The 115,343-nt window shown below is 63.4% G+C and carries 92 protein-coding genes, 2 tRNA genes, 2 pseudogenes and 1 riboswitch (1 of these 97 cut by a window edge); of the genes and pseudogenes, 39 read left to right on the forward strand and 57 right to left on the reverse strand.

Translation table 11 applies throughout. From position 1 onward, the window contains the following. A protein-coding gene (aceE, locus tag B0G81_RS17930; RefSeq protein WP_134137843.1) for a pyruvate dehydrogenase (acetyl-transferring), homodimeric type crosses the window boundary here: on the reverse strand, nucleotides 1-2,287 show its 5' portion. The gene continues 410 nt to the left of window position 1, outside the view; 2,287 of the gene's 2,697 nt are visible here — the first part of the coding sequence; its start codon is at nucleotides 2,285-2,287; the stop codon falls past the left edge of the window. 275 nt (nucleotides 2,288-2,562) lie between these two features. On the opposite strand from aceE, the gene fixL reads away from it, so the two are divergent. The 5 genes from fixL to folD all read left to right on the forward strand — a co-directional run bounded on the left by fixL (nucleotide 2,563) and on the right by folD (nucleotide 9,913). Then, a complete protein-coding gene (fixL, locus tag B0G81_RS17935) occupies nucleotides 2,563-5,079 on the forward strand; it encodes an oxygen sensor histidine kinase FixL (RefSeq protein ID WP_116119578.1) in 2,517 nt (838 codons plus the stop codon). Continuing rightward, entirely contained in the window at nucleotides 5,076-5,720 is a 645-nt protein-coding gene (gene fixJ, locus B0G81_RS17940; protein WP_006051254.1) for an oxygen response regulator transcription factor FixJ, read from the forward strand. Before fixL ends, fixJ begins: the two co-directional genes overlap by 4 nt. 563 nt (nucleotides 5,721-6,283) lie before the next feature. Further along, nucleotides 6,284-7,672 (forward strand): DUF3300 domain-containing protein, encoded by a 1,389-nt coding sequence (locus tag B0G81_RS17945; protein ID WP_134137844.1) that lies wholly within the window; start codon nucleotides 6,284-6,286, stop codon nucleotides 7,670-7,672. 19 nt (nucleotides 7,673-7,691) lie between these two features. Beyond that, a complete protein-coding gene (locus B0G81_RS17950; protein WP_134137845.1) occupies nucleotides 7,692-8,633 on the forward strand; it encodes a DUF2950 domain-containing protein in 942 nt (313 codons plus the stop codon). 419 nt (nucleotides 8,634-9,052) lie between these two features. Beyond that, nucleotides 9,053-9,913 carry a bifunctional methylenetetrahydrofolate dehydrogenase/methenyltetrahydrofolate cyclohydrolase FolD gene (folD, locus tag B0G81_RS17955; protein ID WP_106309215.1) on the forward strand — a complete coding sequence of 287 codons (861 nt, stop codon included), beginning with the start codon at nucleotides 9,053-9,055 and terminating at the stop codon, nucleotides 9,911-9,913. Nucleotides 9,914-10,162: 249 nt separating this feature from the next. On the opposite strand, the gene B0G81_RS17960 is transcribed toward folD, so the two are convergent. After that, a complete protein-coding gene (locus B0G81_RS17960; protein ID WP_134137846.1) occupies nucleotides 10,163-11,278 on the reverse strand; it encodes an acyltransferase in 1,116 nt (371 codons plus the stop codon). Nucleotides 11,279-11,601: 323 nt separating this feature from the next. Here B0G81_RS17960 and B0G81_RS17965 point away from each other — a divergent pair, with 323 nt between their 5' ends. Beyond that, nucleotides 11,602-13,710, forward strand: coding sequence for a M3 family metallopeptidase (locus B0G81_RS17965; protein ID WP_134137847.1), 2,109 nt, complete (start codon nucleotides 11,602-11,604; stop codon nucleotides 13,708-13,710). Between the two features lie 110 nt (nucleotides 13,711-13,820). On the opposite strand, the gene B0G81_RS17970 is transcribed toward B0G81_RS17965, so the two are convergent. Further along, nucleotides 13,821-15,113: an amidohydrolase family protein gene (locus tag B0G81_RS17970; RefSeq protein ID WP_134137848.1), complete on the reverse strand. Its 1,293-nt coding sequence runs from the start codon at nucleotides 15,111-15,113 to the stop codon at nucleotides 13,821-13,823. Nucleotides 15,114-15,329: 216 nt separating this feature from the next. Here B0G81_RS17970 and B0G81_RS17975 point away from each other — a divergent pair, with 216 nt between their 5' ends. From B0G81_RS17975 to B0G81_RS17985, 3 genes are all read left to right on the forward strand, one after another. After that, a complete protein-coding gene (locus B0G81_RS17975; protein ID WP_134137849.1) occupies nucleotides 15,330-16,028 on the forward strand; it encodes an aspartate/glutamate racemase family protein in 699 nt (232 codons plus the stop codon). A gap of 327 nt (nucleotides 16,029-16,355) precedes the next feature. Further along, on the forward strand, nucleotides 16,356-16,577 hold the full coding sequence (locus B0G81_RS44690) for a hypothetical protein (RefSeq protein WP_243856515.1): 222 nt from the start codon (nucleotides 16,356-16,358) through the stop codon (nucleotides 16,575-16,577). A 3-nt stretch (nucleotides 16,578-16,580) separates the two neighbouring features. Next, nucleotides 16,581-17,060, forward strand: coding sequence for a hypothetical protein (locus tag B0G81_RS17985; protein ID WP_134137850.1), 480 nt, complete (start codon nucleotides 16,581-16,583; stop codon nucleotides 17,058-17,060). A gap of 118 nt (nucleotides 17,061-17,178) precedes the next feature. Here the strand turns inward: B0G81_RS17985 and B0G81_RS17990 are convergent. Beyond that, nucleotides 17,179-17,255: transfer RNA gene (locus B0G81_RS17990), tRNA-Met, on the reverse strand. 90 nt (nucleotides 17,256-17,345) lie between these two features. Beyond that, nucleotides 17,346-17,633, reverse strand: coding sequence for a hypothetical protein (locus tag B0G81_RS17995; protein ID WP_106279408.1), 288 nt, complete (start codon nucleotides 17,631-17,633; stop codon nucleotides 17,346-17,348). A gap of 170 nt (nucleotides 17,634-17,803) precedes the next feature. Between B0G81_RS17995 and xth the strand changes: the two genes are divergently transcribed. Then, complete coding sequence (gene xth / locus B0G81_RS18000; protein WP_116140100.1) at nucleotides 17,804-18,580, forward strand: exodeoxyribonuclease III; 777 nt, start codon at nucleotides 17,804-17,806, stop codon at nucleotides 18,578-18,580. Between the two features lie 15 nt (nucleotides 18,581-18,595). Here xth and B0G81_RS18005 read toward each other — a convergent pair whose 3' ends face one another. The 4 genes from B0G81_RS18005 to glnA all read right to left on the reverse strand — a co-directional run bounded on the left by B0G81_RS18005 (nucleotide 18,596) and on the right by glnA (nucleotide 25,134). Next, nucleotides 18,596-20,701: a prolyl oligopeptidase family serine peptidase gene (locus tag B0G81_RS18005; protein WP_134137851.1), complete on the reverse strand. Its 2,106-nt coding sequence runs from the start codon at nucleotides 20,699-20,701 to the stop codon at nucleotides 18,596-18,598. Between the two features lie 113 nt (nucleotides 20,702-20,814). After that, complete coding sequence (gene ntrC, locus B0G81_RS18010; RefSeq protein WP_106279403.1) at nucleotides 20,815-22,332, reverse strand: nitrogen regulation protein NR(I); 1,518 nt, start codon at nucleotides 22,330-22,332, stop codon at nucleotides 20,815-20,817. A 44-nt stretch (nucleotides 22,333-22,376) separates the two neighbouring features. Next, entirely contained in the window at nucleotides 22,377-23,519 is a 1,143-nt protein-coding gene (gene glnL, locus B0G81_RS18015; RefSeq protein ID WP_106279401.1) for a nitrogen regulation protein NR(II), read from the reverse strand. A gap of 199 nt (nucleotides 23,520-23,718) precedes the next feature. Continuing rightward, on the reverse strand, nucleotides 23,719-25,134 hold the full coding sequence (glnA, locus tag B0G81_RS18020; protein WP_073427532.1) for a type I glutamate--ammonia ligase: 1,416 nt from the start codon (nucleotides 25,132-25,134) through the stop codon (nucleotides 23,719-23,721). Between the two features lie 439 nt (nucleotides 25,135-25,573). Between glnA and B0G81_RS18025 the strand changes: the two genes are divergently transcribed. Continuing rightward, entirely contained in the window at nucleotides 25,574-26,038 is a 465-nt protein-coding gene (locus B0G81_RS18025; protein WP_106279399.1) for a rhodanese-like domain-containing protein, read from the forward strand. A 298-nt stretch (nucleotides 26,039-26,336) separates the two neighbouring features. On the opposite strand, the gene B0G81_RS18030 is transcribed toward B0G81_RS18025, so the two are convergent. The 4 genes from B0G81_RS18030 to B0G81_RS18045 form a co-directional block, all read right to left on the reverse strand. Beyond that, complete coding sequence (locus B0G81_RS18030) at nucleotides 26,337-27,167, reverse strand: molybdopterin-binding protein (protein WP_134137852.1); 831 nt, start codon at nucleotides 27,165-27,167, stop codon at nucleotides 26,337-26,339. Nucleotides 27,168-27,199: 32 nt separating this feature from the next. Beyond that, nucleotides 27,200-28,033 (reverse strand): EI24 domain-containing protein, encoded by an 834-nt coding sequence (locus tag B0G81_RS18035; protein ID WP_106279395.1) that lies wholly within the window; start codon nucleotides 28,031-28,033, stop codon nucleotides 27,200-27,202. Between the two features lie 147 nt (nucleotides 28,034-28,180). Next, nucleotides 28,181-29,179 carry a sterol desaturase family protein gene (locus B0G81_RS18040; protein WP_134137853.1) on the reverse strand — a complete coding sequence of 333 codons (999 nt, stop codon included), beginning with the start codon at nucleotides 29,177-29,179 and terminating at the stop codon, nucleotides 28,181-28,183. A 60-nt stretch (nucleotides 29,180-29,239) separates the two neighbouring features. Further along, complete coding sequence (locus B0G81_RS18045; RefSeq protein ID WP_106279391.1) at nucleotides 29,240-30,259, reverse strand: beta-propeller fold lactonase family protein; 1,020 nt, start codon at nucleotides 30,257-30,259, stop codon at nucleotides 29,240-29,242. Nucleotides 30,260-30,844: 585 nt separating this feature from the next. Here B0G81_RS18045 and B0G81_RS18050 point away from each other — a divergent pair. Then, the gene (locus tag B0G81_RS18050; RefSeq protein WP_134137854.1) at nucleotides 30,845-34,276 is read left to right on the forward strand and encodes a YadA-like family protein; all 3,432 of its coding nucleotides are present in this window, start codon (nucleotides 30,845-30,847) and stop codon (nucleotides 34,274-34,276) included. Nucleotides 34,277-34,512: 236 nt separating this feature from the next. On the opposite strand, the gene hrpA is transcribed toward B0G81_RS18050, so the two are convergent. Next, nucleotides 34,513-39,246, reverse strand: a complete 4,734-nt coding sequence (hrpA, locus tag B0G81_RS18055) for an ATP-dependent RNA helicase HrpA (protein ID WP_166679014.1) — start codon at nucleotides 39,244-39,246, stop codon at nucleotides 34,513-34,515. Between the two features lie 23 nt (nucleotides 39,247-39,269). On the opposite strand from hrpA, the gene argA reads away from it, so the two are divergent. From argA to proP, 3 genes are all read left to right on the forward strand, one after another. Further along, nucleotides 39,270-40,658 (forward strand): amino-acid N-acetyltransferase, encoded by a 1,389-nt coding sequence (gene argA, locus B0G81_RS18060; protein WP_106279386.1) that lies wholly within the window; start codon nucleotides 39,270-39,272, stop codon nucleotides 40,656-40,658. Nucleotides 40,659-40,714: 56 nt separating this feature from the next. Beyond that, nucleotides 40,715-40,990 (forward strand): oxidative damage protection protein, encoded by a 276-nt coding sequence (locus tag B0G81_RS18065; RefSeq protein ID WP_106279384.1) that lies wholly within the window; start codon nucleotides 40,715-40,717, stop codon nucleotides 40,988-40,990. 702 nt (nucleotides 40,991-41,692) lie between these two features. Then, nucleotides 41,693-43,195, forward strand: coding sequence for a glycine betaine/L-proline transporter ProP (gene proP, locus B0G81_RS18070; RefSeq protein WP_243856777.1), 1,503 nt, complete (start codon nucleotides 41,693-41,695; stop codon nucleotides 43,193-43,195). Nucleotides 43,196-43,275: 80 nt separating this feature from the next. Here the strand turns inward: proP and B0G81_RS18075 are convergent, their stop codons facing one another. The 7 genes from B0G81_RS18075 to B0G81_RS18105 form a co-directional block, all read right to left on the reverse strand. Then, complete coding sequence (locus tag B0G81_RS18075) at nucleotides 43,276-43,764, reverse strand: metallophosphoesterase family protein (RefSeq protein WP_134137855.1); 489 nt, start codon at nucleotides 43,762-43,764, stop codon at nucleotides 43,276-43,278. Nucleotides 43,765-44,088: 324 nt separating this feature from the next. Next, entirely contained in the window at nucleotides 44,089-44,895 is an 807-nt protein-coding gene (locus tag B0G81_RS18080) for a hypothetical protein (protein ID WP_134143152.1), read from the reverse strand. A 5-nt stretch (nucleotides 44,896-44,900) separates the two neighbouring features. Further along, on the reverse strand, nucleotides 44,901-45,476 hold the full coding sequence (locus tag B0G81_RS18085; RefSeq protein ID WP_116117734.1) for a TMEM175 family protein: 576 nt from the start codon (nucleotides 45,474-45,476) through the stop codon (nucleotides 44,901-44,903). 136 nt (nucleotides 45,477-45,612) lie between these two features. After that, the gene (locus B0G81_RS18090) at nucleotides 45,613-45,963 is read right to left on the reverse strand and encodes a cupin domain-containing protein (protein WP_134137856.1); all 351 of its coding nucleotides are present in this window, start codon (nucleotides 45,961-45,963) and stop codon (nucleotides 45,613-45,615) included. Between the two features lie 27 nt (nucleotides 45,964-45,990). Further along, nucleotides 45,991-47,391: an FAD-containing oxidoreductase gene (locus tag B0G81_RS18095; protein WP_134137857.1), complete on the reverse strand. Its 1,401-nt coding sequence runs from the start codon at nucleotides 47,389-47,391 to the stop codon at nucleotides 45,991-45,993. Between the two features lie 126 nt (nucleotides 47,392-47,517). Then, nucleotides 47,518-47,706, reverse strand: coding sequence for a hypothetical protein (locus B0G81_RS18100; protein ID WP_106279765.1), 189 nt, complete (start codon nucleotides 47,704-47,706; stop codon nucleotides 47,518-47,520). Between the two features lie 222 nt (nucleotides 47,707-47,928). Then, on the reverse strand, nucleotides 47,929-50,235 hold the full coding sequence (locus tag B0G81_RS18105; RefSeq protein WP_134137858.1) for an EAL domain-containing protein: 2,307 nt from the start codon (nucleotides 50,233-50,235) through the stop codon (nucleotides 47,929-47,931). A 549-nt stretch (nucleotides 50,236-50,784) separates the two neighbouring features. Between B0G81_RS18105 and B0G81_RS18110 the strand changes: the two genes are divergently transcribed. After that, nucleotides 50,785-51,363, forward strand: coding sequence for a hypothetical protein (locus tag B0G81_RS18110; RefSeq protein ID WP_134137859.1), 579 nt, complete (start codon nucleotides 50,785-50,787; stop codon nucleotides 51,361-51,363). A 93-nt stretch (nucleotides 51,364-51,456) separates the two neighbouring features. Here the strand turns inward: B0G81_RS18110 and B0G81_RS18115 are convergent, their stop codons facing one another. Together B0G81_RS18115 and B0G81_RS18120 are read right to left on the reverse strand one after the other, a co-directional pair. Further along, the gene (locus B0G81_RS18115) at nucleotides 51,457-51,999 is read right to left on the reverse strand and encodes a nucleoside deaminase (RefSeq protein ID WP_208328541.1); all 543 of its coding nucleotides are present in this window, start codon (nucleotides 51,997-51,999) and stop codon (nucleotides 51,457-51,459) included. Nucleotides 52,000-52,042: 43 nt separating this feature from the next. Further along, a complete protein-coding gene (locus tag B0G81_RS18120; protein WP_134137860.1) occupies nucleotides 52,043-53,173 on the reverse strand; it encodes a BMP family ABC transporter substrate-binding protein in 1,131 nt (376 codons plus the stop codon). Nucleotides 53,174-53,440: 267 nt separating this feature from the next. On the opposite strand from B0G81_RS18120, the gene B0G81_RS18125 reads away from it, so the two are divergent. Then, complete coding sequence (locus tag B0G81_RS18125) at nucleotides 53,441-54,190, forward strand: SDR family oxidoreductase (RefSeq protein ID WP_134137861.1); 750 nt, start codon at nucleotides 53,441-53,443, stop codon at nucleotides 54,188-54,190. A 52-nt stretch (nucleotides 54,191-54,242) separates the two neighbouring features. Here the strand turns inward: B0G81_RS18125 and B0G81_RS18130 are convergent, their stop codons facing one another. Both B0G81_RS18130 and B0G81_RS18135 read right to left on the reverse strand, forming a co-directional pair. Further along, a complete protein-coding gene (locus tag B0G81_RS18130; RefSeq protein ID WP_134137862.1) occupies nucleotides 54,243-54,569 on the reverse strand; it encodes a helix-turn-helix domain-containing protein in 327 nt (108 codons plus the stop codon). Between the two features lie 20 nt (nucleotides 54,570-54,589). Then, nucleotides 54,590-56,032, reverse strand: a complete 1,443-nt coding sequence (locus B0G81_RS18135) for a PLP-dependent aminotransferase family protein (protein ID WP_134137863.1) — start codon at nucleotides 56,030-56,032, stop codon at nucleotides 54,590-54,592. Between the two features lie 169 nt (nucleotides 56,033-56,201). On the opposite strand from B0G81_RS18135, the gene B0G81_RS18140 reads away from it, so the two are divergent. Next, nucleotides 56,202-58,517, forward strand: coding sequence for an FdhF/YdeP family oxidoreductase (locus B0G81_RS18140; protein WP_134137864.1), 2,316 nt, complete (start codon nucleotides 56,202-56,204; stop codon nucleotides 58,515-58,517). Between the two features lie 3 nt (nucleotides 58,518-58,520). On the opposite strand, the gene B0G81_RS18145 is transcribed toward B0G81_RS18140, so the two are convergent. The 15 genes from B0G81_RS18145 to B0G81_RS18215 form a co-directional block, all read right to left on the reverse strand. Further along, nucleotides 58,521-59,024, reverse strand: a complete 504-nt coding sequence (locus B0G81_RS18145; RefSeq protein ID WP_134137865.1) for a M48 family metallopeptidase — start codon at nucleotides 59,022-59,024, stop codon at nucleotides 58,521-58,523. A 19-nt stretch (nucleotides 59,025-59,043) separates the two neighbouring features. Continuing rightward, nucleotides 59,044-59,676, reverse strand: a complete 633-nt coding sequence (locus B0G81_RS18150) for a hypothetical protein (RefSeq protein ID WP_134137866.1) — start codon at nucleotides 59,674-59,676, stop codon at nucleotides 59,044-59,046. A 192-nt stretch (nucleotides 59,677-59,868) separates the two neighbouring features. Continuing rightward, a complete protein-coding gene (locus B0G81_RS18155) occupies nucleotides 59,869-60,177 on the reverse strand; it encodes a hypothetical protein (protein WP_106279757.1) in 309 nt (102 codons plus the stop codon). A gap of 95 nt (nucleotides 60,178-60,272) precedes the next feature. Then, nucleotides 60,273-61,451 carry an alanine racemase gene (alr, locus tag B0G81_RS18160; protein WP_134137867.1) on the reverse strand — a complete coding sequence of 393 codons (1,179 nt, stop codon included), beginning with the start codon at nucleotides 61,449-61,451 and terminating at the stop codon, nucleotides 60,273-60,275. Between the two features lie 19 nt (nucleotides 61,452-61,470). Then, on the reverse strand, nucleotides 61,471-63,321 hold the full coding sequence (locus tag B0G81_RS18165) for a hydantoinase B/oxoprolinase family protein (RefSeq protein WP_134137868.1): 1,851 nt from the start codon (nucleotides 63,319-63,321) through the stop codon (nucleotides 61,471-61,473). Continuing rightward, a complete protein-coding gene (locus tag B0G81_RS18170) occupies nucleotides 63,318-65,441 on the reverse strand; it encodes a hydantoinase/oxoprolinase family protein (RefSeq protein ID WP_134137869.1) in 2,124 nt (707 codons plus the stop codon). Before B0G81_RS18170 ends, B0G81_RS18165 begins: the two co-directional genes overlap by 4 nt. 69 nt (nucleotides 65,442-65,510) lie before the next feature. Then, entirely contained in the window at nucleotides 65,511-66,680 is a 1,170-nt protein-coding gene (locus B0G81_RS18175) for a porin (protein ID WP_134137870.1), read from the reverse strand. 187 nt (nucleotides 66,681-66,867) lie between these two features. After that, nucleotides 66,868-67,698 (reverse strand): ATP-binding cassette domain-containing protein, encoded by an 831-nt coding sequence (locus tag B0G81_RS18180; RefSeq protein ID WP_134137871.1) that lies wholly within the window; start codon nucleotides 67,696-67,698, stop codon nucleotides 66,868-66,870. After that, complete coding sequence (locus B0G81_RS18185) at nucleotides 67,688-68,530, reverse strand: ABC transporter ATP-binding protein (RefSeq protein WP_134137872.1); 843 nt, start codon at nucleotides 68,528-68,530, stop codon at nucleotides 67,688-67,690. The genes B0G81_RS18180 and B0G81_RS18185 overlap by 11 nt, the downstream gene beginning before the upstream one ends. After that, entirely contained in the window at nucleotides 68,527-69,498 is a 972-nt protein-coding gene (locus tag B0G81_RS18190) for an ABC transporter permease (RefSeq protein WP_134137873.1), read from the reverse strand. The genes B0G81_RS18185 and B0G81_RS18190 overlap by 4 nt, the downstream gene beginning before the upstream one ends. Next, on the reverse strand, nucleotides 69,495-70,430 hold the full coding sequence (locus B0G81_RS18195; RefSeq protein WP_134137874.1) for an ABC transporter permease: 936 nt from the start codon (nucleotides 70,428-70,430) through the stop codon (nucleotides 69,495-69,497). Before B0G81_RS18195 ends, B0G81_RS18190 begins: the two co-directional genes overlap by 4 nt. Before the next feature lie 7 nt (nucleotides 70,431-70,437). Beyond that, nucleotides 70,438-72,003, reverse strand: a complete 1,566-nt coding sequence (locus B0G81_RS18200; protein WP_134137875.1) for an ABC transporter substrate-binding protein — start codon at nucleotides 72,001-72,003, stop codon at nucleotides 70,438-70,440. 144 nt (nucleotides 72,004-72,147) lie between these two features. After that, the gene (locus tag B0G81_RS18205) at nucleotides 72,148-72,819 is read right to left on the reverse strand and encodes an isochorismatase family cysteine hydrolase (RefSeq protein ID WP_134143154.1); all 672 of its coding nucleotides are present in this window, start codon (nucleotides 72,817-72,819) and stop codon (nucleotides 72,148-72,150) included. A 195-nt stretch (nucleotides 72,820-73,014) separates the two neighbouring features. Continuing rightward, nucleotides 73,015-74,097: a LacI family DNA-binding transcriptional regulator gene (locus B0G81_RS18210; RefSeq protein ID WP_134137876.1), complete on the reverse strand. Its 1,083-nt coding sequence runs from the start codon at nucleotides 74,095-74,097 to the stop codon at nucleotides 73,015-73,017. 231 nt (nucleotides 74,098-74,328) lie between these two features. After that, nucleotides 74,329-75,234: a LysR family transcriptional regulator gene (locus tag B0G81_RS18215; protein ID WP_134137877.1), complete on the reverse strand. Its 906-nt coding sequence runs from the start codon at nucleotides 75,232-75,234 to the stop codon at nucleotides 74,329-74,331. 97 nt (nucleotides 75,235-75,331) lie between these two features. On the opposite strand from B0G81_RS18215, the gene B0G81_RS18220 reads away from it, so the two are divergent. Further along, nucleotides 75,332-78,931, forward strand: coding sequence for an indolepyruvate ferredoxin oxidoreductase family protein (locus B0G81_RS18220; protein WP_134137878.1), 3,600 nt, complete (start codon nucleotides 75,332-75,334; stop codon nucleotides 78,929-78,931). A 305-nt stretch (nucleotides 78,932-79,236) separates the two neighbouring features. Then, nucleotides 79,237-79,509 (forward strand): hypothetical protein, encoded by a 273-nt coding sequence (locus B0G81_RS18230; RefSeq protein ID WP_106279356.1) that lies wholly within the window; start codon nucleotides 79,237-79,239, stop codon nucleotides 79,507-79,509. 265 nt (nucleotides 79,510-79,774) lie between these two features. On the opposite strand, the gene B0G81_RS18235 is transcribed toward B0G81_RS18230, so the two are convergent. The 3 genes from B0G81_RS18235 to B0G81_RS18240 all read right to left on the reverse strand — a co-directional run bounded on the left by B0G81_RS18235 (nucleotide 79,775) and on the right by B0G81_RS18240 (nucleotide 81,329). Further along, complete coding sequence (locus B0G81_RS18235) at nucleotides 79,775-80,503, reverse strand: DUF3800 domain-containing protein (protein WP_181196507.1); 729 nt, start codon at nucleotides 80,501-80,503, stop codon at nucleotides 79,775-79,777. Nucleotides 80,504-80,833: 330 nt separating this feature from the next. Next, a complete protein-coding gene (locus B0G81_RS45395; protein WP_277872784.1) occupies nucleotides 80,834-80,968 on the reverse strand; it encodes a hypothetical protein in 135 nt (44 codons plus the stop codon). A 276-nt stretch (nucleotides 80,969-81,244) separates the two neighbouring features. Continuing rightward, nucleotides 81,245-81,329 (reverse strand) — tRNA-Leu (locus tag B0G81_RS18240). A gap of 183 nt (nucleotides 81,330-81,512) precedes the next feature. On the opposite strand from B0G81_RS18240, the gene B0G81_RS18245 reads away from it, so the two are divergent. From B0G81_RS18245 to B0G81_RS18270, 6 genes and pseudogenes are all read left to right on the forward strand, one after another. After that, nucleotides 81,513-82,583, forward strand: a complete 1,071-nt coding sequence (locus B0G81_RS18245) for a LacI family DNA-binding transcriptional regulator (RefSeq protein ID WP_116117749.1) — start codon at nucleotides 81,513-81,515, stop codon at nucleotides 82,581-82,583. A 152-nt stretch (nucleotides 82,584-82,735) separates the two neighbouring features. Beyond that, complete coding sequence (locus B0G81_RS18250; RefSeq protein ID WP_134137880.1) at nucleotides 82,736-83,824, forward strand: ABC transporter substrate-binding protein; 1,089 nt, start codon at nucleotides 82,736-82,738, stop codon at nucleotides 83,822-83,824. Further along, entirely contained in the window at nucleotides 83,821-84,645 is an 825-nt protein-coding gene (locus B0G81_RS18255; RefSeq protein ID WP_106279350.1) for an ABC transporter permease, read from the forward strand. Before B0G81_RS18250 ends, B0G81_RS18255 begins: the two co-directional genes overlap by 4 nt. Before the next feature lie 47 nt (nucleotides 84,646-84,692). Further along, nucleotides 84,693-85,556 (forward strand): annotated as a pseudogene (locus B0G81_RS18260) (ABC transporter permease); the annotation flags it as partial. 36 nt (nucleotides 85,557-85,592) lie between these two features. Beyond that, nucleotides 85,593-86,639 (forward strand): ABC transporter ATP-binding protein, encoded by a 1,047-nt coding sequence (locus tag B0G81_RS18265; RefSeq protein ID WP_134143155.1) that lies wholly within the window; start codon nucleotides 85,593-85,595, stop codon nucleotides 86,637-86,639. 55 nt (nucleotides 86,640-86,694) lie between these two features. Further along, a complete protein-coding gene (locus B0G81_RS18270) occupies nucleotides 86,695-87,522 on the forward strand; it encodes a phosphodiesterase (RefSeq protein WP_134137881.1) in 828 nt (275 codons plus the stop codon). Between the two features lie 10 nt (nucleotides 87,523-87,532). Here the strand turns inward: B0G81_RS18270 and B0G81_RS18275 are convergent, their stop codons facing one another. Further along, entirely contained in the window at nucleotides 87,533-88,018 is a 486-nt protein-coding gene (locus B0G81_RS18275) for a DUF2569 domain-containing protein (RefSeq protein ID WP_134137882.1), read from the reverse strand. 212 nt (nucleotides 88,019-88,230) lie between these two features. Between B0G81_RS18275 and B0G81_RS18280 the strand changes: the two genes are divergently transcribed. Then, nucleotides 88,231-89,430, forward strand: a complete 1,200-nt coding sequence (locus B0G81_RS18280) for an MFS transporter (RefSeq protein WP_134137883.1) — start codon at nucleotides 88,231-88,233, stop codon at nucleotides 89,428-89,430. Nucleotides 89,431-89,456: 26 nt separating this feature from the next. Here B0G81_RS18280 and B0G81_RS18285 read toward each other — a convergent pair whose 3' ends face one another. The 5 genes from B0G81_RS18285 to B0G81_RS18305 form a co-directional block, all read right to left on the reverse strand. Further along, nucleotides 89,457-89,885, reverse strand: coding sequence for a response regulator (locus B0G81_RS18285; protein ID WP_134137884.1), 429 nt, complete (start codon nucleotides 89,883-89,885; stop codon nucleotides 89,457-89,459). 20 nt (nucleotides 89,886-89,905) lie between these two features. Then, on the reverse strand, nucleotides 89,906-90,538 hold the full coding sequence (locus B0G81_RS18290) for a response regulator transcription factor (protein WP_012433643.1): 633 nt from the start codon (nucleotides 90,536-90,538) through the stop codon (nucleotides 89,906-89,908). Nucleotides 90,539-90,819: 281 nt separating this feature from the next. Beyond that, complete coding sequence (locus B0G81_RS18295; protein WP_106279342.1) at nucleotides 90,820-91,392, reverse strand: ferritin-like domain-containing protein; 573 nt, start codon at nucleotides 91,390-91,392, stop codon at nucleotides 90,820-90,822. Between the two features lie 101 nt (nucleotides 91,393-91,493). Beyond that, complete coding sequence (locus tag B0G81_RS18300) at nucleotides 91,494-91,655, reverse strand: DUF1328 family protein (protein WP_006052455.1); 162 nt, start codon at nucleotides 91,653-91,655, stop codon at nucleotides 91,494-91,496. Nucleotides 91,656-91,761: 106 nt separating this feature from the next. Next, the gene (locus B0G81_RS18305; protein WP_106279750.1) at nucleotides 91,762-91,938 is read right to left on the reverse strand and encodes a DUF1328 domain-containing protein; all 177 of its coding nucleotides are present in this window, start codon (nucleotides 91,936-91,938) and stop codon (nucleotides 91,762-91,764) included. A 243-nt stretch (nucleotides 91,939-92,181) separates the two neighbouring features. Here B0G81_RS18305 and B0G81_RS18310 point away from each other — a divergent pair, with 243 nt between their 5' ends. Then, on the forward strand, nucleotides 92,182-93,666 hold the full coding sequence (locus B0G81_RS18310; protein ID WP_134137885.1) for a sensor histidine kinase: 1,485 nt from the start codon (nucleotides 92,182-92,184) through the stop codon (nucleotides 93,664-93,666). A gap of 233 nt (nucleotides 93,667-93,899) precedes the next feature. Next, nucleotides 93,900-94,034 (forward strand): entericidin A/B family lipoprotein, encoded by a 135-nt coding sequence (locus B0G81_RS18315; protein ID WP_106279338.1) that lies wholly within the window; start codon nucleotides 93,900-93,902, stop codon nucleotides 94,032-94,034. A gap of 301 nt (nucleotides 94,035-94,335) precedes the next feature. Here B0G81_RS18315 and B0G81_RS18320 read toward each other — a convergent pair whose 3' ends face one another. Further along, nucleotides 94,336-95,130: a DUF4397 domain-containing protein gene (locus tag B0G81_RS18320; protein WP_134137886.1), complete on the reverse strand. Its 795-nt coding sequence runs from the start codon at nucleotides 95,128-95,130 to the stop codon at nucleotides 94,336-94,338. Between the two features lie 340 nt (nucleotides 95,131-95,470). On the opposite strand from B0G81_RS18320, the gene B0G81_RS18325 reads away from it, so the two are divergent. After that, nucleotides 95,471-97,519, forward strand: coding sequence for an NADPH-dependent 2,4-dienoyl-CoA reductase (locus tag B0G81_RS18325; RefSeq protein WP_134137887.1), 2,049 nt, complete (start codon nucleotides 95,471-95,473; stop codon nucleotides 97,517-97,519). Nucleotides 97,520-97,547: 28 nt separating this feature from the next. Here the strand turns inward: B0G81_RS18325 and B0G81_RS18330 are convergent, their stop codons facing one another. From B0G81_RS18330 to B0G81_RS18350, 5 genes are all read right to left on the reverse strand, one after another. Continuing rightward, nucleotides 97,548-98,477, reverse strand: a complete 930-nt coding sequence (locus B0G81_RS18330; protein ID WP_106279334.1) for an EamA family transporter — start codon at nucleotides 98,475-98,477, stop codon at nucleotides 97,548-97,550. Between the two features lie 365 nt (nucleotides 98,478-98,842). After that, on the reverse strand, nucleotides 98,843-99,082 hold the full coding sequence (locus B0G81_RS18335) for a pentapeptide MXKDX repeat protein (RefSeq protein ID WP_106279332.1): 240 nt from the start codon (nucleotides 99,080-99,082) through the stop codon (nucleotides 98,843-98,845). 117 nt (nucleotides 99,083-99,199) lie between these two features. After that, the gene (locus B0G81_RS18340) at nucleotides 99,200-99,991 is read right to left on the reverse strand and encodes a molybdopterin-dependent oxidoreductase (protein WP_106279330.1); all 792 of its coding nucleotides are present in this window, start codon (nucleotides 99,989-99,991) and stop codon (nucleotides 99,200-99,202) included. A 40-nt stretch (nucleotides 99,992-100,031) separates the two neighbouring features. Then, nucleotides 100,032-100,673, reverse strand: coding sequence for a cytochrome b/b6 domain-containing protein (locus B0G81_RS18345; protein WP_106279329.1), 642 nt, complete (start codon nucleotides 100,671-100,673; stop codon nucleotides 100,032-100,034). A 30-nt stretch (nucleotides 100,674-100,703) separates the two neighbouring features. Continuing rightward, nucleotides 100,704-101,549 carry a DUF1223 domain-containing protein gene (locus tag B0G81_RS18350; RefSeq protein WP_134137888.1) on the reverse strand — a complete coding sequence of 282 codons (846 nt, stop codon included), beginning with the start codon at nucleotides 101,547-101,549 and terminating at the stop codon, nucleotides 100,704-100,706. Nucleotides 101,550-102,001: 452 nt separating this feature from the next. Here B0G81_RS18350 and B0G81_RS18355 point away from each other — a divergent pair, with 452 nt between their 5' ends. The 6 genes from B0G81_RS18355 to B0G81_RS18380 all read left to right on the forward strand — a co-directional run bounded on the left by B0G81_RS18355 (nucleotide 102,002) and on the right by B0G81_RS18380 (nucleotide 109,246). After that, nucleotides 102,002-102,412 carry a GreA/GreB family elongation factor gene (locus B0G81_RS18355; protein ID WP_106279326.1) on the forward strand — a complete coding sequence of 137 codons (411 nt, stop codon included), beginning with the start codon at nucleotides 102,002-102,004 and terminating at the stop codon, nucleotides 102,410-102,412. A 152-nt stretch (nucleotides 102,413-102,564) separates the two neighbouring features. After that, a riboswitch (TPP riboswitch) is annotated at nucleotides 102,565-102,683 on the forward strand. Nucleotides 102,684-102,822: 139 nt separating this feature from the next. Further along, entirely contained in the window at nucleotides 102,823-104,754 is a 1,932-nt protein-coding gene (gene thiC / locus B0G81_RS18360; RefSeq protein WP_116117759.1) for a phosphomethylpyrimidine synthase ThiC, read from the forward strand. A 256-nt stretch (nucleotides 104,755-105,010) separates the two neighbouring features. After that, the gene (locus tag B0G81_RS18365; RefSeq protein ID WP_134137889.1) at nucleotides 105,011-105,223 is read left to right on the forward strand and encodes a glycine zipper 2TM domain-containing protein; all 213 of its coding nucleotides are present in this window, start codon (nucleotides 105,011-105,013) and stop codon (nucleotides 105,221-105,223) included. A gap of 254 nt (nucleotides 105,224-105,477) precedes the next feature. Then, nucleotides 105,478-105,960, forward strand: coding sequence for a hypothetical protein (locus tag B0G81_RS18370; protein ID WP_134137890.1), 483 nt, complete (start codon nucleotides 105,478-105,480; stop codon nucleotides 105,958-105,960). Between the two features lie 333 nt (nucleotides 105,961-106,293). Beyond that, nucleotides 106,294-107,892, forward strand: coding sequence for an L-lactate permease (locus tag B0G81_RS18375; protein ID WP_106279318.1), 1,599 nt, complete (start codon nucleotides 106,294-106,296; stop codon nucleotides 107,890-107,892). Between the two features lie 427 nt (nucleotides 107,893-108,319). Next, a complete protein-coding gene (locus tag B0G81_RS18380) occupies nucleotides 108,320-109,246 on the forward strand; it encodes a DMT family transporter (protein WP_134137891.1) in 927 nt (308 codons plus the stop codon). Nucleotides 109,247-109,752: 506 nt separating this feature from the next. Here the strand turns inward: B0G81_RS18380 and B0G81_RS43685 are convergent. Together B0G81_RS43685 and bamC are read right to left on the reverse strand one after the other, a co-directional pair. Continuing rightward, nucleotides 109,753-109,908, reverse strand: a complete 156-nt coding sequence (locus tag B0G81_RS43685) for a hypothetical protein (RefSeq protein ID WP_166679015.1) — start codon at nucleotides 109,906-109,908, stop codon at nucleotides 109,753-109,755. 180 nt (nucleotides 109,909-110,088) lie between these two features. Beyond that, nucleotides 110,089-111,318, reverse strand: coding sequence for an outer membrane protein assembly factor BamC (bamC, locus tag B0G81_RS18385; RefSeq protein WP_116117762.1), 1,230 nt, complete (start codon nucleotides 111,316-111,318; stop codon nucleotides 110,089-110,091). 462 nt (nucleotides 111,319-111,780) lie between these two features. Here bamC and B0G81_RS18390 point away from each other — a divergent pair, with 462 nt between their 5' ends. The 3 genes and pseudogenes from B0G81_RS18390 to B0G81_RS18400 form a co-directional block, all read left to right on the forward strand. Continuing rightward, complete coding sequence (locus B0G81_RS18390; protein ID WP_134137892.1) at nucleotides 111,781-112,245, forward strand: DUF2844 domain-containing protein; 465 nt, start codon at nucleotides 111,781-111,783, stop codon at nucleotides 112,243-112,245. A gap of 59 nt (nucleotides 112,246-112,304) precedes the next feature. Next, nucleotides 112,305-113,591, forward strand: coding sequence for a DUF3443 domain-containing protein (locus B0G81_RS18395; RefSeq protein ID WP_134137893.1), 1,287 nt, complete (start codon nucleotides 112,305-112,307; stop codon nucleotides 113,589-113,591). 139 nt (nucleotides 113,592-113,730) lie between these two features. Beyond that, nucleotides 113,731-114,711 (forward strand): annotated as a pseudogene (locus B0G81_RS18400) (glycosyl transferase family 1); the annotation flags it as partial. Nucleotides 114,712-115,343: the final 632 nt, after the last annotated feature.

Here is a 115,343-nt window from a genome sequence, read left to right on the forward strand (position 1 = left end):
CGACGCCCCAGTCGTTCTTCAGCAGGTCCGCGGCGGCGATCACTTCGTTGAAGATGGTGCCCGCGCCCATCAGCTGCACGCGCGGCGCCTTCTTGTCCGCTTCGGCCTTACGGAACGCGTACATGCCCTTGATGATGTCGGCCGCCACGGAGTCGCCCTGCGGAATCGCCGGGTGCTCGTAGTTCTCGTTCATCACCGTGATGTAGTAGTACACGTCCTCCTGATCCGCGACCATGCGGCGCAGGCCGTCCCGCATGATGACCGCGAGTTCGTAACCGAAGGTCGGGTCATAGCTGACGCAGTTCGGCACCGAAGCCGCCCACAGCAGCGAGTGGCCGTCTTCGTGTTGCAAACCTTCGCCGTTCAGCGTCGTGCGGCCGGCCGTACCGCCCAGCAGGAAGCCGCGCGAACGCATGTCGCCGGCTGCCCATGCGAGGTCGCCGATACGCTGGAAGCCGAACATCGAGTAGAAGATGTAGAACGGGATCATGATCTCGCCGTGCGTCGAGTACGACGTCGCGGCTGCGATCCAGTCACACATGCCACCGGCTTCGTTGATGCCTTCCTGCAGGATCTGACCGGTTTCCGACTCGCGGTAGAACATCAGCTGGTCGGAATCTTCCGGCACGTACTTCTGGCCTTCCTGATTCCAGATACCGATCTGACGGAACAGACCTTCCATACCGAAGGTACGCGATTCGTCCGGCACGATCGGCACGATGCGCTTACCGAGCGCCTTGTCTTTCAGCAGGATGTTCAGGATCCGCACGAACGCCATGGTCGTGGAGATCTCGCGGCCTTCGCCCGTGCCCTTCAACAGCGGCTCGAATGCCGACAGTTCCGGCACCGGCAGCGAGTCGGCCTTCTGCCGGCGCGCCGGCAGATAACCGCCGAGGTCCATGCGCTTCTGGCGCATGTACTCGAGTTCTTTCGAACCTTCTTCGAACTTGAGGTACGGCACGTTGACGAGGTCTTCGTCGGCGATCGGCAGGCGGAACTGGTCGCGGAATTTCTTCAGCTGATCCACGTGCAGCTTCTTCTGCTGGTGGGTGATGTTCATCGCCTGGCCGGCTTCGCCCATGCCGTAGCCCTTGATCGTCTTCGCGAGAATGACGGTCGGCTGGCCCTGCGAATTCGACGCTTCCTGGAACGCCGCGTAGATCTTGTGCGGATCGTGTCCGCCTCGGTTCAGGTTCCAGATTTCCTCGTCGGACCATTCGGCGACCAGCGCCTTCAGTTCCGGCGTGTTGAAGAAGTGTTCGCGCACATACGCGCCCGACTCCGACTTGTACGTCTGGTATTCGCCGTCGACCACTGCCATCATGCGGCGCATCAGCGCGCCCGACTTGTCGCGTTGGAACAGCGCATCCCAGCGGCTGCCCCAGATGACCTTGATGACGTTCCAGCCGGCGCCACGGAATTCGCTTTCCAGTTCCTGGATGATCTTGCCGTTACCGCGCACCGGGCCGTCGAGGCGCTGCAGGTTGCAGTTGATCACGAACACGAGGTTGTCGAGCCGTTCGCGGCCGGCCATGCCGATCGCGCCGAGCGATTCCGGCTCGTCCGTTTCGCCGTCGCCGAGGAAGGCCCAGACCTTGCGGCCGTCGGTCTTCGCAATGCCGCGCGCCTGCATGTACTTCATGAAGCGCGCCTGATAGATCGCCATGATCGGGCCGAGGCCCATCGAGACGGTTGGGAATTGCCAGAAGTCCGGCATCAGCCACGGGTGCGGGTATGACGAGATGCCCTCGCCGCCCACTTCCTGGCGGAAGTTATCGAGCTGGTTTTCGGTCAGGCGGCCCAGCAGGAACGCGCGCGAATAGACGCCCGGCGACGAGTGGCCCTGCACGAACACGAGATCGCCGCCATGTTCAGCGGACGGCGCATGCCAGAAATGGTTGTAGCCGACGTCGTAAAGCGTGGCGGCGGAGGCGAACGAGGCGATGTGGCCGCCGACATTGGTGTCCTTGCCGGCGCGCAGCACCATCGCGATGGCGTTCCAGCGCGTGTACGAGCGAATGCGGTGTTCGATGTCCTGATCGCCGGGGATCTTCGCCTGACGCGAAACCGGGATCGTGTTGATATACGGCGTGTTAGCCGAGAACGGCAGATGTTCGCCATGCACGCGCGCGAATTCAATCTGTTTCTCGATCAGGTAGTGAGCGCGATCGGGGCCCACAGCAGAAATCACGCCATCCAGCGCTTCAAGCCATTCGCCGGTTTCCTGGGGATCGTCGTCTTTTTCAGCAGCGACATATTTCATGACTTCGTCGGGTACAGCGGACATGCTCGTCTCCTGGATGTAGAGGAACGCTCTTTGAACAGACGACGCGGACGAAGCACGGCCGCGGCAGCTTCGGCCGATTGTAATAAGGGTCCCGACGTCAGCGCAACAAAATTTTCGAATTGCGAGATCGAATCTCATAATGCGGAAAATTGTTGCGGCGCAACCTGATTTGACTGCCGATCGACGGATACGCTGGCTAGTTTGCGCCGATTAATGGTCCTTTCCGCGCTTTTTTGCGCCATTTGCTAGCTTCACGCTGCGCTACAATGCCACGCATGTTGACCGAACGGCTTTTCGCACGCTCGGCGCGCACCGCCGGTTCGCCGACGGATTCGACGCCGTCCTCCCGCTGGCACCATGGACCATGGTGGTCCAATTCCTATTTGCTCACGCCGCTTCTGTCGATCCTGGTGTTCCTGGTCGTCATGAGTCTGATTTTGTGGAGCCTGAACCGGCGCGAACAGCAACAGCAGGAAGACACGCTTTACCGTAATGTGGCGTGGGCGCAGCAGCAGATCCGCCTGTCCATGACCGGCGCGCAGGAACAGATCCAGGCGCTCGCGCGCGATCTGGTTGCCGGCCGCGCCGATCCGCACTCGTTCCAGGTGTCCACCACGGACATCATGCAGGGGCATCCCGAGATCCTCTACATGAACTGGTATACCAGCGCGCAACAACCGCGCTGGCCCAATACCGCGCTGCCCGTGTTCGGCCAGCGTCTGGCCAAGCCGAACGACGCGCAGATGGACGAAGCCGTCAAAGCCGCCTTCACCGAAGCGCGCAACACGCGCCGCCAGGTGTATTCGCCGCTCATCTACGACGACCTCGGCAACGGCTACATCACGCTGCAAACGCCGGTGTTCCGCGACCGCGACTTCCTCGGCACGATCGCCGCGGTGTTCTCGGTGGAAGGCATTCTCAAGCACGACATCCCGCCTGAGCTGTCCGCCAAGTACAAAATCTCGATCATCGACGTGAACAACCGCGAGTTGACCACCACGTCGACCCGCCCGCGCCTGCCGCGCGACATGTTCTACGACCTGCCGCTCGACCCGCCGGGCCAGGGCGTCTCGGTGCGCGTCTACGCGTTCCCGCAGATGACCAACTTCACCAACAACACACTGGTGTGGCTGGTGGCCGGCTTGTCCTGTTTCGTGCTGTGGAGCCTGTGGAGTTTGTGGAAACACACGCGGCAACGCTTCGAAGCGCAGCAGGCGCTATATGCCGAAGCGTTCTTCCGCCGCGCGATGGAAAACTCGGTGCTGATCGGTATGCGCGTGCTCGACATGCATGGGCGCATCACGCACGTCAATCCGGCCTTTTGCCGCATGACCGGCTGGGACGAAAGCGATCTGGTCGGTAAGAACGCGCCGTTCGCCTACTGGCCGCGCGACGCTTACCCCGAAATGCAGCGCCAGCTCGACATGACGCTGCGCGGCAAGGCGCCCTCTTCCGGCTTCGAATTGCGGGTGCGCCGCAAGGACGGGTCGCTGTTTCACGCTCGCCTCTACGTGTCGCCGCTGATCGACAGCTCGGGCCGCCAGACCGGCTGGATGTCGTCGATGACCGACATCACCGAGCCGAAACGCGCACGCGAAGAACTCGCCGCCGCGCACGAGCGCTTCACCACGGTGCTCGAAAGTCTCGACGCCGCCGTCTCCGTGCTCGCCGCCGACGAAGCCGAACTCCTGTTCGCCAACCGCTATTACCGGCATCTGTTCGGGATTCGCCCGGACGGCCATCTGGAATTGGCGGGCGGCGGGTTCGATAGCGCACAGGCGTCGTCCGATTCGATCGATATGGTGGACACATACGCTGGCCTGCCCGCCGCCGCGTTGACCGAAAGTACCGCGGATGCGCAGGAAATTTACGTGCAGAGCATTCAGAAGTGGTTCGAAGTGCGCCGCCAGTACATTCAGTGGGTGGACGGCCACCTCGCGCAGATGCAGATCGCGACCGACATCACGACACGCAAGCAGGCGCAGGAACTGTCGCGCCAGCAGGACGAGAAGCTGCAGTTCACCAGCCGCCTGATGACGATGGGCGAAATGGCGTCGTCGCTCGCGCACGAACTGAATCAACCGCTCGCCGCGATCAATAACTATTGCTCCGGAACTGTGGCGCTGGTTAAATCCGGTCGGACGACGCCTGACAATCTGCTGCCCGTGCTCGAAAAAACCGCCCAGCAGGCGGTGCGCGCCGGCATGATCATCAAGCGCATTCGCGAGTTCGTGAAGCGCAGCGAGCCGAAGCGGCAAGCCACGCGCGTCGCCGATATCGTTGCCGACGCCGTGGGCCTCGCCGAAATCGAGGCAAGGAAGCGCCGCATTCGCATCGTCACGGATCTGCGCTCGCGCCTGCCGGTGATCTACGTCGACCCGGTGCTGATCGAGCAGGTGCTGGTCAACCTGCTGAAGAACGCCGCCGAAGCGATGGCCGAAGCCCGTCCGAATGCAGTCGATCCGGTGATCCGCGTCGTCGTGCGGCTGGAGAGCGGGTTTGTCTGCATCAGCGTCGTCGACCAGGGGCCGGGCGTCGACGAAGCAACAGCCGAGCGGCTGTTCGAACCGTTTTACAGCACCAAGTCCGATGGTATGGGCATGGGGCTGAACATTTGCCGTTCGATTATCGAATCGCACCGCGGTCGTCTGTGGGTGGTCAACAACGTCGAATCCGATGGCCACATCACAGGCGCCACGTTCCATTGCAGTCTGCCTATTGGAGAGCCTGATGGCCCGAGCAACGGCGGGGCACAGGCGCCGACACCACAAACCGTTACGGGAGAGCTATGAACAGCCCAGTCACCACACAGGAAACTGTCTTTGTCGTCGATGACGACGAGGCCGTGCGAGATTCGCTGCGCTGGCTGCTGGAGGCGAACGGCTACCGCGTGCAATGCTTCTCCAGCGCCGAGCAGTTTATCGACGCATGGCAGCCGCATCAGCATCCGGGCCAGATCGCGTGCCTGATTCTGGATGTGCGGATGTCCGGCATGAGCGGGCTCGAGCTGCAGGAACGCCTGATCGCCGACAACGCGTCGCTGCCGATCATCTTCGTGACGGGCCACGGCGACGTGCCGATGGCCGTGTCCACGATGAAAAAGGGCGCGATGGACTTCATCGAAAAACCGTTCGACGAAGCCGAGTTGCGCAAGCTGGTCGAGCGCATGCTCGACAAGGCGCGCAGCGAAAGCACCAGCGTGCAGCAGCAGCGCGCCGCGGCAGAACGTCTCGGCAAGCTGACCGCGCGTGAGCATCAGGTGCTCGAACGCATCATCGCCGGCCGCCTGAACAAGCAGATCGCCGACGACCTCGGCATCAGCATCAAGACGGTCGAAGCGCACCGCGCGAACATCATGGAAAAGCTCAACGTCAACACGGTCGCCGATCTGCTGCGACTGGCGCTGTCGAACAAGCCGCAACCGGCGCAATAAGCTTCGTACGGCGGCGAATCTCCCGAAGAAGGGCCCTTCGGGGAATTCGCCGCGAGACTGTAAGTGACTGCGCATTAACGGCCGGACTGTCCAAATGTCCGGCCTGTTTCGCCCTCTTTTCCCCGCCTTCCCTCCTCTCCATTGCACGGCAATCAACGCTAAACGCGTTATATCGACGCACCCGGCGTGCGCACGATACTACGCATTACTCAGCAATTACTTACACTAATCCGCAACGGGTTATTTCCTCAGACAAGATTGACCGATTCCGACGCGCCCATTAATTTAGGCAGAACTCCTTAGCAGACATCGCCATGCGATGCTCGACGCTGGAGTGGCATGCTGCGAAACGCCGCATACGGTGTTGCCTGGTATTGCGAAAGAATTGCGATGGCTTGAGCAGTTTCCAATGCATCGAGTCGTGTCGACCTCATCGTCCAACCACACACCGGACGCCGGCCCAACGCGTCATTTTCCTCGCAGTATTCCTTCGCGGCGAAGCGACGCAGCCCGCGTTACGCACCGACATCTCGTCGTATAAATCCCACCGGGAGGAATTCATCGTGAAACGATCCGGAGCACACGCCATACGTGTGTTGCTTGTTTGCGCCGTTTTTGCGGGAGCGCCGATATTAATCGGACTGGCCGCGCCGAACGCCGTCCATGCGCAAGGTGGCGCAAAGATATCGAGCCAGCAGCTCGATTCGCTGGCCGCCCCTATTGCTCTTTATCCGGACGCGCTGCTCGCCCAGGTGCTGATGGCGTCCACTTTTCCGCAAGCCGTGCAGGCCGCCGCCATATGGTCCAGAGCCAACTCCACGCTGCAAGGCGACAGCGCCGTCAAGGCAGTCGCGTCAGAGCCGTGGGACCCGAGTGTGCAGTCGCTGGTTGCCTTCCCTCAAGTGCTCGCCACCATGGCCTCGAAAGCGGACTGGGTCACGCAACTCGGCAGCGCGTTTCTCGCCCAGCCCGGCGACGTGATGGACTCCGTGCAGCGTCTGCGCAAGCAAGCGCAGGCGGCCGGCAATCTGAGGACGACGTCGCAGCAAACGGTCGTGGTCGAACAGAGCACGATCCAGATCGTGCCTGCCAATCCGCAAGTGGTGTACGTACCGACCTACAACCCGACGGTGGTGTACGGCGTGTGGCCCTATCCCGCGTATCCGCCGGTGTATGTGCCGCCGCCGCCCGGTTATGTCATCGGCACCAGTTTCTTTGCGGGCCTCGCGTTCGGCGCCGGCATCGCGGTGGCGAACGCGCTGTGGGGCGGCTTCGACTGGCACTCGCATGACGTCAACATCAATGTGAACCGGTACAACAATATCAACGTGCACAACCGCCTCGACGTGAACGGCCGCACGACGAACTGGAACCGCAATGCCGACGTCAATCGCAACGTCGGCGGCGCGAATGTCAATCGCGGCTTGAACAACGTCGGCAGCGCCCAGCGCGATGCGTATCGCGCACGCGACGACGCCCGCGCCCGGGCGCAGCACACGCTGCAAAACCGCACGGGCCAGAATCTCGGTGGCAGCGCGAGTCAGCGTGTGCAAGGGATTCATCACGGCGGCACGGCGAACGTCGATTTGCAGAAGCGCGCGCAGAACGTGAATCGCGACAACGCGCTACGCAGCGCCGGCGACGGCAATGCGGCGCGCCAGGACGCCCGGCGCGGCCAGGCGAGCCGCGACGCGCTCGCCGGCCGCGGTGGCCAGCAACATGCAAGTGGAGCGAATGGCGACGGCCTGCGACGCACGAGCGGAGGTCCTGGCGCGAACGGTGGCGATCCGCACCAACGCACGAGCGGAGGTCTTGGCGCGAATGGCGGCGGCGTCCAGCGCAGCGGCGGCATGAGCGGCGGCGGTGGCGGCGGAGGTCTTGGTGGCGGTGACGGAGGCCGCGCCCTGGGCGGTGGCGGCGCAGGCGAACATCACCTCGGCCACGGCCGTTGAACAAAAAGGAGCGAGTTCGATGATGCATCTATTCTCACGGGGCACACTGCGCGCCCATGCTCTGACGCTTGCTATCGTGCTCGGCACCACCGGTACACTGCTGCTTGCGCCGGTTCTGCTGATCAGCGCGATCCCGGCCCATGCGCAGGCGGTCTATCCCAGCGCGGACGACGCCGCCAACGCCTTCGTCGAAGCCCTCGCCCGCAACGACGAAGATGCGCTCAAGCGCGTGCTCGGCAGCGACTTTCATCGTTTCATCCCAACCGAAGACGTCGGCGAGGACGACATCTACCAGTTCCTTGGCGAATGGTCGAAAAACCATCAGATCGTCGAGGATCCGATCATGGACAACGGGCTCGCCACCGCGCATCTGACGGTCGGCTACAGCGGCTGGACGTTGCCGATTCCACTCGTGCACGCGCGCAACGGCTGGCGTTTCGATCCGCCGGCGGGACGCGACGAGATGCTGACACGACGCATCGGCCGCAATGAACACGCCGCGATCCTGACCTCGCTCGCCTATCTCGACGCGCAATACGACTATCACAACCTGACCCGGCACTACGCACAGCGCTTCGTCAGTACGCCGGGACAGCACGATGGCCTGTACTGGACGACGGCGCCCGGCGAAGCGGAAAGCCCGCTTGGTCCGCTCGCCGCCACCATGCGCGACGGCACGCAGCCGGAAAACGCGTATCACGGCTATCACTTCCGCATTCTCACCGCGCAAGGGGCGCACGCGAAAGGCGGCGCGAGGAACTACGTCGATAACGCCGTGCTGAGCAAAGGATTCGGATTGATCGCCTCGCCGGCCGACTATGGCAAGACGGGCGTGATGAGTTTCATCGTCAATCAGGACGGGCAGGTCTATCAGAAGAACCTCGGGCCGCGAACCGCCCGCGCGGCGGCGGCGATCACATCGTTCGATCCGGACTCGGGTTGGCAGGCGGTCCAGCCGTAGCGGCTGCGGTCGACAGCCTCGCTCTGCTTTGCGTTGCCCCGCTCTGCCTTGCCCTGCTCTGCCTTTGCCCTGCTTTGCCCGCCGCACCAAGCCGCGGGCGCGGTCCTGAGCATGCACCCGCCAGCGGCCGCCCCCCGAAGCCGCCGTCCGAACCGCGCGCCCGTGCGCACCATGGACACCATGCGCGAGGCAAGCGCGGCCCGCGCCCGCTGCGCTCCGTTGCGCCGCGCCTGGAATCCCGACGCAGCGCCCCAGGCAGGGCCGGTATAATGTCGCACTTTGCAGCGCCGCTTAACCCCGATTCGCGCCGCGCGCCTTTCACGTGCCGACCCATTCCCGTTGAAAAGCGCCATCGAGCGCGGCACGCACAAGCGTCTGCGCCCTGCCCCGCTTTCCAAACTGCCCATCTCGACCCGACCATGACTGCCAAACTGATCGACGGCCTAGCCCTTTCCAAGACCCTGCGCGCCGATGTCGCCGCGCGCGCCGCCGCCCTCACCGCCCGCGGGCATCAGCCGGGCCTCGCGGTGGTGCTGGTCGGCGACAATCCGGCCAGTGAAGTGTATGTGCGCAACAAAGTGAAGGCGTGCCACGACAACGGGCTCGGCTCGTCGTTCGACCGCTATCCGGCCGATCTGCCGGAAGCCGAACTGCTCGCGCGCATCGACGAACTGAACCGCGACCCGCGCATCCACGGCATTCTGGTGCAACTGCCGCTGCCGCCGCATATCGACAGCCACAAGGTGATCGAGGCGATCGCGCCGGAAAAGGACGTGGATGGTTTTCACGTCGCCAACGCCGGCGCGCTGATGACCGGCCAGCCGTTGTTCCGTCCGTGCACGCCGTACGGCGTGATGAAAATGCTCGCCGCTTACGAGATTCCGCTGCAAGGCGCGAACGCGGTGGTGATCGGCCGCTCGAACATCGTCGGCAAGCCGATGGCGTTGCTGCTGCTCGAAGCCGGCGCGACCGTCACGATCTGCCACAGCAAGACGCGCGATCTGGCCGCTCACACCCGCAACGCGGATGTCGTAGTCGCCGCCACCGGCTTGCGCAACATTCTCACGGCAGAGATGGTGAAACCGGGCGCGGCAGTGATCGACGTCGGCATGAATCGCGACGAAGCCGGCAAGCTGTGCGGCGACGTGGATTTCGCGGGCGTCAAGGAAGTGGCCGGCTACATCACGCCGGTGCCGGGCGGCGTCGGCCCGATGACCATCACCATGCTGCTCGTCAATACGATCGAGGCCGCCGAGCGCGAAGCGGCAGCGAACGCGTAAAGCGGTAGAAGAAAAGCCGGCGAAGCGTCTTCGCCGGCTTTGCAGATTTTTCAACCTTGGCGTCGTGCCAAGGTATCGACATCCGTCGGCGCTAACGCGAGCCACAGTTCTCAGCGTTCGCATCGATCCTCTGAACGCCGGTGAAGCACCCTCGCCGGCTTCGCGATCTTGCTGCCTCGGCGTATTGTCAAGGTATCCGCATCCATCGACGCCGCGCGCGCCTCATACGTCAGCGCATCTCACCAGATCTCAGCGCACGGCCTGATCGCCAGCCGGCATGCCCGCGGCCAGCGGCGTCGAGGGCCGCGCCAGACGCCCGCGGCACCACTTCAGCACCGGCCGCTCCACGAAGTGCCACGACAGCGCCGCGCATAGCAGAATGACCGGCGCGGCAATCAACACCGCCGTCACATGGCTCAACTGCGGCGCGATGTTCGCGACGCATTGTTGCACCATGAAGCCGTACAGATAGATGCCGTACGAATAATCGTGACGCGGCACGAAGCGCCGCAGGAGCGGCGTCGTGCCGATCCACAGCACGCCATAAACGAAGGCCAGATAGAAGAGCGGCTGCGCGCCGGCGGTGTCGCGGAACACCAGAAACACCATCGTGAACGCCAGCGCGGTCAATCCGTTGATGTCGATCCGTTCACGCCAGCCATACAGCAGCATGCCCAGCATGAAAAACGGCTCCGGCCAGAACGAATAGCCGTCGGGCGTTTCGCTGAAATCGCGCAAGCCGATCTGCCAATGCGCGTGATCCACGTGCAGCATGAAGAAGGCGCAGCCGAGCGCGGCCGCGACCACCACACCGCGCGAGCTGGACAGCAAACCCACCATGCCGGTCAGGAGCACGAGCAGATAGCAGCGCACTTCGACCGGCAGCGTCCAGAGCGGTCCGCAGATGTCGATCGGATAGCGGTTGTGCTCGAACACGCCGGGCAGCGCCCAGCCGGCCGAGCGCACGATGGTCGAGAAGTTGTCCAGATTGGCCCACGTCATACCGGAGGCGAAATACTCGCGCAGCGGCAGCGTCGTGAAAAGCGGACCGACGATGAACACCGTCACCAGCGACCCGGCCGCCACCGCCGGCCAGATCCGCGCGATGCGCAACACGGCGAAGCGCGGCACCGAGCGCTGCCGGTCAAAGCTGGCGGTCACCAGCATGCCGCTCAGCAGAAAGAAGGCGTAGACGCCCAGCGCGCCGAAACCGTCGAAACCCAGCGCGTTCTGGACCCAGTCCGTGCTGCCGTCGGGCGCCTGAAGCACATACGAATGGCCATACACGACGGCAACGGCGGCGAACAGCCGCACCAGATCGAAATTATTGCCCTTGTGCGCGAGAGCGTCCGAAAGCGGATTCATCGATACCTCTTTGCAAAAAACGCCGCCGACCGACAGCGACGCTCCACATTGCCGCATAGCAGCAATCGAAACCGTGCGCTTTCGCACAGTGCACAACGGCGAATTTCGGCGCGCGGGGCGCTCGGCTGCGATGTCGCGCTCGCGCGTAGGGCCGGGACATCGGATAATTTGTCTGCCGACGGATTGGAATCAACGCGCCTGCCCCAATAATGTCTGTATCGGCTGTTATGGGGCGTGATAGCGCGCGCCCCAAAGGCAGTCCCCTCGGGGGACGCCCGTCGATGCACCGATTACCCGTTCACCCGCGTCAGACAGGAAGCCTCATGTCCACTACCGCCTCGAATCACGACAATCCGCTCCTCGATTTCTCCGACCTGCCGCGCTTTGGCGAAATCCGCCCCGAACACGTCACGCCCGCCCTCGATGTACTGCTCGCCGATGCGGCCGCCGCCGTCGAGCGCGCTGCCCAGCCGATCACGCCCGCCTCGTGGGCCGACGTGGTCGAACCGGTCGAGCGCGCCACCGAACCGTTGTCGCGCGCGTGGAGCGTGGTCGGCCATCTGAATGCGGTTGCCGACACGCCCGAGTTGCGCGCCGTCTACGGCGAGAATCTGCCGCGCGTCACCGAGTTCTGGTCGAGCGTCGGGCAGAATCTCGCGCTGTACGAGAAGTACAAGGCGTTGAATGCCAGCGTCGAGTTCGAATCGCTGACCGGCGAGCGCAAGAAGATCCTCGGCAATGCGCTGCGCGATTTCCGCCTGTCCGGCGCGGAATTGCCGGAAGACCAGAAGCCCCATTTCGCCGAATTGCAGGAACGCCAGGCGGCGCTTTCGAAAGCGTTTTCCGATCACGTGCTGGATGCGACCAACGCTTACGCGTATATCGTCGAAGCCGGCAATGAAGCCGAACTGGCCGGTTTGCCCGAAGACGTGATCGAAGGCGCGAAGGAAGCCGCCGAACGCGAAGGCAAAACCGGCTACAAGTTCACGCTGCACTTCCCGTCGTATTTTCCGGTCATGCAGTACTCGGAAAATCGTCCGATGCGCGAAGCGATGTATCGCGCCTATGTCACGCGCGCCTCCGAGCTCGGCCCGCAATACGGCAACGGCAAGCCCGAGTGGGACAACACCGCCGTGCTCGCCGACCAGCTGAAACTACGCGCCGAAGAAGCGCATATGCTCGGCTTCAACAACTTCGCCGAAGTCTCGCTCGCGCCGAAAATGGCCGAGTCGCCCGCCCAGGTGATGAGCTTCCTCGAAGACCTCGCCACGCGTGCGCGTCCGCATGCCGAGCAGGACTGGAAAGAACTGCGCGAGTTCGCCGCTAACGAACTGGCCATGACCGAGCTGCAACCGTGGGACATGACGTTCGCCGCCGAGCGTCTGCGTCAGAAGCGCTATTCGTTCTCGGAGAACGAAGTCAAACAGTACTTCCCGGAAGACGCCGTGTTCAAGGGTCTTTTCAAGGTCACGGAGACACTCTTCGGCGTGCGCATCCGTCGTGACGAAGCGGCCGTGTGGCATCCGGACGTGCGCTTTTTCCGCGTCGAGAATCAGGACGGCGGCCTCGTCGCGCAGTTCTACCTCGATCTGTATGCGCGCGAAGGCAAACGCGGCGGCGCCTGGATGGACGACGCGCGCGGCCGTCACAAGCACACGCACGGCAGCGTGCAAACGCCGGTCGCGTATCTGACCTGCAACTTCTCGGCGCCGGTCGGCGGCAAGCCCGCCTGCTTCACGCACGACGAAGTCATCACGCTGTTCCATGAGTTCGGCCACGGTTTGCATCACATGCTGACGCGCGTCGATGAGCTGGGCGTGTCGGGCATCAACGGCGTCGAGTGGGACGCGGTCGAACTGCCCTCGCAATTCATGGAGAACTTCTGCTGGGAGTGGGACGTGCTGAGCGACATGACCTCGCACGTCGAAACGGCCAAGCCGTTGCCGCGCGATCTGTTCGACAAGATGCTCGCCGCGAAGAACTTCCAGAGTGGTCTCGGCACGCTGCGTCAGATCGTGTTCTCGATGTTCGACATGCAGTTGCATACCGGCTTCGACGCGTCCGGCACGCAAAACGCCACCGAACTCGCAAGCGAAATCAACGAGCGCTTCCATGTCGTGCCGCAGGCGCCGTTCTCGCGTTGGCCGAACACGTTCAGCCATATTTTCGCGGGCGGTTATGCGGCCGGCTACTACAGCTACAAGTGGGCTGAAGTGCTGTCCGCCGACGCCTACGCGGCATTCGAAGAAGCGGCGCAAACGGCGAGCGGCAGCGTGCTCGATCAGGCGACCGGCATGCGTTACCGCAAGGAGATTCTGGAAGTGGGCGGCAGCCGCCCGGCGATGGAATCGTTCAAGGCGTTCCGCGGCCGCGAGCCGAATATCGACGCTTTGCTGCGCCACAACGGCATGTCGCCGGGCGCGGCGCATTGATCGGTTGATGCAAGCGTCGGCGCTCTGCATGCGCCGATAAAAAACCGGTGACCTGCGTTATGCAGACACCGGTTTTTTTGTTTCGCGCGAAGCTCCGAGCCTCGCTGCGATCAGCCGCGATGCAGTTTGAAATCCACTTGCGCGGGACGGCCTTCGAGCGACAGCGCCGCGCGCGCAGCCGGCGCGCGGCTCACCACCTTGCCGCGGCTCACCACCGCGAGGCGCGCGGCGCGCAAGCGGATTGCTTCCACCGGATCGCGCGCGTCGAGCAGCACCAGATTGGCCGCGCATCCCGGCGCGATGCCGTAGCCTTCCAGACCGAGAATGCGCGCGGCGTTGACCGTCACCGCGTCGAAACAGGCGCGCATACCGTCGACGCCCGTCATCTGCGCCACATGCAAGCCCATGTGCGCGACTTCGAGCATGTCGCCCGAACCGAGGCTATACCAGGGGTCCATCACGCAATCGTGGCCGAACGCGACGTTGATGCCGGCCGCCATCATCTCCGGTACGCGCGTCATGCCGCGCCGTTTCGGATACGTGTCGCTGCGGCCTTGCAGCGTGATGTTGATCAGCGGATTCGCGATCGCCGCGACGCCCGACTCGCGCATCAGCGGCAGCAGCTTGCTGACGTAGTAGTTGTCCATGGAATGCATCGAGGTCAGATGCGAACCGGTGACGCGCCCGTGCAAACCGAGCCGGTGCGTTTCGGCCGCGAGCGTCTCGATGTGCCGCGACATCGGATCGTCCGATTCATCGCAATGCATGTCGACGCGCAAGCCCTGCTCCGCCGCGTACTCGCACAACAGGCGCACGGACTGCGCGCCGTCTGCCATGGTGCGCTCGAAATGCGGAATGCCGCCGACTACGTCCACACCCATCGCGATCGAGCGCTTGAGATTCTCGAAAGCGCCCGGGCTGCGCAGCACGCCGTCTTGCGGAAAGGCCACCAGTTGCAGGTCCAGATACGGCGCGACGCGGCGTTTCACTTCGACCAGCGCCTCGACCGCGAGCAGGCGCGGATCGCACACATCCACGTGGCTGCGGATGGCCAGCAATCCGCGCGCGACGGCCCAGTCGCAATACTGCAGCGCGCGCTCGATCAACGCCTCCTGCGTCAAATCCGGTTTCAGTTCGCCCCACAACGCGATGCCTTCGAGCAGCGTGCCCGACGCGTTCACGCGCGGCAGACCGTACGAGAGCGTTGCGTCCATATGGAAATGCGGATCGACGAACGGCGGCGTGACGAGCGAGCCCGCGGCTTCGATTTCTTCACGCGCGCTAGCGGCCAGATTCGGCTCGACCGCAACGATACGGCCCGCTTCAATGCCGATGTCGACCGGCACCTCGTGTTGCGGCGCGGCGCCCGGCGGCAGCATCGCGCGGCGGATGATCAGATCCATCTATCGCTCCCTTTGATCCCGTCCTGATTGATTACGATTCTATCGGCGTCAGAAAGCACGTGGCGACGTTTTCGTTCGACGTATTCGTTCGACGTTTTGGTCTGGGCGTACCGGCGAGCGGCGCACGATCCGTACCGGCAGTGCATGGCGCCGCCCGCCTATACTCGCCGGACAGACGGTCGATGCCGCGCCGTCATCCACTCACGGAGCAGTCATATGAAAACGATCGGCGTGATCGGCGGGATGAGCTGGGAATCGTCCACCGAGTATTACAAGCTCCTCAACCGCCACGCCAAGGCGCGCCTGGGCGGCCACCACAACGCGCGCAGCCTGATGCTCACCGTCGACTTCGCGCCGATCGAAGCGAACCAGCGCGCGGGCGACTGGACCGCGCTCGGCCAGCAGATGGCCGACGCCGCGCGCCAACTCGAACGCGGCGGCGCCGATCTGGTGATGCTCGCGACCAATACGATGCATCGGGTGTACGAGTCGATCGAAGCGGCGATCGACGTGCCCTTCCTGCATATCGCCGATCCGACCGGCAGCGCGCTGCGCGTGGCAGGCGTCGAGCGGGTGGGCTTGCTGGGCACGCGCTATACGATGGAGCAAACTTTCTACACGGGGCGGCTGCGCGAGCGCTACGGCCTCGAGACCGTGATTCCCGACGAAGCCGAACGCGCGGACGTGCATCGCATCATTTACGACGAGCTATGCCACGGCAAAGTGAACGACGCTTCGCGCGCGGTGTATCAGCGCGTGATCGAAGCGCTGGCCGCGCGTGGCGCGCAGGCGGTGATTCTCGGCTGCACCGAGATCACGTTGCTGATCAAGCCGGAAGATTCTGCGTTGCCCGTGTTCGATACGACTGCGTTGCATGCGCAAGCGGCGGTGGAATGGGCGATTGACGCGGAGTGAAGGTGCATGCGCGGGAATAATTGCAAAGAAAAGATTGTTTTGAGATAAGGTTTGCGGCACATTGAAACACGAGTAAGCGAAGCGCTGCTACAGGTTTTATCCGATTGATCGAATAAGCCACATGCGCATTCGCTTTTCGTCGAAACAGATCGAATTACATCAATGCCTGCCAAACACACTCATTCACACCGCCCTATTAAAACCGCAAAGCATGGCTGGCTCGAGAAATCAACCGACGTTATCTCGCCCAGCATCCGAAACGCATTGAGAGAGGCAATGCGAGAGGAAGGCGTTCCGGATGCAGACTTCAACGATCTTTTGTAGATTATGGCGCAGGAATCTGCTGGCATCGTCAACACGCGTAACGGCGCGTCGAGCGCGCGCGGCCTGTTTCAATTACTGCGGGCTCAGTATGGCTTGAACCCAAACGGCGAAGCGTCCTTTGGCGATGCGAAAGAAGAATGCCAAGGCGGCATACGCTACATTTACGGCCGTTACCACTCTGCGCATGCCGCCAGGTCATTTTGGCAGTATCACCACTGGTATTGATCAATGCGTGTATCCCAGTTTCTATTTGCCATTGTCCTATGCGGCTCGCTGTCCGGCATTGCGCGCGCGGAGCCACTTCCAAAGTTCGAGGACTGTCCGGTGTCGGTCCAATCAAAACACGCTGCCGTGCCGCGCCTGCAGTTTGCCGATGCTCAAGGCCGACGCTACCGGACAGTTATTCGTGACGCGACCAATGCGTCGGTCAATTTCGCTGGACACCATGTCCTTGCGACGTGGGGTTGCGGGTCTAGCTGCATCATGGCGGCGGCGATCGACGTAGAATCTGGTCGAGTCATATCGCTCCCCTTCACGATTTCGGACTGGCCGATGGGTGTCACCGAGCCGCTTTCCTTCCGAGCGAATAGTTGCCTGCTCGTCGTGCGCGGGAGCCGTAATGAAAACACTGAACGCGGGACCTACTACTACTCGTTTGACGGCAAGGTCTTTACATTGCGTGCGAGTGAAAAGGAATCTCGGCGTTAGGTAAGCGGAAAAGCCACGGCTGCGCTTGGACATGACTTGCACCTGAGGTTTACGCACGCGGACGCCGCACAAGTTAAAAAGCCCGCGTGGCTTGCGCCAGCGGGCTTTCAACAATGCTTGGTTGCGGGGGTAGGATTTGAACCTACGACCTTCGGGTTATGAGCCCGACGAGCTGCCAGACTGCTCCACCCCGCGTCAGAGAAAACGGATTGTATAGAGATGTTCGCAAGACGTCAAACCAATCGCGCGAATTATTTCATGCTCGTGAAATGGCGCGCACGCGGCTCACAGATCCTGGACCGTCGCGCCTTCCACCTTACCGTCGATGATGTCCGCGCCGTACTGGCTCGCGCTGCGTTTAGCCACGCCGAAATCGGAGAACGTGAGCGGCAGCACGAGACGAAATACGCGGCTCGCCTTCGAGCCGCTGATTGCGCCCGGCCGGCAGACGCGCACCGCCACGTCGTAGCCTTCGGAGTGGCGCTTGTGTCCGTCGAACTTGTCGAATGCTCGCGAAAACACCAGCGGATGCACTTCGAAGTCCTTATAAAGAGCTGGGTAAAGTTCGGCCATGATGCCTCCCCGATGCGCAAAAGCGCGAGTGTGAGTCGTCTCACTATACGCCGCGGCATGGGCGCCTCGCGCTTTTATTTTCGATGCCGCGACGGGACCATTTTCACTGCCGCCTCGTTCGCGCGATAAGATGCGGATCTATCGGAATTACGCAAGAAAAAGAGAATGTCATGAAAATCGCCACCTGGAACGTCAACTCCCTTAAAGTCCGCCAGCAGCATGTGATCGACTGGCTCGAAACCAGCGGCACCGACGTGCTGTGCCTTCAGGAACTGAAGCTGCCCGACGAAAAATTCCCGCGCGCCGAACTCGAAGAAAAGGGCTACCGCAGCTGGTTCGCCGGCCAGAAGACCTATAACGGCGTCGGCATTGTGGTGCGCGGCGGCCTGACGGTCGACGAAGCGAGCATCGTGCGGAATATTCCGGGCTTTGAAGATCCGCAGCAACGTGTGATTGCCGCGACCATCGAAGGCGTGCGCATTATCTCCGCGTATTTCCCCAACGGCCAGGCTCCGGGCACCGACAAGTTCGCGTACAAACTGCGCTGGCTTGCTGCGCTGCACGACTGGATCGCGAGCGAGATGGCGCTGCATCCGAAGCTCGCGCTGCTCGGCGACTACAACATCGCGCCGGAAGATCGCGACGTGCACGACCCGAAAGCGTGGGAAGGCCAGAACCTGGTATCGCCCGAAGAACGCGCCGCGTTCGTGCGGCTCATCGAACTCGGTCTTCTCGACGCATTCCGCCAGTTCGAGCAGCCGGAGAAGATCTACTCGTGGTGGGACTACCGGATGATGGCGTTCCGCCGCAACGCGGGGCTGCGCATCGACCACATCCTGCTGTCGAAGGCGCTGGCCGACGTGTGTTCGTCGTGCGATGTGGACAAGGTGCCGCGCAAGTGGGATCAGCCGTCGGACCACGCGCCGGTCGTCGCGCAGCTCGGCTGATCTTTCCTCACAGCGTCAGGCCTGCGTCGACGGGTTCAACGTACGCCGCAGGAATTCGAACACCATCGCATCGTGCTCGGCCTGCTCCAGCTCATCGGAGCCGCCGTGCCCGCCCTCCGTGTTCTCCCGATACCACACGTGCTGCGCACCCAACGCCTGCATATGCGCGGCCATCTTGCGCGCATGACCGGGATGCACACGGTCGTCGGCCGTCGATGTGGTGAACAGCACAGGCGGATACGCAACGTTCGCCGCCACGCGGTGATACGGCGAGTAAGCGGCCAGCATGCCTGCTTCATCGGGCTCGTCGGGGTCGCCATATTCGTCGATCCATGACGCGCCCGCATGCAGCAGATGGTAGCGGCGCATGTCGAGCAAGGGCACCTCGCACACCACGGCGCCGAACAGCTCGGGGCGCTGCACCATGCACGCCGCCACCAGCAGGCCGCCGTTGCTGCCACCCTGAATGCCGAGTTGCGTAGCGCTCGTCACGCCCGTGTCGATCAATGCCTCGGCCACCGCGATGAAATCGTCGAACGCACGCTGGCGATGCTCGCCTTGCGCGGCCGTATGCCAGCGCGTGCCGAACTCGCCGCCGCCGCGAATATGCGCGACCACGTACACGCCGCCGCGCGCCAGCCAGCCGATGCCTTGCCCGGTGAGATAGTTCGGCAGCAACGGAATCGCAAAGCCGCCATAGCCGTTGAGCAGGCATGGGCGCGTGTGCTGTTGCGCATCGCGCGGGCCGATAACGGTGTACGGCACGCGCGTGCCGTCCGCGGAAATAGCGTGACCGCGCGTGACGGCAAACTGCGTCGCGTCGAATTGCGTCGGCCAGCGGTCGAGCAATTCCCATTCGCTCAGATCGTCGCGCGCGAGGTCGGCGAGCCAGTACGCAGGCGGCTGAAGATAATCGTCGGTGTCGACGAACACCTCGTCGTCGAGCGTCGGCTCGACGGGCGACACGTCGGCTTGCGCGTCGTCGCGGGTTGGAAAGACGCGCTGCTGCCAATGCCATGCCTGGTTGTCGGCTTGCGACGGCGTCAATAGCAAGGTCTTGTTCCGCACATCTTCCAGATACGACACGATCAGGTGGTTGAGCGTATGCGTCCACTCACAGGCCGACGTTTGCGGTGTCGGCGTGAATAGCGGCCGTACGTCGCGCTCGCCGCGCAGGAACGCATCTTCGCGGATCGCCAGCAACGCGCCGCCCGGATAGTGCACGCCATTGCAATCCCAATCGAGCCGCGGCTCGAGCAACAGCCAGCCTTGCCAGCCGCTCACCGCGACGTGCGACGGCACCTCGTAGCGGCGCCATGCGTCGGCGGCCCCTTGGGCGCCATCGAGGTAGTACGTGTGCGAATCGAAGAAGTCGACGCTACTCACCACCGTATGCCGCTCTTCGACCGGATCGTAGTGCGCTTCCACGCCGATATCGCCGAACGCGCCCTTGAACACCACTGGCGCGTCGGCGAGCGCCGTGCCGCGCGTCCAGCGCCGCACTTCGCGCGGATAACCGGAGCGCGTCAGGCTCTTGCGGCCGTTATCCCAGCCGATGTAAAGCGTGTCCCGGTCGATCCACGACGCCGTGTGCTTGCCGGCCTTCGCGATCACAAAACCGTCGTCGACGAAGCGCCGCGCGTCGATGTCGAACTCGCGCACCACGAGCGCGTCCGAGCCGCCCGGCGACAGCGTGATCAGCGCGCGGTCGCCATCGGGATAGAGGATATCCAGTTCCACGCACACCCAGGGCGTGCCTTCAGCGGCGCCGAGCGCGTCGAAGTCGAGCAGGTTCTGCCACTCCGGTTTGCCGCCACGCCATGCCGCCCACGTCGTACGCCGCCAGATGCCCTTGGGATTGCGCTCGTCCTGCCACAGGTCGTAAGCCCACTCTTTCCAGCGATCGGGAATCACCGGACGTTCGCGCGGCAGATAGGCGTCGGCAAGCCGCTGCCTGAGCGAGGCGAATTCCGCGCTGCTGCACCACGCGGCGCGCGTGCGCGCGTTCTGTTGTTCGACCCACGCGAGTGCGTCAGGGTCGTCGAGCGCTTCGAGCGACAGGAAGGGATCGGGGGAAAGCGGCCAGGAGAAAGGAGCGGTGAGAGTGCGAGGTGCGGGCATCGTCGGCTGTCGAATGAAAACAGCGTTGATTATGCCTTGCGGGAGCGCGTGACTCGTTCGACAAGCGAATGAGCGGCGCGGCTCCCGCGCCGCCCCGCTCTGCAATCAGACACTCAGGGCTCGAGATTGAGCTCCTGAATCTTGCGCGTAATCGTATTGCGGCCAATGCCGAGACGCTCCGCCGCTTCGACCTTGCGGCCACGCGTGAAGTCCAGCGCTTCGCGAATCACCGCCGCTTCGAAACGGCGCGCGAGTTCGTCCATGACGTCCGCGGCATTCTCGCGCAACATCCGCGCGACTTCGGTGCGTAAGCCGCCTTCCCAGGCGCTCACGGTAGTCGCGACCGGCATGCCGCCCGCCGCGGCCGGATGCGTTGCCGCGCTTGCGCCGTTGACCGGCACGCCGCCCGCAAGAGTCGCATCGCCCGCGCCGATCGCCCCGCCGCCACCGCCGGTCAGATCGCTCACGCCCGCTTGCGCGGGGCCGAGATCAGGCGGCAGGTCCTTGATCTCGATGGTCTGCGCCGGCGCCATCACCGTGAGCCAGTTGGCGAGATTCTCCAATTGACGCACGTTGCCAGGAAACGGCAGCGACGCGAGATAAGCCAGCGCCTCTTCGGACACGCGCTTCGGCTCGACGCCGAGATCGCGCGCGCTCTTTTGCAGAAAGTGCCGTGTGAGCAGCGGAATGTCCTCGCTACGTTCGCGCAAAGCCGGCAAGCGCAAGCGGATCACATTGAGGCGGTGATACAAGTCCTCGCGGAACAGGCCCTGACGCACGCGCGATTCGAGATTCTGGTGCGTCGCCGCGATCACGCGCACATTGGCGCGCAACGGATTGTGGCCGCCCACGCGATAAAACTGCCCGTCCGACAACACCCGCAATAGACGCGTTTGCAGATCGAACGGCATATCGCCGATTTCATCGAGAAACAGTGTGCCGTTCTCGGCCTGTTCGAAGCGGCCTTGGCGCATGGCCTGCGCGCCGGTAAAGGCGCCGCGCTCGTGGCCGAATAATTCGGATTCCAACAGATCTTTTGGAATCGCGGCAGTGTTCAGTGCGATGAAGGGACCGTTCGCGCGTGGGCTATGTCGGTGCAACGCACGCGCGACCAGTTCCTTCCCGGTGCCTGATTCGCCGGTAATGAGCACGGTTGCCGCAGAATGGGACAAGCGGCCGATGGCGCGGAACATATCCTGCATCGCTGGTGCCTGGCCGAGCATTTCCGGTGCTTCGGTAACGCGTTCATCCCACGTCTGTTCGCCGCGCATGCTTTCGTCGACGGCACGGCGAATCAGTTCGACCGCCTTGTCGACGTCGAACGGCTTGGCGAGGTACTCGAACGCGCCGCCCTGGAACGCGGCGACCGCGCTATCCAGATCCGAGAACGCCGTCATGATGATGACGGGCAAGCCCGGCACCTTGTCGCGCACGGTTTGCAGCAATTCGAGACCGGAGCCGCCGGGCATCCGGATGTCGGACACCAGCACTTGCGGACTCTCATGTTCGAGCGCGGCCGACGCCTCGCGCACGTTCGCGAAGCTGCGAGTCGCGAAGTTTTCGCGGGCCAGTGCTTTTTCGAGCACCCAGCGAATCGATTGATCGTCGTCTACTATCCAGATCGGCTTCATATGGGTCGGTCAGAAGTCTTGAGTACGTTTGAGTACATATGGTGTTAGCAGTCGAGCGGCAGCAGAATCTGAAACTCGGTGTGGCCCGGGCGGCTATCCACTTCGATCAAACCGTCATGCTGTTGCACGAAGGTCTGCGCGAGCGTCAGTCCAAGACCGCTGCCGTCCTCGCGCCCCGACACGAGCGGATAGAAAATGCGGTCACGGATTTCTTCGGGAATGCCTGGGCCGTTGTCAGTGATATGCAAGTCCAGTGCCAGCTTACATAAGCGTTTCGACACCGTAATCTTGCGGGCAATGCGGGTGCGCAATTCGATTCGCGCATCGCCTTGCGAAATACGTTCGCGCAGCGCTTCAGCCGCGTTGCGCACGATGTTCAGGAGCGCCTGGATCAGTTGCTCCTTGTCGCCGCGCAGGTCCGGCACGCTCACGTCGTAATCGCGCTCGATGGTGAGGCCGCGCGGAAACTCCGCGAGAATCACCTGACGCACGCGCTCGCATACCTCGTGAATGTTCACGTCGCCGACGATATGCGGATGACGGTGCGGTTCGAGCAACCGGTCGACCAGCGTTTGCAGCCGGTCCGATTCCTTGATGATGACCTGCGTGTACTCGCGCAACTCATCGCGTTGACGCTCGCCGAGTTCGAACTCGAGCAGTTGCGCCGCGCCGCGAATGCCGCCGAGCGGATTCTTGATCTCATGCGCGAGATTGCGGATCAGCTGCTTGTTGACCGCCGTGAGGTCGTTGATGCGCTCCTCGCGGTCGGTGCGTAAATGCCGCTCGTTTTCGAACAGTTCGAGCAGCACGTAGTCTTGCGCGCTTTCCAGGAAGCCGACGATCGCATGCACATGCAGCGGCTCGTGGGCCGGCCGTTCGAGCACGGCGTCGAGATGCGTCGCATGAAAGCGGTGGGCGGCGATCGCGGAGATGGTCGCGACCAGTTCGTCGGCATTCGAGAAGATGTCCGGCCACGCCATTTGCGTCAGTTGCCGGCGCGAGAGCTCCAGCATCGACTCCGCCGACGGATTCGCAAACGCGACGCGCAGCGTGCGCTTTTCGAGCACCAGCACCACTGTCGGCAACGCCTCGAAGCCCGGCAGCAAACCGGAGCTGACGAGTTGAGCGTCGTCCGAGAGCGCCTGCTCGTGCCCTTTCCTTGCCTTGATCAGATTCTTAAGAACCATCTTGCAGTCTGGCCGATAGGAGATGGTGATAAATCAGGTAGTCCGCCTGCTGTTTTGCTCAATACCTCAACAACGCCCATACGCCGCAAACGTTGTGCGCGGCCTAACGAAAAAGGGACGGCGCCGCCGTCCCTTCGTGACCGATCGCGAGCGTCGGGCAAAGCGCTTCGCCGTGTGAAGGGCGAAGCGCCATGGCCGCTTACAGCGAGTAGTACATTTCGAATTCGATCGGGTGCACCGACTGACGATAGCGTTGCAGCTCGCCCGTCTTCAGTTCGATGTACGCGTCGAGCATCGAATCCGTGAACACGCCACCGCGCGTCAGGAATTCGCGGTCCGCGTCCAGCGCGTCCAGAGCCTGGTCGAGGCCGGCGCATACGGTCGGGATCTTTGCATCCTCTTCCGGCGGCAGGTCGTACAGGTTCTTGTCGGCAGCTTCGCCCGGGTGAATCTTGTTCTGCACGCCGTCCAGACCCGCCATCATCAGCGCGGAGAAGCACAGGTACGGATTCGCCATCGGATCCGGGAAACGCGTTTCGATACGGCGGCCCTTCGGGTTCGACACGTGCGGAATGCGGATCGATGCCGAACGGTTGCGAGCCGAGTAAGCCAGCTTGACCGGTGCTTCGAAGTGCGGCACGAGGCGCTTGTACGAGTTCGTCGACGGGTTCGTGATCGCGTTCAGCGCGCGAGCATGCTTGATGATGCCGCCGATGTAGAACAGCGCGAATTCCGACAGACCTGCGTAACCGTTGCCCGCGAACAGGTTCGTGCCGTCTTTCCAGATCGACTGGTGAACGTGCATGCCCGAACCGTTATCGCCAACCACCGGCTTCGGCATGAACGTTGCCGTCTTGCCGTACGTGTGCGCGACGTTGTGGATGATGTACTTCATTTGCTGCAGCCAGTCGGCGCGTTGTACCAGCGTCGAGAACTTGGTGCCGATTTCGTTCTGGCCTTGGCCCGCGACTTCGTGGTGATGCACTTCGACCGGAATGCCGATCTGTTCGAGCAGCAGACACATTTCTGAACGGATGTCCTGGAACGTGTCGACCGGAGCGACCGGGAAGTAGCCGCCCTTGGTGCCCGGACGGTGGCCGGTGTTGCCGCCTTCGAATTCCTTCGCCGACGACCACGGTGCTTCTTCCGAGCCGATCTTGATGAAGCAGCCCGACTGGTCCGTGTTCCACTGGACCGAATCGAAAATGAAGAATTCCGGCTCCGGACCGAAGAAGGCCGTGTCGCCGAGGCCCGTGCTCTTCAGGTAGGCTTCAGCGCGCTTTGCCAGCGAGCGCGGGTCGCGCTCGTAGCCCTTGCCGTCCGCCGGTTCGACGACGTCGCAGGTCAGCACGAGGGTGGATTCTTCGTAGAACGGGTCGATGAAAGCCGTGTTCGCATCCGGGACCAGCAACATGTCCGAGGCTTCGATGCCCTTCCAGCCGGCAATCGAAGAACCGTCAAACGCATGGCCGCTTTCGAACTTGTCTTCATCGAATGCCGACACCGGCACCGAAACGTGTTGCTCTTTGCCGCGCGTGTCGGTGAAACGAAAGTCGACAAACTTGACGTCTTCGTCTTTGACGAGTTGTACGACGTCGGCCACGGATTTACTCATAACCTATCTCCTGATTAACGAATTCGGCGGATTCAGCCGCCGCCCAATCTAGCTGACCCGTCCCGGCGCGTCCACCCTCAATCGTTGAGGAGGAACATAAAAGTCTGCCTGGACAAATCGATCGGCACCAATAAAGCAGCTTCTGTGCCATGTGTGGGCCAACCCGGCGCAGAGCCACACTGCGCGCGCGATTGCGGGGAATGGGCGCACCGCACCGCATGCAGCCCCCAAATCCTCGAGTCCGGGTTAGCACCAAATATGTGCATTCACCGGATTGGGAACCGATGACATCTTTATTTTGGTGCATTTCACGAAATTTGCACCATATTTGCGCATTCGCCCGCCTGCGATGCAAGCCTATCTCCGCCGTTCGTGCAAGACGCGCGCGCCGCACGGCGCGCGCTAAAATAGTCGTTTGGTCCGAAGGAGATTTGCGCTCATGAGCACGCTCGAACAGTTATACGCCAGCGCGGACAAGCGCCGCAGCGAGAATCAGTTGCCGTACGCGGGCGCCATATCGCCCGCCGAAGCGTTCGAACTGCTGCAACTCGATCCGCGCACCCGCCTCGTCGATGTGCGCACTCGCGCCGAACTCGATTGGGTCGGCCGGCCGGTGATCGGCGACGGACAGTACGCACACGTGGAATGGACGCGCTATCCGGGCGCCGTCCCGAACCAGGAATTTCTCGCGCAGTTGAAACAGGTCGCCACGCCCGATACGCCCGTGCTGTTCCTGTGCCGCAGCGCCGCGCGCTCGAAGCTCGCCGCGATCGCCGCCACGCAGGCCGGCTTCACCAAGGCGTATGACCTGCTGGAAGGCTTCGAAGGCGACAAGGATGGCCAGGGGCATCGGAAGACGGTGTCGGGCTGGTGCTTTCGCGGGTTGCCGTGGATCGGCGCGTGAGTGCGGTGGTTGGGTGCGGCGGTTGGATGACTGCTGCGCAGCGGCTGCGCGGCAGTTTCAGGCGCTTACGCTACCGCTGCCCGCTCGCAGCCTGCTTGCTGATTGCTCGCTGGCAGTCGCGGCGGCTTCTCGGGACCGCAACGCCGCTATTTGCCTGCCGCAGATGAGGACAGCCACATCGTCGGCGCTGAATATGACAGGTCGATGATCCGCCTCTGCCGCGCTCGGAATCGGCGACGAGCGCGATGAAAAACGGGCGCCGCAGCGCCCGAACAAAGATAAACGTGTAACGAGCGGATCAGCCGCGCGGCTTCGCAGCCGCCGCCTCGGGCTCGACGATATCGCCGCCCAGCAGATGCACGCCTTCCCGCAGCTTGACGAACGCCGCCGCCACCGCTTCGGGCTCGCCCTTCACGCCCAGATCGATGTGATGCCGCGCGTACACGCCACCCCGTTCCGCATCGCCGACGCTCGGCAGGCTGAAGACCCGCACGCCCGGAAAATCGCGTTCGATTTTTTCCATGAGCGGCGTGACGCGTGACTCCGGCAACTCGAACACCAGCAGCGACTTCTCCGCGTGCGGCATGGCGTGGTGCAGATCGGCGTACTGCGTGTCCAGCACCCACTCGATCATCGGCCACGCCATCACCGGAAAGCCCGGCACGAAGTGATGCCGATTGATCGAAAAGCCCGGAATCTTGTTGTAGCCGTTCGGAATGATCGACGCGCCCTGCGGATACGTGCCCATATTCAGCCGATGCCGATTCTCCGGCGACTCCAGATCGAGCGGCGCGGCCGCGTTCGCCGGATACATGTCGCGGATACGCTCCTGAATCAGCTTTGCGGCCTCCGGATGCAGTTCGAGCGGCACGCCGAGCGCGGCCGCCGCGCATTGGCGCGTGTGGTCGTCCGGGGTGGCGCCGATGCCGCCCGTGGAGAACACGATGTCGCCCGAGGCGAACGTGCGCCGCAGCGTCGCGGTGATGCGCTCCGGATCGTCGCCGATGTACTCCGCCCAGCCGAGCGACAGCCCACGCGCGCCCAGCAATTCGATGACCTTCGGCAGATGCTTGTCGATACGTCTGCCCGACAGAATTTCATCGCCGATGATGATGACGCCAAATGCCATTGCCGCCTCTTTTTCGCTTAGTCAGTAATGCATCAGTAGGGAACCGGCGCCGCGTGCCGCACGCCGCCGTGCTCTTCCGCGCGCATGCGCTGCAGCGCGCGCAAACAGTAGTAGCCGAACCACAGCGCCGAAAATATGAGGATGAACGCATAGATCCAGATCGTCACGGCCGTGACCACCGGGAACAGCACGATCAGCCAGACCGACGACACCCACAACAAGGTCGGCAGCGAACCGAGCAAGCCGCTCGCAATGCCGATCAGCAGCAGCGGCAAGCGGAAGCGCCGAACCAGCGCGCGCCGCTCGTCACGCGTGGCATGCAGCGCGAGCGCGTCGTAGCTCATTACACGATACGTCAGCCAGCCCCACAGGAGCGGCGGAATCAACGCGAAGAACGGCGGCACGAGCCAGAGCGGCAGCGTGACGATCAGCAGCACCAGACACACCAGCGTGGTCCACAGCGCCTGACCGAGGCTACCGTACCACGTTCCGCCACGGCGCATTTCGAGGCTCGGGAATTGCCGCGCCGACAGGAAGCGGATCACCGCCGGCATCGACAGCGTGGCGATCAGCAGCAGCACCGTGACGACGATCAGCGGAATCGCCATCGCGATCACGATAAACGGCGCGATCGCTGCATGCAACGCAGAAAAACCGAGCCAGTCGAACAGGTGATAAAGCGTGATCGTGAACGACCAGCCTTCGAGCCAGGTACGCGTCGCGCCGATCAGCGTTTGCCAGGAAAACCACAGGATCACGCCCCAGCCGACCGTTGCCGCCAGAAACGGCATGAAGGTCAACCAGAGCATGCGCGGGTGGAGCGCGCTTGCGAGCGCACGTCCGAACGAGCGCAACAGATCATTCATGCGAGCCAGTGCCGGTGAACAAAACGATGGAATGGAGCGAACCGCGCGACGAATCCGCCGGGCAGCCCCGCGCTTGGTCGCAAAAGTGAACAGGATAAACCACGTGACGCGCCGCCGGGGAAACCGGCGGCGTGGGAGGAAGCGCGCTCAGACGGCGGCGGCGTCGTTGCTTTCGGTGCGGCGCTTCGGCGAGAGACGCCCGGCGATGCGCACAAAGGCGAGCCAGTGCTGCGCCCAGAAGCCGTCACCGTAACGGCGGCCTGTGAGTTGATCGCGGATGCCGGTCGGCTCCATCTCGCGGCTCCATGACACGCTGCGGAACAGCATGTCCCACCACGGAAACAGCACGCCGAAGTTGCAGCCGTATTTCAGCCCTTCGTGGCCGTAACCGATGGCATGGTGGCGCCGATGAAACGTCGGGCTGACCAGCAGCCGCTCGCCCAGCCAGCCGAAGTACATGCGGATGTTCGCGTGCTGCACGCTCTGCGCCAGATTCGTGATGGCGACCAGCACGACGAATTGCGACGGCGGCACGCCGATCACCAGCGCGATGACCGCGAAGAACGAGGCTTGCAGCAGATCGTCGAGCAGATGGTTGCGGTCGTCGGCCCACAGCGACATTTGCTGCTGGCTGTGATGCACCGCGTGCAACTCCCACCACACGCCGATCCGGTGTTCCCAGCGGTGATACCAGTAGCCGGCGAAATCGAGCACCAGCAGATACATCACGAACGTGACGAGCGGTTGCGTGGTCACGCCGGGCCAGAGATTGTCGAACTCGATATTCGAAATGTTATGCAGCCGCAGCCACGCCTGCACGGCGTCGAAGAACGGTTGAAGCGCGAAGAAAAAGAACAGGTTGAGAATGCCGAGCTTCGCGATCCACGTATAGATCACGTCCACGCGCACCGCCTTGCGGCTCTGCCATTGTTCCACCGGGCGCAGCGCTTCGAGCGGACGCAGAACCGCGTACATGGCCAGCACTTCGACGACGCCCACAATCACCCAATACAGGCTGTCGTAGGTGTCTTCGTCGTAATCCATCAGATTGAAGCGGAATAGCAGCGGCTGCACCACGTCGACGTACAGCAACGTCTGCACGGAGGAGACGAAGTTGTCGAGGGAAGAAAAAATCAGATGGAACATGGTGCTGGTCTGGTTACTTCATCCGTGACGGTTCGCGTGGTGCGGCATGAGCCTTTCGCATCAGGCGCCGTTCGGCGCCGTGACCGGCGCGCGATTGAAGAAATAGATGCCATGCGGCGAACGGCCGACGGCGATCGTCTGGATCAGCTTACGCGTGTTCAGGTCGATGATGCCGACGTGCTTCGCGAAGCGGAACGTAACCCACAGATAGCGTTTGTCGGCGGAAAGTTCCATGTCGTCCGGTCCAGGCATCAAGCCGGTGATGTCGCCGACGTTGGTGAGCGTGTCCTCGTCGATAATGCTGATGGTGCTTGCCACGCGGTTCGACACCGCGACGTGCTTGCCGTCGGCCAGGGAACGGAAGTTGTGCGCGCCGTTGCCGGTGTGGATCGTCTTGACGATCTTCTGGTTGCGCCAATCCACCACCGCGACGTAATCCGAGCCGGTCATGCCGATCAGCAGATATTTCTCGCCCGGCGTCATCCACAGGCCCGCCGGCACCTTGCCGACCTTCATTTTCCACTTGACGGTTTGCGTGGCCAGGTCGATCGCGGCCAGCTCGCCCGACACCTGCAGCGTGACGAATACCGTCTTGCTATCAGTCGTGAACGCCATGTGGCTCGGCATGACCGCGAGCGGCAGGCGCGAGGCCAGCGTCATCTGGTTCTTCTGGCCGTCGTAGTGATAGATGTCCAGACGGTCCAGACGCAGGCCGGTGGTGACCAGCCATTTGCGATCAGGCGAAAAGCCGATTTGATACGGATCTTCGATATTTTCGACCCAGCGCTGCACCTGGCCGGATTTCGGATCCACGAACATCAGGTTGTTCGACACCGAATTCGCGACGATCAACGACGAATTGTCCGGCGTGGCCATCAGGTGATGCGGTTCCTTACCCGTGGGCACCGTGCCGACAACCTGGCGGGTCGCCTCGTCGATCAGGCTCAGCGTGGCCTCGCCGGAATTGAGCACGATCACGTTGTTGGCGTGGGCCGCCGGAGAAAAAAAGCCTGTGGCGGCGACCAGCACCGCGCCCGCGGCGACCGTGGCAGTCAAGCCGGGAAGAAAAAATTTACGCATGAAAACTCACTTCGGAGAACAACCATCATTGTAGAACGTTTGCCGCGGCCAGCGGTTGACGCAGGTCGGTGTAAGGCCAGGAGAAATCAGGGGCGGGATGACCCGGCTGCCGGAGGGCGAGCAGCTCGAACACACACACGAATCGCGTCGTTCTGAAAGCGCCGGTGGCGAGTATCACGCCTGAAAAGTGGAATCTCATTGAAGACGTATAAACACAGGAGAATGCTTAGATTAACCAAACAATTACCAGAATATATTTAGAACATTCCTTATTTAACGCCTCTTACATACTGATCAATTGAGACACGCCGACATAATGCGATTTTTCCGCACCTGCTGCAGATTTAACTGATCTCCCGCGCCGCCGCCGAACCTGAAAATCCTCCCGCCTCATCCCTATCCACTCATTCCTGAATGCATGGGCGTGACGCGGGTGGTTCGCACGTAAGAAACCAACGGCCTGCTCTGGCAAAGCCAAAGCTCGCGGATTTATTTTTGCGTGATTTATCCGGGCGATGAATCCATACACGAACACCCGCGCTTATGTGCCGCGCATTCACGCACTACCCCGGAGTTTCTAAAACAATGAATAGCGATAACCCATTGGTTTGGTGTGAAGCGACGGCAACGTCGTCGGCGGCGCCGATAACGGCAAGATCAAAGACGAAGCGCAAGAAGGCCATCGCGCGTGCAGTGCTGATTCTGGCTGCGCTGGCGGGGGGCGCGCCGGCGGCGCATGCCTCCCTCTTCGTAGACACGAGCGTCGATTCGCCTGGAAACGATATCCTCCCTTCTGCGGGAGGCCCGGGCGCGATTGCGATCGGCATCGGCGCAACCGCGGCGGGCCCCTACGCGATGGCGACGGGCTTCCAGGCCAGTGCGCGGGGCATGATGTCGATCGCAACCGGCGTTCAGGCCAACGCGAATAGCGTCAATTCGATGGCAATGGGCGTGCAGGCAACAACCGCACCCACTGCGCTCTACGGAATCGCAATCGGCAATCTGGCTTTCGTCAGCGGAGTGGGGGCCATGGCGTTCGGCAAAGCCGCGCAGGCTAGCGGCCTTAATTCGGTCGCCATCGGTAATGCGGCGTCAGCCACGCACGCCAACAGTGTCGCGCTCGGCGCGGGTTCAGCCACGACCGTCGGCGCCCAGACCGGGTACACCGCTTACGGCCTCACCGCACCACAATCTTCGGCCGGCGAAGTCAACGTCGGCAACCGGTCCGTTAGCGGCGTCGCCGCCGGCGCAGCCGACACCGATGCCGTCAACGTTAGCCAGCTCAAGGGCGCCATTACTGCTGCCACGGCCAACGCTGTCTCATACGGCACTAATGCGGACGGCACCGTCAACACGAACAGCGTCACGCTCGCAGGTCCCACCTCCACGGACGGCGGCGTCACGGGCGGTACGACGATAACCAACGTGCATCAAGGTGCCGTATCCGCCGGCAGCACCGACGCCGTGAACGGCGCCCAGCTCTATGCCGTCGCCGGCGACACCAGCGCGGCCTACACCAGTCAGAACGGCAACGGCGTCAAATACGTCCGGACCAACGACAACTCACTGACGCCGGACGACGCTCACGCAACCGCCACCGGCGCTTCGGCGATCGGCTACAAGGCCCAGGCAGACGGCGATAACTCGGTCGCGCTCGGCCGCAACGCTCGCTCGGAAATTGCCGCCGCCGGGGCCGTTGCAATCGGCTACAACTCCGACGCGGCGGCGACCGGTGCGGTCGCCACGGGCAATCAGGCAAGCGCATCCGCAGCGAATGCAATCGCAGTTGGCTATGCCGCATCGGCGAGCAGCCTGAACGGCGTCGCCATCGGCAATGCGGCGCTGGCGAACGGCACTAATGCCGTGGCGCTCGGCGCCGGCGCCCGCGCCTGGCAAAATGGCACTGCGCTCGGCCGGCTCGCCACCGCGTATGGCGCCAACGCGTCCGCGCTCGGCTACGGCTCGCTCGCCTACGCCGACGGCTCCACAGCGCTCGGCGCCAATGCGAAGGTCTCCGGGACCAACAGCGTGGCGCTTGGCTACAACGCCAGTGTCACCGCCGCGAACAGTGTCGGCGTCGGGGCGAACTCGACCACCACCGCGAATCTCAGCCAACCCGGCGCGGAATTTGGCACGAGCGGCGTTGTCGCTGCGACTACCGCTTTCGGCGAGGTGTCCGTCGGCTCGACAGGCAACGAACGCCGCCTGACTAACGTGGCAGCCGGCGCGGCGGCAACCGATGCCGTCAACGTAAGCCAGTTGAGCGCGGTCGACGGCAAGATCGTCGCTATCGCGCAAAGCGGCACCCAGCACTACTTCAAGGCCGACGGCGTCGCCGACGGCACGGACGACGCCGTGGCCGCCGGTACGCATGCGGTCGCGGCAGGGGTGCTGGCGAGCGCATCGGGCGACAACGCCACCGCGCTCGGCGCCAATTCCGCGGCCGCCGCAACCGGCGCCGCCGCGCTCGGTGCGTATGCGTCCGCCACCTCGGCGGGTAGCGTCGCGATCGGTTATAGCGCCGTCGCCGGCAACGTCGATTCAATTGCGATAGGCCATGACGCGAACGCGTCGGCCGACGGTTCGGTCGCTTTGGGCCAAGGTTCGGTGGCCGACCGGGCGAACAGCGTCTCCGTCGGCTCCCCCGGCAACGAACGTCAGATCACCAACGTCGCCGACGGCACCAGCGCGACTGACGCCGTCAACCTGAGGCAATTGCAGGCCGTTAGCGCGAGCGCCTCGCGCTACTTCAAGGCAAACGGCCTGAACGACAGCACCGACGACGCCTCGGCCACCGGCAGCAACGCAGTCGCCATCGGAAGTTCCGCGCTCGCTGCCGGGCAAGCCGCCTTTGCCGCTGGCGCGAGCTCACAGGCGAGCGGCGCATTCAGCACCGCGGTCGGTGGCGCCGCAATCGCTCAGGGCGACGGCTCCACCGCGCTTGGATACCAGGCCGGCGCAAGCGGCGCGAATTCGACCGCGCTCGGTTATCAGGCCAGCGCCTCGGCCGCCAACTCGGTCGCACTCGGCCAAGGCTCGATCGCGACGCGGGCGAACACGGTTTCGGTCGGCTCCGCCGGCAACGAACGCCAGATCACGAACGTCGCAGCCGGCACGGCGGACACCGACGCCGTCAACGTCGCGCAGTTGAAAGCCGTGAGCGACCAGGGCACCGCCAACGCCGCGAAACTCGACGCTGCGCTCACTTATGACCAGAACGCCGACGGCAGCGTCAACAAGAACAGCGTCACGCTCGGTGGCGACGCGGCGAACGGCGGCACGGCGATTCACAACGTCGCGGCGGGGGTGGACGGCACCGACGCGGTCAACGTCAATCAGTTGAACGCCGCCATCGCGGGCGCGGTCAACAACGTCGTGGTCAACTCGGGCAATCCGTTCTTCAGCGCTGAAGGCAATCGCGACACCCAAGGCGCCGTGTCGTCTGGCACACAGTCCGTCGCCGCGGGCGCCAACGCTCAGGCTACCGGCACCAACGCGGTCGCCATCGGCGCGAACTCGCTTGCGAGCGGCGCCAATGCCACCGCGCTCGGCGCAGCTGCGAACGCCAGCGCTGACAACTCCGTCGCATTGGGCCAAGGCTCGATCGCGGACCGCGCAAACACGGTCTCGGTCGGCGCGGCAGGCCAGGAACGCCAGATCACCAATGTCGCAGCCGGTGTGCAAGGCACCGACGCGGTCAACGTCAACCAGTTGCAGCAAAGCGTGAGCGGAGCGGTCAGCCAGGCGAACAGCTATACCGACGACCAGATCCGCTCGGCCCGTCGCGATGGTTATGGCGGCACGGCATCCGCCATGGCAATGGCCGGCTTGCCGCAGGCAATTCTGCCAGGTCGCGGCATGGTCGCAATGGCCGGCGGCACCTATGCGGGTCAGTCGGCGTTGGCCATCGGCGTATCGCAAATCTCGGAAACGGGGAAGTGGGTCTACAAGCTGCAAGGCACCACGGATTCGCGCGGACAGTTCGGCGCGGCGATCGGCGCCGGCATGCACTGGTAACGGAACTGGCAGGACAGGCCGGGCCAACGCGAGTCGCAGCAGGAGCCCGGTCGATCGACTTTTCATATGCGACGAGCGCAAGCTAGACCCAGGCCCCGCGCCCGTTTTTGCCCGCGCCGCCACGCCCACAAGGCATGGCGGCGCGCGCCCTTTTATCTCGCCGCGAAAGGCCGCGGGCCTATCACGCCGATCTGTAGCCGAACCGACCCGCGCGAGGCGCCCCCTGCGCGCCCCGATCAGCGCTGCATCGATTCCCATACCTTATAAAGCCGCTTCACCGAAATCGGCATCGGCGTACGCAACTCCTGCGCAAACAGCGAGATCCGCAACTCTTCCAGCAACCAGCGGAACTCCGACAAGCGCGGATCCAGCACGCCGCCGCGTTGCGCCACCGCGCGCTGGTAGTTCTGCAGCAGCGGCTGGAATTCGGCGAACTGCCGCGCGTCGCGCGCGGGGTCCGCCTTCAGTTTGTCGATGCGTAGCGCGATCCCCTTCAGATAGCGCGGGAAATGCGCCAGTTGCGCGTACGGCGTGTCGACCACGAAGCGCTTGCCGATCAGTCCGTCGAGCTGGTTCTGCAAATCGGCATGCGCCGCCGTGAACGACCTTGCCTGCACCAGCTTCTTCGCTACGGTTGCGTATTCGCTCAGAATCTGCCCGACCAGCCGGGCAATTTCCTGAGCGAGCAAGGTCAGGCGGCTGTGGCCTTCGTCGCGGCGCGTATGGAAACTGACGTCGTCATCGGGCAACGGATCTTGCAGGCAAGCGCGGTCCAACGCGGTGTCGATCAGTTGATCGCGCAACTCTTCCTGCGTGCCGCGCGGCATGAACTGCATCGCCATTTCGCGCAAACCCGGCAGATTCTTTTCCAGATACTTGATCGGCTCCTTCAACTGCAACGCGAACAGTCGACGCAATCCCGCGCGATGAATCCGCGCGGCTTCGTCGGGCGAATCGAACACTTCGACGTCGCAATGCGTGCCGCGATCCACCAGCGCCGGATAACCGAACAGCGTCTGCCCGCCGCGACGGATTTCGAGCAACTCGGGAAGCTTGCCGAAATTCCATGTCGTCAGCTTTTCATACAAGGCCGTGCCCTGCGCGCCGGCTTGCGGCGCGGTCTGCGGGCCTGACACGGCAGCACCGCCCTTGCCTCGCTGCGCACCTGCGCCGGCCGCACCACCGGACGCTTGCGACGGCGTCGCGACACCGCCGCCGCCCGCGTCCGCCAACGCCGCCCCGGCCGCGCTCGATGCGATCTTCTGAAAATGCTGCTGCGCCTGGCTGCCGAGTTCGGCGCGCAGTTGCGACATGTTGCGGCCCATCGCGAGCTGGCGACCATGCTCGTCGACGACCTTGAAGTTCATGAACAGATGCGGCGGCAAGGTCTCGAGTTTGAAGTCCGACTGCTTCATCGCGACTTGCGTCTGCTCGCGAACATCGGCAATCAGCGACTCGAGCAAACCGCCCGCACCGAAGCGCGGACCGCCGTGCCGGTCGACGAAACCCGCCGCGTACTCCGGCAGCGGCACACAATGACGGCGGAGCTTCTGCGGCAAGGACTTCAGCAGCAGTTGCGTCTTCTCTTTCAGCATGCCGGGCACGAGCCATTCGCAGCGCCGCGCGTCGACCTGATTCAGTGCATACAGCGGCACGGCGAGTGTCACGCCGTCACGCGGCGAACCCGGCTCGAAATGATAGGTGAGCGCCATCTCGACGCCCGCCATCGTCATCCGCTTCGGGAACAGGTCGGTGGTCACGCCGGCGGCTTCGTGCCGCATCAAGTCGTCACGCGACAGATACAGGAGGCGCAGCTTGTCTTCCGGCTGGCCGCTCTTTTTCACCTCGTCGCGATACCAGCGCTCGAACGACGCGCCGGTGTAAATGCCCTTCGGCAGCGCCTGATCGTAGTAGGCGAAGATCAACTCGTCGTCCACCAGCACGTCCTGGCGGCGCGACTTGTGTTCGAGCTGCTCGATATCGGCGAGCAGTTTGCGGTTGGGCGCGAAGAACGCAAGCTTCGTGTCGAACTCGCCTTCCACCAGCGCGCCGCGAATGAACAGCTCGCGGGCGCGCTCCGGGTCCTGTTTGCCAAAGCTCACGCGCCGCCGGTGATAGATCGGCAGCCCGTATAGCACGGCGCGTTCGAACGCCGAGACCTGCGCCGCGCGCTTCTCCCAATGCGGCTCGGAGAGCGACTTCTTCAACAGATGCGCGCCGATCTTCTCGATCCACTCCGGCTCGATCTTCGCGATGCAGCGCGCGTACAGCCGGCTCGTCTCGACCAGTTCGGCGGCCATCGCCCACTTGCCGGCTTTCTTCACCAGCGCCGAGCCCGGCCACAGATAGAACTTGATGCCGCGTGCGCCGAGGTAATACGGCTCGTCGTCAGCTTTGAGACCGATGTTGCCGAGCAGGCCCGTCAGCAACGCGAGGTGGATCTGCTCGAAGGTCGCTTCCGCTTCGTTCAGACGCCAGCCGTGCTCGCGCACCACCGTCAGCAGTTGCGAGTGCACGTCGCGCCATTCGCGCAGGCGCAGTTGCGACAGGAAGTTCTTGCGGCACTCTTCGTGCAGTTGCTTGTTCGACTTCTTGTGCGCGATCGCTTCTTCGAACCAGTTCCAGATTTTCAGCCATTGCAAAAATTCGGAGCGCTCGTCGGCAAAACGGCGATGCGCCTGATCGGCCTGCTCCTGCGCTTCGATCGGCCGGTCGCGCGGATCCTGCACGGACAACGCGCTCGCGATGATCAGCACTTCCTTCAACGCCTGCTGGTCGCGCGCGGCCAGAATCATCCGGCCGACGCGTGGGTCGAGCGGCAGGCGCGCGAGTTCGCGGCCGAGCGGCGTGAGCTGGTTGTCGTCGTCGACGGCGCCGAGTTCGTTGAGCAGCTGATAGCCATCGGCGATGGCACGGCCCGGCGGCGGCTCGATGAACGGGAACGTCTCGATCGCCGTCAGATGCAGCGACTTCATGCGCAGAATCACCGACGCCAGCGACGAACGCAAAATTTCCGGATCAGTGAAGCGCACGCGGCCCTGATAGTCGCTTTCCTCGTAGAGACGAATGCAGATGCCATCGGCCACGCGGCCGCAACGCCCGGCCCGCTGATTGGCGGCGGCCTGCGAAATCGATTCCACCTGCAACTGCTCGACCTTGTTGCGATACGAATAGCGCTTCACACGCGCGAGGCCGGTATCGACCACATAACGAATGCCCGGCACCGTCAGCGAGGTTTCGGCGACGTTGGTGGCCAGCACGATGCGGCGCGCGTTCGAGGTGCGGAATACACGCTCCTGTTCGGCCGCGGAAAGCCGCGCGAACAGCGGCAGAATTTCCGTATGCGGTGGATGGTGCTTGCGCAGCGCCTCGGCGGCGTCGCGGATTTCGCGCTCGCCGGGCAGGAACACCAGCACGTCGCCCGGGCCTTCGCGGCACAGTTCGTCGACCGCGTCGACGATCGCGTCCATCAGATCGCGATCGGTTTCGCGCTGGGTTTTCGGCCGGTCGCCGCCGCGTTGCGCAGCGGGCGCATCACCTTGCGCAGCCTTCACGGCCGGGCTGTCTTCCGCGACCGGGCGATAGCGCACCTCGACCGGATACAGTCGCCCGCTCACCTCGATCACCGGCGCGGGCTTTTCTTCGCTGCCGAAGTGGCGCGCGAAACGATCCGCGTCGATCGTCGCCGAGGTCACGATCAGTTTCAGATCGGGACGCTTGACGAGGATTTCCTTCAGATAGCCGAGCAGAAAATCGATGTTCAGGCTGCGCTCGTGCGCCTCGTCGATGATCAGCGTGTCGTACGCCTTGAGCAGCGGATCGGTTTGCGTTTCGGCGAGCAGAATGCCGTCGGTCATCAGCTTGACCGAGGCGCCCGGCGACAGATTGTCGGTGAAGCGCACCTTGTAGCCGACCACTTCGCCGAACGGCGTGCCGAGTTCTTCGGCGATGCGGCGGCCGGTCGCCGACGCGGCGATCCGGCGTGGCTGCGTGTGGCCGATCAGACCGGAGCCGCCCGCGCCGAGACCGCGCCCGAGTTCGAGGCAGATTTTCGGCAGCTGGGTGGTTTTACCGGAGCCGGTTTCGCCGCAGACGATCACGACCTGATTCCCGGCGATGGCTTTGGCGATTTCCTCGCGACGGCCGGAAACCGGCAGCGCTTCGGGGTACGTAATCAGCGGGATCGGGTTGGGCTGGACGACACGCGGTGCGCGTGGCGCGCGTGGCTCACGTGGCGGCTGCGCTTCGCGGCGGTTGGAGCTGCGCTCGGCGTCGCTTGTCGCCGGTGATTTTTGCGTGGGTGCGCCGCCCGACTCGCGGCGCGGTGCCCCACCTTGCCCGGATGTATGACGCGGTTGCTGCCCGCCTTGCGCGCCCGACTGACGCGGTTGCTCCCCGCTTTGCGACGCCGTGTGGCGCTGCGGCTCTCCGCTTTGTCCAGAAGCGTGGCGCGGTCGATCGACACGACCGCCCTCTTCCCGTTGCTTCTGGCCCAGCGCGTCCGCGGGCTGGGCACCACGCTCACCGCCACGCTGCAACTGACCGTCCTGCGGCGCATTCTGTCCACGCTTAAGGTGCTGGCCGGAACGCCCACCTTCCTTGCCGCGCGGCGACTGCGACCCGCCGCTTCCGGCGTGCTTCGCTCCCTCGCCGCTCCCCCGGCGGTGCGCCTCGCCGCTCGGATTATTTTTCTGCGCCGGCGACTGCGCGCGCTCGGACGCCCGGCGCGATTCATCGCTTGCAGCGTGTTTCGGCGCCGCGTCTTTTCCAGGACCGCGCACGTCGCGGTCCGAATCATGCTCGTGCGCTTGCGCATTTTCCGCGGCGCGCCGCGGCTCGCGCGCCGTGTGCGGCGTGTTGCGTTCGGCGTCCTGCGCATCGCGGCGCTTCGCGTCGCCGGCCTTCGGTTGATCGGCGGCCGGCGCCGGATTCTCGTTCGCCGCAGCGGGACTTTTGGGTACATTCGACATGGGGGCGCATTATAATCCCCGGCATGAATTCCCAAACCGACCTCGTCCCCGCGCCCGCGAGCGCTCCGGCCCCCGCCGGCGCAACGGAAGATCTCGCCCAGCACGCGCAATTCGTCGACTGGATGCGCTCAGTCGCCCCTTACATCCATGCGTTCCGCAACAAGACGTTCGTCGTCGGGTTCGGCGGCGAGGTGGTGCATCAGGGGCTCCTGAACGCGCTCGTCTCCGACATCGCGCTGCTGCAGGCCATGGGCATCCAGATCGTGCTGGTGCACGGCTCGCGCCCGCAGGTCGAAGAACAGATGAGCCTGCACGGCGTCGAGTCCGAGTTTTCGCACGGCATGCGCATTACGGACGCGCGCGCGCTCGAATCCGCGAAAGAGGCGGCCGGCGAAGTTCGTCTGGATATCGAGGCCGCGATCAGCCAGGGTTTGCCGAATACGCCAATGGCGCACGCGCACATCAGCGTGGTGTCGGGCAACTTCGTGACGGCGCGGCCGGTCGGCATTCTCGACGGGGTCGATTTCGCGCACACCGGCGTGGTGCGCAAGATCGACGCCGACTCGATCCGCCACTCGCTCGCGAGCCGCAAGCTGGTGCTGCTCTCGCCGCTCGGCTTCTCGCCCACCGGCGAAGCGTTCAATCTGGCCATGGAAGACGTGGCGTCCGCCGCGGCGATCGCGCTGCGCGCCGACAAGATCGTGTTCCTGACCGAAACGCCGGGGCTGATGCAAGCCGGCGAAGAAGGCCCCGAACTGGTGCGCGAACTATCGCTCGACGACGCCTACAAACTGCACGAAAGCGGCGAAGTCACCGGCGACGCGGGCTTCTATCTGAAGCACTCGATTCGCGCCTGCCGTGGCGGCGTGGCACGGGCGCACATTATCCCCTACGCGCTCGACGGCAGCCTGCTGCTCGAACTGTTCCTGCACGACGGCGTGGGCACGATGATCTCGTACGAGAACCTCGAAAGCCTGCGCGAAGCCACGCCGGACGACGTCGGCGGCATTCTCGCGCTGATCGAGCCGCTCGAATCGGACGGCACCCTCGTGCGGCGCGGGCGTCACCAGATCGAACGCGACATCGACCATTTCTCGGTGATCGAGCACGATGGCGTGCTGTTCGGCTGCGCGGCGCTGTATCCGTACACGCAGGAGCGCATCGGCGAAATGGCCTGTCTGACGGTCGCGCCTGAAGCGCAAGGCACCGGCGACGGCGAACGGCTGTTGAAGCGCATCGAGCAACGCGCGCGGGCGCGCGGCCTGACGCGCATTTTCGTGCTCACCACGCGTACCGAACACTGGTTCCTCAAGCGCGGCTTCGTCAAGGTCACGGTCGACGACCTGCCGGAAGACCGCCGCCGGCTCTATAACTGGCAGCGCAAATCGCTCGTGCTGATGAAACAGCTCTGAGCGGCCCTATATATAGCGACTGTCCGCCCCCACACCGATTCTAGGAGAAGCACAGCATGTCTCGTATGGTTCAATGCGCGAAGCTCGGCAAAGAAGCCGAAGGCCTCGATTTCCCGCCGCTGCCCGGCGAACTCGGCAAGCGGATCTACGAAAGCATTTCGAAGGAAGCCTGGCAGGCCTGGTTGAAGCAGCAAACCATGCTGATCAACGAAAACCGCCTGAATATGGCTGATCCGCGCGCGCGCCAATACCTGATGAAGCAGACCGAAAAGTTCTTCTTCGGCGAAGGCGCGGATACGGCGCAGGGTTATGTGCCGCCATCGGCTGAGTAAAGGCTTTCGCGATTTTAGAATCGCATGACCGAAATCCGCGCCGCGTGCGCGGATTTTTTTCGTCCGCACGCGCCGCCGCATTCGCCGAATCGAGACCGCCAGATCGCTGCTGCTACCTCGCCGTGAACATTCCCCAAACGGTACATTTCCGCGCCGTTTTAAGCCGCTTTTTCAGACCGCCAAGATCCGCTCGATCCCCCGCCCGGCAAGGGATTGAGCATGCCCGCCAAGGCCCCCGGCGGGCTCCGGGTTTGCACGATCCTCTGTTATCGTGCTATCATGTGCCTCGTTCCAACAGCATTTCACCTTCATTCACGTTCTCTTCAATCTGGCGCGCAGTGCGTGTGCCATCCCGAATTGAACAGTTTTTATACAAGAAGGCTTGTCGGTCGTTTCCCCGTTTCGCGTCACACGTGAGCGGCGAATAAAGCACCGGCCTTTTTCGTTTCAAGCCTTCCAGCGGCGCATGGGCCAGCTTTCAGCCACCCAGCGTCCTCATGCATCTGCCCCCCTTCCACGGCCACGCAGGTGCAACGTCAGCACAATCTAGACGAGTGTTTTTTCGCGACCTGTCTCGCGAGGCACGGGCGTTGTGTTTTCTATCGCGCCCCGCTCCATCGCCCTTCAACGGCGACGGAGATGCTTCGCCTCGCTCGCGAAACTGCACTTCCCAGCAACCGTGGCGGAACGTTCATGCGCATCATGAGTTTCGTCGCAGTCATTGGAGTTTTCACCTTGACCGCTTCCAGCAACGGCTTCTGGCGACACCACAAAGAAGAACAACGCCTCTCTCTGGACGACATCACCGTCGTCGACAAATCTCTCCTCAAGCGGGCCGTCGGCGCCATGGCGCTCGGCAACGCCATGGAATGGTTCGATTTCGGCGTGTACAGCTACATCGCAGTCACGCTCGGCAAAGTGTTCTTCCCGTCGGCCAGTCCGGCTGCGCAGCTGATCGCCACGTTCGGCACGTTCGCCGCGGCGTTCCTCGTGCGGCCGGTCGGCGGCATGGTGTTCGGGCCGCTCGGCGACCGCATCGGCCGGCAGCGTGTGCTCGCCATGACCATGATCATGATGGCGCTCGGCACCTTCGCGATCGGCCTGATTCCGAGCTACACGACGATCGGCATTTTCGCGCCGGTGCTGCTGCTGGTTGCGCGTCTGGTGCAGGGTTTCTCGACCGGCGGCGAGTACGGCGGCGCGGCTACCTTCATCGCCGAATTCTCGACGGACAAGCGCCGCGGCTTCATGGGCAGCTTCCTCGAGTTCGGCACGCTGATCGGCTACGTGCTCGGCGCGGGCACCGTTGCCGTGCTGACCGCGACGCTCTCGAACGACGCGCTGCTCTCGTGGGGCTGGCGTGTGCCTTTCCTGATCGCCGGCCCGCTGGGTCTGGTGGGTCTGTACATCCGCATGAAGCTCGAAGAAACGCCTGCGTTCAAGAAGCAGGCCGAGCAACGTGAAGCGGAAGACAAGGCGGTGCCGAAGCAGTCGCTCGGTCAGTTGCTCGCGCAGCAATGGAAGCCGCTGCTGCTGTGCGTCGGCCTCGTGCTGATTTTCAACGTCACCGACTACATGGCGCTCTCGTATCTGCCGAGCTATCTGTCGGCCACGCTGCACTTCAACGAAACGCACGGCCTGTTCCTCGTGCTGCTGGTCATGGTGCTGATGATGCCGATGACGCTCGCCGCCGGCCGTCTGTCAGACACGATCGGCCGCAAGCCAGTGATGCTGTTCGGTTGCGTGGGCCTGTTCGCGCTGTCGATTCCCGCCCTGCTGCTGATCCGCATGGGCACGGTGCTGCCGGTGTTCGGCGGCCTGATGATTCTCGGCGTGCTGCTGTCGTGCTTTACCGGTGTGATGCCGTCGGCGCTGCCGGCGCTGTTCCCGACCAAAATCCGCTACGGCGCGCTGGCGATCGGCTTCAATGTTTCGGTGTCGCTGTTCGGCGGTACGACGCCGCTCGTGACCGCATGGCTGGTGAACAGCACCGGCAATCTGATGATGCCCGCGTACTACCTGATGGGCGCGTCGCTGATCGGTATCGTCTCAGTGATGGCGCTGCGCGAAACCGCTCGCAAGCCGCTGCTCGGCTCGGGCCCGTGCGTGGCGACGCGTGCGGAAGCGCATGCGGTGTTGCGCGGTGAGCGTGAAGCCGAAGAGATGGACGAACGCTTTGCGGCAGCCGCGACGGCGCGTGCCTGAGCGTGGGTTGTTTGACGGTTGACGCGGCTAGTACGCGAGCAGTCTGAGAACGGGTCGGCAATTTTTTGCCGGCCCGTTTCTTATGGCACCAGCGAATCGAAATTCGCGCTTGCGTGCGCGCCTTCGACGATCAGTATCCCAGCCGAAATCGGCAGCTTGAAACGGCGTGGGCCCGCGCTGCCTGGATTGACGAACAGCACGCCGTCCCGTTCGCTGATCAATGGTTTGTGCGAATGGCCGGTTACCACTACGTTGATGCCTCGGCTGCGCGGATCGGCGGCCACGTCGGCAATATCGTGCACGACGAGAATCGTCACTTGCTGCACGGTCAGCGCGGTGTGCGTCGGCAATGACGCGGCCCAGTCGCCGGTGTCGTTGTTGCCGCGCACCGCTGTGACCGGCGCGATCTGCGTGAGTGCATCGAGTACGGCTTCGTTGCAGATATCGCCTGCGTGGATGATCGCGTCGCAACCGGCCAGATAGTGCAACGCCTCCGGGCGCACGAGGTTGTGCGTGTCGGAGATCAGGCCGATTCGTGTGCGTGTGGGTTGTCGAGGGCGCGAAGTCATGTTGGAAGTATCGGGCAAATGAGCGGACTGCGTGCGCGGTGGTTTCGCTGAGCGGGCGTCTCCGCGCTTCGAGTCTCTAGCAACACGATGCGTCGCATTGAGCCGCTTGAGGTGCTTGAGGCGCTTGAGGTGCTTGAGGTGCTTGAGGTGCTTGAGGTGCTTGAGGTGCTTGAGGTGCTTGAGGTGCTTGAGGTGCTTGAGGTGCTTGAGGTGCTTGAGGTGCTTGAGGTGCTTGAGCCACTTCAGCCACTTCGTGCCGCGGCCAATGGCGTCGACACGCTGCGAACCGCAATGAGCCGCATAAGCACTTCAAACTCACCCCACTCAATCCGCCGACTGCCGCTCCGCGAGTTCACGCGACCCAGCCTGAACCGGCCGCTTCGCGCCGAGCATCCGTTTAGTCGCGCCCTGCACGATCACCGAAGCCACCGACGCGCACGCAAAGCTGAGCCACACGCCATACCGCGGCAGCATCGTCGCCGTCACGGCAAAGAACGCCGCGAACGAGGCGCGGCCGATCACCATGCCGCGCATCAGCAAGGCGACGAAGTCCGCGCCGTGCGCGCGCTGCGCCGAGACCGCGAGCACGATGCCGAGCAACGGAAAAACCGACAGCAGTCCGCTCCACGTCGCGCCCATCGACGCGGACAGCGTAGTCACCGCAACCGTCAGCAACGCGCCGGCGAGCATGCGCACGACGAGCTCGCCGAGTCCGAGGCGCGCCGCCAGCACGTTACCGGTCACGCGCGGCAAGCCGCTTTGCGACACCGCCACCGCCACGCCCGCCGCCGCGACCGCCCAAGCGAGTCCGGCGGGAATCTGCGTGAGCACCATTGCCACGCCGACCCAGCCCACCATGCCCGCCATCGACGCGAGCGGCCACGCGACACGCCGGCAGGTCCACGCATACGCAAAATTGAAGGCTTCCGACGCGGCAATCGCCGCGATCGAAGCCGCGGACGCCTGCGCGGCGAACGACGGCCCGCGCTCCAACGCGAGCAGCAACACGATCGGCCCGGCGACCACCGGCAGCCCCGCGAGCCATCCCGCCACCGACGGCCCCCACACGCGCCCCGCCACGGTCAGTGCGGCGAGAAACGCCGGCACCAGCACCAGCTTGAGCGCGAGCAGCACGCTTACGATTCCAGCACGTGTTCGATGCGCCGGTCCGGCACCAGCCACCACGCGGCAGCGAGCGTATAAAGCGCAGCCGAAACCCACGGCACGACAAACGCCAGCGCAATGCCCGTCAGATAGATCACGACCGAAACCTTGCCCTTGATGTCGCTGCCGACCGCCCTGGCTAGTGTCGAGTCCTTGCCGTGCTCGCGGATCAGCACGCCCATCAGAATGAAGTACGCGATCGACGACATGAACAGCACCACGCCGTACATCGCGGTCGGCCAGGAAGCCAGATGGTTCTCGCCGACCCAATGCGTGACGGCCGGCAACAGCGACAGCCAGAACAGCAGGTGGAGGTTGGCCCACAATACCGCGCCGTTGACCTTCTGCACGGCATGGAACATGTGATGATGATTGTTCCAGTAGATGCCGACGTAGATGAAGCTCAGCACGTATGCGCAGAACACGGGGAGCACCGGACGCAGCGCGGCGAGATCGAAGCCTTCCGGCACCTTCAACTCGAGCACCATGATCGTGATGATAATGGCGATCACGCCATCGCTGAAGGCTTCGACACGTCCCTTGCCCATCGGTTGAATTCCTGATGATGAATGCGGTTGCGCGCACCGTTCGCCCGCGTCCCGCGGACGACCCACGCCGTTGCCGATTATCCGCGATGGCCCAACGCTTTGTCGATGCGTCTGATCGATCGGCAGATTGCCGCGTTCAGGTTGCAGCGTCGTCCGGGTAGTAGACGGCGAGCCACACGCTGGGCTCCTGGTCGCTCGTCCATGCCACGCGATGGCGGCAATGCGCGTCGATCAGCACGTGATCGCCGGCCTTCATCTGGTGAGGTTCGGCCTCGCCTTCGAATTCGAGCGCCGCCGCGCCGCTCAATAGCACGACCCACTCGGCGCGCGGACTGTCGTACCAGAAGCCCGGCGGGCTGGCGTGACCCATGGAGACGATCCGCTCGATGCTCACGCCGCCCTGCTCGACCAGCGCGTCGATCTGCTCGTCCGCGTCCGCGGATGCGTGATGATCGAACAGATTGCCGCTTCGGGTTGCGCGTTTCATCGTACGTGCTCCGCTCGCGTGCGCCACTCACTTCATCGGCTTGAGTCCATCGAGCAAGGTCGGCACCAGTTCGCTGATGGTGGGGTGAATATGCATCGCGTACTGCAAGGTCGGATACGGCGCGCCCGCCGTCATGATGTCGATGAACGTGTGAATCGCCTCGTCGCCTTCGATACCGTGAATCGCCGCCCCGAGAATCCGCTTGCTTTCCTTGTCGACCATCACCTTCATGAAGCCGTCGGTCTCGCCGCGTTCGCGCGCGCGGCCCACGCGCGTCATCGGCATGGTGGCGATCAGCGCGTCGCGGCCCGATTTGCGCACCTCGGCCTCCGAGGCGCCGACGCGCGCGAGCGGCGGGTCGACGAACACGGCATACGCCATGATCCGCGTATCGACGCTGCGCGCGCCGCCGTCGAGCAGATTGGCCGCGACGATCTGATAGTCGTCGTAGGAGGTGTGAGTGAAGGCGCCGCGTCCGTTGACGTCGCCGATCGCCCAGACGCCCGGCACGCTGGTGCGCAACTGGCCGTCGACGGGAATCGTGCCGTGCTTGTCCAGCGTGATGCCGGCGGCGGCAAGGCCGAGGTCGTCGGTATTCGGCTCACGGCCGGTCGCGAACAGCAGGTGCGACGCTTCAAGCGCGGGAATGTTCTGCTCGAAGCCGATGCACACTTCGTTCTCGCGATGCGGATGCGGCTCGACCCGCGAAGGCTGCACATTGAAGCGAAATTCCACGCCCTCGCGCGCGAGCACCTTCTGCACGGAATCGGCGAAATCGGCGTCCTCACGCGTGAGCAGGCGTTCACCGCGCACCAGCACGGTCACCTGGCTGCCGAAGCGGCGGAAGATCTGCGCGAATTCGAGCGCGATATAACTCGCGCCGACAATCACCAGATGACTCGGCAATTCCGTCAGATCGAGCAGGTTGGAATTGGTGTAATAGCGAATCCGCTCGAGCCCGGCGAGCGGCGGCACGACCGCGCGCGTGCCGGTGTTGATAAAGATTTCGTCGGCGCTGATTTCGTCGAGGAGATTGCCGTCCGGGCCGCTGATAGCGAGCGTATGCGGTCTGGTAAAACGCGCGTGGCCGTTGAACACGCTCACGTTCTGGGTGCCGCGCAGCCATTTCTCGACGCCATCGCGCGACTGCCCGATGATCTTGTCCTTGCGCGCCTTGACCGCGGCTAGATCGACGTTAATCGCGCCGCCCACCTGCACGCCGAATTCCGCGGCATGACGCGCGACATGCGCGGCGCGGGCGCTCGCTACATAGGATTTGGTCGGCGTGCAGCCGACGTTCACGCAGGTGCCGCCAAAGGCAGCCCGTTCGATGACCGCCGTTTTGCGGCCGCTTTGACCGAGACGCACGGCGAGCGGTGAGCCGCCCTGTCCCGTACCGATCACAACTGCGTCGAAGTGCTGTGGCATGGCAACTCTCCCGAGGCTGGGCTGCTGGTCGTAGCATCTTACCCTTCGGCCCTGGAATCACCATGCTGCGCCGCTCACTACTGCCGCGGATTGTTGCGGATGACTGCTGTTTTCCGTCCGTTGTACTCAGGCGTGGCAATGCACGGCGCAGATCAGCTCGCGCGAACGTTGCAGCGCGGCCTGCGCGCCGCGGGACGCCATCACCCAGCCGACCTGGCCGAGATTGAAGTCCTGCGACACCATCACCTGCATGAGGGCGACCATCGGTAAGACCACCGACGGCCGGTAGAGCTGGTCTCTGATTAAATCTGGCATGACAACTCCCATCGCACGACGCCGCTTCGACATCGCGCTGAATTTACTTTTCGATGGGAGGATTTTAGGGAGACCGGCCTCGCGGATAAATACCGCGAACGCGAAGTCACTTGTCCGGCAAACCGAACAATCCCGTCAGCATGGGCGCGGCGCGCGCCGTTCAAGCCCGTATTCGCAAGCCCGGCAAGGCGTCCGGGCTCGCGTGCGGAACGGCCGGCACGTTCAGGAGGCGTCGGCCACGTTGAGCTGCGCGTCCCACAAACCGCGGGCATACGCACTGGCCCCGACCGGACGGCTGTACAGATAGCCCTGCTGCTTGTCGCAGTCGATCGCGCGCAGGAACGCCGCCTGTTCGGCGGTTTCCACCCCTTCGGCGGTGACGTTCATGCCGAGCGAGTGCGCCATCGCTACCACCGCCTGGGTAATCGCAATCGAGTCGCGATGATCCGGCAAACCCGCGACGAACGAGCGATCGATTTTCAGGTTATGCAGCGGGAAGCGCTTCAGATATGACAGCGACGAATAGCCGGTGCCGAAATCGTCGACGGAAATGCGCACGCCCATGGCATTCAGCGCGCTCAGCATCGGCAGGACGGTTTCGCTGTCGCTCATCAGCAGCCGTTCGGTGATCTCCAGCTCCAGCGCCGTCGGCTCGAGCCCCGATTGCGCCAGACACCGTTCGATCCGCTCCACCAGGCCGTCGTTGAACTGGCGCGGCGACAGGTTCACCGCGACGATCAGCTCCGGTGCCAGCGTGCGCCGCCACTGCGCTACCTGCTCGCAGGCCCGCGCCAGCACGAAGTCGCCAATCTCGACGATCAGCCCGGCATCTTCGGCCACGGGGATGAATTCCCCCGGCGACACGTTGCCCAGTTCGCTGTTGTACCAGCGCAGGAGCGCCTCCGCGCCGATCGTGCGGCCGTCATGGCTGTCGACGATCGGCTGGTACACGAGGCTCAGTTCGTTGGCGGCGAGCGCGCGCCGCAGCGACTGCTCGATCGTGAAACGGCGTTGCAGATGCTGATTCAGCTCGGCGGTAAAGAACTGGAAGTTGTTGCGGCCGCGCTGCTTGGCGTGATACATCGCCGAATCGGCGTTGCGCATGAGTGTGGCGACGTCCTGGCCGTCTTCCGGAAAACGGCTGATGCCGATCGACGCGCCCAGGTAGTACTCGTTGTCCGCCACTGCGAACGGCACCGCGATCATGTCGAGAATGCGGCGCGCGAGGCCGATCAGACGCGCGGTGTTTTCATACGCGCTGACCACGATCACGAATTCGTCGCCGCCGACGCGCGCGAGCGTGTCCTCGGGCGAGATGCACGCCGAGAGGCGCTCCGCCACGCTGCAGAGCAGGGTGTCGCCGGCCTCGTGGCCCGCCGTGTCGTTGACCTTCTTGAAGCCGTCCAGGTCGACGAACAGCACGGCGACGCTCGCCAGTTCACCCATGCCGGACGACATGTCCGGCGTGAACAGGTCGCGCATCCGCTCGGTGAGATAGGCGCGGTTGTAGAGGCCGGTGAGCGAATCGCGGGTAGCAAGGAACTTGAGTTGGCGCTGCGCCTCGCGCACCGGTCCGATGTCGGTAAACGAAATCAGCACCGAACCCGGTTCGCTCTCGCCCGGCTTGATGATCGGCACGACGTTTTCGGTGATCCAGACGATGTCGCCGCCGATCAGCTCCACGCCGATCGTGACGCCGAGCACGGGCTTGCCGGTGCTCAGCACCTGGGCGGTCGGGCGGGCCGTCTCGGCGACGAGCGAGCCGTCCTCGTGATAGGCGCGCACCATCACCGTATGAATACTGCGGCCGACGATCTGCGGGGTCGTGCGCAAAATGCGCTGCGCGCTCGGATTGCAGGCAAGCACGATGCCGTCACGCGACTGCACGACGATCCCTTCGATCAGATGATCGACCACCAGCCGGTGATGCTCCTCGCTGTGCGCGAGGCGCTGGACCATGGTGTCCTGATGCACGGCGAGACCGACGCTGTGGCCGATGTCGCGCAGCATCGCTTCTTCCCCGGCGCTCGGACGGCGCGGCGCGCGGTAGTAGACCGCGAAGGCGCCGAGCACCACGCCGGAATCGTTTTCAAAGGGCACCGACCAGCAGGCCCGCAGACCGAGCGGCAACGCGAGGTGCCGGAAGTCGGCCCACAGCGGATCGGTTTCGATATCCTCGACGACGACGAGGCGCCGCTCGTACATCGCGGTGCCGCACGAGCCGGCCCGTGAACCGATCGCCGCGCCGTCGATCGCGGCGCTGAAATGCGCCGGCAGCGACGGCGCGCCGCCCACTCTGGCGTGCACGCCGTCCGGATCGAGCAACAGGATCGAACAGGACGCGCCTTCCCCCAGCAGCGCTTCCGCGCGGCGGCATACTTCGTCGAGCAATTCCGGCAGCGGCGTGTTGCGGGTGATCAACCGCAACACCGTGCGCTCCGACGCCACCACGGCTTCGGCGAGATTCGGTCCATAGCGGCCTTCAGGCGCTGCTTCCAGCTTGTTTTCTGATGTCGCTTCGCAAGTCATATGTGCGCCCCCTAACCCGACATCGGCAACTTAGTGTACGCGGCACACCGGGGTTTACGCGAGGCCGGCGAATTTAATTCGTCGCGGATGGGAGACGGCCTGGCGAATTGGGCCGGTTGAGGGTCCGAAGAAATGGCGCAAAGGCCTTGCTGGAACGGGTGACGGCGCCTTGGCGCGGGCCGCACGGGCGCGGTTGTTCCGGCGCCTGTTGCACAGGCGGACCCCAAATTATGCCGGGACGCTTCGCGGCGACTTGCCTGGACTCCGCGTGTGACCTGCCGGCCGGTCCCGCTGGTGTGGTGAGTGCTTGTGGTCCCCGCACGGAGCGCCGCATTGCCCTGTGCTGCCGAGCGATGCGTCCGCTCACGGGCGAGTTGCCCGGCAGATGCCTGAAATCATTAAGTCATCCGCCCGCGACGATTCCCTCCGCCCCGGGAGGCAATATCTGGTAACGACCCACCCGAAATCAGGCGTTTTTCGGGCCTCCGTGTTCCGGCAACCCGGTCGATCATCCATTGCATGAAAAAGCCATGCACTGCCCGGACCGCCATGACCCTCTTCCGCCCACTTCTGATCGCCGCGCTGATGCTCGCGCATCCAGTCGCCCACGCCACCAGCTTCGACTGCAACCGGGGACGCTCGCTAACCGAGAAGATGATTTGCAACGACCCCGCGCTGTCGAAGCTCGACGACACGCTGGGGCATCTGTACTGGAAAGCGCGCCGGCAAGTCAGCGACCGGCGCGCCTTTCTCACCGACAGCGACAGCAAGTGGGCGTGGCGTGAAGCGAACTGCCGCGATGCGGTGTGTCTGGGGACGTGGTACGCGACGCGTATCGAGGAACTACGGACGCTGATCGACGGGATGCAAACCGCCACGCCTCCGCCATCCCCGACGCCGTATGACCCCGACACGCGACGCAGACCGCTCATGGCGCCCGCGCAAGCCACCGAGGTGGCAATGCATCAGTGCACGGCGGCGAATCCTGGGATCGCGGTGAACGAGCAGTGTTCCATCGTGCTCAAGGAAACCAGCGGTCAGTGGAAACATCAGCCGCACGGCGGCGACTGGTTCTGCGGCGTCGCGATGCTGGCGCCGGCGGAAATGCAGGCGGACGCCGCGCCATGACCAGTCCGTCGCGCATGTTGGCGCAACGGTGCCGGGCACGCAAGCACGATTGCAACGTCGCGATTCTCTCTCGCGAGCGCGCACCAAGCACAACTAGCGGCTGCTCCAGAATCCGCGCTGCACCGCCATGACCTCGGCTTCCACTTCGGGCACCGGCCCGATCACCTCGACCGGTTTCTGGCAGTGATCGAACACGTACCGGCAGTCCACGCTCATGGTCGGATTCTCGGCGTGATCGCCGGTCGCTTCCAGCAAGCGCTTCTCGGTCATGCCGAACACGACCCGGCCGATGTTGGCCCAATACATGGTCCCGGCGCACATGCAGCAGGGTTCGACCGACGTGTACAGCGTGCAACTCCACAAATACTCAGGCGTGAAGTTCAACGCCGCCACGCGCGCCAGCACCGACTCGGCGTGATTCACCGTGTCGACGTTGCCCTGCTCCATCAGCACCGTCTCCTGATCGGGTCCGACCAGCACCGCACCGAACGGATGATGCCCCAGCAGCGTCGCCCGTTCGGCCACCCGGCTCGAATGCCGCAGATGCCGCACGATCTGCTCATGCGTGGGCGTCAAACCCTGCGGCGGATAGTTGGCGGCCGTTGCGGCGGCCGCCCTCGAAACCGTCAGACTCACGGGCGATCTCCTTGAATAATAGTTAGATTAGCGAAGCAAATTTTTACTTCGGCAGCGAGCCGTCCACGCCCTGCACGAACCAGTTCAATCGCAGCAGTTCCGGATCGCTCAGCGACTTGCCGGCCGCGACCTTCACCGCGCCGGATTGATCCATGATCGGACCGGCAAACGGATTGAACTTGCCGGAGATGATGTCATTGCGCTTCTGGCTCAAGGCCTTTTGCGCGGCCGGCGAAACGGCGTCGGTGTTGATGTCGGCGAGATCGATCGCTTTCTCTTTCAGCCCCCACCACACCGGCGAATTGTTCCATGTGCCCGCCATCACCTGATCCACCAGATGCGTGTAGTACACACCCCAGTTGCTCACGCAGGCGCCGAGTTGCGCATTCGGCCCAAACTTTTTCATATCCGAATCCCAGCCGAACGCATGCACCTTCTTCTGCTCGGCGGTCTGCATGGTCGCCGTCGAATCGGTGTTCTGGATCAGCACGTCGGCGCCCTGGCCGATCAGCGTTTCGGCGGCCTGCTTTTCGCGGCCCGGATCGAACCAGCTATTGATCCACACCACCTTCACGCGCGCACTCGGATTGACCGAGCGAGCGCCCATCGTGAACGCGTTGATGTTGCGCACCACTTCCGGCACCGGCACCGAACCGACGAAGCCGAGCGTGTTCGACTTGGTCGTATAACCCGCGACGAGACCCGCCAGGTAGGCGCTCTGATAGGTGCGCACGTCATAAGTCGCGAAGTTGGCGGCCTTCTTGTAGCCGGTCGCGTGTTCGAACACGGCATCGGGGAAGTCCTTGGCGACCTTCAGCTCGAAATCCTGAAAGCCGAAGCTCGAACCCACCACGATCTTGTTGCCCTTCGACGCCAGATCGCGGAACACGCGCTCCGAATCCGCCGACTCCGGCACGTTCTCCACACGCGTCACCTTGATCTTGTCGCCGAATTTCGCCTCGAGCGCCTTCACGCCCTGTTCGTGCGCGTAGGTCCAGCCGGCGTCGCCCGGATTGCCGAGATAGACGAAGGCGATGCCGATTGGCTGCGTGGTGGCCGCGGCCGCCCCTGCGGCACTGAATGCCAAGGTCGCGCCGAGCGTCGCGGCGAGAACGGTTCGGACAGTTTTGATGCGCAGTGATTGATGCAGCGCTCGCGCCAGCGTTGTTTTCATGGATTCTCCGAAGATGGTTGAAGGTGCCTGCCCCAGCGCTCGGGATAACCCGGGCAAGGCTCCAGCATAGGGGGCCATATTCGAAGGCCAATTTGTGCGGAAAAATTATTATTCGTTATCTCAGCCATAACGAATCCAGTATTCTGGGTAGCATGGAAACACGTTCGATGATTTCGAACGAGTGCGTCGGAAAAGTGGTACGGCAAGCACTCCGCACAGGCGCAATATCACTCTCACTAACCCGCAACACTCTTTCGGAGATTCAAAATGACTCGCTTCCAAGGTAAGTCGGTTCTCGTCACCGGCGGCAGCAGCGGCATCGGCTTCGCGGCCGCCCAGGCATTCGCCAATGAAGGCGCCCGTGTGGTCATCACCGGCCGCGATGCCGACGCGCTCGAAACGGCAAGAAAGGCGCTCGGCGCCAATGCCGTCGCGGTGCGCAACGACGCCGGCTCGGTGGCGTCGGCGCGTGAGCTGGCGGCTGCGATCAGCGCCGCCGGTATCCGCCTCGACGCGGTGTTCGTCAACGCCGGCATGGCGAAATTCGCAGCGTTTCCGGATGTCGACGAAGCCTTCTGGGACGCGATGTTCAACACCAACGTCAAGGGCGCCTACTTCCAGATTCAGGCACTGCTGCCGTTGCTTAATCGCGGCGCGTCGATCGTGATCAACGGGTCGATCAATGCGCATATCGGCATGCCGGCGTCGTCCGTGTATGCGGCGAGCAAGGCCGCGGTGATTTCGCTGGCGAAGACGCTCTCGTCGGAACTGCTGCCGCAAGGCGTGCGCGTCAACGTGGTCAGCCCCGGCCCGGTGCAAACGCCGCTGTACGGCAAGCTCGGCCTCGACGCCGCCGCGCTCGAAGCCACCGCCGCGCAGATTCTCGGCCAGGTGCCGGTCGGCCGCTTCGGCACGCCGGAAGAAATCGCCTCGACCGTGCTGCATCTGTCCGCGCCGGAGTCGGCGTTTATCGTCGGCACGGAAATCATCGCCGATGGCGGGATGAGCCAGCTTTAAGCCACGCTCAGGCGAGCCGCGCACGCGGCTCGCGCTGCCTCTGCCGCGCGATTCAGTGAAGTTTCGGCGACGCGTCCGCCTGATCCTCGTCGGGCGGCCCGCCGTCGCCGTTGCCGTCGCCGTCACCGAACAACTCGCCGCACAGACTTTGGCCCAGTTCGCTCAGGCGCGCCGCGCCCGTGCCTTCCTCGTTGAAAGTGGTATCCACCAGCCCGCCGTCGACGAGCGCCGTCAACTGACGCCGCAAGCCGCTCATCGGCACGCCCGCCTGCTTCGACAGTTTGGCGAGCGACCACGCGCCGCCCGGCGTTTCCCGATGCGCGCGCCACAACTGCGTCAGGATGGCCGCCACCACCGGATCGAGTTCGTCGTCTTCCATGGTCAGTGTCTCCTCCATTTTTATGCCATCCGCGTGACCAGTTCGCCGAGCGTCTTCAAAGCCGCTTCGGTCTGCGCGGTCCACGGATAGCTGTAGTTGAGCCGGATGAAGTGGCGAAAATCGTCGCGCATCGAAAACATCATGCCCGGCCCGACCGTGATGCTGCGCGCGAGCGCCGCCTGGTAGAGCCGCATCGAATCGACGCGCTCGGGCAGTTCGACCCACAGCACGTAGCCGCCCTGCGGCGTCGACATGCGCGTGCCGGCCGGAAAAAACCGCTGCACCATCGCCGTCATGATGCTGGCCTGCTGCCGATAAACCTTGCGCACGTGCCGCAGATGCCGGTCGTAGCCGTCCTGCCGCAAATAATCGGCGACCGCGACTTGCGGCACCGACGGCGTGGTCAGTGTATTGAGAAACTTCAGCTTCTCGACCTGCGCGCGATAGCGTCCCGGCAGCGCCCAGCCGATCCGGTACGACGCGGTCAAACTCTTCGAAAACGACGCGCAGTGCAGCACCAGCCCTTTGGTGTCGAAGCTCTTCAACGTCGATGGCCGCGTCTCGCCGAAGTACAGTTCCTGATAGACGTCGTTCTCGATCACGGGGATCTCGTGCACGGCGAGCAGCTCAACTAGTTGCCGTTTGCGCGCGTCGGGCATCTGGAAACCGAGCGGGTTCTGGAAGTTCGGCATCACCATGCAGGCCGCGACCTTCTGTTCGCCGATCACGTGGGCCAATGCCTCGATATCGATGCCGTGGACCGGATGCGTCGCCACCTCGATCGCGCGCATGCCCAGACGTTCGATGGCGTGCAACATCGCGTAATAGGTCGGCGACTCGACGGCCACCGTGTCGCCAGGTTTGGCGACCGCCTGCAGGCTCAGGTTGATCGCCTCGGTCGCGCCGAGCGTGATGACGATTTCGTCCGGATCGACCGGCACGCCGTTCTCGGCATAACGCCGGGCGATCTGCCGGATCAGTTCGGGGTTGCCGGGCGGCAGGTCGTCGATCAGATTCCAGCTCGCGTGACGTCGCGCGATCGCATTGGCGTACTGATTGATGCGCCGCCACGGGAACAGCGACGGATCCGGATACGGCGAGCCGAACGGCACGGCGTCGTGAGCGCGGATGCTGCGCAAAGTCGACAGCACGAGGCGGCTCACGTCCACGGCGGCGGCTACCGGCGGCGTTGGCGGCATATGGGGCATATGCGGACGGCCGGGCCGCAACTCGTCGAGTGCGAGCGCCCGCGCCGCCGCATCGCGCACGAAATAGCCCGACTGCGGGCGCGTTTCGACAATCCCACGGCTTTCCAGCAACGCGTACGCGTGCAACACCGTCTTGATACTCACGCCGTGCTGCTGGCTCGCCTGCCGCACCGACGGAATACGCTCGCCCGCCGCGAACACGCCACGGCGCACGGCTTCGGTCATTTCATCGGCAAGTTTTTCGTACAGTTTCAAGGACTTGAGTCACACGGGAGCCTAGGCTGAAACGCCAGTCTATGACATAACCCGCCAACTGTATCCCTTTCCTTTCCAATTTTCTGTATGCTGCGCCCTTTTTGGAACACAGTAGGCTTGCAGCTATCGGCTCAACAGCCACGTCCAAGCCCGATCCGGCGGCAACATCATGAAGAAACCCGAAGCTCGCATCGAACCCTATACGCACCCCGCCGCTGGCTGGGGCGCGCTCAAATACGTCGCCATCAACCTGATCAAGGAGAAGGTGACGGGCGGCGACTACCGCATGCTGTTCAAGCAGAACCAGCCGGACGGCTTCGACTGTCCTGGCTGCGCGTGGCCGGATCGCGAGCATGCGTCCACCTTCGAGTTCTGCGAAAACGGCGTGAAGGCCGTGGCCGCCGAGGCAACCAGCAAGCGCGTGACGCCGGCGTTCTTCGAAAAACATACGATCGCCGAATTGATGACGCAGTCGGACTTCGAACTCGAACAGCACGGCCGCCTGACCGACCCGCTCGTCTACGACGCCGTGAGCGACCGTTACGTGCCGATCGGCTGGGACGAAGCGTTCGACCTGATCGCCGATCACCTGAAGCGCCTCGACGATCCGGATCGCGCCGCCTTCTACACCTCGGGCCGCGCGAGCAACGAAGCCGCCTTCCTGTACCAGTTGTTCGTGCGCATGTACGGCACCAACAACTTCCCCGACTGCTCGAACATGTGCCACGAGGCGACCAGCCGCGGCTTGCCGCATACGGTCGGCATCGGCAAAGGCACGGTGACGCTCGACGACTTCGAACACGCCGACACGCTGCTGATCTTCGGCCAGAACCCGGCCACCAACCATCCGCGCATGCTCGGCGAACTGCGCGAGTGCGCCAAACGCGGCGCGACCATCGTGTCGATCAATCCGCTGAAGGAGCGCGGCCTCGAACGCTTTGCAAGCCCGCAGCATCCGGTGGAAATGCTGACGATGGGCAGCACGAAGATCAGCTCCGTGTTCATTCGCCCGAAAGTCGGCGGCGATTTCGCGCTGATCAAGGGCGTCGCCAAGCGCGTGATCGAACTCGACGACGAAGCCTTGGAGTCGGGCCTGGAACGCGTTCTGGATGTCGCGTTCATCGCCGAACATACCGTCGGCTTCGACGCGTTCGCCGATGATCTGCGCGCCGAGAACTGGGACACGCTCGTCGCCGAAGCCGGCGTGCCGTTCGAAGACGTGCTGCAACTCGCCGACATCTATGTGAAGGGGCGCGCCGTGATTTCGACGTGGGGCATGGGCCTCACGCAGCATAAGAATTCGGTGCCGACGGTGCAGATCCTGTCGAACCTGATGATGATGCGCGGCAATATCGGCCGGCGCGGCGCGGGCCTGTGCCCGGTGCGCGGGCATTCGAACGTGCAAGGCGACCGCACGGTCGGCATCGAGGAAAGACCGACTGAGGCGTTTCTCGACCGCCTCGGCGAAGTCTACGATTTCGAGCCGCCGCGCGAGCACGGACTCGACGTCGTCAATACGATTCAGGCGATGCTCGACGGCAAGGTGAAGGTGTTCATTGGTCTCGGCGGCAATTTCTCGATCGCGACGCCCGACACGCCGCGCACGTGGGAAGCGATGCGTTCGTGCGATCTCACCGTGCACATCACGACCAAGCTGAACCGCAGCCACCTCGTGCATGGGCGCGACGCGCTGATTCTGCCGACGCTCGGCCGCACCGAAATCGACATGCAGAACGGCGTGGCGCAAGGCGTGAGCGTCGAGGACTCGATGAGCATGGTGCATATCTCCTACGGCATGAACAAACCGGCATCGGAGAATCTGCTGTCGGAAATCGCGATCGTCGCGCGCATGGCGCATGCGACGCTCGGCAGCGGGAAAGTGGATTGGCTCGCGCAGGCTTCCGACTACTCGCTGATCCGCGACGGCATCGCGCAAGTGATCGAGGGCTTCACCGACTACAACGAGCGCTTGAAGAATCCTGGCGGCTTCCACCTCGGCGTGGCGTCGCGCGAGCGGATCTGGAAAACGCCGAGCGGCAAGGCGCAGTTTCTGGTGCATGCGATCGATATGGCGACGCCGATCCACCAGGCGCGCAAGGAACACGGCGAGCGGCTGATGACGTTGATGACGACCCGCTCGCACGACCAGTACAACACGACGATTTACGGTCTCGACGACCGTTATCGCGGCGTGTACGGGCAGCGCCGCGTGCTGTTCGCCAACAAGGACGATCTCGCGATGCTCGGGTTCGTGGCGGGACAACGCGTGGATATCACGAGCGTGTGGGCCGATGGTATCGAGCGTCACGCGGATGGTTTTCTGCTGGTGGAGTACGACATTCCGCGCGGCTGTCTCGGCGCTTATTATCCGGAGACGAATCCGCTGGTGCCGTTGTCGTCGGTTGCCGACGGCGCGGGAACGCCGACGTCGAAGTCGATTCCGGTTTTGTTGAAAGCTTCCGAAGTCGAGGCGATCGCGGCTTGATCGTTAGACGGGCTTTTTTGCCAGCTCGCGCTGCGTCAGATAGAGACGCAGATCGAACTCGATCTGGTGATAACCCGGTTGCATGAACTCGCAGAGGCGGTAAAACGCCTTGTTGTGGTCGCTTTCCTTCAGATGAGCGAGTTCGTGCACCACGATCATTTTCAGAAATTCCGGCGCGGCCGCTTTGAACAGCGACGCGATGCGGATTTCTTTTTTCGCCTTCAGCTTGCCGCCTTGCACGCGGGAAATGCTGGTGTGCAGACCGAGCGCGTGACGCACGACGTCGAGTTTGCTGTCGTAGCTGACCTTGTCGATCTGGTCCGCGCTGCGCAGGTGTTCGCGCTTCAGGTCGGCGCAGTAGGCGTACAGCGCCCGGTCCGTTTGCACGTCGTGGGTGTTCGGATAGCGCGCGGCGAGGTACTGGCCGAGTTGGTCGTCGGCGATCAGCTGTTTGACTTTGTCTTGAAGCGTGGGCGAGTAGCCGGTCAGGTATTTCAGGTGGGACATGGTTCCGCTCGGCACTCGCTCAAACGCCGCGGCGATTGTCTTCGCAATCGTCCCAGTACCGAAGCGGATCGCGGTGATCGGGATATTCCTTGTCCAGCCAGTCGGACAGAATTTTCCACTGTGGATGGTTCGGGCCGCTGCGCGTGTCCCAGAACGAATCCTTCAGGACGCTGTTGTTACGGCCGCGATCCCGCACGACAATCCGGCAATGGTCGTTCGATTCATGGAATTCCGCCTTCAGGTAGTAGCGCGGAAGGATCTGCAATGCGGCGCCCTCCACGATGCGGCCTTGCGCCCGAACGACGCCGGCGGATTCGATTCGCAAAACACCATCCACCGATTTGTCCGCGCGCCATCCAACCGGCAGCCTGACCACGCATTCGCCTTTGCCTACCTTGATCCAGTCCATGCGCCAGGTGCGCGCGAGCGCATCGCGCATGGCCGCCGCGTCCGCATAGCCGGGCGGTAATTCGAATTGGCCCGGCAGGACGACAAGTTCGTCCCCGCTCGGCGTCACGCTGGCGGGACTGTTGAATGGGTCGTTGTCGAAAGGATTCGCGGGCCGGCTGGCTGTGGTGTTGCTGGTGGTCGGCAAATCCCCGAAAAGGCTTTCGGCAGCACGGCGTGCGCGCTTTGATTTTTCGTTGGCCATTGATTTTCTCGGTTGGGGGCTGGGTTGGCCTGGTGGGAAACACTTGTTGTGCAGATCGACATGCAGATTGCTTTAGCCGAGCCGACGGCTTGAACCCGAGATGCCGAATCGGCGCCTTGGGTTCAAGCCATGCAGAAACCGCTATTGTAGTTTTTCCAGCGGATGATCGTCGATGGCGCCGAGGCGGACCGATCAAACGCGCGGCAGGTCGTCAATGCATTTTTCGACGTGTGCGCCGGGGACGTCGGTGTCAATCCCGTCGTGGCCGTCCGTGTGCGAGACAGAGACGATTTTGGGCCCCAGAAAGCGTGTGCCGCCGAGCGTAAAAAGGGACCAAACAGCATCTCCGCGACGGATCGCGGCGACGACTTCGGGCACTTCGACAATCGCCGTGGGCGACAGCCAGTCACGCGTCGACGGGTCGACGGGAGCCCAACGCACGTGCGTGATCCGGTCGCTCGTCGGGTTGATGCGAACGGCGTCAATAGCAAAGGTAGTCACGTCGACCTCCGTCATCCTGATAAATGGATTCCAGCATTATGCGCCGCTTAATCTGCGGGCGATCAGGTTGACGTGGCCGTGCTACCTCCTGGGCGTCAGCAACGCTCTTTGTCGAAATGGCGAGTCGCGTCGGCATCGACGTGCGGCAAGCTCCGCGCCAGCCGCGGAATCAACTCCATGACCGGTAGCCGCAGCGTTTGCGCCAACTCGTCGATCGCGATCGACTGATCGCCGTCCCGGCCCAGCAGCGTGACGACGCTTCCGGTCCGCGCCTGCGCAACGTCCGTAATATCGACCACGGTATGCTGGAAAGAACGGCGCCCGAGAATACGCGCAGTCTGTCCGTGCACCAGCACGCGGCCCAGCGGCGGCACATGATTCAGTCCGTCCCAGAAACCGATCGGCACCACGCCAATGCGCACACCGCGTTGGAGGCGGATCGGCTCCGCATAGCCGATCCCGAGCACGGATCCGGCCGGATGTTCCTGAACGTGAATAATGCGGCCGCGAACCGCCCGCAACATCGGCCGCAGCGGCGCGCGAGCCATCCAGTCCGCGTCGAGTGCACCGTAGAGAAACCGCCCGGGGTCGACCGCCTGATACGCGAGATGCGGATGCGCGAGCAGCACGCGCGAGCTCGCCAGCATCGTCGTGACGTCATCGAATCCCGCCGCGCGCGCGTCGGCCAGCGCGGCATCGAACACGCCCGCCTGCCGGCGTGTCACGTCATCGCTTTCCGGCGAACTCAGATGCGTGTAGACGCCCTTGAGCCGCACGGTCGATTGATCCCGCAGCGCCGCAAACGCGGCTTGCCATTGGGACGGCAGAAAGCCGAAGCGCCCGAAGCCCGGATCGATTTCGAGGAACGCATCGACGGCGACGCCGGCATGGATAAACGCGCGCAGACTTTCCTGACTCTGGATCGTCACCGTCAGTCCCAACGCGGCGACCTGCGCCGCATCCTCCGGCAAGGTCGCGGCGAACAGCAGAATCTCGCGATCGATGCCGGCGTTGCGAATCGCGACGCCCTCTTCCGGACTGCCGACGCAAAAGCCGTCGACACCCGCTTGCGCCGCCAAGCGCGCGACGTTTGCGGCACCGAAGCCGAAGCCGTCGCCCTTGCAAACGAAGTAGATTTTCGTGGCTCGTCCCACCTGTTCACGCGCGACCGCGAGATTCGCCGCGATGGCGCCATAGTCGAGCTCGGCCCAACTGGGCCGCAGCAGGCGCACGCGCTGGGTGTCGAGAATTGGCTCGATAATTGAAGCGGACATAGATAGCGCCCTGTCGTGGTCAGAGTTTGCCGATAGCCGCAGCATCGACGCCGGTCGATTGCAGGAATAGCGCCTCCTGCTTCGCGACGCGCTCCCGCCCGGAAAGCGTCTGCAGGCGTCCACGCATCTCGACGGTGCGCTGCGCGTCGATCTCGCGCCCGGGGCCTTCGAGCACCACGCCATAAACTTCACACGCCATCTGCTCCGTGATGCGGTCATCCAGCACATCCTCGCGCACGGCTTGCGGCGAGCGCGTCAACGGATCGCCATGGCCTGCGCCGCCCGCCGCGATATGGCAGAAGCGGTCGCCCTTGAGAAGTGCTGTCACGGTGCTCGGCATGGTCGGCAGCAACGTGCTTCGAGCGTCGCGGGTCAGCAGATTGAGCGACGGCGATCCGCTCAACCCGCCACGCGAGCCGGACGGCCGATGCGCGCGCCGGTCCGAGCGCAGTCCGAGCAACGCGTGGTCGCTGCGCAATTCATAAGCGCGGCGCATGGCGAGGCCGCCGCGATGCCGGCCCGCGCCGCCCGAGTCCGTGACGAAGCCGTACTCGGTGATCTTGAGCGGCAGACGTGCCTCGATCAGTTCGACCGGCTGGTTCGACAGATTGCCAAGCGGATTCGCAATACCTTCGCAGCCGTCATTGCGACCGCCGCCCCAACTGCCGAGCACGCCGTCGGTGATCAGCCAGTTGCCGCCACGCGCGCCGCCCTCGCCATCCGGGTTGCGCCCGGAAATCGACACGACCGACGGGCCGCCCTCACCCAGCGCCGGAATCGTATCCGGCACGATCTGCGCGAACGCGCCTTGCAGCACGTCGAACATCCGGTACGCGATAATCCCGCGCGCCGCGCAGGCGGCCGGTTCCACCGGATTCACAATCGAGCCGCTTTCCGCGTAGACCTGAACCGGCCGCGAAAAACCCTCGCAGTTCGGCACGTCGACACCAATCGCGCAGCGCACCGCCGCATACGCAACCGATTGTGTGGTCGCGAACGGGCCGTTGATCGCGCCCTGCACCTGCGCATCGGTGCCGGTCCAGTCGATGCAGATCGCGTCTTCCGCCACTGTCACCTTGACGCGAAACGCGATCGGCACGGGCGTATCGCCCAGGCCGTCGATGAAATCCTCGTAACGGTATTCGCCATTCGGCATCGTAGCGATGGCCTGACGTGTCAGCCGCTCCGCGTAATCGTGCAGTGCTTCGACCAGCCGTCCGAAACCGTCCGCGCCGTATTTGTCGAGCAACTGCACGAGTCCCCGCTCACCGGCCTTGCACGAGGCGACCTGCGCGCGCAGATCGCCTCGCAACTGGCCCGGCATGCGTGAATTCGTTTCCAGCAACGCGACGAGCGCGTCGTTGACACCGCCGGCATCGCACAGCTTCATCAGCGGAATTCGCAAGCCCTCCTGATAGATTTCCGTCGCGCCGATCGCCATGCTGCCCGGCGCCATGCCGCCGATATCGGCATGGTGGACGATGGTCGCCACATAGCCTTCGATACGCGACTCGTAGAACACTGGCTGAATCAGATACACGTCCGGCAGATGCATGCCGCCCGACGTGTAGGGATCGTTCATGATGTAGATGTCGCCGGGCTTGCCGGCCGTGCCGAAACGGCGCACCACGTTGTCCATCGCGGCCGGGAACGCACCGAGGTGAATCGGCAAGGTCAGCCCCTGCGCGATCACGCGACCGGCGCGGTCGAATACCGCGGTGGAAAAGTCCATCGAATCGCGCACGATCGGCGAATATGCGGTGCGCAGCACGACGAGCGCCATTTCGTCGGCGATCGAGCCGAGCGCGTTCTTGACGATTTCAAGCGTGATGGGGTCGGTGCCCGCCGCAGCGGCCTGCTGGGTAGTCATACGGAGTGCTCCAGAAACGTGATGACAATGTTTTCGTGGGCATCGACGCGCGCGCCGGCATCCGGCGGCACGACGCAGGTCGAGTCGTATTCTTCGACGATCAACGGGCCGCTCATCGGCGCGGCGCGCAGATCGGCACGCGAGATCACCGGGGTGTCGATAAAGCCGTGGGTCTTGCCGAAGTACGCGCGGCGCCGCACCGGCGCGTGCGCCGCCGACGAATTCGCCCGGCTGCCGCCGGCGCGTTGCGCGTCGTAGGCGCGGTCTTTCTGCGAGCGAAGCGAACCGACCGCGCGCAGATTGACGAGTTCGATCACCTCGTCCGCGGATGCGTGGCCGTAAGTGCGCTCGTGTTCCGCATGAAACGCGGCGGCGATCGGCGCAATGTCGAGCGGCTGACCGGCACGCCATTCGATCGGCACAGTCAGTTCGTAGGCCTGACCCGTGTAGCGCAAATCCAGCGCGCAGGTCACGGCGATATCGTCGAACGCGTTACCCTCAGCCGTCATATCCGCAGTGGCCCGCGCCACGAGGTCTTCGAGCGTGTTGCCCAATTGCTCCGCAGCCGAATGATCTAGGCGGCAGAACATCGTTTGCATGAATTCGTGTTGTGTCGACGAGAACAGCAGCCCGAGCGCGCTGAACACACCGGGGCTCGGCGGCACGATGACCGTCTTCATGTCAAGCAATTCGGCGATCGCATGAACGATGACCGGTCCATTGCCGCCGAAAGCGAACAACGCAAATTCGCGCGGGTCGCGGCCGCGATATGTCGACACGGCTTTCACCGCGCGCGTCATCGTGGAGGCAGCGATCGAGAAAACGCCATAGGCGGATTCGTAGAGATCCGTGTGCGTGGGCTCGGCGATCTGAGTGCGCATGGCCTCAAGCGACTTCTGCTGATTGATGCGCAACTCGCCGCCGGCAAGGAACGACGGATTCAGATAGCCGAGCGTCAGCACGGCGTCGGTGAGCGTGGGAGTCGTGCCGCCCGCGTCGTAACACACGGGCCCGGGCACCGAGCCCGCCGAATCCGGGCCGACCTTGACGAGGCCGCCCGCGTCGATCCGCACCAGACTCCCGCCGCCCGCGCCGATCTCCGAGACGTCGATGAACGGCAGCTTGACCGCGTGCCCGCCGCCCTTGACGAGCTTGCTGCTGACGTTGATGCCCGCACCGACCTCGTATTCGGTGGTGCGCGCCGGCTCGCCCTTCTCGATGATGGCCGCCTTCGCCGTGGTCCCGCCCATGTCCACCGTGATGCAATCGGCGTAACCCGACGCGGCGGCCACCGAGGCGCCCGCGATCACACCCGCCGCCGGCCCGGACTCGATGATCGTGGCCGGCTTCTGCATCACCATCGCCGCGCTCATCACGCCGCCGTTCGAATGCATGATCTGCACCGGGCCAGTCATGCCGATGCCGCGCAGCTTGTCGATCAGCGAGTGCAGATAGCTCACCACCACCGGCCCGAGATACGCGTTGACGACGGTCGTGCTGGTGCGTTCGTATTCGCGGATCTCAGGCAGGATTTCGTGCGAGCAAGTCAGATAGACGGCGTCGCCCAACACGCCACGCAGCAGATCGCGAATGCGGATCTCGTGTTCGGGATTCGCATACGCATGAATCAGACTGATCGCCACCGCTTCGATTTTCTCGCCGGCGATACGTCGCGCGATGTCCAGCACCTGCGCGTCGTCGAGCGGCGTGTCGATCGAACCGTCGGCGAGCAGCCGTTCGTCGACCTCGTAGCGGTGCCGGCGTTTCGCGAGCGGCTCCGGCTTCTGATACGCGAGGTTGTAGAGCATCGGCACGCGTAGCCGGCCGATCTCGACCACGTCGCGAAAACCCCGCGTGGTGATCAGCGCCGTGCGCGCGCCCTTGCCTTCGAGCACGGTATTCGTGGCGATGGTGGTGGCGTGAACCAGTTCGGTTATCTGGCGCGGTTGCGCGTCGAGCGAGGCCAGCAACGCCTGCAAGCCCGCGACGATCGCAATGCCATAGTCCTGGGGCGTGGACGAAACCTTCCTCGTGTGAATCACGCCGTCGTCGCCGATCACGACGATATCGGTGAAGGTCCCGCCGATATCGACACCGGCCCGGTAAAGTCTTTCAGTCATTACACACCTTGCTTGTTAGTCGATGCGGCGCAAACGCGTGGCCGGTTTGCGCCGGTCAATCCAGCACTGCTAGAACTTGTGCACGAGTCCGACACTGACCACCGCCTGGTTCTGCCCCGAAGACGGCAACATGGTCTGAATCTGCGAGGCCAGCATGCCGTTCGACGTCGCCGGCAACGGTCCGCCCGTGGGTCGCGGAAAGCCGCCGCCGGCCGCGCGCAGATAGATCACCTCGGTATACATGGAGGTCCGCTTGGAAAGGAACTTGTCGACCAGCAGATTGACCTGATGCCAGTGCACCTGCGTGGGCCCGCCAGGACCGCCGGTGATGTTGTCGCTCGTGTACGTGTACGCCATGCCGAAGAACAGCGTCGGATCGAGCGTGAAGCGCGCATTCGCTTCATAGTTGTTGAAGCGGTAGTTGATGCCGCTCGTGAGCGTCGTGCCCACGTTGTTGTAGATCGCGTTGCTGTACATCAGGCTCAGCTTGGCCGGTCCGATCACATACGACGCACCGATGCCCGCAATCTGCTCGCGTTCGGACGTGATCGGCGCATCGCAGCAGGTGATGGCGCCGTTGGTGTTGACGTTGGCAGTGGTGTTCACGCCCGGTCGATCGTAGAGCGAATACGCCGCTGCAATCGAGAACGCACCCTGCGAATAGATGCCCCCTACCGACCACATGCGATTGTTCGCAAAGGCGCCGGGCGCATTGCTGAACGCGTACATCGCCGTGCCGGTAAAGCCCTTCAGACTCGGCGAGACGTATTTGATCGAGTTATTGACGCGCAGATAGTCGTCGGTGTTGTCGTTGTCGTATGGATGCGAAAACATCACGCCGCCCCACGCACCGTTGGACGTCATCGTCTGCAAGGTGCCGACAATCGCGTCGTATTGCCGGCCGAATGTCAGCGTGCCGTAGTCCGGATTCGAAAAACCCACGAACGCCTGGCGCCCGAACATGCGGTTGTTCTGACCGAGCGCGCCGTTGGTCGGGTTAAAGCCGTTCTCCAGCGTGAAGATCGCCTTGGTGTTGCCGCCGAGGTCTTCTGCGCCTCGCAGCCCCCAACGGCTGCCGTACTCGCCGTTGCCGGTCAGTTGCACCGCGCTATGGCCGCCCTGGTTCGACGAGTAGGTGATGGCCTCGTTGATGATCCCGTACAGCGTGACCGAACTCTGCGCGTGAACGAGACCGCTCCCGCCCAGCAGAACCGCCATGATGAATAACTTTTCCTTCACCGCTCTTCTCCAAACAAGGAATCGCGACACCCCGGTCGGCTAGCGATCGATTGACGATAACAAATGAATCGATTCACCAAAGGTTTAAAAAAATATCCCAAGGTGGGCCGGCTCACTGCTTGACCCGGATCTTCTTTCTACTGCTCGGACCGCCTCTCCTGTGTCGACCAGAGTGAGTGCCTAGCTCTTACTCTGGTCCCCCTATGGGGTAAGGGCCGATGCCTTTCGGGATCGCCGCCAGCAACTCCATCGTGTAGCGCTCGCGTGGATCGAACAGCACCTGATCCACGGCGCCCGTTTCCACCACACGCCCTTCCCGCATGACCACCACTCGTTGGCACAGTTCGCCGACCAGCGCCAGATCGTGGCTGATCACGACCAGCGAGACACCGGCGCTTTGGTGAAGATCGCGCAGCAGCCGGATGATCTCCGCCTGGATCGACACGTCGAGCGCGGACGTCGGTTCATCAGCGACGACCAGTTCCGGACGGCGCGCGAGCGCTCGCGCGATGCCTACGCGTTGGCGTTGACCGCCCGACAGCTGATGCGGATAGCGCGCCAGCACGAAGGCCGGCAACCGCACCATGTCGAGCAACTGACGCACCGGCACGCCGTCGTGGCCGATCGCTTCGGCCAGCGTCGTGGCAATCGCCTTGCGCGGGTTCAGCGAATTCGTCGTGCTCTGGAACACCATCTGCACGCGCTGACGAAACGTCGCGTTCTGCGCGCGCGTCATCGTGTTCAACGCGTTGCCTCTGAAACAGATCGAGCCGGCGGTCGGCGCAGTGAGGCCGACCATCATGCGCGCGACAGTCGATTTGCCGCTGCCGCTTTCGCCGACGATAGCCAGCGCGTCGCCCTTCGCCACCTCGAGCGTCACCCCCGACACGGCATGAAAGCGGCGCCGGTTGAACATGCGTTCGAGCGGGGAACGCGCCAGCGCATAGGATTTGCCGACCTCCCGCAGCGCGAAGATCGGCTGCGCGGCGAGAGCCGCGTTCGGCACGTTAGCGGACATTGCGCGGCTCCTCGGGTTGATGTCGGCTTGCGGCACGCGTAGCCGGCAAACGCGGAATACTCGCGATCAGATGCCGCGTGTAGTCGTGCGCAGGCCGCAGAAAGATATCCTCCACCGGACCGGCTTCGACCACGTATCCCTGCTTCAGCACGACGGCGCGTGAACACAGTTCCGCCATCAGGTCGAGGTTGTGCGTGATGAACACCAGACCGAGATCCATCTCGTTCACCAGCGTTCGCAGCAGCTCGACGATCTGCGCCTGCACGGTTACGTCGAGCGCGGTGGTGGGTTCGTCCGCGAGCAGCAGCGCCGGCTCGCAGACAATCGCGGCGGCAATCATCGCGCGTTGCTTCATGCCGCCGCTTAGTTCGTGCGGATACGCGCGCTCCGTGGCGCGCGGGTCCTTGAAACCCACCCGTGCGAGCACGGCCAGCACTTCGTCGCGTATCGCGCGGCCACGCAGCGGACGGTGGGCGCGGATCACGTCGGCGAGTTGCGCGCCGATCGTGAAGGCGGGATTGAGCGCCGTCGCCGGATCCTGGAATATCATGGAGATGCGCCGTCCGCGCAATGCCCGCATGCGCGCCTCGGACGCATGGCTCAAGTCTTCGCCGTCGAGCACGATCCGCCCGCCACTAATGTGCCCCGCGTTGCCAAGCAAGCCAAGCACCGCCAGCGAGGCGACGCTCTTGCCCGAACCCGATTCGCCGACGAGACCAACTGCCTCGCCGCGCCCCACTTGCAAATCGAGCCCATGCAAGACTTCGGTCTGCGTCTTGCCCGAACCGAACGTGACGCGCAGGTTTTCAATCGACAGCAGCGCTTCGTTCATAGCGACGCTCCCGCTACATCGGCCGCCTGCGCATTGCGCCGCCGCGGGTCGAGAATTGTGCGCATCGAGTCGCCGAACAGATTGAAGGCGAGCACGCTGACGAACACCGCCGCGCCCGGGAATACCGACACCCACCAGTTGTTGGTGAAAATCAGTGCGCGCGCGTCGGAAAGCATCGCGCCCCAACTCGGCGTCGGCGGTTGCACGCCGAGTCCGATGAAACTCAGCGACGCCTCCACGATGATCGTCACGCCGAGCAGCAACGACGCCTGGATCAGCACCGGCGAGATGATGTTCGGCAGAACGTCGGAGAACAGGATGCGCGCTCCGCTCGCGCCTTGCAGAACCCGCGCGGCGACATACTCCGCTTGCGACTCGGCCTTCGCGAGACTATGGGTGAGCCGCGCAAGACCCGGCGCGTACAGCACGCCGATCAGCAGCACTAGCTTGGTTTCATTCGAAATGGCGAGCATGCCGACATGGAGCGTGTCGGTGCCGGTAACGCCGACGAGCGCGATCGCCCAGATCAACAGCGGAATCGACGCGAGCACTTCCATCGCTTTCATCAGCGTTTCGTCGAGCCATGAGCCGGCCTTATAGCCTGCCACGAGGCCGATGCCCGTACCGAGCACGAGGCCGATCGCGACCGCGCACAGTCCAATGGACAGCGACGCGCGAGCGCCCCAGATCGTGCGGCTCAGAATGTCGCGACCCACCTGGTCGGTGCCGAGCCAGAACGCCGCGCCTGGCGCTTCCAGTCGATGTTCGATATAGAGTTGCAGCGGATCTTTCAAGGGCAGCCACGGCGCGCACACTGCGATCACGACGAGCAGCACGATCGTCACGACACCGATCGCACCGGTCGGTTCGTGCATCAGCGCGCGCAGCAAGCAGCCGGCCGATGCGAGCCAGTTGCCGAGCGCACGCGGTTTGTGTTGCACGTTGGGGAGAGATGAATCAGCCATCATGTTCTATTCGCCTTCGGGTCGAGATAACCATGCAATACGTCGGCGCACGTGTTGGACGCGATGAAGATCGTCGTGATCACGAGCACGATGGCTTGCACCCTCGGATAGTCGCGCTGGAAAATCGCCGTGAGCAACGCACGCGAGACGCCCGGCAAATTGAAAATCTGCTCCACGATCAACGCCCAGCCGAACATGTAGCCGTAACTCATCGCGGCCGTGCTCACCAGCGACGGCAACGCGTTCTTCAGCGCATAGAGGCGAATACGCGACGGCGGCAAACCGAGCGCTCTGGCAGTTCGCACATAATCCTGCGAAAGTGCGTCGACCATGTTCGCCCGCACCAGACGGCTGAGCACCGAGATGTAGTAGACGGACATCGTCAGCACGGGCAGCACCAGCGCGAGCAGATGCGACGCCATGCCGTCCGACCAGGGCGTGAGGCCGCCCACCGGAAACCACCCCGTCTTCAAAGCGACATAGCGGATCAACAGCAACCCCAGCCAGAACGACGGCACGGATAAGCCGACAATCGCCACGGCTCGCAGCAAATGGTCCGTGCCGCTGTTTTCCTTCAAGGCCGCCACGGTGCCGAGCACGATCGACACGACAATCGTGAACACGAACGACAGCGTGACGAGCTCGACCGTGTTCGGCAACGTATCGGCGATTTGCGGGCCGATCGGGTTGCCGGTCGCGTACGACTTGCCGAAGTCGAGCGCGAGCGCACCGTTCAGCCACCTGCCGTATTGCGCGGCGACAGACCGGTCCAGTCCGTATTGATGATTGAACGCGGCAATCTGTTCGACGCTGGCGTCGCTGCCCAAGGTCAGACGCGCGGGCGACACGGGTGTCGCGCGGCACATCGCGAACAGCAGCGCGCTCACCACCAGCAGCACGAGCACAGACGAAAACAGCCTCGTAACGGCTTTCATATCGACCTCATGCTTTCGCGAGATAAACGTTGTCGAGCTTCAGCGAGAAACCGGTGTTCACCTGGAAATCCCTGACGTTGCTGCGCCACAGGTTCTGCACTTCCAGCGCGCCGATCCAGACGGCCGGGCAGTCGCGCGCCAGCACCTGCTGAATTTTCGCGAGGATCAGCTTGAGCGCGTCCGGATCGTCGACCAGATAGCTGTCGTCGATCAGTTTCAGCAGTTCGGCGCTCTCGTAGCCGCTCGCTTTCCAGAGACTCTCGCCGGGTCTGAACAGCGCGTTCAGTAGATACGTCGGCTCAGGTGGCGCGATGAAACCGGTCAACGCCGCCGCGTGGTTGCCGACCAGCACCTGCGAGATCATCTGGCCGAAATCGAGCGGATGCAGATTGACGCGCACGCCCAGCGACGCCAGTTGCGCCTGGATGAAAAGCGCCGTCGATGATGTATCGATCAGATACGCCGGCTGCACATACAGCAGATCGAACGATGCGCCGCTCGCGTACTTCGAGCTTTTCAACGTCGCTCGCGCCTGGTCCGGATTGAACGCCAGGCTTCCAGCGGCGCCCGCGTCGTACCACGAGGATTCCGGCGCAAACGGCATGCTGCTCGCTTTGACCGCGCCGTAGCACAGATCGCGGCAGACCTTGACCCGGTCCAGCGCGAGCGACACCGCCCGGCGAAACGCCGGATCGTCGAACGGCGCCTTGCGGTTGTTCAGACACATCATCAGCGGGCTGGTCGGCGAGGGCCGGCTGTCGCCCGCGAGGCCTGCCGACGTGCGGATCTGCGCGAACGTCTGGGCCGGCGGCGCACTGATGATCTGCGTCTGGTCCGACATCAGCGAGGCAAGCCGCGACGACTCTTCAGGGATGATGCGGAACACGATCTTGTCCCAATGCGGCTCGCCCTTGCCCCAGTACGCCGGATTGCGCTTCAGTTCGACGAAGTCGTTTGCCTTCGACTGCACGAAAATGGCCGGTCCCGTGCCGACACCGATCGGCGTCTGCTTGAAGTAGTCGGCCGGGTGCTGCTCGCGGCTGCCTACTGGAAAAATACCCATGTACTTGGACATGTAGTCGAGCAAAGGACGGTAAGGACGCTTCAGACGGATCACGGCGGTGTGCGTGTCCGGGGCGCTGACCGACTCGATCACGGTCCAGAACGGGCGCCGGAACGCCTTGTTCGCGGGATTCAGCACGTAGTTGAAGCTGTATTTCACGTCCGCGGATGTGAACGGCTGACCGTTCTGAAAATTGACGCCGCGCTGCAGATCGAACGTGTACGTCAGTTTGTCCGGCGAAATCGTCCATGCGCGCGCCAGTTGCGGCACCCGCTGACCTCGCGCGTCGATGCCGACCAGATTCTCGAAGATCAACTGATTGATCGCCATGACGTCGTGATTCGGCTGGTTGATCGGATCGAGTGTTTGCGGATTGCTCGGAATCGCGACCGACAGCACGCCGGCCCCGGCCGCGAACACGCGGCCTTCGAATGCGAACGGCACGGAAAGCCCCGCGATGCCCGCGGCGCCCGCACGGAGCAGTAGTCGTCGCCTGCTGCTGAAAGTCATGAAATCCTCTGCTTTTTCAATGCCGCCGGTCCACCACAATTTCGTGAATCGATTCACAGACAGTAGTCAGATCAGCACGGCGAGTCAACTTTTAAAAAATATCGGAAACCCTGGCTGGCAGTTTCAAAACGTTCTGCGGCGGGTCTAGGCGAGCAGCAACGAGGCGTCGGCGAGCGACAGCACCGTCGTGCGCGAATCGAACGCCGTGGAAAAAAGATGATCGTGCACGACCTGATCCGGGTCGTAGCAGCAATCTTTGACGGTGTACAACCGGAAGTCCGCATCGCTCGCATAGGCAACCGACGACAGCACGACACCCGTCGACGCAATGCCCACCATGATCAACGTGTCGATACCCTGCGCGGAAAGTCGGGCCTGCAGATCGGTACCGAAAAACACGCTCACACGGTGCCCGACGATGAGCGCTTCGCTGGCCCGCTGGCCGAGTTCCGGCGCGATCTTGTCGTCGATGAAAAGGCCGAGTTGCCTGAGCCCTTGCCCGTTCTTGTTCAGCGGGCTCACTTCCGGATAGCCTGGACTGAACTGGATCTTGGCGAAATAGACGCTCACGCCCTTGGCCCGCGCGGCATCGCACAACTTGCGCGTGTTCGCGAGCAGCGTAGGCGCGACAGACGGAAAGAGCCCCAGGATGTCAGTCTGATAATGCATCACAACAAGCGCCGTTTGCGCCGGCACGATCGCCGGAAGCGGCGCACCCACGCTCTGCGCCGACGCGGCGCTAATTCCGCCGTCTCCGCAACCATCGAGACCGAGTCCCGTCGCAACCGCGCCGGCCAATGCGCCTGCCGTTTTCATAAACCGCCGACGGCCTGCACGGCCGCCCCCCTCGCTGTCGCCCTGCCCCGACCGTAACGCGTCTTTCCTGTCGCTCATGTCCTGTCTCGTGATTTTGGTGAATCGATTCATTCATCGTCTATGCGCAATGTCGGCGGCGAAAAATCCGCTGTCAAGCAACTTTGCGATCGGACAAACCCTGGGGATCGAACCAGGCTAGCGCTTTTTGCGGCGTGCCGGGCTACGCGGCGCGCCGCACGACTCACGCACGATCATCCGCATGGGATGTTTGGAGCGGCGGATGCCGGACGGCGCGCTGCCGTCGATCAGCTGCAACATCATGTCCGCTGCTTCACGGCCTACGTCGCGCGGGTTTTGCGTTACCACGGTCAAGGCCGGCGACGCGATGCCTGAATACTCGTGCTCGCCGATGGAAATCACCGACAGGTCGGCCGGAATCGACAGCCCGGTTTCCCGCACGACTTCGAGCACGATGGCCACGTCGTTCAGCGTGGCGATGATCGCGGAAGGCGGCTGCTGAGCGCTGAGCAGCGCGCGGCAGACGTCCTTGCTGAAGGCGCTGGTACGCAGCACGAGCGCCGGATCGAGCGCGATGCCGGCGGCCTCGCATGCGGCCTGATAGCCACGCACCATCTCGCGGCCTACCCACGTATTTTCGTGGCCGGCCACGAGCGCAATCGCGCGATGCCCGAGCGACGCGAGATAGCGCACAGCCTGGCGACAGCCGTCGGCGTGATCGGTCAGCACCGAATTGAATTCGCCCTGGGCATCGCGCTCCCACAGCACGACCGGCATATTCAAGGTATGCAGGAAGTTGAAATAGGAAGGCGTCTCGTCGTCGGAAATCGCGCCGATGAATCCGTCGATGCGGCGCTGCTTCAGGCTCGACAGAATGGCCCGCTCGCGCTCGAGATCGTAGTGGGAATTGGCGATCAGAATCTCGAAACCTCTTGCCCGCAGGCGCTCTTCGGCGGCGCTCACCATCTGTGCGGCGGTGTGCTGCGTGATGTCGGAAATCAGGCAGCCAATCGCACTCGAACTACCCCTGCGCATGCTGCGCGCCACCACGTTCGGCACGAAATTCAGCTCGGCCACCGCGGCGCGCACCGCCTCCTGAATGGCCGGCGCCACATTCTCGCGGCCGTTCAACACCCGCGACACCGAGCCGACCGACACCTTCGCGAGACGCGCGACGTCCTGCACGGTGGGCGAGCCCTGCGGAGACTTGCGGCTACGCAACGCAGGCTTGACGGGTTTGCTGGCTCTCTCTTTGGGCATGACGGAAGGCGAAAAGGTCGTCGATCGATTCTCAATGAATCGATGCATCGGGGCGATTATAGTGCGTCCTGGCTCCGGCTAACGCCGGCACGGTGTTGCAGCGTGGGCCGACAGTCGATCGTGCAGGAAGAAAACAATGTTGAGGCTATGCGAAAAACAGATACACGTCGCCCGCCAGCTTCAATTCCCGCAACGCAGTGTCAGTCCCACTGGCCCACTCACGCCCTGCTTTCAACTCCCGCATGCATGAATGAGGAACTGCTGAAACGCAACCGCAGCCGTATCCAGCGTTGCGCCCTTGCGCCACAGCATGCCCGCGTCCATCTGCGGAATGGCGTTGAGAATGGGCCGAGCGTCGATCCGCTTGCCTTCCAGCGACCATGGGCGAAACACCATATCAGACAGAATCGTCACGCCGAAACCATGCGCGACCAGACCGCGCAACGCTTCCATCGAACTCGTGCGAAACGCGATATTCGGCTCGACGTCGTTCTGCTTCCAGTAGCGCAGCGTCGACTGCTCGCCTTCGTCCACGGTAATCAAAATGTACGGATAACTCGCGATATCCGCGAGCGAAGGTGCATTAAGTTGCGCGAGAGGATGAGTCGGCGCGGTCCACAACTGCCGGCGCGAGCGGATCAACACGTGGTGCCGGAAACGCCTAAGATTTTCGACGTTGGAGAGCAAAACGATACCGAGATCGATGTCGCCGGCGAGTACAGCCTGTTCGATCGATTCGCGGTCCAGATCGTGCAGATCGATCGCGATGTCGGGATACGTCGCGCGAAAACGCGCCATCAACTCGGGCAGAAAATAGCCCAGCACCGTATACGACGCCGCAATGCGCACGGTCCCCTTCAGATCGTGCGAGCGGAACGGCGCCTTGTAGACCGCGTCGCGCACCGAATCGAGTATGTGTCTCGCGTGATTCAGAAAATCATGTCCGTCCGGCGTCAACGTGACGCCCTGAGGCAGGCGTTCGAAGAGCCGCGTACCCAGGGTTTCCTCCAGTGCGAGCACGGCATTCGTAATCGCCGATTGCGACACATGCTCGGCCGTCGCCGCCATCGAAAACTGCCCGTTCTGGGCTGCCGCCACGAAGTAGCGCATCTGCCGCAAGGTAACGTCTTTTGACATGTGTTTTTCGAATAGCAGGATTCGGTATTCGTGATTTTACGTTGGAAATTCCGCTTCCTATACTCCGCCTCTAATAAAAGCCCCCGGAGACTTCCCCATGAACGCCCCGCTGACGCCCCCGCTACGTGACGCGCCTGCCTCGGTATCGCTCGACGACAAATACACGCTGGAAAAGGGCCGCGTCTATATGAGCGGCACTCAGGCGCTGGTGCGGCTGCCGATGCTGCAGAAGGCGCGCGACCGCCGCGCCGGCCTCAACACCGCGGGCTACGTGTCCGGCTATCGCGGCTCGCCGCTCGGCGCGCTCGATCAGGGTCTCTGGAAAGCGAAGCAACATCTGAAGGAACATGATGTCGTGTTCCAACCAGGGGTTAACGAGGATCTCGCCGCGACTGCCGTGTGGGGCACGCAGCAGCTCAATCTCTGGCCGGGCGCGCAGGTCGACGGTGTATTCGGCATGTGGTACGGCAAGGGGCCGGGCGTCGATCGCAGCGGCGACGTCTTCAAGCACGCGAATGCGGCCGGCACCGATCCGAACGGCGGCGTGCTGGTGCTGGCGGGCGACGACCATGCGGCGAAGTCGTCGTCGGTCGCGCATCAGTCGGAGCATATGTTCGTGGCAAGCGGCATTCCGGTGCTATATCCGTCGAGCGTGCAGGAGTATCTCGACTACGGTCTGCACGGCTGGGCCATGAGCCGCTACGCGGGTTTGTGGGTGGCGATGAAATGCGTCACCGACGTGGTCGAATCGAGCGCGTCGATCGACATCGATCCGGACCGTTTGCAGATCGTCCTGCCGGAAGATTTCGACATGCCCGAAGGCGGCCTCAATATCCGCTGGCCCGACCCGCCGCTCGCGCAGGAAGCGCGTCTGCTGAACTATAAGTGGTACGCGGCGCTCGCCTACATTCGCGCGAACAGGCTGAACCGCGTGGTGATCGACAGCCCCAACCCACGCCTTGGCATCATGACCGCGGGCAAGGCCTATCTCGACGTGCGGCAGGCGCTCGCCGACCTCTCGCTCGACGACGAAACCTGCGCCCGCGTCGGCATCCGCGTGCTGAAAGTGGGCTGCGTATGGCCGCTCGATGCGCAGAACGCACGCGACTTCGCAACCGGACTCGACGAGATTCTGGTGGTGGAAGAAAAACGCCAGATTCTCGAATATGCGCTCAAGGAGGAACTGTATAACTGGCGCGACGACGTGCGTCCAAAGGTATTCGGCAAGTTCGATCAGCGCGACGACGAAGGCGGTGAATGGTCCGTGCCGCGTGGGCAGACGCTGCTGCCCGCGCACTACGAACTGTCGCCCGCCTTGATCGCGAAAGCGATCGCCCGGCGCCTCGCCAAAGCCGATCTGCCCGCCGATCTGCGGGCGCGAATCGAAGCGCGCGTTGCGGTGATCGAGGCCAAGGAACGCGAGGCGGCCACGCCGCGTTCCGTGACGGAGCGCCAACCGTGGTTCTGTTCGGGCTGTCCACACAACACCTCGACACGTGTGCCGGAAGGCTCGCGCGCACTGGCGGGCATCGGCTGCCACTACATGTCGATGTGGATGGACCGCAACACGGAGACCTTCAGTCAGATGGGCGGCGAAGGCGTCGCGTGGACCGGCCAGATGCACTTCACGAATGAGCGCCACGTGTTCGTCAATCTGGGCGACGGCACCTACTTCCATTCGGGTCTGCTCGCGATCCGCGCTTCGATTGCGGCCGGCGCGAACGTCACTTACAAGGTGCTTTACAACGACGCGGTCGCGATGACCGGCGGCCAGCCGGTGGACGGCGTGCTCACCGTCCCGCAGATCGCGTTTCAGGTCATTGCGGAAGGCGCGAAGCACGTGCTGATCGTGACCGACGAGCCGGAAAAATACGACGCGAGCATTCGCCTTCCAGACGGCGTGAAGGTCCATCACCGGGACGAACTCGATCGCTTGCAGCGCGAGTTGCGCGAGATGACGGGCACCTCGATTCTGATCTACGACCAGACCTGTGCAACCGAAAAACGCCGGCGCCGCAAACGCGGCACGTATCCTGATCCCGCGAAGCGCGCCTTTATCAACGATGCGGTATGCGAAGGTTGCGGCGACTGTTCGGTGCAATCGAACTGTCTGTCGGTCGAGCCGCTGCAAACGCCGCTCGGCACCAAGCGCAAGATCAACCAGTCGTCGTGCAATAAGGATTTTTCGTGCGTGAAGGGCTTCTGCCCGAGTTTCGTCACGGCGGAAGGCGCACAGGTGAAGAAGCCCGCCAAACCCGAATCCGCGGCTGCATTGCCCGATTTTGCGGCGCTGCCTCGGCCCGCGATTGCTTCACTCGCGAAGCCGTACGGCGTGCTCGTGACAGGCGTCGGCGGAACCGGCGTCGTGACGATCGGCGGCTTGCTGGGCATGGCGGCTCACTTGGAAAACAAAGGTGTCACCGTGCTCGACATGGCCGGGCTCGCACAGAAAGGCGGCGCCGTGCTCAGTCATGTGCAGATCGCGGCGGCACCCGAGCAATTGCACGCCACGCGGATTGCGGCCGGTGAAGCGCGGCTGATTCTCGGCTGCGATGCGATCGTCTCCGCTTCCGCTGAAGTGCTGGCGCGCACGCAACGCGGCATCACGAAAGCGGCGATCAACAGCGGCGCCACGCCGACCGCGCAGTTCGTGCGTGACCCCCAATGGAGTTTCCCGGCCGATCAGACGCAACAGGACCTGCGCGGGAGCATCGGCGACGACTGCGACTTCATCGACGCCAATCGTCTCGCGCTGGCGCTGCTGGGCGACACGCTCTATGCCAATCCGATGCTGCTCGGCTTTGTCTGGCAACGCGGCTGGCTGCCGCTCGGTTACGACAGTCTCGATCGCGCGATCGAACTGAACGGCGTGGCCGTCGAAAAAAATCGCCTGGCGTTCGAATGGGGCCGCTATGTCGCACAGCACGGTGAAGCCGCCGCGGATGCTTTTACGCCGCAGCCCGCCAGACAACAGGCCATTGTCGTGCAGATGCCGGAGTCGCTGGACCGGTTGATCGAGCGCAACACCGAGCGGTTGAGTGCCTACCAGAACCCTCGGTATGCGGCTCGTTATGTCGAAGCGGTCGAGCGGCTACGCGCGAAGGAAACGGCGGTTATGGGCGCGGCAAAACCTCGCCTTACGCCGGTGGTCGCGCGCAATCTGGCGAAACTGATGACCTATAAGGACGAGTACGAAGTGGCCCGTCTCCATGCGGATCCGGCTTACATGGACAAGCTGCGGGCCCAGTTCGAAGGCGAGCCGGGCCGCGATTACAAGCTCGCGTTTCATCTCGCGCCGCCATTGCTCGCCAGACGCGACGAGCACGGCCACCTGACTAAGCAACGCTTCGGCCAATGGACCCTCACGTTGTTCCGCGTGCTCGAAAAATTCAAGTTCCTGCGCGGCACGACGTTCGACGTGTTCGGCAAGACGGAAGAGCGGCGCAATGAGCGTGAGCTGATCGTGCAGTATTTCGCGTTGATCGACGAACTCTGCGCAACGCTCGATACCGCCCGATTCGATACGGCAATGAAACTCGCCAATCTGCCCGAGGAGATTCGCGGCTTCGGTCATGTGAAGGAGCGCAACGTGCTTGCCGCGGCAGCGAAGCGCGAGCGGTGGCTTGCGGAATACCGGGCCGATGGGGGCGACTCGCGGCCTGTTTCGTCTTCTCGATTTTTCGAACAGGCGCTATGAAAATTTCAGTGCATGACCGTGACGGCGTGATCTGGCTGGATGGCGAACTGGTGGACTGGCGCGACGAATAGTTTCACTTCCTGACCCACTCGCTTCACTATGGTATGACGGTAGTTGAAGCCACCAGGACATGCGGGACCGCGGCTCTTCCCGGGATCATGCGGCTCGACGACGCACGAAAAGACTTTTCAATTCCGCAAAGATCTTCGAGATGAACGTGCCCTTCGGCTTTGAAACGATTCGCGACGCGCCGCTTGCGGTCGCCAGCCCAATAGCCTCACAATCCCGCAAACAACGGGAATCACATGAAAACGCAAGCAACCTTGGCGGCACTGACCATGCTCGCCGCATGCACAACCATAACTGACGTGACACCGGCCGGCGACGGTAACTACACCGTCACGACCCAAGTCCGCGGCGGCATGACACCATGGGGCGAAGTAAAGGCGTCAAGCCTGAAACGTGCCGACGAGTACTGCAGCCGGCAAGGCAAGCAAATGCACTCGGTGGACATGCAGACGCATGGCGTCCGTGGCTGGACGCCTCAGGAGGCGGAGCTGACATTTTCGTGCGTCTGACCTGCCTTCGACTGCGTGAGGCGTCTGTATGACTTGAATGCGGAACGCTCAGCTCGGTCAGCGTTATGGAAGCAAAAGCTGCTTGTTATCTCGTCGTCGCCGAGCTTGTCGCGATGGCGCGTCGCCGCTTCGCTTCATCCGGCGTCAGTCTGACACGTCTGCGGACGGGCACTGCTGTCAATCACGGTACTGATGCAACGCTCACCCGGAATGTTGGCCAACTGCCCAGATGCAAAAAAGCCCAGCGCGGGGCTAGGCTTTTAAATCAGGCGACGTTTGGGTCGAAGTCGAGCGCTTGATAGGTCGCCCGCTCGGCATCAATCAGAGTTGCCTTTTGGGGCGGATCGAAGAACAATCGCTTCTGCCTGACATGAGGAGAGACGATCCTGTAGGCATTGCCGGTCCTGAATTCATGGTTTCCCCAAACGACGCCCGCCAAGATGTCGACGAACTGAAGGCCCAGCGAGTCCTTGCTCTCCCAAGGCGTCGTCTCAAGGAAGGTGTCAGCACCCAATGCGGATAGCTTCGTGCATAGATAATCGTGCATGGCATGCTTGAGTTCGATGCGGACGCTACGTGCGTCCGGGATGAAAGCAACGGACTGCTCTTGCGCCATCATCTCGAGCAACAGAAGCCCAACCATGTAGTTGTAGAGCCCATTCGGATGACGCCGGAAACCGGCCGAAACGTTCTCTTTCCTCACCGTTATGGTTGCGAATTGAAAACCGGCCCGGTCCCGCTTGATGGCGGCCAACTGTCGCGCAAAATTGTCACGCTCAGCAGGCGAGAGTGAAACGGATTTTATTTCGTTCTTGATGGGACGGCCGCGCCGCTTATAAATGCCGCGGACAACGCGATTTAAGACTGCATCCTCCCCCTCGGGAAGCACCGCTGCGGCGAGCGTGAAGTGCCTGCTGGATCCTCCGCGCCCATACGCTTCCTCCAGCTTCCAGCCCAAACACCCACTCTCATCCAGATAAATTGTTTTCGCCATATAAAAATAGCCTCCCAATTGGGAGGCTATGGAATAGTGCGGTACCCGGGCCTGACGTACTTACAAGTACGCTTACGATTGTCGGCGCTGATTTGTCGCAGGTTGATCCGGGCGGAGCTATTTAAACCGCAACGCCGCTACAAAGCAATTATGGGGTCTACAACTACCGGTTGCAAGATAAACTTGCGTCCTAAAAATACTCCATAAGTCATTGATTGTTAGTAACAACGTCGAGATCATGCTCCAATCGCAACAAGTCAGATCGGCATTACCGAGACCGATCTTTGCGTTGCCGAACAGAGTAGACATAGACTTGGCCGAAACCGGTCTTCAATTGAGCGTCTCTTTGCCCAAGCCAAGCAGTTCCTTGGCCGTGTACCGCCGCGCAACGCCGCCATATAGGCGCGAGACCTCCCGATTTTTGGTTTCCGGCTCCTGCCCGGTCCGATAGACGAGCCAGCGCATGATTCGTCGCGTTTCTTTCCGAGGATCCGGCGCCGCTCACGCGGAGAACCGTCCGGTGGCTCGCAGACATCCGTGAAGGGGTTCGTGTCGATCCACTTCCACTCCTTGCGCGCGATTGTGAAGACGTTCCGGCAGAAAATCATTTCGCGCAACATAGTGCCCGTTTGACTGGGCGCGCTGGTGTGCCGCGCGCGCGAGCGAATCCCTCGATACTTCCCGCAAACCCATGACTCAACGGGTTTTTCGATAGTTCTCAGGATGTCTTGGGATATGACTTGGTGCCGGGGATCGGACTCGAACCGACAAGCCGTGAGGCGGCGGATTTTAAGTCCGCTATGTTTACCAATTTCATCACCCCGGCGGGCGTCGAAACGCGTGTGGACGCGAATTCTACCATTGCCCGCCGGGCGTACCAAACCGCCCGTCGACGCTCCGCCCGTCTCAAGTTCCACACGCCGCAACCGCGAATACCGGCGTCATCCTCAAGTCACAAATTTTCCCGATAATCCGCTCACGAAAACGTTTACATCCCGAGCGGAAACCCATGATCCCGACGATCAAAGATGTCGCTGCGCACGCCGGCTTCTCCATCGCCACCGTGTCGCGCGCGATCAACGCGCCGCACACCGTCAACCCGGTCACACTGGACAAGGTGCGTCGGTCCATCGACGCCCTAAACTTCCGCCCGAGCCCGCTCGGCCGGCAATTGCGCGGCGAACGCACGCGCCTGATCGGCGTGGTCCTGCCGACGCTCGCCAATCCCGTGTTCGCCGAGTGCCTGCAGGGCATCGACGAACTGGCGTCGGCGCAAGGCTACCGGCTCATGCTGATGACCACGCAGTACGACGCCGACCGCGAACGCCACGCCATCGAAACGCTGCGCGAGCACCGCGTCGAAGGCCTGATCCTGACTGTCGCCGACGCCGACACGCACCCGCTGCTCGACGAACTCGACCGCGCGGGGCTGCTCTACGTGCTGATGCATAACGACACGGTGCGTCGTCCGTCGGTCTCGGTCGACAATCGTCTGGCCGCCTACGACGGCGTGCGCATGCTGATCGCGCACGGCCATCGCCGCATCCTCATGCTCGCGGGCACGCTGGCCGCCTCGGATCGCGCCCGTCAGCGGCATCTCGGCTACTCGCAGGCCATGCAGCAAGCCGGCCTCACGCCGGCGCCCGCGCTCGAAGTCGATTTCAATGCGGAAGAACTGGCGCCCTCGGTGCTCGCTCATCTGACGAGCGGCCCGAACCGCCCGAGCGCCCTCTTCTGCAGTAACGATCTGCTGGCGATGGTGGTCATGCGCGGCCTGCGCCGCGCGCGTCTGCAGATTCCGCACGACATGTCGATTCTCGGCTTCGACGGCCTCGCAATGGGCGAGCTGCTGTCGCCCGCGCTCGCCAGCATCTGCGCGCCGAATCGCGAGATCGGCTGCGCGGCCTGGCGGCGTTTGCTGGCGCGCGTCACCGGCACTCACGAAGCGTTGAGCGAAGCCTCTCTCAGGTTGACCTTGCCGCACAGCTTGCGCCAGGGCGCCACGATCGCGGCGATTTCGAGCCGTGACGACGCAACGCCCGCGCGTACATCCCTATCCGCCGAGCGGCCGATCGCCTGAAGCGCCAGGCAAAGCGCCATTGGTTAACACGCGTGAAATGCATCCACACGTGCCGGCATGAAAACGTTTAACCCGCTGTCCTGCAACACGACTTTGAGTCACCCAACCCAAAACCCGAACCACCCGCTCCCTTCTTCTCCAGGAGACCCGCAGTGATCCGCTCTGCCAGCCATTTCGCTTCGCCCATCAAACCGATCAGACCGCTCTGGCGCTGCCTCACGCGCCGCATAGCCGCCGCGCTGTCGGCCGGCACGGTGGTCGCCGCCGCGCTCGTCGCGCTCGCACCGCAAGCAGCGCACGCCGACGAAACCGCCATCTGCTACAACTGCCCGCCCGAATGGGCCGACTGGGCAAGTCAGATCAAGGCGATCCAGCAAAAGACCGGCATTCGCGTGCCGTTCGACAACAAGAACTCCGGCCAGTCGATCGCGCAACTCATGGCCGAGCAGAAGAGTCCGGTCGCCGACGTCGTGTATCTCGGCGTTTCGTCGGCCTTCCAGGCGAAGGACAAGGGCTTGATCCAGCCATACAAGCCGGCGCATTGGGACGACATTCCCGCCAACCTGAAGGACCCGCAAGGCTACTGGTTCTCGATTCACTCGGGCACGCTGGGCTTTTTCGTCAACAAGGACGCACTTGAAGGCAAACCGGTGCCGCGCTCGTGGGCGGATCTGCTCAAGCCTGAGTACAAAGGCATGATCGGCTATCTCGATCCGTCGAGCGCATTCGTCGGCTATGCGGGCGCGGTCGCGGTGAATCAGGCGCTCGGCGGTACGCTCGATAACTTCGAACCGGGCCTCGACTGGTTTCGCAAGCTGAAGGCCAACGCGCCGATCGTGCCGAAGCAGACCGCTTACGCGCGCGTGATGTCCGGTGAAATTCCGATCCTGCTCGACTACGATTTCGACGCCTATCGCGCGAAATACAAGGATCACGCGAACGTCGAATTCGTGATTCCGAAGGAAGGCACGATCTCGGTGCCGTACGTGATGAGCCTCGTCAAAGGCGCGCCGCACGAAGCAAACGGCAAGAAGGTGCTCGACTTCGTACTCTCCGACGAAGGCCAGAAGCTGTGGGCCGACGCCTACCTGCGTCCGGTGCGCCCGAATGCGATGAGCCCCGAAACCGCCGCGAAATTCCTGCCGGCCAGCGACTATGCGCGCGCAAAACCTGTCGACTTCGGCAAGATGGCCGAAAAGCAGTCGAGCTTCGGCGAGCGTTATCTGCAGGTGATGCATTGAACGACATCACGTTTCCGCTGCGCTGGCGCATCGCGTTGCTCGCGCCGGCGCTGGCAGTGTTCATCGCCTTCTGGCTGCTGCCGATGGGCGCGCTCGCGCAGCTGAGCGGCGACGGCCACGCGTTCGCCACCTATCGCGCGATGCTGACGAATCCGCGCTACATGTCGAGTCTCGGCGCGACCGTGCTGCTGTCCGCGGCGGTCACGGCCGCGACGCTGGTGCTCTCGGTGATCGCGGGTCTGCTGCTGGCGCGGCGCGAGTTTCCTCTGAAGCGCACGCTGCTTGCGTTGCTCACGTTTCCGCTGGCGTTTCCCGGCGTGGTGGTCGGCTTCATGGTCATCATGCTGGCGGGACGCCAGGGGCTGATCGGCGCGCTTTCGCTGAAACTCACGGGCGAGCGCTGGGTGTTCGCGTATTCGATGAGCGGCCTCTTTCTCGGCTATCTGTACTTCTCGATTCCGCGCGTGATCGTCACCGTCATGGCCTCGGCGACCAAGCTCGATGCATCGCTCGAAGAAGCCGCGCGTTCGCTCGGCGCGTCGCCGTGGCGCATCACGCGCGACATCGTGTTGCCCGCGCTCTCGCCCGGCCTGATCGCGGCGGGCGCCGTGTGCTTCGCCACCGCGATGGGCGCATTCGGCACCGCGTTCACGCTCGCCACCGACATCGACGTGCTGCCGATGACCATCTACACCGAGTTCACCCTCAACGCGAACATGGTGACGGCCGCGGGGCTTTCGATCGTGCTCGGCATCGTGACGTGGGCCGTGCTGGCGCTGGCGCGCAGCGTGAGCGGCTCGGCCGTGGCGGCAAGCGCATGAACGGCGTTTCAAAACCTGCGGCTTCCAAGGCGGAGGACAGGACTTTAATGAACTCCATCACAACCTCTCTACAACCGTCAGCGAAGCCTCGCTCTCGGCTTCGCCGGCCGGACGCAAGGACGTGGCTCGCAACCGGCCAATGGCTCGTCACGCTGCTGCTGTGCGCGTTCCTGATCGTGCCGGTCGTCATGTCGATCATGGCGGGCCTGACGGTCAACTACTTCAAGGGCGTGTCGAGCGGCCTCACGCTGCGCTGGCTCGGCGAAGTGTGGACGCAGTATCACAGCTCGGTGTTTCTCTCGCTCGAAGTGGCGGCGGCCACCTTGCTCATCACGCTGCTGACCGGTGTGCCCGCGGGCTATGTGCTCGCGCGCAGCAAGACGCGGCTCTCGCGCATCATCGAAGAGTTTCTGGTGCTGCCGATCGCGCTGCCCGGTCTCGCGTCCGCGCTCGCGCTGCTGGTGGTCTACGGCGGCTTCACGATGTTCCGCATGAGCGTGGCGTTCATCGTGGTCGGGCACGTGGTGTTCACGCTGCCCTTCATGGTGCGCGCGGTCGCGGCAGTCTGCGCGAGCAGCGATCTGCGCACGCTCGAGGAAGGCGCGGCGAGTCTCGGCGCGAGCTTCTTTCGACGCTTCGTGACGATCGTGCTGCCGAACGCGCGGCCCGGCATCGTGGCCGGCGCGCTGGCAGTGCTGACGCTTTCGATCGGCGAATTCAACCTCACCTGGATGCTGCACACGCCCGATACCAAGACGCTGCCGGTGGGTCTCGCCGACACTTACGCGTCGTTGCGCATCGAGATCGGCAGCGCCTACACGATTCTCTTTTTCATCATGACGATGCCTCTGCTCGTCGCGATGCAATGGCTCGGCGTCGATGCGACCGGCCAGCGCAGCGCGGCGAAAAAAACGCATCGCGGCACCTCCTTCGAAGTCCATCAAGCCATGAAACTCGCTTCCGTTCCCATCACGCTGACGCAATGCGCGAAAACGTTTCGCGGCACACGTGTGCTCGAACCGCTCGACCTGCATATCGACGCCGGCGAAACGCTCGTGCTGCTCGGCCCGTCCGGCTGCGGCAAAACCACGACGCTGCGCATGATCGCGGGTCTGGAGACACCGGACGCCGGCGGCCGCATCGCGTTCGGCGACGACGACGTCACCGCACTGCCGATCGAAAAGCGCCAGGTCGGCATGGTGTTCCAGAGCTACGCGCTGTTTCCGAATCTGACGGTGCGCGGCAACATCAGCTATGGTTTGAAGATCAAGCGCGTGCCCGCTGAGACGGCACGGCAACGCGTCGACGAATTGCTCGGCATGATGCGTCTCACGGCTCACGCCGATAAGCCTATCGATCAGCTTTCCGGCGGCCAGCGTCAGCGGGTGGCGCTCGCTCGCGCGCTTGCCGTGCAGCCGCGCGTGCTGCTGCTCGACGAACCGTTGACCGCCCTCGACGCCCGTTTGCGCGACACCTTGCGCAGCGAAATGAACACGTTGTTGCGCGATCTGGGCATCACGACCGTCTACGTCACGCACGATCAGGCCGAAGCGATGGAACTGGGCGATCGCATCGTCGTGATGAGCGCGGGACGCATCGAACAGATCGGCTCGCCACGCGAGATCTACTACCGTCCCGCCAACCGGACGGTCGCGCAGTTCGTCGGCACAATCAACCGGCTTGCGGGCGAGCGGCGCGACGGCATGCTGAGTACCACCGGCGGCACCGTGCCGCTGCCTGCGGGCTCCGTGCATGCTAACTCGGCGCACGAGATTTTCTTCCGCCCGGAAGACGCTTATCTGGCCGATCCGGCTCACGCGCAATTGCGTGGACATATTGAAAGCACCGCGTTTCTCGGTGAGCGTACGCGCCTGACGATCGGCGGCGCCGCGCCGGACGCGTTGCTGATCGACGTAGCCGGCCGCGTGGAATTGGCGCGCGGCACGCCGGTCGGCATTTCCATCGCGCAGGACGCGCTGATTGCGCTATCGTAATGAAGCCGCGCTGTTTTCGCTGTTTCTATAGCGCGCTATAAAAAGGACATCCCCCATGCTGCTGGCTCAAATTAGCGACCTGCATATCAAACGGCCCGGCGCGCTCGCTTATCGGCGCGTCGACACCGGCGCCTATCTCGCACGCTGCGTCGCCGCCCTCAATGCGCTCGAGCCGCGTCCCGACGCGGTGATCATGACCGGCGACCTCGTCGATCAGGGTGATCCGGAACAGTACGAACACCTGAAGATGCTGCTCGCGCCGCTAGAGATTCCCTACTTCATGCTGGTCGGCAATCACGACGAACGTGCTGCGTTGCGCGCCGCGTTTCCCGATCGCAAGGAATTGGCGAGCGGCGGAGAGTTCGTGCAATACGCCGTCGATGTCGGTCCATTGCGGATCATCGCACTCGATTCGATGGTGCCGGGACAAAGCGCCGGCAATCTATGCGATGCGCGGCTCGCGTGGCTCGCCACGCAACTCGATGCGGCCCAGGGCAAACCGACGGTGGTCGCGTTGCATCATCCGCCGTTTGTGTGCGGCATCGGGCATATGGACGAACTGCGGCTCGATCCCGCTGCCGCAGGCAAACTCGCGGCGTTGATCGCGCGTTATCCGAACGTGGAGCGGGTGATCTGCGGGCATGTGCACCGGCCCATGTTCGTGCGATTCGGCGGCACGATCGCCTCCGCGGTGCCGGCGCCCGCGCATCAGGTCGCGCTCGATCTGCGCGAGGATGCGCCGTCCGCGTTCATGATGGAACCGCCCGCGTATGCGCTGCATCACTACGATCCGGCCACCGGTATCGTCACGCATCACGCGTATGTGGAAAAAGCCGACGGCCCGTATCCGTTCTATGAGCCCGAAGGCGATCTGATCGATTGACGCATACGGGTCAGGCGTCGACGAAAGTCTCACGAACGCGCCGGGACAGCCTGAAATACGGAATCCCGAGCGCGGCCGCCACGACAGCCTGAATGAAGCCGTCGTACGGAATGGCGATGTCGATGCCGATCGCGTGCGTCATGTTATCGCCGAGCAGATACGCGACGGTGCGCAGCACGACGATCGCCAGCAGCCACGCCTGAACGTGCGTGGTAAAACGCGGCGACTTGCGCCATGCGAGCAGCCCCAGCCAGCCCGTCCCCGCGACGATGAACGCGCCCGTGAGCACGTCGCAGCCCACCATCGCGATCACGGTGCGATACCAGCCGTGTGTTTCGGGCCGCGCGAACACCGCCAGCACTTCCCATTCGAGCATCAGCTTGAGCGGATCGCGCATTGCGATCGCGGTGTGGAGCGCCCACGCCGCCAGGCAAATCAAGGCGACGAGCAGTGAGCCGCCGATGCGTCGAGGTTCGTGTTTCGTGATCGAGGTCATGGAGTCGTTCTTGTAAAGCGTCGGTCGGATAAGGCGCGCCGATTTTACGAACGTAAGCCGAAACTCCATCTCATTTTGTCCGCAAGGCGTTGTGACGCCGCTGCGCGAGCGGGCCGCTCTGTCTCGCCGCCGTCAGCACGATCCGCCGTGCTCCGGTATGATCGGCACGCTTGAGGACCGTGCATGGGCCGGTCCGTCGACTGCGCCCTCTCATGTCCACTTCCAACGCGTCTACTCCCGCTTCCGCCGACCGGTCGTTGCGCGGCCTGCTGTTTCTGCTCGCCACCATCGCCGGTGTCTCGGTTGCGAACATCTATTACAACCAGCCGCTGCTCGACGACTTCCGCCAATCGTTTCCGCGCAGCGCGTCGTGGGTCGGCGCCGTGCCGGCTGTCACGCAACTCGGCTACGCGGCCGGCATGCTGCTGCTTGCGCCGCTCGGCGATCGTTTCGACCGGCGTCGTCTGATCCTCTTGCAGATCGCCGCCATTTGCATCGCGCTGGTCGTGGCCGCCGCGGCGCCGACGCTGACCGTGCTGATCGTCGCGAGTCTGGCGATCGGCGTGCTCGCCACCATCGCGCAGCAAGCGGTGCCGTTCGCGGCGGAAATCGCGCCGCCGTCCGAACGCGGCCACGCGGTCGGCACGGTGATGAGCGGTTTGCTGCTGGGGATTCTGCTGGCGCGAACGGCTTCGGGCGTAATCGCCGAATATTTCGGCTGGCGCGCGGTGTTCGGCGCGTCCGTGGTCGCGCTGCTGGTGCTGGCGGTGGTCATCATGATGCGTCTGCCGAAGAGTCAGCCGACTTCCACGCTGCCCTACGGCAAGCTGCTGGTGTCGATGTGGCATCTGATCGTCGAGCATCGCGAACTGCGTGAAGCGTCGCTCACCGGCGCGGCCCTGTTTGCGGCATTCAGTATCTTCTGGTCGGTGCTGGCCTTGCTGCTGGCCGGCGCGCCGTTTCATCTCGGGCCGCAGGCAGCCGGGCTATTCGGTATCGTCGGCGCGGCAGGCGCGATGGCCGCGCCGCTCGCCGGCAAGTTTTCCGATCGACGTGGACCGCGCGCGATCATCACCCTGTCTATCGTGCTGGTGGCGATTTCGTTCGTCGTATTCGGCGTATCGGCGAAGAGCATCGCGGGATTGGTGGTCGGCGTGATCATTCTCGATATCGGCGTGCAGGCCGCGCAGATTTCCAATCAGTCGCGCATCTACGCGCTCAAGCCGGACGCGCGCAGCCGCGTGAATACGGTGTACATGGTGGCGTATTTCATCGGCGGAGCACTCGGCTCCGGTGTCGGCGCAGTGGTCTGGCCGGCATTCGGATGGATCGGTGTGAGCGTGGCCGGGATCGTGTTCGCGGGGCTGGCGGCGTGGAATCATCTGGCGCTTCCCGCACGCGCGGTGAGCTAGTCCGCTATTTGCGCGGCGCGGAGCGCTTACTTGCTGCTTCGCGCATACGCATATTCATGCAGCGCGTCGATCACGCGATCGAATTCGAACGACTTGTCGTAAAAGTGCCGCACGCCATATTGCTCGCAGCGCTCCCGGTAAGCGGGCAGTGCGTGATTGGTCAGCACCGCGGCGAACACTCTGTCGATCAATCCCTCACGCTGCAAATAGGCGAGCACCGGCACGCCCGAGCCCTGCTTCAACTGCAGGTCGACGATCACCGCGTCGAAGGATTCGTCGCTCAACAGCGCAATGGCCTGATCCGCGGAATCCGCGTACGCGGCGACCTTGAGCAATCCGGATGCGTCGATCGTTTCCACGAGGCTTCTGCGAATCAGCGGCGAATCCTCGATCAGCAACACACGCAATGGCGCGTGGCGGGACGGGTCGACAACAGGGTTCGATTCGCTGTTCATCGGAATATCTCGATCGCGCATTATTCGATCAAGCCGTTCTTGATCGCGTAATAAGTCAGATCGGCATTGTTCGCCAACCGCATTTTCTCCAGCACGCGAGCCCGGTAAGTGCTCACAGTCTTCACGGACAGATGCAATTCCTCCGCGATGTCGGTGGGAATCTGCCCCGCCGCGAGCTTGCAGAAAATCTGGAATTCGCGCTCGGAGAGTGCTTCGTGCGGCCGCCCTGCCGCTGGTTTGTCGAGGTTGTCGGCGAGCGTGTCGGCGACCGCCTCGGAGAGATAACGATGCCCGCGCGCCACCGCGCGAATCGCCCGCACGATTTCCTCCGGCTCGCAGTCTTTGTTCAGATAACCGTTCGCGCCCGCGCGCAGCAGATTGATTGCGTACTGGCTCTCCGGGTAGCCCGACAGAATCAGCACACCTTGTTCAGGGCGCACCTGTTTGATGACGCGTAAGGTATCGATGCCATTCTTGTCCGGCATCGCGATGTCGAGCAGCACCACGTCGAAGGCCTGTTCGCGCACGAGGCTGATGGTCTGGTCGCCGGTGGCCGCTTCGGCCGCGACGCACATATCCGGCTCGTCGGCGACGAACTGTTTGAAGCCACCTCGGACGATCGCATGGTCGTCAGCTATCAGCACTCGAATCATCGGTTTGGGTGTCCGTGCAATGAAATCGCTTCAAAGCAGACATTGTAATGATCTCCGGCATGGCTTCCGCCGGATGGGGAAAAACCAGGCGGCGCATGCCGGCGCGCGCAACCTTGCGGCCCATCTGCGCCGTCAGCGCCGTCCGCCACGCTGCCTGAACCGGCCGAGCGGGTCGCGATGTACAGCGCTGCCGCTCGCCGCCGTGCTACGTTTCCCCAATGCGCTGTTCGCGTCTAAGTTCCACGTTTTGCGCGCCGCCGCGCACAGTCGCGCGCCCTCGTTTACTCGCGGCCTTCGAGCAAGTCCGCCATGTCGTCGGCATGCTCCTCTTCGACAGCGAGAATCTCTTCGAACATACGGCGCGTCGTCACGTCCTTATCGCCCAGATAACGAATGATCTCGCGGTACGTGTCGATCGCAATACGCTCGGCGATCAGGTTCTCCTTGATCATGTCCGTGAGGTTTTCGCCTTCCTTGTATTCCGAATGCGAGCGCGTCTTCAGACCGTCCGGCGCGAAATCCGGCTCGCCGCCCAGTTGCACGATCCGTTCGGCGATGCTGTCGGCGTGTTGCTGTTCCTCGGCCGCGTGCTCAGCGAACTCTGCGGCGACGGCTTCCGAATTGATACCCTTGGCCATGAAATGGTGCCGCTTGTAGCGCAGCACGCAGACGATTTCGGTGGCCAGCGCGTCGTTACACAGCTTCAGCACCGTCTCGCGGTCCGCGCCATACGATTGCGTGACCGGACCATCCGACATGTGCTTGCGTGCGTCTTCGCGGATTTTTTGAAGGTCCATCACGAACGGATCGCTGGATTGAGTCGGCGCGCCCTGAGCGGTAGATGACTTCGACATTGAATTTCTCCTTTATCCGGTATGAGTGGGAACTGCGCATCACGCACGAAACGCGCCTGATGCGCAGTCACAAGGAACGATGGCCAATACGGGCCACCCGTCTATGTTCGGAACACGCCGAGCAGCAGCGTGACCACGAATACGACGAGGAAAATGTAGAACAGAATCTTGGCGATTTCGGCCGCACCCGCTGCAATGCCGGTAAAACCGAACACGGCGGCGATGATCGCAATCACGAAAAAGACGATGGCATAGTGAAGCATGACGATTCTCCTTCTTGCTGTAACTGCGCGGCATGGGCGCACAATATTGACCGGCGAACCGGTCTCCCGTCTTCAGAAACGGCTCGCGACTTACCTGCGAGCAGCGCTAATCGACGATCTTTTTCGTCACCACGAAGCCCAGCACGAGGAACACCACGCACAGAATCACAAACACGATGAACAGGAACTTCGCGATCGCCGCCGCGCCTGCCGCGACACCGGTAAAGCCCAGAACACCGGCGATCACCGCGATGACGGCGAAGAACAACGCCCATTTCAGCATGATGGCTTCCTCCCGAAACATTGATTGGACGATCAGGACCATCCTATCCATCAGCCACGCGCGGCGCATTCCGACGCACGCCGGTTTTCGTGTGAGAATCCGCTTACATTGGATTACGGCGGCGTTACGGCGAGCATGTCCGCGTCGCCGGTCCGGCTTGCAGCGCCGCAACGGCCGCGCGATCACGGCACCGTCGCCGAACGCGGCGGACGTTAAACTGATGCTCCATCAGAGGAGCCCAATGTGCCAAATGTGCAGAACGTGCCGGACGCGGATAAAGCCGGTTCCACAGCGCCGGGGGCCGCAGCCCGGCTGAGCCACTGGATGCACAACCGCAGTTGGGCGATCGCCATGACGGTGGCGATCGTCATTACCGTGGGCGGCCTCGTGATACTCGAGACCGCGCGCCAGCGCATTGCCGCCGAATACGAAACCGCGCTCGAAGCGCGCGACGTCACCGTGCAATTGAGCACGCTGGCGAGCCAGTTGTCGCGCCTGAGCGCCCTGCAAAGCGATTTTCTTCTGACGAAGCAGGACGCCGCCGCGCACGAGTTCTGCGCGACCGCGGTGCGCATCCGCCAGAGCGAACAGCCGTTGAACCACTTCTACCGTGGCGGCAAAGCGGACAGCGCCGAGCTTGCCAGTTTCACGCAGATTCTTGCGCTGATCGAAGCGCGGATCGGCGCGGGCGCGTCCGCGCTGCAACGCGCGGCGCCCCATCCGCTCGATTTGTCCGCTTGCGGCGGCGCGAGCGAGGCTAACCCGGCCGACGCGTCGCTGGTGGACAGCACGCTCTCGCTGCTGCGCGACAACGAGGAACGCCGCGCCCAACACGCGCTCGCCGCGAGCCGCGGCGATCAGCGCATCTCCACGCTGTGCGCGGCGGGTCTCTCGGCGCTGAACATCGTGCTGTTCATTCTGCTGTTTCGCAATCTCGGCATTCAGATCGATCGCCAGGCACGCGTGCAGCGTCAATTGATCACACAACAGGAGAGTCTCGACCAGCTCGTCAACGAACGCACCCGGCAGCTCGAGGCGCTCGGCTGGCACTTGCAGGCGGTCAGTGAAAACGAGAAGACCCAGCTCGCGCGCGAACTGCACGACGAACTCGGCGCGATTCTGACGGCGAGCAAAATGGACGTGGCGTGGGCCAACCGCAAGCTGAAGGACAGCGAGCCGGACATCGCGGAGAAACTCAAGCGGGCGCTCGCCAATCTCGACCAGGGCATCGCGCTGAAGCGCCGCATCATCGAAGATATGCGGCCTACGGTGCTGGCGAACTTCGGGCTCGTCACCGCCTTGCGCACGCTCGCCGACGAAGCCGCGCAGCGCAACAACTGGACGCTCGACCTGCACCTGCCCGCCGACGACATCAAGCTCGACGAGCAAACCGAGATCGCGCTGTTCCGCGTCGCGCAGGAGTCGCTCACCAACGCGGCCAAGTACGCGCGAGCTTCGAAGGTATCGATCGCCTTGCAGGTCGGCGACGGCCAGGTGGCGCTGCATATCGCCGATAACGGCGTCGGCATCATGCCGGCCGATCTGAAGCGCACGCACACCCACGGGCTGCTGGGCATGCGCCAGCGCGTCGCCGCGCATGGCGGGCGCTTCGATATCCGCCGCGGCGTGCCGAACGGCACCGACATCCACGTGGAGATGCCGAGCGTCAGCACCGCGACGCCGTCAGTCGATCTGCCGCCGGCGACTCCTTCGCGAACCTCCGTCTAGCTAGGGCAAGCGCCGCGTTGCGGCAGACTTGTAGGAGTGCGCCGACGCAAACACCGGAGCACGCCTACACCAAAATCGCAGCGCAGCCGACAGCGCCGCCCCCGCCCTTTTTTTACCATGCAATCAGACCGGATCGACTGGCGTAAGCCCCGGTCGGACGACAGCTAGCTCGGCTGGCGCGTGCCGTAAAGATGGGCACGTCAACCAATGCATTCTCGACAAGGAGAACTTTCATGAATCGACTGATCGCTTTGCTTCTCATTGCAGGGACAGCTGCGCTCGCCGGTTGCAACACGATGGCGGGGGCCGGGCAGGATATTTCGAAGGGTGGCAACGCCATCACGAACTCGGCCGAAAAGGCCAAATAAGCAGCGCATAACGAAGCAGACGCCGGGCGCTTGATAGCGTCTGGCATGAAGGACAGGGATAGCCCGCCGCGGGACACCGTGGCGGGTTTTTTTCGTGCGGTCGTTTTTGTTCGTCTTCGCGGGCCGTGGTCGAGGCCGCGAGTGTTGCCAAGCCTTGTAGAAGCCGCAGGTGTTGCGGGTGTCGGCCATCGCCGGGGCAAGGCCGCAAACAAAACGGCGATCCACTCGCGTGGATCGCCGTTCCGTCCTCCCCAGGACTTACCGCCTATTGCATGCGCTCAGCCGGCGCTTTCATCAGCGCTTATTGGCCATTGAGCGTGTTCGTCAACTCGACGCTCGGTGTCTGCGTGTTGCCGTTCTGCGCAACCAGCAGATGGATCTGGCCCGGCACGAGCTGGCTCAGCGCACCGGCGATCGGCACCGACGTGACCAGCCAGTCGGCATTGTTCGACAGCGTGAAGGCCGGCGACTGGAAGATCGGCGTCTTGCTGCCGGCCGTGGTCGCGATCAGCACGTAGGTCCCGCCCGACACATAGATCGAATCCTGACCGCTCGCCGGCACGGCGTTCTTGAAGGCGACACCGGCCATCGTCGGCGAGACGTTGGTGATGTCGGTCGAGGTGGACTGGACCAGATACAGGTCGAGGTTCGTCGCGTTCGCCGACGCGTTGAAGCCGCGCAAACGCGCGCTATTTGACAGCAGGCCCTTGTCGAACGGATCGTCGATCAGGCCGATGGCCGGCGCGGCCAGACCCGGCAAGGCGAGCACGGTGTATTGGTGACCCTTTGCGACATCCGGAAAGCTGCCGCTCGCGAACGCGGTCGTCGTGCCGGTCGCGGAGTAAGCGACCGTGGTTGCGCCCGTGTTGATATTGGTGAAGTTCGTCACACCCTTATAGCTGATGTTGGTCTGTCCCGAGGGCGCGGTGCCGTTGACGAGAAAGTCGACCGCCGGGCCGCTGGGAATGGCATGGATGAAATGGATCTCCGGATTGGTCAGCCCGAGTTCCTTGCCCACGTCGTCGGAGCCGCCACCGCATGCGCTCAGAACGGATGCAACGGCAGCCATCGCCACCATGGTTCGGATCAGTTTCATTATGTTCACCTGTATCGATTTGTCGGGCTCACGGCCCATTGATTTTGTGGACTTCCGCTTCGCACAACACGCCGTCTGACGCTGGTTCGTTGGTCATACGAACAGTCAGGCCAGCTCTGCGAAACGGAATGCCCCTCCTATCCCTTCTGCCATCGCACGGCTCGTGTCGACGGACGCCCGCTTCGAGCAATGCGCGTGCCGCGGTCTCTAATCTGTCTGCCGGCGACTGAAGAATGTCTTACGGAGCAACGAGTTACGAGGATTAGAAAGTTTCCTCGGAGGGATGGCACGCCGCGCGGTGTATTGTTCGTGCGCGCCCAATACTTACACGGTCCTCCGCATGTCTTACCAACACTTACTCGCCGAACTCGACCTCGGCTTCACCCGCCTGCGTAACCGCGTGGTGATGGGTTCGATGCACACGGGCATGGAGGACCGCTTCTGGAATTATCCGAAGCTCGCCGCGTATTTCCGCGAGCGCGCGAAGGGCGGCGTCGGCCTGATCGTCACGGGCGGGATCTCGCCGAATCGAGAGGGTTGGCTGCTGCCGTTCGGCGGCACGCTGAATTCCGTGCTCGATCTGCGCAACCATCGGAAGTTGACTGAAGCCGTGCATGCCGAAGGCGGCAAGATCGCGCTGCAGATCCTGCATGCGGGCCGCTATGGCTATCAACCGTTCGTGGTCTCCGCGTCGGCCATCAAATCGCCGATCTCGAAGTTCAAGCCGCGCGCGCTGAGCATCGCCGGCATTGCGAAGACCGTGCGCGACTACGCGCGCTGCGCGCGCCTCGCCCAACGCGCGGGCTATGACGGCATCGAGATCATAGGCAGCGAGGGCTATCTGCTCAACCAGTTCCTGTGCCCGCGCACCAATCACCGCGCCGACGCCTACGGCGGCAGCATCGAGAACCGCATGCGGCTCGCGCGCGAGATCGTCGAGCGGGTGCGCGCGGTGTGCGGCGAACGCTTTATCGTCGTCTACCGGATCTCGCTGATCGATCTGGTGGAAGGCGGCAATACGTGGGACGAAACCGTGCAGGTCGCCCAGGCACTCGAAGCGGCCGGCGTGACGATGTTCAATACCGGCATCGGCTGGCACGAAGCGCGGGTGCCGACCATCGTGACCTCGGTGCCGCGCGCGGCTTTCGCTGCGCTCAGCGCGCGATTGAAGGCGGCCGTCAAGGTGCCGGTGATCGTGTCGAACCGCATCAATACGCCCGAGGTCGCCGAAGCACTGCTCGCGCAAGGCGCCGGTGATCTGGTTTCCATGGCGCGGCCGCTGTTGGCCGATCCCGAGTTCGTCGTGAAGACCGCCGAGGGACGCGCGCAGGAAATCAACACCTGTATCGCCTGCAATCAGGCCTGTCTCGATCACACGTTCAAGAACCAGCGCGCCACCTGCCTCGTCAATCCGCGCGCGGGACGCGAGACCGAACTGGTCTACCGGCCGGTCGCCGGAGCGCGGGCCGCGCGTTCCATCGCAGTGGTCGGCGCGGGTCCGGCGGGCTTGTCGGCGGCGACCGTGGCCGCCGCGCGTGGGCATCGCGTGACGCTGTTCGATGCCAGCGCAACGATCGGCGGCCAGTTCAATCTGGCGATGCGCGTGCCAGGGAAGGAAGAGTTCAGCGAGACGATCCGGTATTTTCAGAGCCAGTTGCAGCGCCACCGCGTCGACGTGCGGCTCGACACGCGCGTCGATCCCGCGCTGCTCGCCGCCGGCGCTTACGACGATGTGATCGTCGCCACCGGCATCGTGCCGCGGCGGCCGGCGATTGCCGGCATCGACGGGCCGAACGTGCTGTCTTATGTCGATGTGCTGCGCGGTGCGCCGGTCGGTCAGCGCGTCGCCGTGATCGGCGCGGGCGGCATCGGCTTCGACGTCAGCGAGTTTCTGCTGCATCGCGCGGGTGAGCCGCTGCCCGTGCCGCGCGATGCGTGGCTCGACGAATGGGGTGTCGATCTGGCCGTGCGGGAACGCGGCGGCCTGAAACCGCCCGCGCCGGCAGAGCCGGCGCGGCAGATCTGGCTGTTGCAGCGCAAGGCCGGCAAGCTCGGCATGGGACTCGGCAAGACCTCCGGCTGGGTGCATCGCGCGACGCTGGCGAGAAACGGCGTGAAGATGCTCGACGGTGTGTCGTATCGGGAAATCAGCGCGCGCGGTTTGAAGATCGCGCGTGAGGGCGTCGAGGAGTGGCTGGAGGTGGACACGATCGTCGTGTGCGCGGGGCAGGAGTCGCTGCGCGATCTGCTTCCACAGACGGCGGCGGACGCAAAGGCGGACAGCGCCAACGGCCCGCGCTACCACGTGATCGGCGGCGCGAAGGTGGCAACCGAACTGGATGCGAAACGCGCGATTCGCGAAGGCGCGGAAGTGGCGGCGTCGTTGTGAAGCAAGCGTCGCCCGCTTCAGGCTGGACTCAGGCGAGTCCCTTCTTCCGGTAATCGAACCAGAACGACAGCCCGACGCTCGCCAGAATCACGATAGTCGCGACCACCGTGGAATGAGTGACCGGTTCGCCGAGCAGCAGCGCGCCGAGCGCGACCGCCACCACCGGATTCACATACATGCAGCTGCTGGCGATGATCGGACTGGTGTGCCGGATCAGAAAACCGTAGGCGACGTAAGCGGCCATCGTTCCGATCAGCATCAGGTAGATAAACGCCAGCACCGGCAGAACATGCACCTCGAGCATCCGCTCGCCCGAGACCCACGCGACCAGCGTCGACATCGCGCCGCCCAGGCCGATTTGCAGCGACGTCGAGAGAAACAGGTCCGAGGGCAGCTTCAAACGCCCGGCCAGATGCGCGCCGCCCGCCCAGAAAAGCGCGCCGCAGAGAATCGCCAGGCTGCCGCCCGCCGATCCTGGCGCGCTGTCGCCGTGACTAAGAATCGCAATGCCGACCAGACCGAGGCCGACCGCGAACCACTCGCCGCGGCCAATCTTGCGCCCCGCCACCGCCGCGATCACCGTTGCGAACAGCGGCACGGTCGCGACCATGACGGCCGCGGTACCGGTGCCGACGGTGCGCATCCCGTAGGCGAGCATGCCGCTCGACAGACCGACCAGCATGGTGCCGACGAGCCCGGCATTGCGGATTTCGGCGGCGCCCGGCCAGACCGGATTGCGACGCGCGGCGAATATGAACAGCCCTACCCCGGCGAACAGGTTGCGCAGTCCGGACAGCAGCAGCGGCGGAAACGAACCGAGCGCGACGTGCACGGCGAGATACGTCGAACCCCACACGAGATAGACGACGGCGAGCGCGAGCGCGATCTGCCCGTTGCGCGATTGCGGCAAACGGATCGGGAACCCACGCGGAAAACGATTCAGGAATTGCAGCGACATGCGTTCAACCCGCCCATGCCGCTCGAGGTGCTGCGCCCCCGCTGAAGACCCGGAGGCGGGATGGCGGACACCGCATCGGCGATGCGGTCTGACGGGCGAGGCTGGCGGACATGTCGGTGGAACGGAAGGACGATAGATGGCCAATGGGGCCACAACGCCGCGACGATCAGGAGAGATCGAGCCACGGCGAACACGCGCCAAACGTTTGGCGCGCATCGCATTATGCAGTAAGCGCCCACCGCGTCGCTTGAAAGAATCGTAACTTGTTGGCGTACTTGCAACAGAAAGCCGGGGACATGCCCCGGCTTTCTGTTGTGCGGGCCGCCGGCGCGTTCGCGCTATGCGAGCCGCATAGTCAGGACGGCTCAGTTGGCCATGGCGCCCGACGCTTCGTGCTTCATCGCGCCGCCCTTTTTCATCTTGTCATGTTTCATCGTGTCCTTCTTCATGCCGTCCTTCGACATGCTGTCCTTGGACATCGCATCTTTGGACATGGTGTCCTTCGACATCGCGTCGTTGGACATGGCGCCGCTTGCCTGGGCGAACGCGGCGCCGCCGCTGGTGAGGAGAGCGACGGCCAGTGCTGCGAGTGCGAACTTTTTCATGGGATGACTCCTTGGTTATGGATAAATCAAGACCGGCCAGAGCACTAGCCGGCGTATTTCCGAAGCTTCTGCCGTCCGGGGTCGCGCCGCCGCCTCAGCGGCGCCGACCCGCGCGCGTCAGGAGCCTCCGAACCAGTTGTAGCCCTGGTCGACCCAATAGCCGCCGGGATACGTGTTGGTGACGAACATCTCGACGATGTGCTTCGGGTTCTTGTAGCCGAGCTTGGTCGGCATGCGCAGTTTCATCGGGAAGCCGTATTTCGCGGGCAGGCGCTCGCCGTCGTACGAGAACGTGAGCAGCGTTTGCGGATGCAGCGCGGTCGGCATGTCGATGCTCTCGTAGTAGTCGTCCGCGCATCTGAAGCCGACGTACTTCGCGCTCGTGTCCGCGCCGATGCGCCGCAGAAAGTCGCTGAACGGCGTGCCGCCCCAGCGGCCGATCGCGCTCCACCCTTCCACGCAGATATGCCGCGTGATCTGCTCGGCATGCGGCAGCGCGTACAGTTCGGGCAAGGACCAGACGCGCTGACCGGTGACGAGCCCGCTGATCTGCAGCTTGTAGTCGGCGCCGTTCACCTCGGGCACGTCGTCGATGCCGTAGAACGCGTTGAACGGAAACGGCCGAGTGATTTGCGCTTCGGTGTAGGTTGGCGCGAGTTGCTTCGGATCGAACAGCGCGGCTTGCGCCCGGTCGTTCAGGCGCGAGACGGCGGTGAGAAATTTGTTGACCGAGTCGTCGTCGGTGAGCGAGCAGCCGGTCAGCATCGACAGGCCGCCGAGCGTCAGAAGGCGTTTGCCGAACAGACGCCGCGACGGCATCGCGAGTTCGCGGCGGGCGTCGATCAGAATCGATTCGCGATCGAGCTTCTGGCCGGCAGAACGAGTGGAGTTTCGAGCGGGTGTGTTCATGATTCGGTATCCGTAACGTTCGCTTTAGCGGATGAACGGCTCAGCGTCCGCGCAACATGGCGAGCAGCGAGCGCGGCACGAGCGCCACCATCACCAGATGCACGGCGATGAACGCGGCCATCAGCGACATCGCGCAGAAGTGGACGATGCGCGCGTTGTCGTAGCCACCCATCAGTTCACGCAGCAATGGAAACTGCACCGACTTCCAGATCGCGAGACCCGAGAGCACCAGCACGATCAGATCGCAGACCACGAACAGGTAGGCGAATTTCTGCACCGCGTTATAGACGCGCAAGTCGGCGTGCGAGAGCTTGCCGGTCAACGCGGCGACGAAGTCGTGCAGCACGGCGCGCGGCGACACCGGCAGGAACTTGCGCACGAAGCGCCCGCTCGCGAGGTTCAACGCGAGATACAGCAGGCCGTTGAAAACCAGCAGCCACATCGCCGCGAAATGCCATTGCAGCGCGCCGCCGAGCCAGCCGCCGAGCGTGATGGCGGGCGGAAAATGGAACGCCGGGAAGATCGGCGAGGCGTCGTAGATGCGCCAGCCCGACAACATCATCACGATGGCGGCGAGCGCGTTGAGCCAATGCGTGAGACGCACCCACAGTGGATGGATCGCACCGCTTTTTTGCGGCTCGGTGGACGGCACAGTGTCGCGAAGTGCATGATGGGTTGCCATGAAACTCTCCTGTGAGCGCGGACGCGGCGATCAATGGCACGCGGCCAGTTCGGCCACTTGCAGAACATCGCCGGTCGCCTCGTTTTCGACAAAGGCGACCACGCCGAAGCGGTCAGCGGGCGCGTTGACGTTGGCATCCGCGGTTGCGTCCTGGATGCGGATATCGCGGCGAATCTGTGCGTTGCCCGCGACGAGCGGCACCGGGCCGATCCATTGCCGCACAACGCGTTCGTGATGCAAGGTGACGCCGCTATTTTCGCCGGCGCCGACTTGCGAGCTGAGCGAGTTCTCATAGACAGCGAGGTAGGCGTCCAGTTGGCCCGCTGTGTCTGCCGACTTGCTGGTGAATTGCGCCGTGACGTTGAACGCACCCGGCGTCTGCTGTTGCTTGAGTTCGAGCGCGACGTTCGCTTGCGCCGGCTCGCCGACGACCTTGCCGATGCTGCTCTCGAAACTGTCGCGTCGCGACCAGCTACGCAGTTCGCGCCCCGAGACGAAAATTTCCGGCGTGTAGATGGTGTGACCGCCGCCGAGATCGGTGAGCGCCTGCTGACGTTCAGTGAAACGATGTTGCGAGAAGCGGTCAGTCCAGCCGAGGCTATTCCAATAATCCACGTGCAGCGCCAACGGCACGATGCTTTGCGTCGCGCCGCTGTTTTTCCATTGGCTCAGCCAGTTGTCGGCGGGCGGGCAGCTATTGCAGCCTTCGCTGCTGTACAGCTCGACCAGCGCCACACGATGCGCCGGGCTATACGCGCTGCAGACGGCGCTGGCCGCGTCCGCGAGGCCGCTGGCCAGCAGCGAGGTCAGCGCGACAGCGAGCCCGATGCTTCGAGTGAAACGCCGATGGTCTCGGCGGAGTCTGGCGGTTTGCATGACATGCTCCAATCAGGATCTGCACGTTTGTCGGACCACACGGCGGGTTATGACAGCGCATTTGCAATTTTTCCCAGCTTTTTTCCTGAAGCGCGACCACGTCGGGCGATGCACGACTCGCGTGCTAACATTGCCCTTTCGATCGCGCACACATTCAGTCAGATGAATGGCGGCGCCTTCCTCACTTTCTTTCGCTGCCTGCCGACTATCTCGATGCGCTTTCCGACTTCCCGTGCCTTCTTCCGCTTGCGCCCCCGCCGCGCAACCGGCTGCGCGCGCGCGGAACTCATGCCGCGCCACGCCGGCGAGCCGTCCCGAACGCTCCCGCTCCACGCCGCCCGGCGCCCGATCTAACGCTGCCCGCTCCATTGCCTGAGCCGCGTTGTCGGGCTCCGGGCCGATCTCATCCGCACGCTGTTCCCTCAAATGCAGATCGAATTGGAGTACCCGTCGTGAAAAAGACGAAAACCTGTTACCTCACCGAACTCGACGTCGCCCGTCTCGAGAAACACGCAGCCCGGCCGGGTGCGGACGCGCGTTTGCAAGACATGCTCGACGACGTGCTGGAACGCGCGGTGATAGTCGATTCGCGCGAGATACCTGCCAACGTCGTCACGATGAACTCGCAAGCCACGCTGGTCGACGAAACCAGCGGCGAGCAGATGACCTGGACCGTGGTCTATCCGCCCAATGCGGACTTCGCGCACGGCCGCCTGAACGTGTTCTCGCCCGCCGGCATTGCCTTGCTCGGCGCCAAACGCGGCGAGCGTATCCGCTTCACGCCGCCGAGCGGCACTGAGAAAGTGCTGAAGCTGGAAAAGATCCTGTTTCAGCCCGAAGCCGCCGACGATTTCACGCTGTAAGCAACGCCCCGCGCGCCGCGCGAAACTTTTGCCGCGGCATCTTCGGCCGCCCCTTCGATCCGCAAGCAACGTGTAGCGGCCCGCCGTTATTTCCATCATCCGACTTTTCAGGATGGGTTGCCAAGCAGCGGCCGGCCGGTGTATCGTGTGCGCTGCTAACGCGGGGGTCCTGCGTCGCACGGAGGTTGGAGGTCCGTGCCGCGTGGGTGAGAAATACCCTTTGAACCTGATCTGGATAATGCCAGCGCAGGGAAGCGTACGGATTTCGCAGCCAAGCTTTATTGCCTCATCTCTCGCGAATTCCGACTACTTCCGTCTCGTCTCCTGCTTAGCCGCCCCACTCAACGCCATGCTCTGCATGGGACCAGAGTAAGGCGCTAAAGCGCCAACTCTGGTCGACAGGAGATACGATGAACGCCAATCCGAAGTTCCTTTCCGCCGACGCTCACGTCGACGAAGCCGCTGTCGCGCCGCTGCCGAATTCCCGCAAGGTCTACGTGACCGGCTCGCGTGCCGACATCCGCGTGCCGATGCGCGAAATCTCGCAGGCCGACACGCCCGACAGCTTCGGTGGCGAAAAGAATCCGCCGGTCTATGTCTACGACACGTCGGGCCCTTACTCCGATCCGGAAGCCAAGATCGACATCCGCGCGGGTCTGCCCGCACTGCGCCAGGCCTGGATCGAAGAACGCGGCGACACCGAAGCGCTGACGGGTCTGTCGAGCGACTTCAGCCGCGAGCGCGCCGCCGACACGGCCACCGCCGATCTGCGCTTCAAGGGCCTGCATCGCACGCCGCGCCGCGCGATCGCCGGCAAAAACGTCTCGCAGATGCATTACGCCCGCCAAGGCATCATCACGCCGGAAATGGAATACATCGCGATTCGCGAGAACCAGCGCCGCGCCGAGTATCTGGAGAGCCTCAAGACAAGCGGGCCGAACGGCGAAAAGCTCGCGGCGATGATGGGCCGCCAGCATCCGGGCCAGGCGTTCGGCGCGAGCGCGTTCGGCCCGAACGGTCTCACGGCGATCACGCCGGAGTTCGTGCGCGAAGAAGTGGCGCGCGGCCGCGCGATCATCCCGAATAACATCAATCACCCGGAAAGCGAACCGATGATCATCGGCCGCAACTTCCTCGTGAAGGTGAATGCGAACATCGGCAACTCGGCGGTGACGTCCTCCATCGGCGAGGAAGTCGACAAGATGACGTGGGCGATCCGCTGGGGCGGCGACACGGTGATGGATCTCTCCACCGGCAAGCATATCCACGAAACGCGCGAGTGGATCATCCGCAATTCGCCGGTGCCGATCGGCACGGTGCCGATCTATCAGGCGCTCGAAAAGGTCAACGGCAAGGCCGAAGATCTGACGTGGGAAATCTTCCGCGACACGCTTATTGAACAGGCCGAGCAAGGCGTCGACTACTTCACGATCCACGCGGGCGTGCGTCTGCAATACGTGCCGCTGACGGCCAAGCGCATGACCGGCATCGTCTCGCGCGGCGGCTCGATCATGGCGAAGTGGTGTCTCGCGCATCACAAGGAAAGCTTCCTGTACGAGCATTTCGAAGACATCTGCGAAATCATGAAGGCGTATGACGTGGCCTTCTCACTCGGCGACGGTCTGCGTCCCGGCTCGATCTACGATGCCAACGACGAAGCGCAACTCGGCGAACTGAAGACGCTCGGCGAACTCACGCAGATCGCGTGGAAGCACGACGTGCAGACCATGATCGAAGGCCCCGGCCACGTGCCGATGCAGCTCATCAAGGAGAACATGGACCTGCAACTCGAATGGTGTGACGAAGCGCCGTTCTACACGCTGGGACCGTTGACGACCGACATTGCGCCGGGTTACGACCACATCACGTCGGGCATCGGCGCCGCGATGATCGGCTGGTTCGGCACGGCGATGCTCTGCTACGTCACGCCGAAGGAACACCTCGGGCTGCCGAACAAGGACGACGTCAAGACCGGCATCATCACCTACAAGCTCGCGGCGCACGCCGCCGATCTGGCGAAGGGCCATCCGGGCGCGCAGGTGCGTGATAACGCGCTCTCGAAAGCGCGTTTCGAGTTCCGCTGGGAAGACCAGTTCAATCTCGGTCTCGATCCGGACAAGGCGCGCGAATTCCACGACGAAACACTGCCGAAGGATTCGGCGAAAGTCGCGCATTTCTGCTCGATGTGCGGGCCGCACTTCTGCTCGATGAAGATCACGCAGGACGTACGCGAATTCGCCGCGCAACAAGGCGTCACCGACGACGAAGCGCTGAAGAAAGGCATGGAAGTGAAGTCGATCGAGTTCATGAAGAAAGGCGCCGAGATTTATCAGCGGCAGTAAGGTTCGGTTCGCGGGGCGGGCGTCGTTATTACGCCACCCGACCCGCCAAACCTCTGCATTGCAGCAACGAAGCCCGCCACTGGCGGGCTTTTTCGTTTGCGCCGCCCGGGCACGCCGCGTGCTAGACGGAGGGAAACACTTGATTACGAAACCGTCGTTTCGCTGACAAGCGCACACATCCGGATACAGGATGCGGCGATACCATCAAACGCATGGGCGGTGTCTACTGCCGACCGTAACCACTGGAGTCAACATCATGAAATCGATACGTCAAATCGGTATGTTTGCGGCCATCGCGGCCGTCCTGGTGAGCCTTTCCGCATGCGACGGCATGAGCCGTCAGGGGCGCGACACTGCCATTGGCGCGGGTCTGGGTGGCGCGGCGGGCGCAGCGATCGGCGGCAATGCGCTGTCGACGCTCGGCGGCGCGGCGGCAGGCGGCGTGATCGGGCATGAGGTTGGTAAGTAACGGAGAATCATGGGCACGCCATGCGTCCGGATGTCATCCGAGCGTGGGCCGAACAATGCTTCGCCCACGCTGACCTGCAAGCGGCTCCGCGTCTCAACAGCCAGCGCGAGTACGCAGTTCGCCCGTTTCGTTCGACGCGCCGCAACGAGGTGAAATAAGCCGTTACGGTTTTGCAATCCTGTTGGTGCCCAGGCGGCGTAAGCTCATGACGTCACGCCCCTGATGGCGGCGTCCGATTCAACCAGGAGCGCGTCATGAAGTCCCGCCTCATCAACACGGCGTGCGCGATCGGCCAGCGGTGGCCGCTGCGCTTTTCCCCGTCTTTCCCACGCCTTTCGCAAACAGGCATCGCGCTCGGTGGCGCAGTCTGTTTAATGACGCTGTCTGGCTGCTATTACCCGTACGGTTACTACCCGGCGTATTCACCGTATTACGCGACGGTCCCCGCAGCGGGAACGCAGCAGGCAGTCCCGGTCGGGCAAGACGCCTACTCGACGGATCAGCAGCAGCAACAACAAGCGCAGACAGGTCAACCAGCCCCGCCGCCGACATACGCGGTCGCCGCCCCGCCTGTGTATGTCGCCCCCGCTCCCGTTTACTATCCGCCGCCGGTCTACCCGGCTTACTACGGGTATCCGGGCTGGTATGGGCCGTCGGTGTCGATAGGCGTCGGCTTTGGTGGTTACTGGGGCGGTCACGGTGGTGGCGGATGGGGCGGTCACGGCCATTGGCACTAACATCCGCCGGCACGATTTAACCCGATCGCTCATACCAACGCGCTCGCGCGGCGGATTCCCGCCGTGCAGCGCCCGCACAACGTCGCGCGCCATGTGCCGCGACGACCAGTCCGCGCAAGCCGCGCTCCCAGCGCCCATCAGCTGCGCCCGTAGTTTCCCTTCTTGACGCGGCCGGACTGGGTTCTATGCTTGGTAAGCCACATGCAGTAGCCGTTTAAAAAAAGCGATCCCGGCCGCGCCCGCGAGTCGGCGACGCCCATCCGTCATGCCATAGCGACGCGCTCCGGAGTGCGTGGTGCCGCGTCGAGTCCTAACAACAATGAAGGAGACGTGATGTTTCACCAACTACTCACTCCTGTCGGCAATTCGCTATTGCCATCGTTCCTCGTCGCGGCGCTGCCGATCATCGTCGTGCTGCTTCTGCTTGGCTGGGCCCGCCGGCCGGCTTGGCAGGCGTCACTCGCCGGGTTGATCGTCGGCCTGATCGTGGCCATCCTGGTCTGGCAGTTTCCCGTGGGACTCGCGGTCGATTCGGTGGTCGCCGGCGCGGTGTTCGCCTGCTGGCCGGTCATGTGGATCGTGTTCGCGGCGATCCTGCTTTACAACATCTCACAACGCTCGGGCCGCTTCGCGGCCTTTCGCATGTGGATGATCGACAACCTGCCGAACGACCGGCGCGTGGTGCTGGTCGTGATCGGGTTTTCGTTCGGCGCGCTGCTCGAAGGGATTTCGGGCTTCGGCACGCCGGTCGCCATCACCAGTTCGCTGCTGATTCTGCTCGGCTTCCCCACGCTCGAAGCGCTCACCTTCACGCTGATCTTCAATACCGCGCCAGTCGCGTTCGGCGCGCTCGGCGTGCCGATCACCGTGCTCGGCGCGGTCACGCATTTGCCGGCCGATACGCTCGCCAAGATGGTCGGCCGCCAGTTGCCGTTCTTCGCCTTCCTGCTGCCCTTCTATGTGATCGGCGTCTATGCCGGCTTTCGCAACATGCTGCGGGTGTGGCCCGTGCTGCTGGTGTCGGGCGCGAGCTTCGCGCTGACGCAGTTCGTCGCGTCGAACTATGTGAACTACAGCTTGACCGACGTGTTGTCGTCGATGGTCTCGCTTATCGTCACGATCGCCTTCCTGCGCGTCTGGAAGCCCGCGGCGGATCCGAAGTTCGCGGTCAACATCGACCGCGTGGGCGAAGTGCGGGGCAAGATCGGCGGCGGCCAGGGCTGGTATCCGTGGATCATCGTCTCGGTGGTGGTGATCATCTGGACCGTGGCGAAGATCTTCCTGATCGGCGACGTCAAGGTGCCGTGGCCGGGACTCGACAAGGCCGTCTTCATCACGCTGTACAACACGCCGTACAGCGCGGTCTGGGACTTCCAGCCGCTCGCCACCGGCACGGCGATTCTGGTCGCCGCGCTCATTACGGCAGCCGTGGTCAAACTGAGCCCGCGCGAATTCGGCGCGGCGATTGCCGACACGTGGGTGCAGACGCGCATCGCCATCCTCACGGTGGCGACCATCGTCGGGCTCGCGTATCTGATGAACTACTCCGGGCTCACGTACACGCTCGGCCTCGGCGCGTCGTCGGTCGGACCGTTCTTTCCGCTGGTGTCGGCATTCCTCGGCTGGGTCGCGGTGTTCCTGTCTGGCAGCGACACGTCGGGCAACGCGCTGTTCGGCAACCTGCAGGTGGTGGCGGCCAATCAGCTGAATCTCAACCCGATTCTGATGGCGGCTACGAACTCGTCCGGCGGCGTGATGGGCAAGATGATTTCGCCGCAGAACATTTCGACCGGGGTGGCGACCACCGAACTCAAAGGCAAGGAAGGCGTGGTCTTCGCCAAAACCTTTAAACACTCGATTCTGTTGACGGTGCTGCTCGGCGTGCTGGTGTGGCTGCAGCAGAATGTCCTGCAGTGGATGATTCCGCATTGAGGCGGGTCGGGTTGTGCGGGCTAAAACGCCTGCACAACCCGTTGGCTCGACACGCGCGATGCGCTCCGAGTGGCGGGCTGCGGCCGCGTGGACGCCGGCGTGCGCCGCTTTAGCCGGAACAGGCCGGAGCGAGGTCGCCGGCACTCCGCCGCTGCCGCGCTGCCGCAAAATAATTCACGTTGCGCGCGCAGGCCTTTTCTTCCACCTTGTCATTTCAGCCCCACTTCACCGTCCTGATCGCAATATTTCTCACATCAGCGTGAGAATTGCTCGTTATGCACGGACCGCCGCTGCGCTTACGATCGACGATTATCAAACGCCTCCGTCTCCCGGAACTTGCCGTTTCATTGCAGCCTGAAACGTTTCGCCCGACTGCACTGCTACGATGCACAGGTGTCTCGACTCAACCGCGCGCGGCGCCACCTCGATGAATGCTAAAAACCTGCTCCAGTTGCTGATCCTCGCCGCCCTGTGGGGCGCGTCGTTCCTGTTTATCCGGGTTGGCGTCACCGACTTCGGCGTCGCGCCGTTGATGGCGCTGCGTGTCGGCATCGGCGCGGCCTTTCTCGCGATCGTGCTGATCGCGCGACGTCCGCTGCGCCAGTCCGCGACAATCCTGCGCACGCGCGCTTTCCCGCTGCTAGTGGTCGGCATTCTGAATTCGGCGGCGCCCTTCTGCCTGTTCGCCTATGCCGAGTTGACGCTGTCGGCCGGCGTCACGTCCGTGATCAATGCGAGCACGCCGCTGTGGGGCGCGTTGGTGGGCTTTCTGTGGCTGCGCGACAGATTGAGCGCGCTGCGCACGCTCGGGCTGGTGATCGGCTTTCTCGGCGTGCTGATGCTGGTGTGGGATCAGATCGCCGCACCCGACGGCACGCCGGCCACGCCGCTCACCACCGCACTCGCGGCCGGCGCCGCGCTCGGCGCCACGTTGCTGTACGGCATCGCCGCCAACTACACCAAGCGCCATCTGACCGGCGTCGACGCCCTGACCGTCGCCACCGGCACGATGACCGGCGCCACCATCGTGCTGCTGCCGCTCGCCGTGATCTACTGGCCGGCGACGCCGATCTCACTGCACGCGTGGGGCGCGGTGATCGCGCTTGGCGTTGCCTGTACCGGCGTCGCGTATATGCTGTTCTTCCATCTGATCGCGGTGGCCGGACCGGCGCGCGCGATTACGGTGACCTTCGTCATCCCGATCTTCGGCATTCTGTGGGGCGCGCTGTTTCTCGGCGAAAGCGTCTCGCCGGGCATGATTGAAGGCTGCGGCGTGATTCTGGTCGGCACCGCGCTCGCCACCGGCGTGGTCAAGCGTCTGCCGTGGATCGGCACGCGCCGCGCCGACACCTGAAATCGGCTTTGTTTCGGGCGACGCTTTCACGGCGTCGCCGACTCTCATAACTCTCATCTCTCGCGCCGCCACGCTAGCCGCGCCGAATTCCGGCCGCACAAAAAATAGCCCGCACTCCATGTCGGAGTGCGGGCGAAACCGTCGCCCTACGAGGATAGGCGACGGGGCCACCGAGGCCACGCGCAGCGCGCGCAGGCCGTCATCGGGCGAAGCATCGGTTCGTCGGCCGATGCTGGAATGGTCCGCTTTGGTTTCAGATCGTCGATCGAGACTCGTCGCCAACTCACGCCGGGTCATGCATTCCGGCCCCATGAGTGTATAAAAGCACTTTGTGTGCCAGTTAAGTTAAATCGTTCCGAACTAACGACAACCGCCTGATTTTTCTTGAGTTTTTCTGCGGAGGAAGGTTGCGGAGAGAGGCGCTCAGGAAGGCTTGGAAAGTTACGTCACCGGGGTAACGTCACGTTACGTGCAGTCGCACGAGGCGGCCGCAGCGGCGGGTCAAGTCAAGAGTTGGCGCACTTCGTGCGCTGAGCCGCGCCATGCCGAAGCTGCAGGCCGGTTGGCCGCCGCGCTTCACGCGGGTTCAAGGGTGCGACGCATACCAGCGCCAGAACGAGCAAGCTCGCCGCCCACATCCAGTAAGGAATCACGTCGAACATGGCCATCTCCCGTTGAACGCCGGTTTGGACCGGTGTTGAGCGAACCAAGCAAAAGACGTGCATAGGCGTTTGAGATCGATTGTTGGCCGGGTCTTGCCGCACTCTCGGGGCATAAAAAAACCCGCCCGGAGTCATTCCCGGGCGGGTTTCAGACAGCGTTGCCGCCTGCGGCGGCCTTGCTCAGTGCAACTGGTCGGCCATCAGACTCATGATCTGCTGGGCCTGCGGGCTCTGGTCAACCGTGCCCTTGTCGTCGACCACGGCGACACGCGTCTGGTTCGGCGTCACTGCCCGCACGTTCACCAGATACTGCTTGGCAACTTTTTCCTTCTTGCCGTGGAAAACCTGGCTCCAGAAGCCTTGTTCGGCCGACGTCATGTCCTTCGGATCGACGTAGCGCACAAAGTACAGGCCGCGGGTCAGGTCGCGGTCGTCGACGGTGAAGTTGCTGCGGTCGAGCGCGAGGCCCACCCGCAACCAGGCGCGGTCGTACGGCTCGCCGAGCGTGAGTTCCGTCGACGAAAGCTGCGCTTCGTTGCCGTTCGCGTCCGCGTTCGGCGACGGTTGCTGGGCGGACAGCGAAACGTTTTGCGCCGCCGTGGCCGCAGCCGCCGACTTGGCGCCCGCCGTGGCCGCGTTCGGCGCCGTTTGCGCGCCAGCCGACAGGTCGGCGTTTTGCGCGTCAGCCGGTTTCGAGCGCGAATCGGCCAGCGCCAGCGCCGCCATCAGCCGCTTCAGATATTCCTGTTCGAGGCCCGGATCGTTCGGCTTCGCCACCCACGTGCTCGAATCGTTGTTCGTGCCGGTCAGCGCCTCGCGCATGCCCTTCTGGCTGACGAACACGTAGGTGCCGCCGTTCGGCGCCGCTTCCAGACGCGTGCGGTACTTGTTTCGCTCCGAGGTCACATAGCTGTTGCCCATGGCTTTGGACAGCGTGCCACGGATCAGGCCGTCGTTGATCTGCGCGTGCGTTTCGTTCCAGTCGGTTTCCATCACGCCCTTGTCGCGCTGGTCGACCACCAGCAGGAAGCCCTGCTCCTGCCAGAAGCGGCGAATCTGCGGCCATGCCTGCTCAGGCGCCTTGTTGTCGATGACGAGCCAGCTTTCCGTGCCGTCGCGCTGGATATGCATGCCGCTGACCGCCGGCGCCACCACCACGGAATTGGCCGACGGCGCTTGCGCCTGAACCTGCTTGAGCGTGGACAACGAGGTTTCGCCGCCCTGCGGGGGCAACGAACGCTGATCGGCCGTCTCATCGATCATGTTCGGCGGTACGGCAAGTGATACCTGCTTCGATTTCGAGTCGCTCTTGTAGTCGACTTTGGTCGGCGACGACGTGCCGCAGCCGGCGACCAGACCGCCTGCCATCAGCATTACTGCAAACCGCTTGGTAAGACGAAGATCAGTCATGTTCGGGGAATCCTTCCGCTACGCCACGGCAAGTTTCCGTGGATCAACCCAACATTTTACCGATCCCGGCGAGTCGTGTGCAAAAAACCCGGGTTTGCCCGCGAATTGAGCAGCGCGAGGCGCGCGCAAACGACCCGGAATCAATCCGCGAGAAGGACTCCGAAGCGTCCAAACCCTGTCGACCTTTCCGTAAGGCGCAAGGATGTCGTTTTCGCGCCTGAAACGGCCTCGCGCACGGCAAATTTAACAATTACCCACATTTCCCAACGCGCTGTCGGATACACCCTACACCATCGTCAGATCATTGATTCGACAGCACTTTCCGGGGTCCTGTCGCGGTCAATTTCGATATATCTAAATTAGCTGGATGCCGCTTCCAGTAACGGTTCAAAAACCCGAGTGATATCTTGAAATGGACATCACCAGAAGCCTTTGAGTGCTTCAGCCACGGGACCGACCGCCATGCCATTGCCTACTCTTACGCCGGCTTTCGCAGCCTCGGCGATCGCCTTTGCCGCCTTGTTCGCGAGCCGCGGCGCGTGCGCAGAACTGGGCGGCGCCATGCCGTCGAGGGCGGATGCGAGCGCCAGCGCGCCGCGCGCCATGTTGAACGGGGCGCTGCGCGTGCGGACATTTACCGACACCGGCAACACGACTATCACCGAGTACGCGGCAAACACCGGCCAGATCATCGGCTATGCGTGGCAAGGCCCGACCATGCCGGACTTGCGCGCGCTGCTCGGCAAGTACGCGGACTCGTATCGCGCCGGCGCTGCCGCGGCGGCAGCGGACGGCAATCTGCACGTCTCGCGCGTGGCGCGGCCGGACGTGATCGTGGAATCCGGCGGCCCGATGCGCGGTTACGCGGGCCGCGCATGGCTGCCGACGGCGCTGCCGCCCGGCGTGACAGCCGACGATTTCCAGTGATGCGCCCCCGCCCACGCACACGGCATCCGCACTCCACCTCGACGAACACGCGCCACGCCATGAAATCCGACCTGTCCTCTTATGCCCCGCTGCTGATCTGCGCCGCCCTCGCGGGATGCGGCGGCGGCGGTGGCGGCGGCACGCCGGCCGCCACGTCCCCGACCGGGCCGGCCGCACCGGGCAACAGCCCGGGCGCCGCCAGCGCGCCGGTAGCCGCCGCGCCGCCCGCCGCCTCGGGCGCGAGCCCAGGCGGCTCCGTGCCGCAGTCGAACACGCCGAACGTCCAGCCGATCGCCGTTTCCGCCGCGCCCGGTCTGACGCGCAACATGCTGACGACCAGCGTTACCGTCTGCCAGCCCGGCACCAGCAATTGCGTGACGGTCGACAATGTCCAGGTCGACACCGGTTCGCACGGACTCAGGATTCTCGCGTCCGCATTGCCGGCCGACCTGCCGCTCGCGGCAATCGCGTCGGGCAGCGGGATTGCGGGCGAATGCGCGGTGTTCGGAGGCGGCTACACCTGGGGCGCGGTGCGCAGCGCGGACGTCCGCATGGCCGGCCAGTTGGCGGCCTCGGTTCCGATCCAGACCATCGCCGATCCGGCGCTCCCCGACGTGCCCGCCGACTGCGCGGGATCCGGCCGCGCCATGCAGACGGTGGCCGGCCTGCGCTCGAACGGTATTCTCGGCGTGGGCCTGTTCGCGGCCGACTGCGGCAGCGGCTGCGTCAGCGCCGCCCTGCCGCGCTGGTACTACAGTTGCGACGCCGGCGGCGCCTGTCTCGCCAGCACGCAAGCCCTCGCGCAGCAGGTCACCAATCCGGTCAGCCGCTTTGCGCTCGACAACAACGGCCTGGTCATCGACCTGCCGGCCATCGCCGACGCCGGCGCGGCCAGCGTATCGGGTTCGATGATCTTCGGCATCGGCACCCAGGCCAACAACGCGCTGAACGGCGCCAGCGTCCTCAAGGCGAATCCGGTGACGGGCTACGTCGTCACCACGAGCGGCGGGCAGACTTATTCGCAGAGCTATGTCGACAGCGGCTCGAATGGGCTGTTTTATCGCACGAGCCAGTTCCCGCAGTGCGGCTTCTGGTACTGCCCGGCTTCGACTCAAGCCGCGAACGCCGCGATCACCGGTACGGATGGCGCGTCGAACACGGTGTCGTTCGCGGTCGCCAATTCGAGCGCGCTGTTCGCGTCGTCGAACAATGCCTTCAACAATCTGGCCGGCGTGGCCAGCAGCGGCTTCGGCTGGGGCTTGCCGTTCTTCTTCGGACGACGTGTCTATACCGCCATCGCCTCGCGCGAGACATCGGCGGGCCCGGGGCCGTACTACGCGTTCTGAACCGATGGCTTCTTTCGACGCTGAAATTTCGCAAACTCATCGGGCGAACCGTTTTGGGATCCATCGGCTGAGATAATTCCATGCTCCGGCTAACCTGGTTCCGATTAGTTAGTCATGCAAATTCTGGACGTCTCGGCAGATGGAAGAACCCACTTTTTCGCTCGATCATTTCGAGCAGCTCGTCTACACCCGGCAGCATCTAAAAGCCGCGATCCAGTTCATCGCCGCGCTGGCGCTCCTGCAGCAGAAGCGCGGCGAACTGGACGGCAGCTTTCTCGCCTCGGGCATGGCCGGTCTGCCGCCCGCCGAGCAGCACAAGCGCTTCTGCACACGTCTCGCGAGCGCGGCGTCGACCCTGTTCGCGGACCCGGCATTCCAGTTGCCGACCGAATGCTTCAGATTGCTTCTGACATTGCACGAATGGGTCGGATTGGTGTTTGCCTGCACGCCATTCGGCAATGCGGACCACGTAAGCCGTCACCTGAATCCGCGTGGTCCGGATAACGCCCAGTTTCTGCCCGGCGACCGCTTCATCGAAAAACTCTGCGTGCTCTATTCGACCGAGTCCGAACTGGAACTCGACTTCGCCGCGCTGTGGGCCTATGACAAATCGCTTGCCGCCTGTCTCGCACTCGCTCTGCTGGCGCCGGTCTTCAAGGGCTCAGCGAACGCGCATATCAAACGCGAAGCGCTAATGGAATGGCTGCCCGGCAAACTGCAGCAGATCGACGACCTCGACGACCTGCCAACCGCCGTGCTGCACAACGCCTATATGTTCTGCAGCTACGCGGACACGCCGCGGCGGCACGAGATCAAGCGGGACATCAACGCGCTGGTGCGCCGCAAGCTGGACCAATTAGGACTGGCCGACATTCCCGCGGCACAACTGGCGCGCGCGAAAAACCGCAAGCAACGTGGCAAGAAACCGCTCATGGTGGTCGTGCTCGAGTGGTTCAGCGGCGCGCATTCGATCTACCGCACGCACTCGCTCACGCTCGAAGCGGCGCGCGAACATTTCGAAGTGGTGGCTTTCGGCTTCGGCTACGCGGTCGACGAGATTGGCCGCGCGGTGTTCGACCGTTTTATCGAACTGGAAGAGCCGGAATATATCGGCGATTGTGGGGGGTGTAAGTTTGATACTTTGCGTTCACGAAGTGAACTGATCAGGCTTGGTCTTGGGGTAGACTTTTCACATCATTTCATGATGTGAAACCGCGGCTCTCGAAATTACGTTTTGTAAAAATTTGACCGTCTTGCAGGTATCGTGAGAATTTTTGTGCTTGGCTGAAGTCTTCGCGTGCCCTCCCGATGTATTCGTACTGCATGATCGTGTGCGTCCAAAGGTGAGTCTTTCCGGGACCATAAGCAACCGTTACTCCGAGCGGCGTTAGGCGCAAGCAAACAAACCCATACCGACGTCCACCGAGGACTATTTCGACGAAGATCGCAGATTCGGCCATTGCAGACGCTCAGCTACCGTCCCTCATCCGGCGGCTGCGCGGCGCTAACCGGCCGTTCGCCCGAGCCGGATCTTGAGCGGCGACGCTCACATCGGCGAACGAGTGCTGACGACGGACCCATACCCGACATCGGCAGTACGGGTTCGGGCGCCCAGAAGCTGACGCTCGTACAGTCGAGCAACGAAGGAGATGTCGCCGCAGGCCCGTGCTCCCGATGGAGGTTGGCTGCCCCTTAGAGGGCCGGGGCAGTCGCCCTGGTACCGCTGCATTGCAGTCGACCGCTGTCTACCCT

The organism is Paraburkholderia sp. BL6665CI2N2 (genome assembly GCF_004366535.1).
Taxonomy (GTDB): domain Bacteria; phylum Pseudomonadota; class Gammaproteobacteria; order Burkholderiales; family Burkholderiaceae; genus Paraburkholderia.

Excerpts from the sequence above, each read along its gene's own strand:
- fixL (WP_116119578.1), top strand. The coding sequence starts at position 2,563 with ATGTTGACCGAACGGCTTTTCGCACGCTCGGCGCGCACCGCCGGTTCG.
- fixJ (WP_006051254.1), top strand. The coding sequence starts at position 5,076 with ATGAACAGCCCAGTCACCACACAGGAAACTGTCTTTGTCGTCGATGAC.
- B0G81_RS17950 (WP_134137845.1), top strand. The coding sequence starts at position 7,692 with ATGATGCATCTATTCTCACGGGGCACACTGCGCGCCCATGCTCTGACG.
- folD (WP_106309215.1), top strand. The coding sequence starts at position 9,053 with ATGACTGCCAAACTGATCGACGGCCTAGCCCTTTCCAAGACCCTGCGC.
- B0G81_RS17960 (WP_134137846.1), bottom strand. The coding sequence starts at position 11,278 with ATGAATCCGCTTTCGGACGCTCTCGCGCACAAGGGCAATAATTTCGAT.
- B0G81_RS17965 (WP_134137847.1), top strand. The coding sequence starts at position 11,602 with ATGTCCACTACCGCCTCGAATCACGACAATCCGCTCCTCGATTTCTCC.
- B0G81_RS17970 (WP_134137848.1), bottom strand. The coding sequence starts at position 15,113 with ATGGATCTGATCATCCGCCGCGCGATGCTGCCGCCGGGCGCCGCGCCG.
- B0G81_RS17975 (WP_134137849.1), top strand. The coding sequence starts at position 15,330 with ATGAAAACGATCGGCGTGATCGGCGGGATGAGCTGGGAATCGTCCACC.
- B0G81_RS44690 (WP_243856515.1), top strand. The coding sequence starts at position 16,356 with ATGGCGCAGGAATCTGCTGGCATCGTCAACACGCGTAACGGCGCGTCG.
- B0G81_RS17985 (WP_134137850.1), top strand. The coding sequence starts at position 16,581 with ATGCGTGTATCCCAGTTTCTATTTGCCATTGTCCTATGCGGCTCGCTG.
- B0G81_RS17995 (WP_106279408.1), bottom strand. The coding sequence starts at position 17,633 with ATGGCCGAACTTTACCCAGCTCTTTATAAGGACTTCGAAGTGCATCCG.
- xth (WP_116140100.1), top strand. The coding sequence starts at position 17,804 with ATGAAAATCGCCACCTGGAACGTCAACTCCCTTAAAGTCCGCCAGCAG.
- B0G81_RS18005 (WP_134137851.1), bottom strand. The coding sequence starts at position 20,701 with ATGCCCGCACCTCGCACTCTCACCGCTCCTTTCTCCTGGCCGCTTTCC.
- ntrC (WP_106279403.1), bottom strand. The coding sequence starts at position 22,332 with ATGAAGCCGATCTGGATAGTAGACGACGATCAATCGATTCGCTGGGTG.
- glnL (WP_106279401.1), bottom strand. The coding sequence starts at position 23,519 with ATGGTTCTTAAGAATCTGATCAAGGCAAGGAAAGGGCACGAGCAGGCG.
- glnA (WP_073427532.1), bottom strand. The coding sequence starts at position 25,134 with ATGAGTAAATCCGTGGCCGACGTCGTACAACTCGTCAAAGACGAAGAC.
- B0G81_RS18025 (WP_106279399.1), top strand. The coding sequence starts at position 25,574 with ATGAGCACGCTCGAACAGTTATACGCCAGCGCGGACAAGCGCCGCAGC.
- B0G81_RS18030 (WP_134137852.1), bottom strand. The coding sequence starts at position 27,167 with ATGGCATTTGGCGTCATCATCATCGGCGATGAAATTCTGTCGGGCAGA.
- B0G81_RS18035 (WP_106279395.1), bottom strand. The coding sequence starts at position 28,033 with ATGAATGATCTGTTGCGCTCGTTCGGACGTGCGCTCGCAAGCGCGCTC.
- B0G81_RS18040 (WP_134137853.1), bottom strand. The coding sequence starts at position 29,179 with ATGTTCCATCTGATTTTTTCTTCCCTCGACAACTTCGTCTCCTCCGTG.
- B0G81_RS18045 (WP_106279391.1), bottom strand. The coding sequence starts at position 30,259 with ATGCGTAAATTTTTTCTTCCCGGCTTGACTGCCACGGTCGCCGCGGGC.
- B0G81_RS18050 (WP_134137854.1), top strand. The coding sequence starts at position 30,845 with ATGAATAGCGATAACCCATTGGTTTGGTGTGAAGCGACGGCAACGTCG.
- hrpA (WP_166679014.1), bottom strand. The coding sequence starts at position 39,246 with ATGTCGAATGTACCCAAAAGTCCCGCTGCGGCGAACGAGAATCCGGCG.
- argA (WP_106279386.1), top strand. The coding sequence starts at position 39,270 with ATGAATTCCCAAACCGACCTCGTCCCCGCGCCCGCGAGCGCTCCGGCC.
- B0G81_RS18065 (WP_106279384.1), top strand. The coding sequence starts at position 40,715 with ATGTCTCGTATGGTTCAATGCGCGAAGCTCGGCAAAGAAGCCGAAGGC.
- proP (WP_243856777.1), top strand. The coding sequence starts at position 41,693 with ATGAGTTTCGTCGCAGTCATTGGAGTTTTCACCTTGACCGCTTCCAGC.
- B0G81_RS18075 (WP_134137855.1), bottom strand. The coding sequence starts at position 43,764 with ATGACTTCGCGCCCTCGACAACCCACACGCACACGAATCGGCCTGATC.
- B0G81_RS18085 (WP_116117734.1), bottom strand. The coding sequence starts at position 45,476 with ATGGGCAAGGGACGTGTCGAAGCCTTCAGCGATGGCGTGATCGCCATT.
- B0G81_RS18090 (WP_134137856.1), bottom strand. The coding sequence starts at position 45,963 with ATGAAACGCGCAACCCGAAGCGGCAATCTGTTCGATCATCACGCATCC.
- B0G81_RS18095 (WP_134137857.1), bottom strand. The coding sequence starts at position 47,391 with ATGCCACAGCACTTCGACGCAGTTGTGATCGGTACGGGACAGGGCGGC.
- B0G81_RS18100 (WP_106279765.1), bottom strand. The coding sequence starts at position 47,706 with ATGCCAGATTTAATCAGAGACCAGCTCTACCGGCCGTCGGTGGTCTTA.
- B0G81_RS18105 (WP_134137858.1), bottom strand. The coding sequence starts at position 50,235 with ATGACTTGCGAAGCGACATCAGAAAACAAGCTGGAAGCAGCGCCTGAA.
- B0G81_RS18110 (WP_134137859.1), top strand. The coding sequence starts at position 50,785 with ATGACCCTCTTCCGCCCACTTCTGATCGCCGCGCTGATGCTCGCGCAT.
- B0G81_RS18120 (WP_134137860.1), bottom strand. The coding sequence starts at position 53,173 with ATGAAAACAACGCTGGCGCGAGCGCTGCATCAATCACTGCGCATCAAA.
- B0G81_RS18125 (WP_134137861.1), top strand. The coding sequence starts at position 53,441 with ATGACTCGCTTCCAAGGTAAGTCGGTTCTCGTCACCGGCGGCAGCAGC.
- B0G81_RS18130 (WP_134137862.1), bottom strand. The coding sequence starts at position 54,569 with ATGGAAGACGACGAACTCGATCCGGTGGTGGCGGCCATCCTGACGCAG.
- B0G81_RS18140 (WP_134137864.1), top strand. The coding sequence starts at position 56,202 with ATGAAGAAACCCGAAGCTCGCATCGAACCCTATACGCACCCCGCCGCT.
- B0G81_RS18145 (WP_134137865.1), bottom strand. The coding sequence starts at position 59,024 with ATGTCCCACCTGAAATACCTGACCGGCTACTCGCCCACGCTTCAAGAC.
- B0G81_RS18150 (WP_134137866.1), bottom strand. The coding sequence starts at position 59,676 with ATGGCCAACGAAAAATCAAAGCGCGCACGCCGTGCTGCCGAAAGCCTT.
- alr (WP_134137867.1), bottom strand. The coding sequence starts at position 61,451 with ATGTCCGCTTCAATTATCGAGCCAATTCTCGACACCCAGCGCGTGCGC.
- B0G81_RS18165 (WP_134137868.1), bottom strand. The coding sequence starts at position 63,321 with ATGACTACCCAGCAGGCCGCTGCGGCGGGCACCGACCCCATCACGCTT.
- B0G81_RS18170 (WP_134137869.1), bottom strand. The coding sequence starts at position 65,441 with ATGACTGAAAGACTTTACCGGGCCGGTGTCGATATCGGCGGGACCTTC.
- B0G81_RS18180 (WP_134137871.1), bottom strand. The coding sequence starts at position 67,698 with ATGTCCGCTAACGTGCCGAACGCGGCTCTCGCCGCGCAGCCGATCTTC.
- B0G81_RS18185 (WP_134137872.1), bottom strand. The coding sequence starts at position 68,530 with ATGAACGAAGCGCTGCTGTCGATTGAAAACCTGCGCGTCACGTTCGGT.
- B0G81_RS18190 (WP_134137873.1), bottom strand. The coding sequence starts at position 69,498 with ATGATGGCTGATTCATCTCTCCCCAACGTGCAACACAAACCGCGTGCG.
- B0G81_RS18195 (WP_134137874.1), bottom strand. The coding sequence starts at position 70,430 with ATGAAAGCCGTTACGAGGCTGTTTTCGTCTGTGCTCGTGCTGCTGGTG.
- B0G81_RS18200 (WP_134137875.1), bottom strand. The coding sequence starts at position 72,003 with ATGACTTTCAGCAGCAGGCGACGACTACTGCTCCGTGCGGGCGCCGCG.
- B0G81_RS18205 (WP_134143154.1), bottom strand. The coding sequence starts at position 72,819 with ATGAAAACGGCAGGCGCATTGGCCGGCGCGGTTGCGACGGGACTCGGT.
- B0G81_RS18210 (WP_134137876.1), bottom strand. The coding sequence starts at position 74,097 with ATGCCCAAAGAGAGAGCCAGCAAACCCGTCAAGCCTGCGTTGCGTAGC.
- B0G81_RS18215 (WP_134137877.1), bottom strand. The coding sequence starts at position 75,234 with ATGTCAAAAGACGTTACCTTGCGGCAGATGCGCTACTTCGTGGCGGCA.
- B0G81_RS18220 (WP_134137878.1), top strand. The coding sequence starts at position 75,332 with ATGAACGCCCCGCTGACGCCCCCGCTACGTGACGCGCCTGCCTCGGTA.
- B0G81_RS18230 (WP_106279356.1), top strand. The coding sequence starts at position 79,237 with ATGAAAACGCAAGCAACCTTGGCGGCACTGACCATGCTCGCCGCATGC.
- B0G81_RS18235 (WP_181196507.1), bottom strand. The coding sequence starts at position 80,503 with ATGGCGAAAACAATTTATCTGGATGAGAGTGGGTGTTTGGGCTGGAAG.
- B0G81_RS45395 (WP_277872784.1), bottom strand. The coding sequence starts at position 80,968 with ATGCGCTGGCTCGTCTATCGGACCGGGCAGGAGCCGGAAACCAAAAAT.
- B0G81_RS18245 (WP_116117749.1), top strand. The coding sequence starts at position 81,513 with ATGATCCCGACGATCAAAGATGTCGCTGCGCACGCCGGCTTCTCCATC.
- B0G81_RS18265 (WP_134143155.1), top strand. The coding sequence starts at position 85,593 with ATGAAACTCGCTTCCGTTCCCATCACGCTGACGCAATGCGCGAAAACG.
- B0G81_RS18270 (WP_134137881.1), top strand. The coding sequence starts at position 86,695 with ATGCTGCTGGCTCAAATTAGCGACCTGCATATCAAACGGCCCGGCGCG.
- B0G81_RS18275 (WP_134137882.1), bottom strand. The coding sequence starts at position 88,018 with ATGACCTCGATCACGAAACACGAACCTCGACGCATCGGCGGCTCACTG.
- B0G81_RS18280 (WP_134137883.1), top strand. The coding sequence starts at position 88,231 with ATGTCCACTTCCAACGCGTCTACTCCCGCTTCCGCCGACCGGTCGTTG.
- B0G81_RS18285 (WP_134137884.1), bottom strand. The coding sequence starts at position 89,885 with ATGAACAGCGAATCGAACCCTGTTGTCGACCCGTCCCGCCACGCGCCA.
- B0G81_RS18290 (WP_012433643.1), bottom strand. The coding sequence starts at position 90,538 with ATGATTCGAGTGCTGATAGCTGACGACCATGCGATCGTCCGAGGTGGC.
- B0G81_RS18295 (WP_106279342.1), bottom strand. The coding sequence starts at position 91,392 with ATGTCGAAGTCATCTACCGCTCAGGGCGCGCCGACTCAATCCAGCGAT.
- B0G81_RS18300 (WP_006052455.1), bottom strand. The coding sequence starts at position 91,655 with ATGCTTCACTATGCCATCGTCTTTTTCGTGATTGCGATCATCGCCGCC.
- B0G81_RS18305 (WP_106279750.1), bottom strand. The coding sequence starts at position 91,938 with ATGCTGAAATGGGCGTTGTTCTTCGCCGTCATCGCGGTGATCGCCGGT.
- B0G81_RS18315 (WP_106279338.1), top strand. The coding sequence starts at position 93,900 with ATGAATCGACTGATCGCTTTGCTTCTCATTGCAGGGACAGCTGCGCTC.
- B0G81_RS18320 (WP_134137886.1), bottom strand. The coding sequence starts at position 95,130 with ATGAAACTGATCCGAACCATGGTGGCGATGGCTGCCGTTGCATCCGTT.
- B0G81_RS18325 (WP_134137887.1), top strand. The coding sequence starts at position 95,471 with ATGTCTTACCAACACTTACTCGCCGAACTCGACCTCGGCTTCACCCGC.
- B0G81_RS18330 (WP_106279334.1), bottom strand. The coding sequence starts at position 98,477 with ATGTCGCTGCAATTCCTGAATCGTTTTCCGCGTGGGTTCCCGATCCGT.
- B0G81_RS18335 (WP_106279332.1), bottom strand. The coding sequence starts at position 99,082 with ATGAAAAAGTTCGCACTCGCAGCACTGGCCGTCGCTCTCCTCACCAGC.
- B0G81_RS18340 (WP_106279330.1), bottom strand. The coding sequence starts at position 99,991 with ATGAACACACCCGCTCGAAACTCCACTCGTTCTGCCGGCCAGAAGCTC.
- B0G81_RS18345 (WP_106279329.1), bottom strand. The coding sequence starts at position 100,673 with ATGGCAACCCATCATGCACTTCGCGACACTGTGCCGTCCACCGAGCCG.
- B0G81_RS18350 (WP_134137888.1), bottom strand. The coding sequence starts at position 101,549 with ATGCAAACCGCCAGACTCCGCCGAGACCATCGGCGTTTCACTCGAAGC.
- thiC (WP_116117759.1), top strand. The coding sequence starts at position 102,823 with ATGAACGCCAATCCGAAGTTCCTTTCCGCCGACGCTCACGTCGACGAA.
- B0G81_RS18365 (WP_134137889.1), top strand. The coding sequence starts at position 105,011 with ATGAAATCGATACGTCAAATCGGTATGTTTGCGGCCATCGCGGCCGTC.
- B0G81_RS18370 (WP_134137890.1), top strand. The coding sequence starts at position 105,478 with ATGAAGTCCCGCCTCATCAACACGGCGTGCGCGATCGGCCAGCGGTGG.
- B0G81_RS18375 (WP_106279318.1), top strand. The coding sequence starts at position 106,294 with ATGTTTCACCAACTACTCACTCCTGTCGGCAATTCGCTATTGCCATCG.
- B0G81_RS18380 (WP_134137891.1), top strand. The coding sequence starts at position 108,320 with ATGAATGCTAAAAACCTGCTCCAGTTGCTGATCCTCGCCGCCCTGTGG.
- B0G81_RS43685 (WP_166679015.1), bottom strand. The coding sequence starts at position 109,908 with ATGTTCGACGTGATTCCTTACTGGATGTGGGCGGCGAGCTTGCTCGTT.
- bamC (WP_116117762.1), bottom strand. The coding sequence starts at position 111,318 with ATGACTGATCTTCGTCTTACCAAGCGGTTTGCAGTAATGCTGATGGCA.
- B0G81_RS18390 (WP_134137892.1), top strand. The coding sequence starts at position 111,781 with ATGCCATTGCCTACTCTTACGCCGGCTTTCGCAGCCTCGGCGATCGCC.
- B0G81_RS18395 (WP_134137893.1), top strand. The coding sequence starts at position 112,305 with ATGAAATCCGACCTGTCCTCTTATGCCCCGCTGCTGATCTGCGCCGCC.